Source organism: Pseudomonas bharatica (assembly GCF_048586865.1).
GTDB lineage: Bacteria > Pseudomonadota > Gammaproteobacteria > Pseudomonadales > Pseudomonadaceae > Aquipseudomonas > Aquipseudomonas bharatica.
The window spans coordinates 1-113411 of record NZ_JBMAWR010000013.1 but is presented as its reverse complement, the minus strand read 5'-3'; the positions used below and the strand labels follow the sequence as shown (position 1 = coordinate 113411).

Below are 113411 nucleotides of genomic sequence, written 5' to 3'. Positions count from 1 at the left end.
AGAAGATCAGCGGCCCGTGGCTATCGCGCCCGGCCTTCATGTCGTTGAACCAGGTGGCGAGGCCGAACACCGTGATGAACATGCCGATGGTGGCAATGATCGGCCACTTGCTTTGCGCCGGGACGTAGTAGTGATCGTGAGAGGCCATGGATTGTTCTCCTTATCGGGCGCTCTGCGGGTTCGCGTGGGTCACCTGGGCGACCGGCGGCTGGCGAGCGGTGATATCGAACAGCGTGTAGGCAAGGGTCAGGTGTTTCACATCCTTGGGCAGGTCGCGGTCAACGATGAACCGCACCGGCATCTGGATGCGCTCACCCGGCTGCAGCACCTGCTGGCTAAAGCAGAAGCACTCGGTCTTGTGGAAATACGCCGCCGCTTCGGCCGGGGAAATGCTCGGGATGGCCTGGGCAGTCATGGGTTTGTCGGTGGGGTTGTGGGCGACGAAGATCATCTGGTTCACCGCCCCCGGGTTGACGTCGATCTGGTCGGCGGTGGAGTAGAAGTCCCAGACCATGTCGATGGCGTTGGTCGAGAGGAACTGCACCTTCACCGAACGCGCCGGGTCCACCTGTTGCGTACCCTGGTATTGCCCGCCGGTCTTGCCGTTGATGCCGAAGGCCCGGCACATCACGTCGTAGATTGGCACCAGGGCGAAGCCGAAGGCGAACATCACCACCGCCAGCAGCAGCAGGCGGCTGACCAGGCGCTTGATCGAGATGCCCTCGCTCATGACCGCAGCCCTCCTTCATTTCACTTCCGGCGGCGTCTGGAAGGTGTGGTAGGGCGCCGGCGACGGAATCGTCCACTCCAGGCCATCGGCGCCATCCCACGGCTTGGCCGGCGCCGGCTCGCCGCCGCGGATGCACTTGATGACGATGAACAGGAACAGCAACTGGGTGGTGCCGAACATGAAGGCGCCGATCGAGCTGATCATGTTGAAGTCGGCGAACTGCAGGTTGTAGTCCGGGATCCGCCGCGGCATGCCGGCGAGGCCGACGAAGTGCATCGGGAAGAACGCCAGGTTCATGCCGACGAACGACAGCCAGAAATGCAGCTTGCCGAGGGTTTCGTCGTACATGTGCCCGGTCCACTTGGGCAGCCAGTAATAGGCCGAGGCGAAGATGCCGAAGATTGCCCCGGGCACCAGCACGTAGTGGAAGTGGGCGACCACGAAGTAGGTGTCGTGGTACTGGAAGTCCGCCGGGGCGATGGCCAGCATCAACCCGGAGAACCCGCCGATGGTGAACAGAATGACGAAGGCGATGGCGAACAGCATCGGCGTCTCGAAGGTCAGCGAGCCTTCCCACATGGTGCTCACCCAGTTGAACACCTTCACCCCGGTGGGCACGGCGATCAGCATGGTGGCGTACATGAAGAACAGCTCGCCCACCACCGGGATACCGACCACGAACATGTGGTGCGCCCAGACAATGAACGACAGGAAGGCGATCGCCCCGGTGGCGTAGACCATCGAGGTGTAGCCGAACAGCGGCTTGCGCGAGAACGCCGGGATGATCGAGCTGACCGCGCCGAAGGCCGGCAGGATCATGATGTACACCTCGGGATGCCCGAAGAACCAGAACACATGCTGGAACAGCACCGGGTCACCGCCACCGGCGGCACTGAAGAAGCTGGTACCGAAGTGGATATCCATCAGCATCATGGTCACCACCCCGGCCAGCACCGGCATCACCGCGATCAGCAGGAACGCGGTGATCAGCCAGGTCCAGACGAACAGCGGCATCTTCATCAGGGTCATGCCGGGGGCGCGCAGGTTGAGGATGGTGGCGATCACGTTGATCGCGCCCATGATCGAACTGATGCCCATCAGGTGAATCGCGAAGATGAAGAAGGTCACGCTTTCCGGCGCGTAGGTGGTCGACAGCGGTGCGTAGAAGGTCCAGCCGAAGTTCGGTCCGCCGCCGGGCATGAACAGGGTCGAGACCAGCAGGCCGAAGGCCGCCGGCAGCAACCAGAAGCTGAAGTTGTTCATCCGCGGCAGGGCCATGTCCGGGGCGCCGATCATCAGCGGGATCATCCAGTTGGCCAGGCCCACGAAGGCCGGCATCACCGCGCCGAAGACCATCACCAGGCCATGCATGGTAGTCATCTGGTTGAAGAATTCCGGCTGGACGATCTGCAGCCCGGGCTGGAACAGCTCGGCGCGGATCACCATGGCGAAGGAGCCGCCCAGCAGGAAGGCGCAGAAGGCGAACCACAGGTACATCGAGCCGATGTCCTTGTGGTTGGTCGTCAGCACCCAGCGCATCAGGCCCTTGGCCGGGCCGTGGGCATGGTCATGCCCGGCATGACCGTGGTCGTCGATCACTGTGCTCATGTCCTGTCTCCTCGGCTCATTTGCTTTCCGCCTGCTTGATCGCCAGCACGTCTTTCGGCGTGACCATGTCGCCCTTGTTGTTGCCCCAGGCGTTGCGTTCGTAGGTGACGACGGCGGCCAGATCGACTTCCGAGAGTTGCTTGCCGAACGCCGCCATGGCGGTGCCGGGCTTGCCGTGGAGCACCAGGTTCAAGTGATCTTCTTTCGGGCCGGTGGCGATCTTCGAGCCCTTGAGCGCCGGGAACATCGGCGGCAGGCCCTGGCCTTCGGCCTGGTGACAGGCGACGCAGGTGGTGTGGTAGACCTTGTCGCCGCGCTCGACCAGCTCTTCGAGTGTCCATTCCTTGCTGGTCAACTCCTTCAGCTTGGCCGCCTCGGCCTTGCGCTCGCCAAGCCAGGCGTCGTAGTCCTCCTTGGACTTGACCTCGACCACCACCGGCATGAAACCGTGGTCCTTGCCGCACAGCTCGGTGCATTGGCCACGGTAGATGCCGGGTTTCTCGACCCGGGTCCAGGCCTCGTTGACGAAGCCGGGAATGGCGTCGCGCTTGACCGCGAAGGCCGGTACCCACCAGGAGTGGATCACGTCGGCGGCGGTGACCAGGAAGCGCACCTTGGCACCCACCGGCAACACCAGCGGCTGATCGACTTCGAGGAGGTAGTGTTCGTCCTTGGGCGCCTTGCCGTGGATCTGCTCGGCAGGCGTCGCCAGGTTGCTGAAGAACTCGACGTCCTGGCCCAGGTATTTGTAGTGCCATTTCCACTGGTAACCGGTGACCTGGATATCCACGTCCGATTCGCTGGCATCGTAGATATCGATCAGCGTTTTGGTCGCCGGAATGGCCATGGCCACCAGGATCAGGAAGGGCACCACGGTCCACATGATTTCCACCCAGGTGTGCTCGTGGAAATGCGCGGGCTGCTGGCCGGTGGAACGACGGTGGATGATCATCGACCAGAACATCGCACCAAATACCACGAGGCCGATTACCACGCAGATCCAGAAGATGGTCATGTGCAGGTCGAACACGGCATTGCTGACTTCGGTCGCCCCCGGGGCCATGTTCACGGTCCAGGCGGCCTGCGCCGGAGCGATCGCCGACCACAGCAGCAGCCCCATCCAGGCGTGTGGATGTCGCTTCATTGCGGGTTCCCCTTATCGTTCTTGTTATCCCGGAGGCAGGGCCTACGGCAGGGGGCACGGCGTCAAGACTGCGGACTTCGACGGCGGCCCCCCGCTGCACTGCAGGCGGGGCCTCATCAGCCAGACTTCATTCAAACCGGAGTATAGACAGGGGTCGAAAGCGCGCAACGACGCGGCGGAAAAGGACTGGCGAGCCTTAAGCGATCAGCGCGAAATGCTGTAAGACATTGACTTATAAGGATGATGGCACAGTGATATAACGCAAGTAGACAAAAGTGCATAAGCGTTATGAGAAATACGTCTTAGGCGATAACAAAATAGGACTAATTTAGTGGTTTCCGTTTTGTCACTGGCTGTCCCTGGAGTTGTCATGAACATTGCCGCATTGCGCGAGCAGATCACTCAAGCACAAGAACACGAGGCCAAGACCGGCCAACTAAAATCCCAACTTGCAGTGCAATTGCCCCACCTTCACCCGCTGATCCAATTGCCCGAGCAGGATGCCCAGGGTGCGTTGAACCGTTTCGTCAACGCCTACATCGATCAGGTACCCGAGCTGCTGGAAGCCGCCAATACCGTTGCCCGCGAAGCCGGAATCGAATCGCAGATCAAACCGGTGCTGAAAATCGCCGAAGCGTATTTCATCACCCCACCGCAGATCATGACCGGGCATGTCGGCCTGGACAGCCTGCTGGACGAAGCCTACCTGGCGCACCGCCTGGTGGAAGAAGTCAACGACCTGTACATCAAGCATTTCCAGCAGCCGCTGATCCCCCTGGACACCACGGTTGCCAACCTGATTGCCCATCAACTCATCGGCGAGGAATTCGCCAACCAGCTGGATGAAGTGGTCCATCACTCCCTGGACAACATGCTCGACGACGAGAGCTTCGCCCTGGAATCGGTGGAAGCCTATCGCGAGAAGCTGAGCAGCCCTGAAACCGGCGCGGCGTGGAAACGCTGGCCTTGCCTGTCGCGGCAGCTGGGGGTGGGGTTGGAGCTGGGTCAGCAGCAACCCGCCTAGGAGCAGGCACGACGAACCCTGGGAGCGGGTCCACCCGCGATTGCGGTGGCGAATCCACTGGCGCAATCGCGGGTAAACCCGCTCCCACACAGTCTCCGCTAGCTCAATTACCAGTTGTAACTGAGCGTCCCCAGCACCGTCCGCTCTTCACCCCAGTAGCAACGCCCGGCATTGTTGCAACCGGCCACATACTCCTGGTCGAACAGGTTGCGTGCGTTCACTTCCGCCGACCAATGCGCATTCAGCTGATAGCCGACGGTCGCATCCACCAGGGTCACGTCACCGGTATCCAGCTTCCCGTACAGCGACGGGCTGGTGTAGGCGAAGGTGCTGTCGAAGTGGCGCACGCCCGCGCCCAGCTTCAACCCTTTCAACTGTCCGTCGAGGAAGCGGTAGGTTCCCCATACCGACGCCTGGTTGCGTGGTACGCCAGTCACCTGATGATCCTCCAGCAACGACCCCGGCACGTCCTTGGTCACCCTCGAGTCGGTGTAGGTGTAGGCCGCCGTCACGTTGATGTTGGCGGTAATGTCGCTGTTCAGTTCCAGTTCCACACCCTTGGCCCGGCTGCGTCCGACATTGCGGTAGTCGCCGGTGACACTGTCGTAGAGCGAGTCATCCTTTTTGCGCAGGTCGTAGACCGAGGCACTGACCAGGGTGTTCCAGCCCTTGGGCTCGTACTTCAATCCCACTTCGTACTGCTCGCTGAGGGTCGGGTCCAGCGGGCCGGACGCGCTCGACACCTGCTGGGTCGGGTTGTAGGCGGTGGAGTAGCTGACATAGGGCGAGACGCCGTTGTCGAACTGGTACATCAACCCGGTCTGCCAGGTGAACTGGCCGTCCCAGTAGTCGAGATCGGCCGGCGCATTGAGGGTGCCGCGACGGTTGCGGTACTCGCTGTTGACCCGGTCATAGCGCCCGCCGAGCAGCATGACCCAGTTGTCCAGGCGGGTCTGGATCTGGCTGTAGACGCCATACATGGTCTGTTCCAGCAGCGCGTCCTGCACCCGCGTCGACGTCACCGGATCGCCGGTATAGACCGGATCGAACACGTTCACCCGGCCACCGAAGCCGGCGTTCCAGTCCTGGTTGAACGAGGTACGGTCGAGGCTGGCACCGACCAGCAGGGTGTTCTCCAGCGCACCGAGGTCGAAGTGGCCCTCGACCTGGTTGTCCAGCGAGTAGGCGATGGACTTGTTGTAGCGGTCATAGGCGGTGTTGGTCACGGTGGTGCCGAAACCGCCATTGTCCAGGCTGCCCGGCCAGATCTCCTGGCGGTCGATGCGCGATTGCATGTAGCGCGAGTTCTGCCGGTACTGCCAGTCATCGTTGAACTGATGATGGAATTCGTAGCCGAGGGTCCAGACCTCCCGTTCGAAGTTATCCCAGTCCGGATTGCCCAGCAGGGCGTGCTTGCTGATCTTGCCATTGGGGTTGTGCAGCAGGGTGCCGGCAGCCGGATAGCCCAACTCCATCAGGGTGCGGTCGCGCTGGTAGGTGGCCAGCAGGGTCAGGTCGTTCTGTTCATCGAAGTTCAGGGTCAGGGACGGCGCGATGTAGATCCGGTCATCCGGCTGATGGTCGACCTGGGTCCCCGACTTGCGCCCGAGCAGCACCAGGCGGCCCAGCACATTGCCGTTGTCCGTCAGCGGTCCGGACACGTCGATGCCCAACTGGCGGCGCTCGTTGGAGCCGTAGCTCAGTTGCACCTCGCCGCGCGACTCGGCCGTGGGCCGCTTGCTGACCATATTGACGACACCACCCGGCGCGTTTTCGCCGTAGAGGATCGAAGTCGGGCCGCGGAACACTTCGATGCGCTCAAGGCCGTAAGGCTCGCTGGTGGTGTCGTAGCGGTTGCCCTGCACCCGCAGGCCGTCGCGCAGCAAGCCGTAGCCATAGTCGGTGGCGTTGAAGCCACGGATGAAGAACAGGTCGCCGGCGCCGCCGTCACCGGCCGCGAACGGCGGGGCGAAGATGCCCGGCACATAGCCGAGCACTTCGGTCAGGCTCTGGGACTGCTGGTCTTCCATGCGCTGGCGGGTAACCACCGACACCGAACGCGGGGTGTCGGCCAGGGCGGTGCTGGTCTTGCTCGCCGTGGCCGAATGGGTCGCGCGGTAGCCCTTGTCGTCCTGGCCGTAGCTGTCGGCCAGGCCCTGGGCGTTGATCGAGGTGGCGTCGAGCTGCACCGAGTCACCTTGCGGCGCCGGCTGCAGCACGTAGCCACTAGCACCCTGCGGTACGGCCACCAGCCCCGAGCCACCGAGCAACAGCAGCAGCGCCTGTTCGACGCTGTAGTCACCGTCCAGCCCGGCGCTGCGCTTGCCGGCCGCAAGGTTGTCGCTGCCCGCCAGGTAGATCCCGGCCTGGCTGCTGAAGTCATTGAGCACGGCGCTCAGGCTGCCGGCCGCGACATGGAAGGTCTGCACCCGGGTGCTGGCCTGGGCGGCCTGGACGGCGGCAGGCAGCAGGGCCAGCGGAGCGAAGGTGAGGAAAGTCATCGGCACGAGGGCCAATACGCAGGAGCGGGGCGACGACATGGCAGTCCCTGTTGTGTTCATGGGGTCAATGAGAGGGTTCTGCGGTTGAACCGGACGACGCGCAAAAAAGGGAACCACCCGCCGAAAAAACTCAGGCGGGCTCGACCGTTACCCACCAGTCGGTCAGGCGCTTGACCCGGATCGGCAGCGCCGCTTCCAGCAGACGCAGGGCGTGGTCGGTGTCATCGAGGGGGAAAGTGCCCATCACCGCGAGGCTGGCCAGCTCCGGATGCAGGCCGAGATGACCGCGGCGATAGCGACCCAGTGCATCGATCAGATCGGCCAGGGGCATGGCCTCGGCAGTCAGCCGGTTGCGAATCCAGGACTCGCCAGCGGCCTGGACCGGCGCAGCAGGCGAGATGGCCAACGCCGAGAAATCGACGCGCTGCCCAGCCTCGACCAGCGTGCGGCTGCCCGTACGGGTGAAGAGCTCGACCTGGCCCTGGTACACGCTGAGCCGGGCATTGCCCTCGGCGTAGCGCAGCGCGACGCGGACCGGCGTTGCCGCCATCCGCAACAGGCCGGCGCCGGTTTCCATCAGCAGCGGGCGGCGGTCCTGCACCGTCGAGTGCAGCAGGACCTCGCCGAAACGCAGGTCGAGCAGGCGCTGGCGGCCATCGAAGCGGGTATCGACCGCCGTTTGCGCACCCAGCCACAGGGTGCTGCCATCGGCCAGGGCGATCTTGCGGTTCTCGCCGGTGCCGGTATGCAGGTCGGCGGTCCAGCCATTGCGCGAGGCGGCCTGCCAGCCACCGAAGCCAGCCATCGAACCCAGCGCCAGCACCAGCATGGACTTCACCGTCTGCCGGCGACCCAGGCGTGCCGGATGTCGTTCGCGCAGTACCCGGCCAGCGCGCTCGCCTTCGCTGCGCAGCGGTGCGAAGCGCTCGCCGACGCGCTCCATATAGCGCCAGGCGGCCTGGTGTTCGGCATGCTGGTCAAGCCAGGACTGCCACTGTTCGCGAACGCCGTTCTGGTCGCCTTCTTCCAGTAGCCGCACATACCACTGGGCGGCATGTTCAAGGCTGGCGTGGCTGAGCTTTTCATGGGTTGCGCGCATCGCCTTACTCCACCAGCACGCCGTCGAGCTCGGCTTCGAGCACGGCACAATGCAGGAAGGCCTGGGCCATGTATTTCTTGACCATGCGCTCGCTGACCTCCAGCCGTTCGGCGATCACCCCGTAGGTGATGCCCTCGACCTGGGCCATCAGAAACGCCTCGCGAACCTTGGCAGGCAGGCGCATCAGCATGGCATCCACTTCCGCCAGGGTCTCGATCAGCAAGGCCGTATGCTCGGCGGAAGGCTGGACTGCCTCGGGCCGGGCCACCAGGCTCTCGCGCCAGGCCCTTTCCAGTTGGGCGCGGCGCCAGTGATCGATGCACAGGCCCTTGGCGATGGTCGCCAGGTAGGAGCGTTCGCCGGTCTGGTTGTCGAACTCGAGCGGCCGGCGCAGCACGCGCAGGAAGGTGTCATGCAGCAGATCCGCGGCATCCCAGCCATTGCCGAGGCGGCGACGCAGGAACAGCAGCAGCCAGGGGGAATGTTTAACGTAAAGGGTCTGGGCAGGGGAGGACATGGAGGATCCGCGCAGGAGGATGCAAATGGTATTGATTCTTGATAGTAGGTGAGTGATGGCACCGCCTGCAATGTGCGCGATCAGCAGGGCGGTGCCGTTGGTCGTCAGGTCGGGCTCAGGTACCGAGGCCCACCGTGGTCCTTACGCGTCCTTCGACACGCCGTTTCAGGCGACGCGACTCGATCACCAGCGACGAGCCGTTGCTGGCATTGGCCCGTCCCCAGTCTTCCAGCAGCTCGAGGCAGGCGTGGTCGATATAGCTCAGGTTGGCCAGTGGCACATGCAGGGTGGTCCCCGGCGGAATGCCATCCAGTGCCTGGGTCAGGGCCGGAACCTTGAGGAAGGTGGCGGCACCACTCAGGCGCAGCTCCATATGCCCCTCGCGTTCCAGGCTGGTGACGCTGATCTTCAGCCGCGCCGCCTTCAGCGCCAGCTTCACCAGGGTCAGGGCAAAGCCCAGCAGCACGCCGGTCAGCAGGTCGGTGAAGACGATGGCGAGCGCCGTGGCCGCATAGACGAACATCGGCATGCGTCCATAGCGGCCCAGGCCGCGAAACGCCTTCAGGTCCACCAGCTTGACCCCGGTGAATACCAGCACGCCGGCCAGGCTAGCCACTGGAATCTGCTGCAGCACGCTACCCAGCAGCACGACGAAGGCCAGCAGCCACAGGCCATGGAAGATCGCCGACAGGCGGGTCCTGGCACCGGCCTGGACGTTGGCCGAGCTGCGCACGATCACGCCGGTCATCGGCAATGCGCCGAGCACACCACAAATCATGTTGCCGACACCCTGCGCCGATAGTTCGCGGTCGAAATCCGAGCGCTGGCCACTGTGCATGCGGTCCACGGCCGCCGCGGAAAGCAGGGTCTCGGCACTGGCAATGAAGGCCAGGGCGAAGGCGGCGACCAGCAGGGCCGGATCGGCCAGGGCCATGAGGTCGGCCGGGCGCAGCCAGTCGATGGCTTCACTGAGGTTGGCCGGCACTTGCACGCGGTTCACGCCCAGATCCAGGCCGATGCTCAGCAGGGTCATCGCGCTCACACCGAGCAGGGCACCGGGAACGAAGCGCAAGGTTGTCGGCTTGAAGCGCTCCCAGCCCCACATCACCACGATGGTACCCAGCCCGATTGCCCCGGCCTGCCAGCCGTTGCCGGCAGACTCGAACGGCAGCGACGCACTCACCACGGCGGGGAAGCCGAGGAGGTTTTCCAGGCCTGACGGCAGCGGCGAGCTATCGAACATCACATGCACCTGGGACAACACGATCAACACACCGATACCCGCGAGCATGCCGTACACCACCGCCGGCGCCGTAACCCGGAACCAGCAGCCCAGGCGCAAGCGCCCGGCGAGCAATTGCAGCAATCCCGCCAGCAGCAGGATCGGCCCGAGCATCGCCATGCCGTGGGTCCGTACCAGTTCGAAGACCAGCACCGCCAACCCCGCCGCCGGACCGCTGACCTGCAGCGGCGAGCCGGCCAGCCAGCCCACCAGCAGACCGCCGACGATGCCGGTGATCAAGCCCTTGGCCGGCGGCATGCCAGAGGCGATGGCGATCCCCATGCACAGCGGCAGCGCCACCAGGAACACCACTACCGAAGCCAGCAGGTCCCGCGGCAGCGCCGCTTTGAAATGCGTCATGTTCATCCTGTTCTCCTTTTTCAGGCCATTCCTCTGGCCACTCTTTTACGCAGGCGTCGGGGCGCCGCCCGAATCGCGGGCAGCCGGAAACCGCCGACGCTGCGGCAAGGCATCAAAACGTTTTCAAAGGCAGCCGACGCCCGTCCACGGCGCCGCAGGCAGCGGGCCGTGGTGGGTTGCGTCAGCGATTTTCAGGTGTTGCGAAAAAGGCTCAGTAGCGGCCTTTCGGGGTAGCGCTTGGAATCGGCGCGCCGCGGGTCAGCGGCAGGAAGGCATCGCTTTCGGCGTCGTAGGCGGAGATTTCGCTGGTTTCGATGTTGTAGATCCAGCCGTGGATATACAACTGGCCAGCCGCCAGGCGCGAGGCCACCGACGGGTGGGTACGCAAGTGGTGAAGCTGGGCGATGACGTTCTCGCGGGTCAGGACCTGCATGCTCTCGTGCTCGGTGCCGCACTGGCAGTTGTCCTCGACCACGGTGCGGGCCACTTCGGCGTGGCGCAGCCAGGCCTTGACCGTCGGCATCTTCTCCAGCGACTGCGGGTTGAGTACCGCACGCATCGCACCGCAATCGGAGTGACCGCAGATGATGATGTGGTGCACGCCCAGGGCCATGACCGCGTACTCGATCGCCGTCGAGACGCCGCCGTTCATCTGCCCGTAGGGCGGAACCACGTTGCCCACGTTGCGGGTCACGAACAGGTCGCCGGGAGAACTCTGGGTAATCAGTTCGGGAACGATCCGCGAGTCGGCGCAGGTAATGAACATGGCACGCGGCTTCTGCGCCGTGGCCAGTTTCTTGAACAGCTCTTCCTGTTCAGGGAAGACTTCGTGATGGAAACGCAGAAAGCCATCAACGATATGTTTCAGAGCGCCATCGGCAGTCTCGGCTTCAGGGGTAGCCGGGCCGGTCGGAGAGGGTTCCTTGTTCGACATGATGCATCCTCTTTGACAGGTTCGTAGGTAAGTCCATTTTACCGGGTTAGGATTCAGACAGGCTTACGTCACTTGGATTACAGATGTAGTCAACAAATCACATTTCTGTCTGCCTGAATTCGTACGCTACGTGTCGAAACTTAACTCAACCTGAATTCGAAGGCTCTAGAACGGGCGTTCCAGAAGCATTTGCCGGGATTTCCATGGTATCAAAAAAACATTAATCGCCAATGGCCATTATTGTTTTTACAACAATGACAACTGCCCACCCGGCGGGCAGAACGCCGAGCAATCCAGCGAATAACCGCCCCGGCGGTTGAGCCCGTAGCGCCGGATAGCTTTGTCGAAGCGTTGCGCCAGCAGGTCGGCGAATACGCCCTCTCCGCGCATCCGCGCGCCGAAACGGCTGTCGTAGAGCTCTCCGCCGCGACTCTGGCGGACCAGGCTGAGAACATGGGCCGCACGCTGCGGATAATGGTCCTGCAACCACTGTTCGAACAGCGGCGCCACTTCCAAAGGCAAACGCAGCAGCATGTAGGCTGCGGTCAATGCTCCGGCCTCGCTGGCCGCCTCGAGCAGACGCTCCAGCTCGCTGTCGTTGATGGCCGGGATCATCGGCGAGCACAGCACCCCCACCGGAATTCCCGCCTCGCGCATCACCCGGATCGCCCGCAAGCGCGCCTTCGGCGCCGCGGCACGCGGCTCGAGGGTGCGCTTCAGCTCATCATCGAGGGTGGTCAGGCTGATCATCACCGACACCAGGCGCTGCTTGGCCAGCTCGCCGAGCAGATCGAGGTCACGCAGGATCAACGAACCCTTGGTGACGATGGTCACCGGATGCCGGTAGCGCAACAGCACTTCCAGCAGGCGCCGGGTCAGTTGCTGCTCGCGCTCGATGGGCTGGTAGGGATCGGTGTTGGAACCGAGGTTGATCGGCGCACAGGCATAGCCGGGTTTCGACAGTTGCTGCTCCAGCACAGCGGCGGCGTTGGTCTTGGCGATCAGCCGGGTTTCGAAATCCAGGCCGGGGGAAAGGTCCCAATAGGCGTGGCTCGGTCGCGCATAGCAATAGATGCAGCCATGCTCGCAGCCGCGATAGGGGTTGATCGAACGGTCGAAGGGCAGGTCCGGCGAGGTGTTGCGGGTGATGATGGTCTTCGCGGTTTCGATGCGGATCTCGGTGCCCTGGGTCATGGGCACTTCCTGGTACCAGCCATCGTCCTCGACCACCGAGCGGTTGGGGGCGAAGCGGTTGTGCGGGTTATGGGCCGTACCGCGACCGCGGACCGGAGTGACCATGACGAAAACCTCGATACTGTTTTTTTATACAGTATTCTATGATCCTGATAGCCGCTACCCCCTTCCAGCGTGGCTGACTCCCGCTCCGCGCTTCCCGTTAATTGGTGTAACAAACTCTGGGCGGGGTCGGGAAAGCTACAGAACTGCATTCAACCTGTTGAAAATAAATGATTTATCTGCCTTAAGAGCTACCCCCCTCTTCCACGAAAGGGGCCGTACGCCGATTGTGACCAGCAGAATTTGACTGTATAAAAATACAGGCATCGAGCAATGCCACCTCTCCAACAGATCGACGCCTTGCTCGGTGTCGAAGGGCTGGCCCTATGGCAAAATGCCTTACTTTACTCAGCATTCAGTTCGCAAGGCAGGGAAATGGAAACAGTCAAGGGAAAGACCCTCTTGAGAATCACTAAAATTCTCGCATTCGTCCTCTGTGGGTTCGCCGGAGGGACACTCTCCCCATGGATCCTCGGCTGGATCAAAGGCGTCTCGGTGGGAAGCGCGTCAGATGCTTATGCCATTGCCAACACCTATATCGTCTTTACCACAATCATTTTTGTGGGGATCACGGTATTACTGGCAATTGCTGGTTATGTGATTACCCAGCAGTTCTCAGCAGCGAAAATCGCGCATGAGATGCAGATTATCGAGGAGCTGAAAGAAAGGCTGGCCACCGAGGAGCGACTTGGTATCACATTAGTCAACGCCATCCTTGAAAACAGGGAGGTCACCCAGCATGTGCGGACATTGCTTGAACAAAAGGTCGATGCACTTATCAAAGAGCGTATCGCAGACAGCAAGAACCAGCTAAGCAGGGCACAAGATCAAAGCTCCGCGCTGGAGGACATCGCAGCACAACTCTTCAACGGAGGAGAACCTAAATGACTGAAATTTACAAGTCAGCTGCCGATCTCATTTCTGACTATGAAAACAAGGTCGGCGAAAAGGTCACTGCGCCAGTAGACCTGGACAAAATTTCCAGCTTTCTCAAGATCAGTATTCAAGATGATATCGGCCTTGAGAACGAAGACGTGATCGGGCAAATCTGCTTCGAAAATGACAAGCCGGTGGTTTCGATCAATCCCATACAGAACAGCTACCTGCCACGCAGGCGATTTACCCTCGCGCATGAAATAGGCCATTTCTGCCTTCATACCGACAAGGTTAAAACCGGTTTTAAAGACAACCAGAAAACCATGAGCCGAAGCGAATCCTACTGGGATATCAAGGAGTCAGAGGCAAACAGTTTTGCGGCGCAGTTACTGATGCCCAAAAACCTGATCATTGAAGAGGCTCGCGCCATCATTGCCACGTACAGGCAAAACAACCAATCGGCCGGGATGCCGACTGAAGACTTTATCCGGAAGATGTCTTATCGGTTTTCGGTATCCGCGCTTGCTATGGAATACCGGCTAAAAAATCTAGGCATCGTCAAATGATCTCTCTGCAAGGAGATCTGCTCAAACTATTCCCGAGCATTTAGCCTCCCTCGATGCTGCAACACCGCAGCATCGAAGGTTGCCAGCCAAGCCTTACTCCGAAGGCTTCTTCAACTTCGGATTCGGAAAGAACTGCACCGTCTGCACCGCAGGTTTCGCCGGTTTCAGCGCATCCTGGTTGACCCGCGTACCCAGCTCCTTCGGCACCGACAGCCCTTGCTCGTTGAGGGTGTCGGTGAAGCCGCAGGCCACGCACTCGCGATGAGGCGTGCCGTCCACGCTCCACATCATCAGTTTGTCCGGCTCGCTGCAGGCCGGGCAGACCGCACCGGCGATGAAGCGCTTCTTGGTCGTGGTCATGCCGCCAAGTCCTCGCTCAGGCCGCTGTGGCGCAGCAGGGCGTCGATGGAGGGCTCGCGACCACGGAAGTCGACGAACAGCAGCATCGGCTCCCGGGAACCACCGCGGGCCAGGATCGCTTCGCGGAAGGCACGGCCGGTCTCGGCGTTGAGCACGCCTTCTTCCTCGAAGCGCGAGAAGGCGTCGGCCGACAGCACTTCAGCCCATTTGTAGCTGTAGTAACCGGCGGCATAACCGCCCGCGAAGATGTGCGCGAAACTGTTGGGGAAACGGTTGTACGCCGGCGGACGCATGACCGAGACCTCGTCGCGCACGCCTTCGAGCACTTCCAGCACGCTGCGGCCATCGCCGTGGCGGGCATGCAGTTCGAAGTCGAACAGGGAGAACTCAAGCTGGCGGACCATCATCAGGCCGGACTGGAAGTTCTTCGCTGCGAGCATTTTCTCCAGCAGGTCCTGCGGCAGCGGTTCGCCGCTTTCGTAATGGCCGGAGATCAGCGCCAGGCCTTCCGGCTCCCAGCACCAGTTCTCCATGAACTGGCTCGGCAGTTCCACCGCATCCCAGGCCACGCCGTTGATGCCGGAGACGCCGGCATGCTCGATGCGGGTCAGCAGGTGGTGCAGGCCATGACCGAATTCGTGGAACAGGGTGGTCACTTCATCGTGGGTCAGCAGCGCCGGCTTGCCGGGCGCGGCCGGGGTGAAGTTGCACACCAGGTTGGCCACCGGGCTTTGCAGCGCGCCATCGGCAGTGCGACGACGGTCGCGGGCGCCGTCCATCCAGGCGCCGCCACGCTTGTTGGCGCGGGCGTAAAGGTCGAAGAAGAAGCGGCCGACATGCTGGCCGTTTTCCTTGATCTCGAACAGACGCACGTCCGGGTGCCAGGTGTCGAAGCCCTTCTGCTCGGCGATCTCGATGCCGTACAGGCGCTGGACGATGGCGAACAGGCCCGACAGCACCTTGTCGATCGGGAAATAGGCACGCAGGGCTTCCTGGGAAACGCTGTAGCGCTGTTCGCGCAGCTTTTCCCCATAGAAACCGCTGTCCCAGCTTTGCAGGTCGGCGCAGCCTTGCTCGGCGGCGTAGGCCTTGAGCTGGGCCAGGTCCTGGGCGGCGTAGGGTTTGCTGCGCTGTGCCAGGTTGCGCAGGAAGCCCAGCACCTGGTCACTGGATTCGGCCATCTTGGTCGCCAGGCTCAGTTCGGCGAAGTTGGCGAAGCCAAGCAGTTCGGCCAGTTCCTGGCGCAGGTCGAGGATCTCGCGCATCACCGGGCCGTTGTCGAACTGGCCGGCATTCGGGCCCTGGTCGGAGGCGCGGGTGCAGTAGGCGGCGTAGACCTCTTCGCGCAAGGCGCGGTCCTCGGCATAGGTCATCACCGCGTAGTAGCTGGGGAACTCCAGGCTGATCAGCCAACCGTCGAGGCCCTTGGCCTGGGCGGCAGCGGCCATCTGCGCCTTGGCCGAATCGGTCAGGCCGGCGAGAGCGGATTCGTCGGTGACGTGCTTGGTCCAGGCCTGAGTCGCGTCGAGCAGCTGGTTGGAGAAGCGACTGCCCAGCTCGGACAGTTTGCTCTGCACTTCGGCATAGCGCTTTTGCTGCTCCGGCGGCAGGTCGATACCCGACAGGCGGAAGTCGCGCAGGGCGTGCTCGATGATGGTCTTTTGCGCCACATCGAAGTTGGCGGCCTCGGGGCTGGCGGCCAGCGCCTCGTAGGCCTGGAACAGTTCGCGGTTCTGGCCCAGCTCCGTGGAGTAGGCGCTCAGGGCCGGCAGGCAGGCCTCGTAGGCTTCGCGCAATTCGGCGCTGTTGCACACGGCGTTGAGGTGGCTGACAGGGCTCCAGGCCGCGCCGAGGCGGTCATTGAGCTCGTCCATGGCCAGTACCAGCCCGGCCCAGCTCGGGTTGCGGCCCTGGGTCTTGAGAATTTCGGCAATGGCATTGCGGTTGTCGGCCAGGATCTGTTCAATCGCCGGCAGCACGTGCTCGGCGCGGATCGCCGAGAAGGGCGGCAGGTCATAGGACTGCAGAAGCGGGTTGTTCGCACTCACGGTTAGACACCTTGGCAGAAGAAACACCGGGCCATCTTAATTACAATCGCCGTCGCCCGCAGCTAATTAGCCTTAGAGAGGTTTCCTATTCATGGCCATCCGCACTTACCAGCAGCACACGCCGCGCCTTGGTGAACGTGCCTTCGTCGACCGCAGCGCGGTGGTCATCGGCGATGTCGAGATCGGCGACGACAGCTCGGTCTGGCCGCTGACGGTGATCCGTGGCGACATGCACCGCATCCGCATCGGCGCCCGTACCAGCGTGCAGGACGCCAGCGTGCTGCACATCACCCACGCCGGCCCCTTCAACCCCGACGGCTTCCCGCTGCTGATCGGCGACGACGTGACCATCGGCCACAAGGTCATGCTCCATGGCTGTAGCCTCGGCAGCCGCATCCTGGTGGGCATGGGCAGCACGATCATGGACGGTGCGGTCGTCGAGGACGAAGTGATCATCGGCGCCGGCAGCCTGGTGCCGCCGGGCAAGCGCCTGGAAAGCGGTTTTCTCTACGTCGGCAGCCCGGTGAAGCAGGCACGGCCGCTGACCGACAAGGAGCTCGCGTTCTTCCCCTACAGCGCCGCCAACTATGTGCGCCTCAAGGACCAGCACCTGGCCGAGGGCTACGACCAGCCCGAGTGACGTCCCCCATTTCCAGCGAGACCGACATGCACCAGCAGAACATCCTCTTCGACCTCGACGGCACCCTGACCGACCCGCGCGAAGGCATCACCCGCTCCATCCAGTACGCCCTGGCCAAGCTTGGCATCGACGAGCCCGACCTGACCCGCCTGGAGCACTTCATCGGCCCGCCGCTGTTGCAGGCGTTCATGCAGTTCTACCGCTTCGACGAGGCGAAGGCCTGGGAGGCAGTGAATTTCTACCGTGAGCGTTTCAAGGTCACCGGGCTGTACGAGAACCGCGTGTTCGACGGGGTTGGCGAGCTGCTGGCGGAGCTTCAAGGACAGGGCCGGACGCTGTATATCGCCACCTCCAAACCCTGGGTGTTCGCCCGGGAAATCGCCCGGCACTTCGACTTCGCCCGGCATTTCAAGGTGATCTACGGCAGCGAGCTGGATGGCACGCGGACCAACAAGGTCGACCTGATCGGCCACCTGCTGGCCGAAGAGGGGCTGGACCCGGCGCAGACCCTGATGATCGGCGACCGCAAGCATGACCTGATCGGTGCGCGCAGCAACGGGCTGGATGCGATTGCGGTGGGGTATGGGTTTGGTAGCCGGGAGGAGTTGGTGGCGGAGCAGCCGGCCTGGCACTTCGAGACCCTGGCAGAGATGCATCAGGCATTCCTGCGGTCTTGAGGGCCTCATCGCTGGCAAGCCAGCGCCCACAGTGTCCGCGGCGACTCAGATCCCTGTGGGAGCTGGCTTGCCAGCGATGCGATTCAACAGCCGCTGCCGCTCCTGGACCGGCAGCGAACCCACTTCCTCGACCCGTCGATAAAACCGCTGCCAATCCCCACCCGATTCGGCAAACAACCCGGCAAACGCCGGTACCCACTGGTCATACAGCCCGAACGGCAGCAGCTTGGCATTGTTCATCGGCCCGTTGATCCACGCATCGAAGCGCCCGACCCCGCCCCATTCACTATCCCGCAACTGCCGATACTCCGTGCGCAGGCGTTCGAACTCCGCCTGCTTGGCCGCCCGCATCGCTGTCGCATCCAGTGGCTGCGCGTACAACGCCTTGAGCCGCTCCCGACACGCCAGCACCAGCGCGACGAACTGGTCGCGCTGCTTGCCTGCATCCGCCGGCTGCACCGGCAAGCCGCGCGCCACGCGCCATTGCCGGGTGCCTTCCTGCTCCACGAACGTGGCGAAGGACTCGTTGAATGCCGTGTCGTCCTTCACATAGACGCGCTGGTGCGCCAGCTCGTGGAAAATCACCGTTGCCAGCCGTTCGTCGCCCCAGTTGACCATGGAATTGAGGATCGGGTCATCGAACCAGCCCAGGGTCGAATAGGCCTCGACCCCGCCGATATACACATCCTGCCCGTCGAGCTTCTGCAGCGCTGCCGCCCCGCGTGCCCCGGACTGGCTGTAGTAGCCGCGGTAGGCCACGCAGCCGGCGATAGGGAAGCAATGGGTCTTGGGGTCGAGGGAGAACTCGGGTGTGGCGAACACGTTCCACACGACGTAGGGCCGGCCGATATCAGCATATACCCGGTAGCTGCGGTTGTCGGGGAGCTTCAACACCTCGCTGGCAAATGCCCGCGCCTGCTGCGAGCGCTGCAGGTGCTGACGCAACCCGGGATCGGTCGCAGGGTTGGCAATCACCTCGGTCACCGGTTCCCGTGCCCGCAACAGTTGCCATTGCCCGCTGGCCAGCTGGCCGTAATAGCCAAGGCTGCTGCAACCGTTCAGCAGGCCAGCCACCAGCAGGGGAACAAACACCCGCAAAACGTGGTCGAGTGCCCCGGAGCTTGAGCGCAGCAGAAGAAGAATTCGAATCATGCGTGGGGTGGTCTCGCTCAAGTCCGTATCGCTTCAAGACTATCCTGCCCGCCCGGAGTTTTGCCATGCGAACCATGCTCGCTGCCAGCGCCCTGCTGGCGCTCGCCGGCTGTGCCGGCCTGCCCGCCCCGGACCCGTCCCAGGCCTGGGTCGACCTGGCGCCCGCCCAGGACCAGACCCTGCACGCCGTCGAAGTGGACGAGCGTGCCTGGGCCGACAAGCGCTACTTCCAGGTCACTCCCGGAAACCACCAGTTGACCGTGCGTTACCTGTTCCCGGTAGATCCGAGCAATATCGGCCCCGTCAGCGAGCCGCTGTGGCGCGACTGCCAGCTCAACCTGAAATTCGCCGATTTCAGCGCCGGCCAGCGCTACCGCCTGGAGACCGGCAGCATCGGCTTCCGGCCTTGGGCCAAGCTGTATGACGAGCAGAGCAAGGTGGTAGGGCGCGGGCTGCCGGCAGGTTGTCAGCGAACCTGATAGCGCTATGCTTGTGCTTTATATCGCTCGCCTGCGGAGACCATCATGCGACAGCCAGCGATGTTGCTCGCCTTCAGCACCCTCGGCGCCTGCGCCACGCCCATGCCACCGGTGGACCAGAACCAGGCCTGGGTCGATTTCTACACCATCACTCCCGGTAAATTGGTCATGGCCGAGCGCCTGGACGGCAAGCGCCTCACCGACGGTCGCTTCTTCCAGGTGACGCCGGGCAAGCACGAGTTGGTGGTGCGTTTTGACTACGAGATCTATGCCGGTGGTTTCAACATCGATCCGACCGAGCGCACCTGCTACCTGACCGTCGAATACGACGGCTTCCAGGCCGGCCAGCGCTATCGCCTGGAGGCGCGCGCCGTGGCCATGCAGCCCAACGCCCGGCTGTACAACGCCGAGCGCCAGGTGCTGGCCGAAGAGCGAATGATCAACTGCGTGCCGTGAATCAATTGCCGTTGCGCTGGTAGATGATCTTCTTGGTGCCATTTTCACAGCTGCCCACGACCATGTTCTGGTCGTGGACTTCGCTGTTCGGCACGATTTCCAGCGTATAGGACGTCACCCCGCGGGCCTGGATCTTGGCTTCGATTTCCGCCTTCAGTTCCTCGCACGGCTTGACCGCGGCGGAAGCGTTGGCGGCCAGCAACGACGCCAGTACAGTGATTGCAATACGGATCATGAACAGTTTCCTCGTGGCAAAGTACGTCAGCCAACTCCCGTTGGACCGACGCAGCATGCCACGGTTCTGCTATCAGGATTGCAACGTCGCATCCAGGCTGATTTTCGCGTTGAGCACCTTGGACACCGGGCACCCGGCCTTGGCCTTGTTCGCCAGCTCCTGGAACTGTTCGTCGCTGGCACCCGGCACCCTGGCCTTGAGGATCAGGTGCACGGCAGTGATGGCGAAACCGTCGGGCTGCTTGTCCAGGGTCACTTCGGCGGTGGTATCGATGCTGTCCGCCCTCAGGCCCGCCTCGCCGAGAATCATCGACAGGGCCATGGAGAAGCAGCCGGCATGGGCGGCGCCGATCAGCTCTTCGGGATTGCTCCCCGGCGTGCCTTCGAACCGCGTGTTGAAACCATAGGGGATCTGCTTGAGTGCGCCGCTTTCGGTGGAGATGGTGCCTTTGCCGTCCTTCAAGCCACCTTGCCAGTGAGCCGATGCAGTCTTCTTCATGATGCCTCCTCGGGTTATCGGCGCGAGCGGCGCCGTTCCTGAATTCAGAGGCCGGGGCGGCGGCCAAGTTCAGCCCGTTCGCCCCCCGGGGGATTGATTCCCCGCCAAGTGCCCCCACAGAAGCAACAAAGGCTGCCAGTCCAGGCGGCTTGCGTTTGCCCTGGAGAACCCATGAAGCGACTCACGGATATCAAGATTTCCACCCTCGACCTGGTGCCGGTGCGCCAGGACGGCGGCCCGGCGCAGGCCCTGCGCAACTCCCTGGACCTGGCCCGAAACGTCGAACGCTTCGGCTATCACCGTTTCTGGGTAGCCGAGCACCACAACATGGACGGCATCGCCAGCTCGGCGACCTCGGTGTTGCTGGCGTACCTGGCGGGCGGCACTTCGACCATCCGCCTCGGCTCTGGCGGTGTGATGCTGCCCAACCATGCACCGCTGGTGATCGCCGAGCAGTTCGGCACCCTGGCCAGCCTGTATCCGGGCCGGATCGAACTCGGCCTCGGCCGTGCCCCCGGATCCGACCAGATGACCGCCCGGGCCCTGCGCCGCGAGCGTTCCGGCAGCGCCGACGACTTCCCGGACGATGTCATGGAGCTGATGCGCTATCTCGGCCCGCGCACGCCTGATCAAAAAGTGATCGCCGTACCCGGGCACGACACCAATGTCCCAATCTGGCTGCTCGGGTCCAGCCTGTTCAGCGCGCAACTGGCGGGTCAACTGGGCCTGCCCTATGCCTTCGCCTCGCACTTCGCGCCGCGCTACATGCACGAGGCGATCCGTGTGTATCGCAACCACTTCAAGCCGTCGGCGGTGCTCGACGCGCCGTACGTGATGCTGGGTGTGCCGATGGTGGTGGCCGATACCGACGAGCAGGCCGACTACCTGGCGACCTCGGTGTACCAGCGCATCCTCGCCCTGATGCGCGGCCAAAGCCTGATGCAGAAACCGCCGGTGCCCAGCATGAACGGCCTGTGGCTGCCGCATGAGCGGGATGCGGTAGGGGACTTCCTCGGCCTGGCGATGATCGGCAGCCCGCAGAAGGTGAAGGGCAAGCTGGAAGTGCTACTGGAACAGACCGGGGCGGATGAGCTGATCTTCACCTCGGACCTGTACGAGCATGCGGATCGGGTGCGGTCGTACGAGTTGATGGCACAGACTGTGTTCGGCAACTAATGCCGGGCGCGTACCCTGTGGGAGCGGGTTCACCCGCGATGCGATGGTGAATTCACTACTGCAATCGCGGGTGAACCCGCTCCCACAGGGTCCGTGTTGTCCTTACCCGCGCTTGTAGACGATTTCCTTGGTCCCGCCTTCACAGGACCCAACCACGTGGCTGCCCCCGGCGCCCTTCTCCACGATCTCCAGCGAATAATGCTGAACCCCCTTGGCATCCAGCTTCGCCGCGATCTCGCTCTTCAGCTCCTCGCACGGCTTGCCCGCCGCCAGCGCCGTACCGGCCAGGCCCATCAATGCAACTGCCAGCAACACCTTCTTCATTGATCGCTCTCCTTGTGGATCAAAACGACAAAGGCCCCGGTCCCCCCGGAGCCCTGCCTATCAAACCTGCGCTTCGTTTCAACTGTTGGCGATGCGGAACCCGACCTTCAGGGTGACCTGGAAATGCGCCGCCTTGTTGTTCTGGATATGCCCGCGGGTATCCACCACCTCGAACCATTCCAGGTGCTTGATGCTCTTGCCGGCTTCGGCCAGGGCATTGTTGATGGCGTCCTCGATGCTGGTGGGGGACGAGCCGACAAGCTCGATCTTCTTGTACGTGTGATGATCGGACATTCGCTGTTCTCCTTGGGTGGGTGCGGATAGAGCCTAGCAGCGCCGGGCCGTTTTACCTCTGAGCGGCGAGCGAAGCGAAACGTTCGATCGCACTTTCCAGACCTGTCGCAGTCGGAACCTACACACCTCACTCAACCCTGAAGGAGAGTCACCATGGCCAATAGCTCGCTACGCAAAGCCTCGCTGCAAAGCATGGAAGCGGAAATCGAAAGCCTGCTCAAATCTCTGGAAAGCCTGAAGGACGACGCTTCGGACGAGTCGCGCAAAACCCTCAAGGCCTTGCGCAGCAACGCCGAAAACGCCCTGCGTCATTCCCGCAGCCTGCTGGGCGACGCTTATGAAGAGGTGAAGACCAAGACCCGGGAAACCGGTCTGGCGACCCGCGACTATGCCCAGCAACACCCCTGGACCACCGCCGGCGTGGCAATCGGTGCCCTGGGCCTGCTGGCCGCTTACCTGATGTGCAAGCGCGGCGACTGATCGTCCTGTTGCGCCAGCTCCGCGCGCAACCACCCCGCCAGTTGCTCGGCGCGCCCGTCCGCGGCGCGTCGAGGCACCCACAGTACCAATGACGCCTGCGTCTGGCTGAAGCCCCAGGGCGCGGCCAGGCGACCGGCGCGCAGATCGTCGGCCACCAGGGGTTGCGGTGCGATGGCAACACCCAGCCCGGCCATCGCGGCCTCCAGCAAGTAGTACAGATGCTCGAAGCCTTGACCGTAGCGCAATGCGCCGGGGTCCAGGTGTTGCTGGCGAGCCCAGTCGGGCCAGGCCTGGGGGCGCGAGGTGGTATGCAGCAAGGCCTGCTCCAGCAGGGCGCTGGCCGGTGCCTCGCGCAAGCGCTCGAAGCCCGGGAAACGCGGGCTGAGCACCGGCCCCACGGCCTCCCGCGCCAGCTCGTGGACCTGCACGTCCGCAGGCCATGGTGGTTCGGCAAACACCAGAAGCGCGTCCAGCCCCGGACGACGCGGGTCGAGATCACCCTCGCCAGCCGACAGGTGCAACCGCAGGTCCGGCAGGTCCGCCTTTAGACGACCGAGACGAGGAATGAACCAGCGCGCCAGCAGGCTGCCCGAGCAGCCGAGGACGAACGGCGCTTCGGCGCTGGCCTGGCTCAGCTCGGCGCACACTGCCCGCAGGCGCTCGAATGCCTCGCCGCTGACCTCGCGCAGGCGCAAGCCGGCATCTGTGAGTTTGATGCCTCGCCCATCCTTGACGAACAGGCTCACACCCAAATGGCTTTCCAGCACCTTCAATTGGCGACTGACAGCGCCGTGGGTCACATGAAGCTGTTCCGCCGCCTGGCTGACACTTCCCAGGCGAGCGGTGAATTCAAAAGCCCTAAGGGCATTGAGCGGTGGCAGTTCCCGGGACATGACGTGTGAGTTTTCCTGACAGGTTGCGGCGATCTTATCGGTTTTCAGTGGCGCCTGTCGTGGTTAGAGTAGGACCATTGTCAGCCAAATCCTTCCCTACGGAGCGACCCATGACCCAGAGCAACCTTCGCAGCGGCCCCGACGCCAATGGCCTGTTCGGCGCCTTCGGCGGCCGCTACGTAGCCGAGACCCTGATGCCGCTGGTCCTCGACCTGGCCCGTGAATACGAAGCGGCCAAGGCCGACCCGGAGTTCCTCGAGCAACTGGCCTATTTCCAGCGCGACTACATTGGCCGCCCCAACCCGCTGTACTTCGCCGAACGCCTGACCGAGCACCTCGGCGGGGCGAAGATCTTCTTCAAGCGTGAAGAGCTGAACCACACCGGCGCGCACAAGGTGAACAACTGCATCGGCCAGGTCCTGCTGGCCAAGCGCATGGGCAAGAAACGCTTGATCGCCGAAACCGGCGCCGGCATGCACGGCGTGGCCACCGCCACCGTCGCCGCACGCTTCGGCCTGCCTTGCGTGATCTACATGGGCGCCACCGACATCGAGCGCCAGCAGGCCAACGTGTTCCGCATGAAGCTGCTGGGCGCCGAGATCGTTCCGGTCACTGCCGGCACCGGCACCCTGAAGGACGCGATGAACGAAGCCCTGCGCGACTGGGTGACCAACGTCGAAGACACCTTCTACCTGATCGGCACCGTGGCCGGCCCGCACCCGTACCCGGCGATGGTCCGCGATTTCCAGTCGATCATCGGCAAGGAAACCCGCGCCCAGTTGCAAGAGAAGGAAGGTCGCCTGCCGGACAGCCTGATCGCCTGCGTTGGCGGCGGCTCCAACGCCATGGGCCTGTTCCACGACTTCCTCGATGACGCCAGCGTGCAGATCATCGGCGTCGAAGCCGGCGGCCATGGCGTCGACACCGACAAGCACGCCGCCAGCCTCAACGGTGGCGTACCGGGCGTACTGCACGGCAACCGCACCTACCTGCTGCAGGATGGCGACGGCCAGATCACCGACGCCCACTCGATTTCCGCCGGCCTCGACTATCCCGGCATCGGCCCGGAACACGCCTGGTTGCACGAGATCAAGCGCGTCGAGTACGTCAGCATCACCGATGACGAAGCCCTGGATGCGTTCCACGCCTGCTGCCGCCTGGAAGGCATCATCCCGGCGCTGGAAAGCTCCCACGCCCTGGCCGAAGCCATCAAGCGCGCACCGACATTGCCCAAGGACCACCTGATGGTGATCTGCCTGTCCGGCCGTGGCGACAAAGACATGCAAACCGTAATGAGCCATATGGCCGCGCAGGAGAAGCAGGCATGAGCCGTCTCGAACAACGTTTTTCCGAGTTGAAGCAGGAAGGCCGTGCAGCCTTGGTGACCTTCATCACTGCCGGCGACCCGGGCTACGACGCGTCGCTGAAGATCCTCAAGGGCCTGCCGGCGGCGGGCGCCGACGTGATCGAACTGGGCATGCCGTTCACCGACCCGATGGCCGATGGCGTGGCTATCCAGCTGGCGACCCTGCGCGCACTGGAAGCGGGCCAGACCCTGGCGAAAACGCTGCAGATGGTTCGGGAATTCCGCGCCGATGACCAGACCACGCCGATCGTCCTGATGGGTTACTACAACCCGATCCACCGCTTTGGCGTGGCCGAGTTCGTCGCCCAGGCCAATGAGGCCGGTGTCGATGGCCTGATCATTGTCGATCTGCCACCGGAGCACGACGCCGAGCTGGCCACCCCGGCCCAGGCCGCGGGTATCGACTTCATTCGCCTGACCACCCCGACCACGGACGACGCACGTCTGCCGCGGGTGCTGGAGCGCAGCTCCGGGTTCGTCTACTACGTGTCGGTCGCCGGTGTGACCGGTGCCGGTTCGGCGACCACCGAGCACGTGACCGAGGCAGTGGCACGGCTGCGTCGGCATACCGATCTGCCGATCAGCGTTGGTTTCGGGATTCGTACGCCGGAGCAGGCTGCGGCCATTGCGCGGCTGGCGGATGGCGTGGTGGTGGGTTCGGCGCTAGTGGACAAGATCGCCACGGCAACCAGCCCGGAGCAGGCTGTGGATAACGTGCTGTCGCTGTGTTCGGCATTGGCCGAAGGCGTGCGCGCTGCGCGCAAATCCTAAGGCCCATCCGCTGAACCTGTGGGAGCTGGCTTGCCAGCGATTGCGATGGTGAATTCACTACAGCAATCGCTGGCAAGCCAGCTCCCACAGGGTTATTCACAGGCCCGAAGAGTGAAGATCACTCGAAGATCGACAGGTCCAGCGGCCTGACATCCCCCATCCAGATCGCATGGTCCCGGTGGTCCGCCAGCTCATCCCCGGTCAGCGGATGCAAGAACACCACCAAACCCTTCCGATACAGCGCCAGCCACGGCAACACCACCCCGATCAACTCCGGCGCGAACGCCAACTGGCAGCTCCAGTCCGGATGCGGCCCTACCGGCTGCCGGTGCATGCGGCCCATGGTCACCGGAAACAGCTGCGCCGTTTCCTCGCACAGCGCCCGCGCCTGCTCGAAGGTGCTGGCGTCGTAATAAACATGGGCGTGATAGCCCTTGATCCTTTCCACTCTCACTCCTGAATCACGCAAACCGACCGGACCGGGACTATACCGGTTGCCGGGATTGTTCTTCACCCAGCCAATCGACGAATCGCTCGACCAGCGTACTACGCCTTTTACGGAAAGGACGTACTACGTAGTATCCATTTTCAGAACGAATAGACGTAGCCAGAGGTCTGCACAGCAAGCCTTGGTCGAGCAGGGCATCGACGAGATAACGCCAGCCGATCGCTACGCCCTGGCCGGCGATCGCGGCCTGGATCAGCAAGGTGTAATTGTCGAAGCGCAAGGGGCCGGGGCTGGGCGGACCGGGCAACTCCAGCTCGCGGAACACGCCATTCCAGTCGAACCAGCGGCTCGCCGACTCACCGCGCAGGTGCAGCAAGGGCAGCTTCGACAAGGCCTGTGGCGCCAGCGGAAGCTGCATTCCATCCAGCAAACGCGGGCTGCAAACCGGAAAAACCTCTTCGTCGAACAGCCATGTACTCTCGCCCTGGCGAAAACGACCGTCGCCGAACAGCACCGCCACATCGATATCCGGCCGCAACATGGCCTGGCTTCGCTCGCTGGTGACCAGGCTTACATCGACCTGCGGCCAGGCGGCGTGGAAACGCTGTAGGCGGGGCATCAGCCAGTAGGCGGCGAAGGCAAAATCCGTGGCCACCCGCAGCACTTCGTGCTGGTCACGACCGGCAACCAGGGCCACGCCAGCATCGATATCGAGCATACCCATGTGTACGTGCTCGTACAGCAGTACACCGGCTTCGGTCAGTTCTATGCCGCGGTAGATCCGGTCGAACAGGCGCGCGCCCAGCCGCGCTTCAAGGCGCTTGATCTGCTGGCTCACCGCCGGCTGGGTGGTACCCAGTTCCACCGCCGCTGCTGTGAAGCTGTGCAGGCGGGCGGCCGCCTCGAATACCCGCAATACGTCGAGAGATAACCCGTCCAAGGCCTCAAACATAAGCTCAGCTAATCCCAGTCATTGCCCGGCATGGGCTTTACCCAAGTTATGCACAGCCGCACTCTGGATTCCAGCTGCTTCCCATAACTCCTGACCATGGAATGCCGTGACCTATGAACGCCCGGAACATTCTTTTCATCATGGCCGACCAGATGGCAGCGCCGCTGCTGCCAATCTACGGGCCATCGCCGATCAAGATGCCCAACCTGGAGCGCCTGGCCGCCGAAGCGGTGGTATTCGATTCGGCCTACTGCAACAGCCCGCTATGTGCGCCGTCGCGTTTCACCCTGGTCAGCGGCCAGTTGCCGAGCAAGATCGGCGCCTACGACAACGCGGCCGATTTCCCTGCCGACATTCCCACCTACGCTCACTACCTGCGCCGCCTCGGCTACCGCACCGCGCTGTCGGGCAAGATGCACTTCTGCGGCCCGGACCAGTTGCACGGCTACGAGGAGCGCCTGACCAGCGATATCTACCCGGCGGACTACGGCTGGAGCGTGAACTGGGACGCTCCGGAGCATCGCCCAAGCTGGTACCACAACATGTCCTCGGTGCTGCAGGCCGGGCCTTGCGTGCGCACCAACCAGCTGGACTTCGACGAGGAGGTAGTGTTCAAGGCGCAGCAATACCTCTACGACCACGTGCGTGAAAGCGGCGAACGGCCGTTCTGCCTGACGGTGTCCATGACCCATCCCCACGACCCGTACACCATTCCCAAGGCGTTCTGGGACCTCTACAGCGACGACGCCATCCCGATGCCCCACGTGCCGTTCACCCAGGACCAGCTCGACCCGCATTCCCGGCGCCTGCTCAAGGTCTACGACCTGTGGGACAAGCCGCTGCCGGTGGAGAAGATCCGCGACGCCCGACGCGCCTATTTCGGCGCCTGCAGCTATATCGACGCCAATATCGGCAAGCTGCTGGCGACCCTCGAGGAAACCGGCCTGGCCAAGGACACCCTGATCGTTTTCTCCGGCGACCACGGCGACATGCTTGGCGAGCGCGGGCTCTGGTACAAGATGCACTGGTTCGAGATGTCTGCCCGGGTGCCGCTGCTGGTGCACGCCCCGGGGCAATTTGCGCCGGGCCGGGTCGGTGCCTCGGTGTCTACCTGTGACCTGCTGCCGACGTTGGTCGAGCTGGCCGGCGGCCGGGTCGAAGACAATTTGCCAATGGATGGGCGTTCGCTGCTCGGCCATTTGCAAGGTGACGGCGGTCATGACGAGGTAATCGGTGAATACATGGCCGAGGGCACCATCGGTCCGCTGATGATGATCCGCCGCGGGCCGTGGAAATTCATCTACAGCGAAGACGATCCCTGCCTGCTCTACAACCTCGACCGGGACCCGCGCGAACTCGACAACCTGGCCACCCATCCGCAGCAGGCCGAGCGGGTCGTTGCCTTCCTCAAGGAAGCGCGCCAGCGCTGGAATATCCCGCAACTGCGCGAGCAGGTCCTGGCCAGCCAGCGTCGTCGCCGCTTCGTGGCGGGTGCGCTGTCCAGCGGCAGGCTCAAGAGCTGGGACCACCAGCCCATGGTCGACGCCAGCCAGCAGTACATGCGCAACCACATCGATCTCGACGATCTCGAACGCAAGGCACGTTATCCACAACCAGGCCATTAACCATCCGAGGACTGAGCATGAAAGGGTTATCCACAAGCGTTATCGCGGTTGTATGTACCCTCGTTGCCGGTGCCGTGCAGGCCGACGACAGCAAGTGCGACACAGTGAAGATGGCCGACCCGGGCTGGAGCGATATCGCTGCCACCAACGCCGTGGCCCGGGTGCTGCTGGAAGGCGCGGGCTACCAGGTCAAGGTCGATGCACTGGCGGTGCCGATCATCTATGGCGGGCTCAAGGACGGGCTGGTGGATGCCTTCCTCGGCAACTGGATGCCGGCGCAGCAGGGCTTTCATGACAAGTTCGTCGCCAGCGGCGAGGTCGAGCGACTGGCGCGCAACCTCGAAGGTACCGAGTTCACCCTGGCCGTGCCGGAGTACGTCTGGACGTCCGGCGTGAAGGACTTTGCCGATCTGCACAAGCGCGCCGGCGAGTTCGACAGCAAACTCTACGGCATCGGCTCCGGCGCCCCGGCCAACCTCTCGTTGCAATCGATCATCGACAAGAACGAGTTCAATCTCGGCGGCTGGAAGCTGGTGGAATCCAGCGAGCAGGCGATGCTGGCGCAGGTACAGCGGGCCGTTAAGCGCGAGAAGCCGATTGTCTTCCTCGGCTGGACCCCGCACCCGATGAACGTGCAATTGAAGATGCGTTATCTCACCGGGGGTGAGAAGTGGTTCGGCAGCAGCGGCAGCGTCTACACCCTGACCCGCAAGGGTTATGCACAAGCCTGCCCGAACCCGGCGAAACTGCTGGCCAACCTGAACTTCAGCCTGGACATGGAAAACACCATCATGGCCAGCGTGGTGGAAAGCAAGGTCAGCTACGAGGACGCGGCCAAGGCCTGGATCCGCGCCAATCCGGGCGCGCTGGATGGCTGGTTGCAAGGCGTCACGACCCGCGACGGCGGTGACGCCCTGGCTGCGGTGAAAGCGAAACTCTAAGTCGCCCCGGCTTGCACCGGCAAGCCGGAACCTCCACCCTGAACGGCTTCCATCGGAGAATGAGCGCCCCATGGCCTGGCCCGACCGCCACCGACTCCTACCCTTCCTGCGCTGGCTGCCCCGGCAAAACCGCAGCAGCATCCGCCGCGACCTGCTGGTGGGCCTGAGCGGCGCGATCCTGGCACTGCCGCAATCCATCGCCTATGCGTTGATCGCCGGCCTGCCCGCCGAATACGGACTGTACGCCGCCATCGTACCGGTGCTGGTCGCCTGCCTGTGGGGCTCTTCCTGGCACCTGATCTGCGGCCCGACGGCAGCCATCTCCATCGTCCTCTACGCTGCCGTTAGCCCGATGGCCGTGCCCGGCAGCAGCGACTACATCACCCTGATCCTGCTCCTGACTTTCCTTGGCGGCGTGTTCCAGTGGTTGCTGGGCCTGCTGCGCTTCGGTGCATTGGTCAACTTCGTCTCGCATTCAGTGGTGATCGGCTTTACCTGTGGCGCCGCCGTGGTGATCGCCCTCGGCCAGCTGCCGAGCCTGCTGGGCCTCGACCTGGAAAGCCAGGCCACGGCGCTGCGCGCGCTGCAAAGCTTGCTGGCCCATGTGGGCGAGATCGATGGCCCGTCACTGGCATTGGGACTTGGCACGATGCTCACCGGATTGGGCATCAAGCTTCTGCGCCCGCGCTGGCCAGCCCTGTTGATAAGTTTGCTGGCGTCCACGCTACTGGTACTGGCCTGGCCGGCGGTGTTCGGCCACGTCGCCCTGGTACCGGCTTTCGCCGGCAAGCTGCCGCCGCTCAGCCCACTGCCGCTGTGGGATCTGGAAATGATCCTGCGCCTGCTGCCCGGCGCCGTGGCGGTGGGCATGCTGGGGCTGGTTACCAGCCTGTCCATCGCCCGTTCGCTGTCGATCCGTTCAGAGCAACTGATCGACGCCAACCAGGAGATTCGTGCCCAAGGCCTGTCGAACATGGTTGGCGCCTGGTTCTCGGGGTACTTGTCCTCGGGATCGTTCACCCGCTCCGGCCTGAGCTATGACGCTGGCGCCCGGTCTCCGCTGGCAGGGGTGTTCTCGGCACTTTGGGTGGCACTGTTCGCCGTGGCCGGTGCGCAACTGATCGCGCATATCCCGATCCCGGCCATGGCCGGCAGCATCCTGCTGATCTGCTGGGGCCTGGTCGATCACCGTGCGATTCGCGCGCTGTACCGGGTCAGCCGGCCGGAATTCGTGGTCATGACGCTCACCTTCCTTGCCACCCTGCTGCTGGAACTGCAAACGGCCATCTACGCCGGCGTGCTGGCCTCGCTGTTCTTCTACCTCAAGCGCACCTCGCAACCGCGGGTGCAGCAGCTGCGTGAAGGCGACGCAGACGTGCTGCGCGTCGGCGGCTCGATCTTCTTCGGCGCCAGCCATTACCTTCAGGTCCGCCTGCAGCGCTGCCAGGCGTCAGACGTGGTCATCGATGCACGGCAGATCAACTTCATCGACTACTCCGGAGTGGAGATGCTGCATCAGGAAGCGCGGCGCTTGCGACGACAGGGCAGGCAACTGGTCTTGCGCCGGGCACGGCCGCAGGTGGTGGAGGAACTACAGAAGCTGGAAGGGGTGGAGGGGTGTCCGATCAGGTTCGAGGAGTAACGCTTCGCTGGAAAATTGGGGTTTAGCGGCCCTTCGCGGCGGTTCGGCGGACCGACAAGCCACGCTCCTGCAAGGGCCGAGGCAGGTCTGGTCAAGCCCGCGCCAGTTGCCGCCGCAGTTCCGCCAGCACCGGCGCGGTATCCGGGCGCACCCCGCGCCAGATGAAGAATGCTTCCGCCGCCTGCTCCGCCAGCATCCCCAAGCCATCCAGCACCTGCACCGCGCCGTGTTCGCGCGCCCAGACGCAGAATGGCGTCGGCTCCTTGCCGTACATCATGTCGTAGCACACGGTGTGCCCTGGCAGGATCAGGCCCGGGTCGATCGGCGGCAGTTCGCCGGCGAGGCTGGCCGAGGTGGCGTTGATGATCAGGTCCACCGGCTCCTTCAGCCAGCTGAAACCACTGGCGGCGACCGGACCGAGGTCGGCGAATTCGCGGGCCAGTTGCTCGGCCTTTTCCACCGTGCGGTTGGCGATCACCAGCGACGCCGGATTGTGCGCCAGCAGGGGTTCGAGCACGCCACGCACAGCACCGCCGGCACCGAGCAGGAGGATGCGCTTGCCGGCCAGTTCGACCCCGGCGTTGACCGTCAGGTCACGCACCAGCCCGGCGCCGTCGGTATTGTCGCCCTGCAGGCTGCCGTCGGCCTGGCGGCTGAGGGTATTGACCGCGCCAGCGCGCCTGGCCCGTGGCGTCAGGCTGTCGACCATGCGGAAGGCTTCTTCCTTGAACGGCACGGTGACGTTGGCGCCCAGGCCTTGCTTGAAGAAACCCAGGGCGCAGGCGGTAAAGTCGTCGAGCGGGGCCAGCAGGGTGTCGTATTCGAGTTCTTCACCGGTCTGGGCGGCGAACAACCGATGAATCAGCGGCGACTTGCTGTGGCCGATGGGATTGCCGAATACAACGTACTGGTCCATTCATGCGCTTCCTGAATCAGGCCCGGCGACCGGGCAAACGGGTGTGCACAATGGGCTCAGTGCCCGCTGTTGTCCAGACCCAGCCAGTCACGATCGGTGAGGAAATACTCGGTCAGGCGCGCCTCGGCACTGCCCGGCGCCGGCTTCCAGTCGTAGCCCCAGCGCACCTGCGGCGGCAGCGACATGAGGATGGATTCGGTACGCCCGCCGGACTGCAGGCCGAACAGGGTGCCGCGGTCGTAGACCAGGTTGAACTCGACGTATCGGCCGCGACGGTACTCCTGGAATTCGCGCTGCTCGGCGGTATACGCATCGTGCTTGCGGCGCTGGACGATCGGCAGGTAGGCGTCGATATAGGCGTCGCCGATGGCGCGGATGAAGGCGAAGCAGGTGTCGAAGTCCCATTCGTTCAGGTCGTCGAAGAACAGGCCGCCGATGCCGCGCGGCTCGCCACGGTGCTTGAGGTGGAAATAGCGGTCGCACCAGGCCTTGTAGCGCGGGTAGACGTCTGCACCGAACGGCGCGCAGGCCTGCTCGGCGACGCGGTGCCAGTGCACGCAGTCTTCCTCGTTGCCGTAGTACGGGGTCAGGTCGAAGCCGCCGCCGAACCACCAGACGGCTTCTTCGCCTTCCTTCTCGGCTATGAAGAAGCGCACGTTGGCGTGGGAAGTCGGCACATGCGGGTTGTGCGGATGGATCACCAGCGACACGCCGAGGGCTTCGAAGCCACGGCCGGCCAGTTCCGGACGGTGGGCGCTGGCAGAAGGTGGCAGGCCGCTGCCGAACACATGGGAGAAGTTGACGCCGCCTTTCTCGATGACCTTGCCATCGCCGATCACCCGGGTGCGCCCGCCGCCACCGGCTTCGCGGGTCCAGGCGTCCTCGACGAAGCGGGCACCGCCGTCTTCGTTTTCCAGGGCAGCGCAAATCCGGTCTTGCAGGTCGAGCAGGTAGGCTTTCACGGCCTCGGTGCGGCTAGTCATCAGGTCACCTTGAAGCGGGCTTGGGCCGGCCCGGGCGGGATCCGGCGGAAAATTCGCCGCGTAGCATACCACCGTGCATGTGCCCGCCGTAGTTGACGGCGGTCAAGCAAAAGGCGTCCGATAGGCCCTTTCCCGACGTCTCAGGAGAGAGCAGATGGCCAAGCGTATCCAGTTCAACCAGCATGGCGGCCCCGAGGTACTGACCCTGGTCGAATTCGAGCCCAAGGCGCCCGCAGCGGGCAATGTCCTCGTGCGTAACCACGCCATCGGTCTGAATTTCATCGATACCTATTTCCGCAGCGGCCTGTACGCTCCGCCGAGCCTGCCGTCGGGCCTGGGTACCGAAGGTGCCGGGGTGGTCGAGGCGGTGGGCGAGGGCGTGAGCCGCTTCAAGGTGGGTGATCGCGTGGCTTATGCCGGTGGTCCGCTGGGCGCCTATAGCGAACTGCATGAGCTGCCGGCGAACAACCTGGTGGCGTTGCCGCAGAGCATCAGCTTCGAGGACGCCGCAGCGGTGTTGCTCAAGGGCCTGACCGTGCAGTACCTGCTGCGCCAGACCTATGACGTGCAGCCGGGCGAGATCATCCTGTTCCATGCCGCAGCCGGCGGCGTCGGTTCACTGGCCTGCCAGTGGGCCAAGGCGATTGGCGCGAAGCTGATCGGTACCGTGAGCTCGGCGGAAAAGGCCGAGCGCGCCAAGGCCCTGGGTGCCTGGGCGACCATCGACTACAGCCATGACGACGTAGCGAAGCGGGTCCTGGAACTGACGGATGGCAAGAAATGCAAGGTGGTGTACGACGGCGTCGGCCAGGACACCTGGCTGACCTCGCTGGATTGCCTGGCACCGCGTGGGTTGATGGTCAGCTTCGGCAACGCCTCGGGCGCCGTAACCGGCGTGAACCTGGGGATACTGGCGCAAAAGGGCTCGCTGTACGTGACCCGTCCGACGCTGGCCAGCTACGCCAACAACGCCGAGAACACCCAGGCGATGGCCAACGAGCTGTTCGGGATGATTGCCAGTGGCAAGCTGAAGGTGGATATCCAGCAGCGGTATCCGCTGGCGGACGCGGCGAAAGCGCAAAGTGAGCTGTCGGCGAGGAAGACGGTGGGGTCGACCGTGCTGATTCCCTGATTTTTTGTGGTGCAGCTGATGGCCTCATCGCTGGCAAGCCAGCTCCCACAAGGGGCCTGTGGGAGCTGGCTTGTCGGACCGCCGCACCGCAGCGATAGGGGCATCAGCCGCAGCAAAAATCACCCGGCCCGAACCACCTCGCCACTGGCCAGGTCGCGAATCACGCTCGGATTCTTCCTGCCGCCCAGCGCTCCACCCAGCACCAGGTCCAGCTGGCCATGGAAATACTGCTCGACCCGCAACCGGCTCTTTGCCGCCGGGCGTCCTGCCGGGTTGGCCGATGTCGAGACCAGCGGCCCTGTCAGCGAGCACAGGTCCCGCACCAGCGGATGATCACTGACCCGCAGCGCCACCGTGTCATGCACCCCGGTGATCCATTCCGGCAGCAAGCCCTGGTGCGGCACCAGCCAGGTGTTCGGCCCGGGCCAGGTAGCGCTCATGCGGTCGATCCAAACATCGGGGAAGTCTTCGAACAGGAAGTCGAACTGACGGATGTTGTCGGCGATCAGGATCAGGCCCTTGTTCACCGAACGCGATTTCAGCGCCAGCAGGCGATCCACCGCCTCCTCGTTCCATGGGTCACAGCCCAGGCCCCAGACCGCTTCGGTCGGATAGGCGATGACCGCTCCGGCCCGGATTTCCCGCGCGGCTTGTTGCGCACGCCAACTGTTCACCATTTCTGTCACTCCGCTTGTAGGCTGCTGCGCAGTGTACTTAGCCAGGGCGGGCAAACCAACGCCCGGCTTCATTGCACACCCGGCCGTCCAGCTCCAGGTCGGTCAATGCCGCCAGCACCTTGGCCAGGCTCTGGCCACTGGCCTGGGCCAGGGCTTCGCTGGTCTGCGGCGCGGCAAGCAAGAGTGCGACAAGAGGGTGAGGCGGCTTGTCCGCGGGCGCTGGCGAAAGATTCTGCCAGCCACGCAGGCTTTCGAGGATCTGCTCGATGCTTTCCACCAGCAACGCGCCATCGCGAATCAGCTGATGGCAGCCCTTGGCCCCGGGGTGATGGATAGAGCCGGGAATGGCAAATACCTCGCGCCCCTGTTCCGCCGCCAGACGGGCGGTGATCAGCGAGCCACTGGCCAGGCTCGCTTCCACCACCAGCACGCCGAGGGACAAGCCACTGATGATGCGGTTGCGCCGAGGGAAGTTGCCAGGCTGCGGACCGGCATCCAGTGGAAACTCCGAAACCAGGGCGCTACCGCTCTCCAGCATGCGCCGTGCCAACGCGCGATGGCGCTGTGGATAAAGTTTTTCCAGCCCGCTGCCTAGCACGCCGATCGTCGCACCGCCGGCGTCGATGGCGGCCTGGTGCGCGGCCCCGTCGATACCCAGTGCGAGCCCGCTGGTGATGACAAAACCAGCCTTGGCCAGGCTGCGGGAAAAGGCCGCTGCAGTGCCCAGCGCAGGTGGAGTAGCGCGTCGACTGCCGATGACTGCCAGTTGAGGTTTATCCACAAGGGCGAGGTTTCCAGCGACGAACAGAAGCGGCGGCGGATCCGGGATTTCCGCAAGCAGGGCGGGGTAGCCGGGGTCGTCCCACATCAGTAAATGCTGGCCGGGCTGCTCTAGCCAGCGCATTGCAGCGCCAGCGCCGTCACGCACTTCGGCACAGCGCCGCGCTTCGTGGGCTGCCCGCGGCAGACCCAGCGCCGACCAGGCCGCTGCCGGCGCACTGAGCGCGGCCGAAGCACTGCCGAACACCTGAATCAATTTGCAGAAGCGTTGTGCGCCGATCTCGGGCAGCCGCTGTAAACGCAATCGCGCTTCCAGCTCGGCAGGGGGACAGACGGTAAATTCAGCGCAAGACATAAGACCATCCTTGATCTTTGGTGAGCCGCCCACACTTCACAACCTGTGGATAACTCTGTTGATAATGCTTTGAAAACTTTCATCGAAAGCCGGCAATTCAACCCTAGCCGACCTTTTCACAGGTGCCGAACGCGCTGAATCCCTTTATTATGTGCGTTCATGTTTGTCACCCACCGCACAGTGCAGCTCATACGCCTATGGCCATTCTGAACATCCTCGAATTCCCGGACCCGCGCCTTCGCACCATCGCCAAACCGGTGACGGAAGTGGACGACGCCATCCGCCAGTTGGTGGATGACATGTTCGAAACCATGTACGACGCCCCCGGCATCGGCCTGGCCGCTACCCAGGTCAACGTGCACAAGCGTGTGGTGGTCATGGACCTCAGTGAAGATCGCAGCGAGCCGCGGGTGTTCATCAACCCCGAGCTGGAAGAGCTGACCCAGGACATGGGCCAGTACCAGGAAGGCTGCCTGTCGGTCCCCGGGTTCTACGAGAACGTCGACCGTCCCCTGCAAGTCCGGGTCAAGGCCCTGGACCGCGACGGCAAACCCTACGAGCTGATCGCCGAAGGCCTGCTGGCCGTGTGCATCCAGCACGAGTGCGACCACCTCAACGGCAAGCTGTTCGTCGATTACCTGTCGACGCTCAAACGCGACCGCATCAAGAAGAAGCTGGAAAAGCAGCACCGCCAGCAAGCTTGATCCTCCTCATTCCTGAAGGCTTGCTCCGGCAAGCCTTTTTCTTTTAAGCGAGAACTGCATGCGCATCGTCTTCGCGGGCACCCCCGAGTTCGCCGCCGAACACCTCAAGGCCCTGCTGGCCAGCCAGCACGAAATCATTGCCGTCTATACCCAGCCGGACCGCCCGGCCGGGCGCGGACAGAAACTGATGCCGAGCCCGGTCAAGCAACTGGCTGTGGATAACGCTATCCCGGTGCTGCAACCGCCGACCCTGCGCAATGCCGACGCCCAGGCCGAACTGGCCGCACTGAAGCCCGACCTGATGGTGGTGGTGGCCTACGGCCTGATCCTGCCGCAGGTGGTGCTGGATATTCCCAGACACGGCTGCATCAACAGCCACGCCTCCTTGTTGCCGCGCTGGCGCGGCGCGGCGCCGATCCAGCGCGCGGTACAGGCGGGCGACGCCGAAAGCGGCGTGACCGTGATGCGCATGGAAGCCGGGCTGGATACCGGGCCGATGCTGCTCAAGGTGAGTACCCCGATCAGCCCCGAGGACACCGGCGGCAGCCTGCATGACCGCCTTGCCGAACTCGGCCCGCCCGCCGTACTGGAGGCCATTGCCGGGCTCGATGCCGGCACCCTGCAGGGCGAAGTGCAGGATGACGCCCTGGCCACTTATGCACACAAGCTGAACAAGGACGAAGCGCGCCTGGACTGGAGCCGTCCGGCCGACGAACTGGAACGCCTGGTCCGCGCCTTCAACCCTTGGCCGATCTGCCACAGCACCCTCGACGGCGAAACCCTGAAAGTGCTCGCCGCCAAGCCCGCCGAGGGCAAGGGCGCCCCGGGTGAAATCCTCTCCGCGAGCAAGGACGGCCTGATCGTCGCCTGCGGGCAAGGCGCGCTGCGCCTGACCCGCCTGCAATTGCCCGGTGGCAAGGCCCTGAACTTCAGCGATCTGTTCAACAGCCGCCGCGAGAAATTCGCCAGCGGCACGGTGCTCGGCCAATGAACCCGCGCCTGGCCGCCGCCCGCGCCCTGGCCGCCGTGCTCAGCGGCAAGGCCTCGCTGAACAGTTCGCTGCCGGCGCAACTGGACAAGGTCGAGGCCCGTGACCGCGGCCTGGTCCAGGACCTCGCCTTCGGCACCGCACGCTGGCAGCCGCGGTTGTCGGCACTGGCCGAGCGCCTGCTGCAGAAGCCGTTCAAGAGCGCCGACGCTGATGTGAATGCGCTGATGCTGGTCGGCCTGTACCAGCTGTTCTACACCCGCGTCCCGGAACATGCTGCCATCGGCGAAACCGTGGGCTGCGCCGACAAACTGAAGAAGCCGTGGGCCAAGGGCCTGCTCAATGCCGTGTTGCGCCGCGCACAACGCGAAGGGCAGGCCATCTTCGCCGAGCTGGAGCGCGACCCGGTGGTGCGCACCGCCCACCCGCGCTGGCTGCAGAAATCGCTCAAGGCCTTCTGGCCGGAGCAATGGGAAGCCATCTGCGCCGCCAACAACGCTCATCCGCCGATGATCCTGCGGGTCAACCGCCGCCACCACCACCGCGACGCCTACCTCGGCTTGCTGCGTGACGCCGGTATCGAAGCCGCGCCGTGCCGGTTCAGCAGCGACGGCATCGTCCTCGCCGAAGCCTGCGACGTGCGCAACCTGCCCGGTTTCGACCAGGGCTGGATCAGCGTGCAGGACGAAGCGGCGCAACTGGCCGCCGACCTGCTCGAACTGGCCCCCGGCCAACGGGTGCTGGACGCCTGCTGCGCCCCCGGCGGCAAGACCTGCCACCTGCTCGAAGCCGAAGAAAAACTGGCCGGTGTAGTCGCTATCGACCTCGAAGCCAAGCGCCTGACTCGCGTGCGCGAAAACCTCGACCGCCTCGGCCTCGACGCCCAGCTGATCGCCTGCGACGCCCGCGACACCGCCAGCTGGTGGGACGGCAAGGGCTTCCAGCGCATCCTGCTGGACGCGCCCTGCTCGGCTACCGGGGTGATCCGCCGTCACCCGGATATCAAGCTGACCCGCCAGGCCGACGATATCGCCGCCCTCGCCAGCCTCCAGGGCGAACTGCTCGATGCCCTGTGGCCGACCCTGGAAGTCGGCGGCATGCTGCTCTATGCCACCTGCTCGACCCTGCCCACGGAGAACACCGAGGTGATCGCGGCCTTCCTCGACCGCACCCCCGGTGCCCGCGAGCTGGACCTGGCTACCGACGCCGGCATCCGCCAGCCACACGGCCGCCAGCTGCTGGCCCAGGAAGGCGGGCACGACGGTTTCTACTACGCCAAGCTGATCAAGATCGCCGCCGCACGCGGTTAACAGAAAAGGGAAGGGAGCGGATGAAGATCATCATCCTCGGCGCGGGACAGGTCGGCGGCACGCTGGCCGAACACCTGGCCAGCGAAGCCAACGACATCACCGTGGTGGATACCGATGGCGACCGCCTGCGTGACCTGGGCGATCGCCTGGATATCCGCACCGTCCAGGGCCGCGGCTCGTTCCCGACCATCCTGCGCCAGGCCGGCGCCGACGACGCCGACATGCTGGTGGCGGTGACCAACAGCGACGAGACCAACATGGTCGCCTGCCAAGTCGCCTATACGTTGTTCCATACGCCGACCAAGATCGCCCGGGTTCGCGAATCGGCCTACCTGACCCGCGCCGGCCTGTTCGACAACGAAGCCATCCCGGTGGACGTGCTGATCAGCCCGGAGCAGGTGGTCACCCACTACATCAAGCGCCTGATCGAACACCCCGGCGCGTTGCAGGTGATCGACTTCGCCGAGGGCAAGGCCCAGCTGGTGGCGGTCAAGGCCTATTACGGCGGGCCGCTGGTGGGCCAGCAACTGCGCCAGATCCGCGCGCACATGCCCAATGTGGAAACCCGGGTGGCCGCGATCTTCCGACGCGACCGGCCGATCCTGCCGCAGGGCGATACGGTGATCGAGGCTGACGACGAGGTGTTCTTCATCGCCGCCAAGGCCGATATCCGTGCGGTCATGGGCGAACTGCGCCGCCTCGACGAAGGCAACAAGCGTGTGGTCATCGCTGGCGGCGGGCAGATCGGCGAACGCCTGGCCGAGGCCATCGAAAGCCGTTACCAGGTGAAGATCATCGAGATGAGCCCGGCACGTTGCCGCTACCTCTCGGACACCCTCGACAGCACCGTGGTGCTCCAGGGCAGCGCCTCGGACCGCGACCTGCTGCTGGAAGAGAACATCGCCGATGCCGACATCTTCCTGGCCCTGACCAACGACGACGAGGCCAACATCATGTCCTCGCTGCTGGCCAAACGCCTGGGCGCGCGCAAGGTGATGACCATCATCAACAACCCGGCCTACGTGGACCTGGTGCAGGGCGGCGAGATCGATATCGCCATCAGCCCGCAATTGGCGACCATCGGCACGCTGCTGACCCACGTGCGACGCGGCGATATCGTCAGCGTGCACTCGTTGCGCCGGGGAGCGGCGGAGGCCATCGAGGCGATCGCCCATGGTGACGCGAAGTCGAGCAAGGTGGTCGGCAAGGCCATCGAGGACATCAACCTGCCGCCGGGCACCACCATCGGCGCGATCATCCGTGACGAAGAAGTGCTGATCGCCCACGACGACACGGTGATCCGCACGGGCGACCACGTCATCCTGTTCGTCGTGGACAAGAAGTACATCCGTGACGTGGAAAAGCTGTTCCACGTTGGCCTGACCTTCTTCTAAGGAAAGACACCATGCGCGAATCGCTGGAAAAGATGCTGGCCAAGGGTGTGGATAACGCCCTGCTGCGCTTTGGCCTGGGCAAATCGTGGCTGGACGAGGGCAATGGCGCTGAGGCGGCAGTGCATCTGGCCCGGTGTGTCGAGATGGACCCGAAGTATTCGGCGGCGTGGAAACTGCTCGGCAAGGCGTGGCTGGCGACTGGGGATAACCTGGCGGCACGGGATGCCTGGGAGCGGGGCATCGCGGCGGCGCGGGCTCATGGGGACAAGCAGGCCGAGAAAGAGATGGTGGTGTTTCTCAGGAAACTGGATAAAGCCGGCAATTGAATTCACCGCGCCCCTGTGGGAGCGGGTTCACCCGCGATTGCGATGGTGAATCCACCGACGTCATCGCGGGTAAACCCGCTCCCACAGGGTCCGCGTACGCCCTCAATACCAGCGAGCCTCTCCCGCCGGCCGCTTCTTGAAGCGCTTCATGCTCCACATGTACTGGCTCGGATAGGCCCGTACATACTTTTCCACAACCTGGCTCATCGCCGCCGCCGAGGTCTCGGTGTCGGTGCTGTACATCGCCTCCGGCGCCGCTTCCAGAATCACCTTGAAACCACTGCCATCCGGCAAGCGCAGGGCATGCAGGAATACGCCCACCGCCTTGCCGCCGGCCAGCATGTTCGGCACGAACTTGCTGGTCAGCGCTTTGGTCCCGAGGAACGGCACGAAGATCCCTGCCGACTCGGCCGGCTCAGGGTCCGCCGGAATGCCTACCTGGCCGCCCTTGCGCACTTCCTTGATGATGCTGAGGATGCCTTCCTTGGTCGAAGGCGCTACGCGGTTGCCCAGTTGCACGCGCTGCTCGCGCAGCAAGTCATCCACAGCCTTCAACTTAGGCGGCCGGTAGAAAATGATCGGTTTGCACTGGCTGCAATAGAAGTGATTGAGCACCTCCCAGTTGCCCAGGTGGCTGGTGATACCCACCACGCCCTTGCCTGAAGCCAGAGCGTCCTTCAGCACGTCCAGGCCCTCGACCTCACGCACCAGGTCGATGGAACGCTGCGCCGGCCAGATCCAGGCGCAGGCGCTTTCGGTAAAGGACTTGCCTATATCCATCAGCGAACGGCCCACCAGCTTCTCGCGTTCGACCGGGTCCATCTCCGGGAAGCACTTGGCCAGGTTGATGCGCACCACCTCGCGCGAACTGTTCGGGACTTTCCACATGATCCAGCCGATGGCCGCACCGACGCGCTGCACGGCGCCCCAAGGCAGCTTGGCAAACAGTCGCAGCGCCCCGACCATCAAGGCGCCCTTGAATTTATCCACAGGCAGGTTCCTCCATACACAAGCCGGGCATTGTACCCGTCAGCGCAGCAGGGCGGCGTATCGATCGCAATCGGTGGTGTGGTCCATGACCATGCCGGTTGCCTGCATGAAGGCGTAGCAGATGGTCGGGCCGACGAACGTGAAGCCGGCTTTCTGCAGGGCCTTGCTCATGGCCTTGGCTTCATCGGTAACCGCCGGCACCTCGCCACGCCCGACGAAGTGATTGATCTTCGGCTGCCCGCCGACGAACGACCAGAGCAGCGCCGCCGGGTCTTCCAGCGCCAGCCAGGCGCGGGCGTTGCGCCGTGCGGCATTGAGCTTGAGGCGGTTGCGGATGATGCCGGGATCAAGCATGCGCTCCTCGATTTCCTCATCGGTCATTTCGGCCAGTCGATGCGGATCGAAGCCGAACATCACCTGGCGATAACGCTCGCGTTTCTTCAACACGGTGATCCAGGAAAGACCGGCCTGGAACCCTTCGAGCAACAGCATTTCGAACAGTTGCCCCGCGTCGCGCTGCGGCGTGCCCCATTCGTGGTCGTGATAAGCCTGGTACAGCGGATCGTCGGTACACCAAAAGCAACGAGGCATAAAGCACCATGGGTAGAGGCAGGGGCGAATCGGGTTATACTCCCGCTCTTTATATTCGCAGCCCTAGAAACAGGTGAATTTCGTGAGCCAGCCTACGCCAGCCGTGCGTACCTTCCAAGACTTGATCCTCGCGCTCCAGCAGTACTGGGCCGAGCAAGGTTGTGTGGTGCTTCAGCCCTACGATATGGAAGTGGGCGCCGGCACTTTTCATACCGCCACGTTTCTGCGCGCCGTAGGCCCTGAGACCTGGAACGCCGCCTATGTCCAGCCAAGCCGTCGCCCGGGCGATGGTCGCTACGGCGAAAACCCCAACCGCCTGCAGCATTACTACCAGTTCCAGGTGGTCCTGAAGCCGAACCCGGCGAACTTCCAGGAGCTGTACCTGGGCTCGCTGAAAGCCATCGGCCTCGACCCGCTGGTCCACGACATCCGTTTCGTCGAAGACAACTGGGAATCGCCGACCCTCGGCGCCTGGGGCCTGGGCTGGGAAATCTGGCTCAACGGCATGGAAGTCACCCAGTTCACCTACTTCCAGCAGGTTGGCGGCATCGAGTGCCTGCCGGTCACCGGCGAAATCACCTACGGTCTCGAGCGCCTGGCCATGTACCTGCAGGGCGTCGATTCGGTGTATGACCTGGTCTGGACCGACGGCCCGTTCGGCAAGGTCACCTACGGCGACGTGTTCCACCAGAACGAAGTGGAGCAGTCGACCTACAACTTCGAGCACGCCAACGTCGAGAAGCTGTTCGAACTGTTCGACTTCTATGAAAGCGAAGCGAACCGCCTGATCGAGCTGGAGCTGCCGCTGCCGACCTACGAAATGGTCCTCAAGGCCTCGCACACCTTCAACCTGCTGGACGCCCGCCGCGCCATCTCGGTGACCGAGCGCCAGCGTTACATCCTGCGCGTGCGCACCCTGGCCCGGGCCGTGGCCCAGAGCTACCTGCAAGCCCGTGCCCGCCTCGGCTTCCCGATGGCAACCCCTGAATTGCGTGATGAAGTGTTGGCCAAGCTGGAGGCTGCGGAATGAGTGCTCAAGATTTCCTGGTTGAACTGGGCACCGAAGAACTGCCACCGAAAGCCCTCGCCAGCCTCGGCGACGCATTCCTTGCCGGCATCGAGAAGGGCCTGCAGGCTGCCGGCCTGAACTACAGCGCCAAGCACGTCTATGCCGCACCCCGCCGCCTGGCCGTTCTGATCCGTGACCTGGACACCCAGCAGCCGGATCGCAGCATCAACGTCGACGGCCCGCCCCGTCAGGCTGCCTTCGACGCCGAAGGCAACCCGACCCAGGCCGCCCTGGGCTTCGCCAAGAAATGCGGTGTCGAGCTGTCCGAGATCGACCAGAGCGGCGCCAAGCTGCGCTTCTCCCAGCATATCCCGGGCAAGGCGACCGCCAGCCTGCTGCCGACCATCGTCGAGGATTCGCTGAACGACCTGCCGATTCCCAAGCGCATGCGCTGGGGTGCCCGCAAGGAAGAGTTCGTGCGTCCGACCCAGTGGCTGGTAATGCTGCTCGGCGACGACGTGGTCGATTGCACCATCCTCGCCCAGAAAGCCGGCCGTGAATCCCGTGGCCACCGCTTCCACCACCCGGAAAACGTGCGCATCTCCGCCCCGGCCAACTACCAGGAAGACCTGCGCAAGGCCTACGTCCTGGCTGATTTCAACGAGCGCCGCGAGCTGATCAGCAAGCGTACCGCCGAGCTGGCCATGCAGCAGGAAGGCACCGCCATCGTGCCGCCGGCGCTGCTGGACGAAGTGACTGCCCTGGTCGAATGGCCGGTGCCGCTGGTGTGCTCGTTCGAAGAGCGCTTCCTCGAAGTGCCGCAGGAAGCCCTGATCACCACCATGCAGGACAACCAGAAGTACTTCTGCCTGCTGGACGTCGACGGCAAGCTGCTGCCGCGCTTCATCACCGTGGCCAACATCGAGAGCCGCGATCCGAAGCAGATCATCGAAGGCAACGAGAAGGTCGTGCGTCCACGCCTGACCGACGCCGAGTTCTTCTTCAAGCAGGACAAGAAGCAGCCGCTGGAAAGCTTCAACGAGCGCCTGCAGAACGTGGTGTTCCAGGCCCAGCTGGGCAGCGTCTTCGACAAGGCCGAGCGCGTCGGCAAGCTGGCCGCGTTCATCGCCGGCAAGATCGGTGGCGATCCGCAGCGTGCTGCGCGTGCCGGCCTGCTGTCGAAGTGCGACCTGGCTACCGAAATGGTTGGCGAATTCCCCGAAATGCAGGGTGTCGCCGGCTATTACTACGCACTCAACGACGGCGAGCCGGAAGACGTCGCCCTGGCCCTGAACGAGCAGTACATGCCGCGCGGCGCCGGTGCCGAACTGCCGTCGACCCTGACCGGCGCAGCCGTGGCCATCGCCGACAAGCTCGATACCCTGGTCGGTATCTTCGGCATCGGCATGCTGCCAACCGGCTCCAAGGACCCGTACGCACTGCGTCGCGCGGCCCTGGGCGTGCTGCGCATCCTGATCGAGAAACAGCTCGACCTGGACCTGACCGACGCGGTGAACGTCGCCGTCGAGCAGTTCGGTGCCAAGGTCAAGGCCGCCGGCCTGGCCGAGCAGGTGCTGGAGTTCATCTTCGACCGCCTGCGTGCGCGTTATGAAGACGAAGGCATCGACGTCGCCACCTACCTGTCCGTGCGTGCCCTGAAGCCGGGCTCCGCCCTGGACTTCGACCAGCGCGTGCAGGCCGTCCAGGCCTTCCGCAAGTTGCCGGAGGCCGAGGCACTGGCCGCGGTGAACAAGCGCGTATCGAACCTGCTGAGCAAGTTCGAAGGCACCATCGCCAGCACTGTCGAGCCGAAGTACTTCGACAACGCCAACGAGTTCTCGCTGTACTCGGCGATCCAGCAGGCCGACCAGGCCGTGCAGCCGATGGCCGCCTCGCGCCAGTACGCCGAATCGCTGGCACGCCTGGCCGCCCTGCGCGAGCCTGTGGATGCGTTCTTCGAAGCGGTGATGGTCAATGCCGAGGACGCCAGCGTGCGGGCCAACCGTTATGCCCTGCTCAGCCGCCTGCGCGGTCTGTTCCTGGGCGTGGCCGATATCTCGCTGCTGGGGTAAGCCTTGAAACTGCTGATTCTCGATCGTGACGGGGTGATCAACCAGGACTCCGACGCCTACATCAAGTCGCTGGACGAGTGGATCCCGATCCCCGGCTCGATCGAGGCCATCGCGCAGTTGAGCAAGGCCGGCTGGACGGTGGCGGTCGCCACCAACCAGTCCGGCATCGCTCGTGGCTATTACCCGCTGTCGACCCTCGACGCCATGCACGCCCGCCTGCGCGAGCTGGTGGCCGGTCTTGGTGGCGAGGTCGGCCTGATCGTCCACTGCCCACACGGGCCGGATGACGGCTGCGATTGCCGCAAACCCAAGCCCGGCATGCTGCGCGAGATTGCCGCACATTACCGGGTCGAGCTGACCGGCGTGTGGTTCGTCGGCGACAGCAAGGGTGACCTGGAGGCCGCGCTGACCGTCGATGCACAACCGGTCCTGGTGCGTACCGGCAAAGGCGAGAAGACCCTCGCCAAAGGCGTACCACCGGATACACTGGTCTTCGACGACCTGGCCGCCATCGCCAGAACACTTATCCACACCTGACGCGCCGGCCCTTGCGGGCGCGTTCTTACTTCGAGCGGGCACGCCCGCAACGGTACACGCTGCTATGTCGATCCTGCAGGCGATCAGAATTTTCCTGTTCTATGTGCTGCTGGGGACCAGTTCGCTGCTCTGGTGCTCGCTGAGCTTCTTTGTCGCACCGTTCATGTCGTTCCCGGTGCGCTATCGCTTCATCAATGTCTACTGGTGCCGCTTCGCGCTGGTGCTGGTACGTGTATTCCTCGGTATCAAGGTCAAGGTGACCGGCGCCGAGAACATCCCCGAGCGGCCTTGTGTGATCGTGTCCAATCACCAAAGCACCTGGGAGACGTTCTTCCTTTCTGCCTATTTCCAACCCTTGAGCCAGGTGCTCAAGCGCGAATTGCTGTTCGTGCCGTTCTTCGGCTGGGCCATGGCCATGCTGCGGCCTATCGCCATCGACCGGGACAACCCGAAGGTCGCGCTGAAACAGGTCGCGAGCAAGGGCGACGAGCTGCTCAAGCAGAATGTCTGGGTGCTGATCTTCCCGGAAGGCACCCGCGTGCCTTTCGGTCAGGTCGGCAAGTTCTCCCGCAGTGGCGCAGCCTTGGCAGTGAACGCCAACCTGCCGGTGCTGCCAATTGCTCATAACGCCGGCAAGTTCTGGCCGAAAGAGGGTTGGGGCAAGCGTTCCGGCACCATCGAGGTGGTTATCGGCCAGCCGATGTGGGCCGAGGGCTCCGGCCCGCGGGCCATCGCAGAGCTGAACGACCGCGCTGCAGCGTGGAACGAGCAGACCCAGCGCGACCTGGGTTCGCTGCCGCCACAAGCCACCACCAGCGAAACTGCCTCGGTGGCCTGAGGCGATCTGTGGATAACTTGTTGACAATATTTGGATGACCCGTGAAAAACGAATGCAACTTGCTGATATTCATACATATTTCTGGGTATGAAGGTTTCATGTAAATCGTGCATAAGTTTTTTCGCGGAATTAAAAAACCGGCTTTTAAGCCGGTTTTTTTGTGCATGTGATCAGCTCAGATCTTGTCGATATCCACATCCCGGGTTTCTTTCAGGCAGAACAGACCTACCACCAGGCTGACCCCGGTAATCAGTACCGGATACCACAGTCCGTAGAAGATATCCCCGGTGTATACCACCAGGGCGAAGGATACGGTTGGCAGGAATCCGCCGAACCAGCCATTGCCGATGTGATAGGGCAGGGACATCGACGTATAGCGGATGCGGGTCGGGAACAGCTCGACCATCACCGCCGCCAGCGGGCCGTAGGTCATGGTGGCGATCAGGATCATCACCACGATCAGCAGGACCACCATCGGCTGGTTGACGTTGGCAGCCTCGGCCTTGGCCGGGTAGCCGGCCTTGTCGATGGCGGCACGCAGGGCTGCTTCGTCGAAGCCGTCGATGCGCTGCTCGCCAACGGTCACCGCCACGGCACTGCCGGCTGGCAGGGCTTGCGAGCTGTAGGGAAGGCCCTGCTTGACCAGGAAGGTCTTCACCTTGTCGCACGGGCTGTCGAAGCGTGCCTTACCCACAGGGTCGAACTGGAACGTGCAACCGGCCGGATCTGCGAGTACCACGATAGGCGCCTGGCGGCTGGCGGCGTCGATCTGCGGATTGGCGTAATGACTCAGGGCCTTGAACAGCGGGAAGTACAGGACGGTAGCCAGCAGCAGGCCAATCATCAGGATCGGCTTGCGCCCCACGCGGTCCGACAGCCAACCGAAGAAGACGAAGAACGGCGCGCCGATCACCACGCTGATGATCAACAGCGAGTTGGCCTGGGCCGGGTCCATCTTGAGCATCTGGGTCATGAAGAACAGCACGTAGAACTGGGCGGTGTAGAAGGTCACGGCCTGTCCGGCGTTGATGCTGAACAGCGCGGTCAGTACCACCTTCAGGTTCGGCCAGGAGGTGAACGACTCGCGGATCGGTGATTTGCTCACCTTGCCCTGGGCCTTCATTTTCACGAAGGCAGGCGATTCGTGCATGCTCATGCGGATCCAGGTAGAGATCGCCAGCAGCACGATGGAAAGCAGGAATGGCAAGCGCCAGCCCCAGGTTTCGAACTGGTCGCCACTGATATACCGACTGCCTAGTACCACGATCAGCGAAAGCAGCAGGCCGAGCGTGGCGGTGGACTGGATGAACCCGGTATGGAAACCGCGCTTGCCGGGTGGCGCGTGCTCGGCCACATAGGTAGCCGCGCCGCCGTATTCACCCCCCAGCGCCAGGCCCTGGAGCATGCGCAGCACTACCAGGATGATTGGCGCAGCGATGCCGATGCTGGCATAGGTGGGTAGCAGGCCGACAGCGAAGGTCGACAGGCCCATGAGCACAATGGTCACCAGGAAGGTGTACTTGCGCCCGATCATGTCACCGAGGCGACCGAATACCAGGGCACCGAAAGGCCTGACCAGGAAGCCTGCGGCAAAGGCCATCAGCGCGAAGATGAACGCCGTGGTGTCGTTGACCCCGGCGAAGAATTGCTTGCTGATAACCGCGGCCAGGGCCCCGTAGAGAAAAAAGTCATACCACTCGAAAACCGTCCCGAGGGATGACGCGAAAATGATCTTGCGCTCTTCGCGACGGCTGTTGGCCGTCGTGGTTGCGCCCTGTTGCTGGAGGGTGTCCGACATCGTGCTGTCCTCGGCCCCGTCGTTGGGGGCACAGTGATTATTGTTGTTGTCCACTGTCGACACCGGTCGACTGCTGCCGGTGTCACTCTTGCGCGCCGCCCGGGCAAGGCTCAGGGCGTCGTTATCGTTGCTCGGTCACTACGCTTGCCGGCGGCCTCATGGCCCTGGCGAATCAGTTGCGCGGCCTTCTCCGCGATCATCAATGTGGGGGAACAGGTGTTGCCGGACACTATGTTCGGCATGATCGAGGCATCGGCGACCCGCAGGCCGGGTACTCCATGCACTCGCAATTGTGCGTCCACCACATCCAGCGGACCGCTGCCCATGCGGCAGGTTCCGGCCGGGTGGAAGATCGTGGTGCCGATCTGGCAGGCGGCCTTTTGCAGTTCTTCTTCGCTATCCAGCGCTGCGCCCGGCAGGTATTCCCTGGGCGAGAAGGGCGCCAGGGCAGGGGAAGCGACGATGGCGCGGGTCAGGCGGATGGCTTGGGCGGCAACCTTGAGGTCTTCGGCTGCGCTGAGGTAGTTGGGGTCGATCATCGGCGCCACGGACGGATCGGCGGAGCGGATATCCACACGCCCGCGGCTGACCGGGCGCAGGTTGCACACCGAGGCGGTGAACGCGGCGAAGCGGTGCAGCGGTTCCCCGAAGCGGTCCAGTGACAGCGGCTGGACGTGATACTGCAGGTTGGCCGAGGTCTGCTCCGGACCACTGCGCACGAAGGCCCCCAATTGACTCGGCGCCATCGCCAGTGGTCCGCTGCGGTCATAGAGATAACGCAGGCCCATGCCCATCTTGCCGAACAGGCTGTTGGCAACCTGGTTGAGGGTGCGCACGTTATCCACCTGGTAGATCAGGCGCAGTTGCAGATGGTCCTGGAGATTACCGCCGACGCCCGGCAGTTCGTGCTGTACGCCGATGCCCAGGCGTTCGAGCAACGGCCGCGGACCGATGCCGGAGCGCTGCAGGATGCCCGGTGATCCTACGGAGCCGGCGCACAGCAGTATCTCGCGACGGGCGCGGAAATCCTGCCACTGGCCCTCCCGACGTCCCCGTACCGCCGCCGCACGACCGTTCTCGAGGAGCACCCGATCGACTTCGACACCGGTGAGCACGTCGAGGTTGGGACGGTCAGCGACAGGACGCAGGAAGGCTTTGGACGCGTTCCAGCGTACGCCGGATTTCTGGTTGACCTGGAAGTATCCACAACCCTGGTTATCGCCACCGTTGAAGTCATCGACGCTGGCAATACCCTGCTGGGCCGCAGCCTCGCGAAAGGCGTCGAGGATCGGCCAGGAATAACGCTGCCGTTCCACCCGCCACTCGCCTTCGCTGCCATGTATGTCCGAAGCGCCAGCAAAGTGCTTTTCGCTGGTCTTGAACAGCGGCAGCACATCCTTCCACGCCCAGCCTGGGTTGCCTTCCTCTGCCCAACGATCGTAATCGCCGGCCTGACCGCGCATATAGATCATGCCGTTGATCGACGAACAGCCACCCAGGACCTTGCCCCTCGGATAGCCAAGGCTGCGCCCGGCAAGGCCAGGCTGGTTCTCGGTCTTGAAGCACCAGTCGGTGCGGGGATTGCCGATGCAGTAGAGGTAGCCCACCGGAATATGAATCCAGGGGTAGTTGTCGCGACCTCCCGCTTCAAGCAGGGCGACACGGCAACCGGGATCGGCGGAAAGCCGGTTGGCCAGCAGGCAGCCAGCCGGGCCGGCGCCGACAATGACGTAGTCGTAGGACAGTTCGGCTGATGGCATTTCAAACCTCTCGCCTGATTTTTATCCTTGTCTTGCCTCAGTGTTGTTGATTACTTTCGAGTTGAAAACGAGAGATTTCACTCAACCGTTGTGCGTTTTAGCACAGCGCCAACGAGGCCAGCGATGAATGGGACCAACATGTTCGACTGGAATGATCTGCGGTTTTTTCTCGAACTCCAGCGCAGCGGCCGCCTGCTGACCGCCGCCAAGCGCCTCAACACCACCCACAGTACCGTGGCCCGGCATATCGAGAATATCGAGCAGAGTTTGGGCACGGCGCTGTTCGTCCAGCATGCCCAGGGCTATGAACTGACCCCATCCGGGCAGGCTCTGCTCAAGCATGCGGAGGCGATGGAGAACGTTGCGCTGCTGGCGCAGGAGGAGATCACCCAGGCAATCACGCCGCTCGGCAAGATTCGCCTGGGGGTCACCGAAGGCATCGGTATCGTATTCTTCACTCCACGACTGAGCGGGTTGTTCGAACGTTATCCGGGCCTGGAGGTAGAGCTGGTGGCGGTGCCACGCTTCGTCAGCATCATCAACCGCGAGGCGGAAATCAGCATTCACCTTGAGCGGCCCAACGCCGATCTGCTGATCACCCGCAAGCTCACCGACTATCGCCTGGCGCTCTATGCCAGCCGCGAGTACCTGGCCCGGGCGCCCGCCCTCAACAGCCGCGAGGACCTCGCTCGGCACAGCTGGATCGGCTATGTCGATGACCTGCTGTTCAGCCAGGAATTGCTGTTCCTGCACAGCTTCTGCCGGGCGCCGAACGTGGTGTTCCGCAGCACCAGTGTGATCGCCCAGCAGCATGCTGCTCGGGCGGGGTTGGGTATTGCGGTGTTGCCTAACTACATGGCCCGGCACGACCCTGGACTGGTGCGCATCCTGCCCAGCGAAACCATCCAGCGCAGCTACTGGATCAGTACCCGCCGCGAGCTGCACAAGTCCGTACGCCTGCGGGTGGTCTGGGATTACTTGCTGGCGCTGTGTGCCGAGGAGCAGGGCGAGCTATTGGCCGAATAGGATGTAACGATGCGAAAGCGTATCTACAGAACGTTGATCGGGATCTTCAGGTAGCTGACGCCGTTTTCCTCGGGTTCGGGAAACTGGCCGCAGCGCATGTTGATCTGTACCGAAGGCAACATCAGTACGGGCATCTCGAGAGTGGCATCACGGGCCTGTCGCATGGCGACGAAATCATCCTCGCTGATGCCATCACGAATATGGATGTTGCTGGCGCGTTGCTCGGCGACCGTGGTCATGTAGCGCAATTCGCGGCCACCGGGCAGATAGTCGTGGCACATGAACAGCCGGGTATGGGCGGGAAGGGCAAGAATGCGCTGGATGGAGCGGAACAGGGTACGCGCATCGGCACCGGGGAAGTCGCAGCGGGCAGTGCCGTAGTCGGGCATGAACAGGGTGTCACCGACGAAAGCCACCGTCTCGTCTCCGGCTTCGACCAGGTAGGTCATGCAGGCTTGGGTATGACCGGGCGTATGCAGTGCTCGCGCCCTCAAGCCACCGATGGTGAATGTACTGTCGTCGCCGAACAGCACATCGAACTGGCTACCGTCCCTGGCGAAACCGGGACCGGCATTGAACAGGGCACCGAAGGTTTTCTGCACTTGGGTGATATTGCTACCGATAGCCAACTGTCCGCCCAGCGCCTGTTTAAGGTAGGCCGCTGCCGATAGGTGATCGGCATGGACGTGAGTTTCAAGAATCCACTGCACGCTGGCGCCGAGTTCGCGAACCCGGTCGATCAGCCTATCGGCACTATGGGTATCGGTGCGTCCAGACTTGGGATCGTAGTCGAGAACACTGTCAATCAGCGCGCAGTGTCGGGTTTCGTCATCCATCACCAGGTAGCTGATGGTCCAGGTCGCACTGTCGAACAGTGCCTCCACATACAGGTTGCCGCCGATGATCATCGTCCTTTCTCCAGATACATCCCATTCAAGGGACCTGGGCGTAAGCGATGTTCCACGTGGAACAGGTTAAATTTCCTGGCACAAACGAAGAAGGCCAACCCAGTGGGTTGGCCTTCTTCGTTACTTTGCCGATCTATCCCCGACTATCAGAAGTCTAGGTTAGCCACCGACAGCGCGTTGCTTTCGATGAACTCGCGACGAGGTTCCACCGCATCGCCCATCAGGGTGTTGAAGATCTGATCGGCAGCGATCGCGTCTTCGATGGTGACCTTGAGCATGCGACGCACGGCCGGGTCCATGGTGGTTTCCCACAGCTGGTCCGGGTTCATCTCGCCAAGACCTTTGTATCGCTGGATGGTGTGGCGCTTGGTGCTTTCGGCCATCAACCAGTCCAGACCTTCCTTGAACTCGTTGATCGCTTTCTTGCGCTCACCGCGCTGCACGTAGGCGCCTTCTTCCAGCAACGACGCCAGCTGAGCACCGAGCGCGGTGACAGTGCGGTAATCGTTGCTGCCGAAGAAGTCACGGTTGAAGGTGACATAGCTGGCCAGGCCATGGGAGGTGATTTCCACTTCCGGCAACCAGATATTGCGCTCACGGTCTTCACGCAGGCTGGTCTTGTACAGCAGACCAGACTTCTCGACGCCGTTCAGGCGCTCCTGGAACTTGTCCAGCCACTCCTGCATCGCGGCCTGGTTGGACAGCTGCTCCACGGAAACCGCCGGCAGGTACAGGAAGTGCTCGGTCAGCTCCTGTGGATAAAGGCGCGACAGGCGCTTCAGGGTTTTCATCACGCCACGGAATTCATTGACCAAGGCTTCCAGCGCCGGGCCGGAAATCGCCGGGGCAGACTCGTTCAGGTACAGGGCAGCGTCCTCGAGGGCCGACTGGGTCATGTATTCTTCCATGGCCTCGTCGTCCTTGATGTACTGTTCCTGCTTGCCCTTCTTGACCTTGTACAGCGGCGGCTGGGCGATGTAGATGTAGCCGCGCTCGACCAGCTCAGGCAACTGACGGAAGAAGAAGGTCAGCAGCAGGGTACGGATGTGCGAACCGTCGACGTCAGCATCGGTCATGATGATGATGTTGTGATAGCGCAGCTTCTCGATGTTGTACTCTTCGCGCCCGATACCGCAGCCGAGGGCGGTGATCAGGGTGCCGACTTCCTGCGAGGAGATCATCTTGTCGAAACGGGCCTTCTCGACGTTGAGGATCTTGCCTTTCAACGGCAGGATGGCCTGGGTCTTGCGGTTACGACCCTGCTTGGCCGATCCACCCGCGGAGTCACCCTCCACCAGGTAGAGTTCGGAAAGGGCAGGGTCCTTCTCCTGGCAATCCGCCAGTTTGCCCGGCAGGCCGGCGATATCCAGTGCACCTTTGCGGCGGGTCATTTCACGGGCTTTGCGCGCCGCTTCACGGGCACGGGCAGCGTCGATCATCTTGCCAACAACGGCCTTGGCTTCGTTCGGGTTTTCCAGGAGGAAGTCGGAGAAGTACTTGCCCATCTCCTGTTCCACGGCAGTCTTCACTTCCGAGGAAACCAGCTTGTCCTTGGTTTGCGAACTGAACTTCGGATCCGGCACCTTGACCGAGATGATCGCGGTCAGACCTTCACGGGCATCGTCACCGGTAGTCGCGACCTTGTTCTTCTTGGCCAGACCTTCCTGCTCGATGTAGTTGTTCAGGTTACGGGTCAGGGCGGAGCGGAAGCCAACCAGGTGGGTACCGCCGTCGCGCTGCGGAATGTTGTTGGTAAAGCACAGCAGGTTTTCGTTGAAGCTATCGTTCCACTGCAGGGCGATCTCGACACCTACACCATCTTCACGCTGGACGCTGAAGTGGAAAACCTGGTTCACCGGAGTCTTGTTGGTGTTCAGGTATTCAACGAATGCACGCAGGCCACCTTCATAACGGAAGAACTCTTCCTTGCCTGCACGCTCGTCCTTCAGCTGGATACCGACGCCGGAGTTCAGGAAGGAAAGTTCACGAATCCGCTTGGCCAGGATGTCCCAGCTGAAGTGGATGTTCTTGAAGGTTTCAGCCGAAGGCTTGAAGTGAATCTGGGTACCAGTGGTTTCACTTTCGCCAACAATTTTCATCGGCGCTTGTGGAACACCGTGAACGTAGACCTGCTCCCAGATCTTGCCGCTGCGGCGAACGGTCAGGGTCAGTTCTTCGGAGAGGGCGTTTACTACCGAGACACCCACGCCGTGCAGACCACCGGAAACCTTGTAGGAGTTGTCGTCGAACTTACCGCCGGCGTGGAGAACGGTCATGATGACCTCTGCCGCGGAGACCCCTTCCTCTTTATGCACATCGACCGGAATGCCGCGACCGTTGTCGCGCACGGTGATGGATTCGTCAGGGTGAATGATTACGGTGATGTCGTCGCAATGGCCGGCGAGGGCTTCGTCGATCGAGTTGTCGACCACCTCGAACACCATGTGGTGCAGGCCGCTACCATCATCGGTGTCGCCAATGTACATACCGGGACGTTTGCGTACGGCATCAAGCCCTTTCAGCACCTTGATGCTGGAGGAGTCGTACGTTTGATTTTCGCTCATGCCTTCACTCCCGATGGTCGTGGGTCTGGGTGATACGGCCCTGTTCCACGTGGAACAAAGCAACCGGCGTATCCGTCTGCCAGCCTTCCCTCAGTAATTCGTGATCTACACAGGTGATAAACACCTGGCAGCGTAAGTCTTCCAGCAAGCGGCACAGCGCACGACGGTGTTGCTCATCCAGCTCGGACGGCAAGTCATCCACCAGGTAAATACACTGACCGCGGCGCGCCTGGCTGACCAGGTGTCCTTGGGCGATACGCAACGCGCAAACCACCAACTTCTGCTGGCCACGGGACAGAATGTCCGCAGCATTGTTCGCACCCAGCCGGAGGCGTAAATCTGCGCGTTGCGGACCAGCCTGGGTATGCCCCATCTGCTGGTCACGTTGAAGAGAGGCCGCGAGCACGTCGATAAGCTCCCGGTCCTTGTCCCAGCCTCGGTAATAGCTGAGGGTAAGCCCCTCCAGCTCCAGCAATTCGCTGAGGATCTGCTCGAAGACAGGCTTCAACGCTTTGATGTAATTACGGCGATATTCGTCGATTTCAGCACTGGCCAGGGACAATTCACGGTCCCAGGCCGCTTGCGAAACGGCGTCAAGTGTACCATGCCGGAGCCAGGAGTTTCGCTGCCGCAGCGCCTTCTGCAGTCTTTGCCAAGTTCCCATAAAGCGGGGTTCCACGTGGAACACTCCCCAATCGAGGAACTGGCGACGGATCTTCGGCGCACCTTCAAGCAGGCGGAAACTATCTGGATTGATCAGCTGCAACGGCAGGATTTCTGCAAGTTGCGCGGTACCACGGGCATTCTGCCCGTCGATACGGATGGTGAAATCTCCCTGGCGTTCTCGGGATACACCAAGATTGCTCGATGCGCCGTCTCCTAGTGCCACCTGGCCAAAAACCGTACAGACGGCTTCTTCATACTGGATGACAGGGTTCAGTCGGGTGCTACGGAATGAACGAGCCAGCCCCAACAGGTGAATGGCCTCCAGCACGCTGGTTTTACCACTGCCATTGGCACCGTAGAGGATGTTGATACGCGGGGAGGGTGAGAAGGTCACCGGGTGCAGGTTACGCACCGCGGTGACAGAGACACGACTGAGGGACATCTAGGATTGTCTGGAAAGATTACAGACGCATCGGCATGACGACATAGGAGGAGTCATCATTGTCCGCTTCCTGCAGCAGCGCGCTGCTGTTGGAGTCGGACAGGATCAGACGAACCTGCTCGGTAGTCATTACACCCAGCACGTCCAGCAGATAGCTGACGTTGAAGCCGATTTCCAGCGAAGCGCCGTTGTAGTCAACGCTGATCTCTTCTTCCGCTTCTTCCTGCTCAGGGTTGTTTGCCTGGATTTTCAACTGGCCAGCGGCCAGCTGCAGACGGATGCCACGGTACTTCTCGTTGGACAGGATCGCGGTGCGGCTGAAAGCCTCACGCAATGCCTGGCGGTCGCCCAGCACCAGTTTGTCGCCGCCTTTCGGCAGAACACGCTCGTAATCAGGGAACTTGCCGTCCACCAGTTTCGAGGTAAAGGTGAACTCACCGGTAGTGGCGCGAATGTGATGCTGACCCAGGACGATGCTGACAGTGCCATCCGGCTCGGTGAGCAGGCGTGCCAGCTCGAGGATACCTTTGCGCGGCACGATCACCTGGTGACGGTCGGCCTGACCGATGTCGGCGCTCATCGAGCACATGGCCAGACGGTGGCCGTCAGTGGCAACTGCACGCAGGGTACCTGTGGATACTTCCAGCAGCATGCCGTTGAGGTAGTAGCGCACGTCCTGCTGGGCCATGGCGAAGCTGGTGCGTTCGATCAGGCGACGCAGGCGGCTTTGCTCCAGGGTGCAGGTCAGCGAGCCCGGACCTTCTTCCACGGTCGGGAAGTCGTTGGCTGGCAGTGTCGAAAGAGTAAAGCGGCTACGACCGGCCTTGACCAGCAGCTTCTGCTCGTCGACCTTGATATCGATCAGCGCATCGTTCGGCAGGCTTTTGCAGATATCCATCAGCTTGCGCGCAGGTACGGTGATCTCGCCAGGCTCGGCCGGCTCTTCCAGCTGGACGCGACCGACCAGTTCGACTTCGAGGTCGGTACCGGTCAGTGACAACTGCTGACCCTGGACCACCAGCAGTACGTTGGACAGTACCGGCAAGGTCTGGCGGCGCTCGACGACGCCTGCGACCAGTTGCAGGGGTTTCAACAGGGCTTCGCGTTGAATGGTGAAATGCATGGTCTAGTCCCTTGCCTTGAAAAGCTGCGCTGACATCAGGTGGTCAAGGTCCGCAGCAGGTTCTTGTAGTCCTCGCGGATATCCGCGTCGGATTCCTTGAGTTCGTTGATCTTGCGGCAGGCGTGCAGCACGGTGGTGTGGTCACGGCCGCCGAATACATCGCCGATTTCCGGCAGACTGTGGTTGGTCAATTCCTTGGACAGGGCCATGGCAACCTGCCGTGGGCGAGCCACCGAACGCGAGCGACGTTTGGACAACAGATCGGAAATCTTGATCTTGTAGTACTCGGCGACGGTGCGCTGGATGTTATCCACACTGACCAGTTTGTCCTGCAGCGCCAGCAAATCCTTCAGCGATTCACGAATCAGTTCGATGGTGATATCGCGGCCCATGAAGTGGGAGTGGGCGATTACACGCTTAAGTGCACCTTCGAGTTCGCGAACGTTGGAACGAATGCGCTGGGCAATGAAGAACGCGGCGTCATGCGGCAGCTCGACCTTGGCCTGGTCGGCCTTCTTCATCAGGATCGCAACACGGGTTTCCAGCTCCGGCGGCTCGACCGCCACGGTCAAGCCCCAGCCGAAGCGTGATTTCAATCGCTCTTCCAGGCCTTCGATCTCCTTGGGATAACGGTCGCTGGTGAGAATCACCTGCTGGCCGCCTTCAAGAAGGGCATTGAAGGTGTGGAAAAACTCTTCCTGGGAACGCTCCTTGCGAGCGAAGAACTGGATGTCGTCGATCAGCAAGGCGTCCACGGAACGATAGAAACGCTTGAACTCGTTGATCGCATTGAGCTGCAACGCCTTGACCATGTCCGCGACAAAGCGCTCGGAATGCAGGTAGACAACCTTGGCGTTGGGGTTCTTCTTGAGCAGATGGTTACCCACGGCATGCATCAAGTGGGTCTTACCCAAGCCTACGCCCCCATAAAGGAAGAGCGGGTTGTAGCCGTGCTTGGGATTGTCCGCCACCTGCCAGGCTGCGGCACGGGCCAGCTGGTTGGATTTACCTTCCACGAAGTTTTCGAAGGTAAAGGTCCGGTTGAGGTAGCTGGTGTGCTTGAGTGCACCTTCGACCTGCACGGTACGCTGTTCCGAACGACCGTTGGCGGCAACGGGGGCAGTGGCCGGAGCGTCGCCCCCCATCGCATCGAAGCTTTCCCGGGACGGCGCTTCTTCCATTGCAGGCTCGGCAACAGGCGCAGAAGGGGCGTGGTTGACCGGCTCGCTGACGGCTGGCGCCGGTGCAACCTTGGCTGCCGCGGCCTGGGAAGCAGCCACGGCAGCTGCGAGCGGTGCGTTGGGTGCTGCACGCGGAGCCGAGCTGCGACGGCTGCCTATTAATAAGGAGAGCGCCGGCACGGAACCGTTGCCGTGTTCACCGAGCAGTTCCAGCAAGCGGCCCAGGTACTTTTCATTGACCCAGTCGAGTACGAAACGGTTAGGCGCGTAGACGCGCAACTCGTCGCCTTCGGCTTCGACTTGTAGCGGACGGATCCAGGTATTGAATTGCTGGGTAGGCAGCTCATCGCGCAGAAGCTCCACGCACTGCTGCCAAAGTTCCACTGACACGGATATCCCCTGAGTTTGAAAGCCCGGTAAGGGCCGGTGAGGCAAAAACAAGCAGCCATTGTACCGGGCACCCGCACACTTATCCACACGCAGCACGCCCAAGAGAGGCGTTAAATCAGTCATTTACTGACCAAAATGCTGTTGGCGCCGTCCGAATAAGCTCTGTGGATAACCATCGATAAGGGCTATGCACAAGTCGGGGTCCAAGCCTGTGGAAAACTGCCCTGTGGAAAAGTAGCGATTTTATCCACTGCTTTTCCGAGCATCCGGCACAAGCAAAGCACCGTTTCCCGACAGGGTTTTGAATCTCTGTACATCACGCATAACAAGGCTTTCAGAGATCTATCCACAGAAATCCCGATGCTAAGTTTCATAAGTTCTTCAGAAAAGCTTTAAATACCTTTCCTCTTTTTTTCTATGTCTAACCGCGGTGACCCTGATGATGCCCATCCGACGAGAGGATTCCCGTTTCATACGCTTATAGAGGAAACGCTGGTTGGAAATTGACCTATGGAGCCGGTTTCTCTAGAATCGCCGGTCTCTTAAAACGGGGGCCATTCCGGCCCGTAGTCACGAACCAGGTAACACGCCATGAAACGTACTTTCCAACCAAGCACCATCAAGCGCGCTCGCACTCACGGTTTCCGTGCACGTATGGCCACCAAGAACGGCCGTGCTGTTCTGTCCCGCCGTCGTGCCAAAGGCCGTAAGCGCCTGGCAGTTTGATTTTCGGCACAGGTGGTGAGTCAGGACTTCAGTCGGGATAAGCGTCTACTGACACCCCGACACTTCAAAGCGGTCTTTGACTCTCCATCAGGCAAGGTGCCCGGCAAGAGTCTCTTGCTGCTTGCCCGCGAAAACGGATTGGATCATCCCCGTCTGGGCCTGGTGATCGGCAAAAAAGCCGTAAAGCTTTCCGTTCAGCGCAATCGCTTGAAGCGTTTGATGCGCGATTCGTTTCGTCGACACCAGGAAATCCTGGCCGGCTGGGACATAGTCATCGTCGCGCGCAAAGGCCTTGGCGATATAGAAAACCCGGAATTGCACCAGCATTTTGGCAAGATCTGGAAGCGCCTCGCTCGTACTCGGCCCTCTCCAGAGGTCAAGACCGAATCCGTAGGGGTGGACCGTCCAGATGCGTAAACTGGCCCTCGTTCCGATCCAGTTTTACCGTTACGCCATCAGCCCGTTGATGGCCAGCCATTGCCGTTTCTACCCAAGTTGCTCCTGCTATGCGTACGAAGCCATCGAAACACATGGTCTTTTACGCGGCGGGTGGCTGACCGTTCGTCGGCTGGGTCGTTGTCATCCCTGGAATGCAGGCGGTTTTGATCCGGTTCCGCCCGTTCCTTCCTCCCGTACTTCTTCGATAGCCGAGTAATCATGGATATTAAACGCACGATCCTGATCGCCGCCCTGGCAATCGTGTCCTATGTCATGGTCCTCAAGTGGAACCAGGACTACGGCCAGGCTGCCCTGCCGAATCAGACTGCTGCCTCCAGCACCATCGCGCCTTCCCTGCCGGACAGCACCGGTGCCGGCAATACCAATGCCGACATTCCGAGCGTCAACGCCGAAGCCCCGGCGGAACAGGCACCGGTCGCTGTCAGCAAGGATCTGATCCGCGTCAAGACCGATGTACTCGATCTGGCTATCGACCCTACGGGTGGCGATATTGTCCAGTTGACCCTGCCGAAGTACCCACGTCGCCAGGATCATCCGGAAATTCCGTTCCAGTTGTTCGATAACGGTGGCGAACGTGTTTATCTGGCCCAGAGCGGCCTGATCGGCGCCAACGGCCCGGACTCACGTGCTGCTGGCCGTCCGATTTATGCTGCCGAGCAAAAAAGTTATCAACTGGCCGATGGCCAGGACCAACTGGTCGTCGACCTGAAGTTCAGCGACGCCGGCGTCAACTACATCAAGCGTTTCACCCTGAAACGCGGCGAGTACGACCTGAAGGTCAGCTACCTGATCGACAACCAGAGCGGCCAGCCCTGGACCGGTAACATGTTCGGCCAACTGAAGCGTGACGCCAGCTCCGATCCTTCGTCGTCGACCGCCACCGGTACTGCCACCTATCTGGGTGCGGCCCTGTGGACAAGTTCCGAGCCCTACAAGAAAGTGTCCATGAAGGACATGGACAAGGGCAATTTGAAAGAAAATGTGAACGGCGGCTGGGTCGCCTGGCTGCAGCACTACTTCGTGACGGCCTGGATCCCGGAAAAATCCGATAACAACTTCGTTCAGACCCGCAAGGATAGCCAAGGCAACTACATCATCGGTTACAACGGTCCTGCGTTGAACGTTGCCGCTGGCGCCAAGGCTGAAACCAGCAGCACCCTGTACGCCGGTCCGAAGATCCAGAGCAAGCTGAAGGAGTTGTCCCCAGGCCTGGAGCTGACCGTCGACTACGGCATCCTGTGGTTCATTGCCCAGCCGATCTTCTGGCTGCTGCAACATATCCACAGCCTGCTCGGCAACTGGGGCTGGTCGATCATCGTCCTGACCATGCTGATCAAGGGCCTGTTCTTCCCGCTGTCCGCCGCCAGCTACCGTTCGATGGCGCGCATGCGTGCTGTTGCGCCGCGCCTGGCCCAATTGAAAGAACAGTTCGGTGACGATCGCCAGAAGATGTCCCAGGCGATGATGGAGCTGTACAAGAAAGAGAAGATCAACCCGCTGGGCGGCTGCTTGCCGATCCTGGTGCAGATGCCGGTCTTCCTTTCGCTGTACTGGGTACTCCTGGAAAGCGTGGAGATGCGCCAGGCTCCGTGGATGTTCTGGATCACCGACCTGTCGATCAAGGATCCGTTCTTCATCCTGCCGATCATCATGGGCGCGACCATGTTCATCCAGCAGCAGCTGAACCCGACCCCACCGGATCCGATGCAGGCCAAGGTAATGAAAATGATGCCGATCATCTTCACCTTCTTCTTCCTGTGGTTCCCGGCTGGTCTGGTGCTGTATTGGGTTGTGAACAACTGCCTGTCCATCGCACAGCAGTGGTACATCACCCGCAGTATCGAAAACGCGACCAAGAAGGCCGCAGCCTGACGGATTAGCCAGCTAATCTGTGGATAAACGCCCCACTCGTGGGGCGTTTTGCTATCTGACGTTTCTGTTTCGAGGCTATCGACATGACTTCCCGTCGCGAAACCATCACCGCCATCGCTACCGCCCAAGGCCGCGGCGGGGTAGGCATTGTGCGCATCTCCGGGCCATTGGCGCGCCAGGCCGGGCAAGCCATCACCGGTCGCGAACTGTCTCCGCGCCATGCCCACTACGGCCCGTTCCGTAGTGAAGACGGACTGGTGCTTGACGAGGGCATTGCGTTGTTCTTCCCCGGCCCTAATTCATTCACGGGCGAGGATGTGCTGGAACTGCAGGGCCACGGTGGTCCGGTGGTGCTGGACATGCTTCTGCAACGCTGTGTACAGCTTGGATGTCGTCTTGCGCGGCCGGGTGAGTTCAGCGAGCGCGCCTTCCTCAACGACAAGCTCGACCTGGCCCAGGCCGAAGCGATAGCCGACCTGATCGAGGCCAGTTCCGCCCAGGCAGCGCGCAATGCCCTGCGCTCGCTTCAGGGAGAATTCTCCCGGCGTGTGGATAACTTGACCGAGCGTCTGATCAGCCTGCGCATCTACGTGGAAGCAGCGATCGACTTTCCCGAAGAGGAAATCGATTTCCTCGCCGATGGCCATGTGCTGGGCATGCTTGACCAGGTACGCAGCGAACTGGCCTCGGTAATGCGCGAAGCCGGACAGGGTGCCTTGCTGCGCGACGGCATGACAGTCGTGATCGCCGGTCGTCCCAACGCTGGCAAGTCCAGCCTGCTGAACATGCTTGCCGGTCGTGAAGCGGCAATCGTCACCGATATTGCCGGCACCACCCGGGACATCCTGCGGGAACATATCCACATAGACGGCATGCCCCTGCATGTAGTGGACACTGCCGGCTTGCGCGACACAGACGACCATGTGGAAAAGATCGGCGTGGAACGCGCTCTGAAGGCGATTGGCGAAGCGGACCGGGTGCTCCTGGTAGTGGATGCCACTGCGCCGGAAGCCAGTGATCCCTTTGCCCTATGGCCGGAATTCCTCGATCAGCGACCGCGGCCAGACAAGGTCACCCTGATCCGTAACAAGGCCGACCTCAGCGGCGAAGCCATCGGCATGGAGGAAAGCGAGGACGGGCATGTCACCATTACCCTCAGCGCCAAGGCGCCGGATCAAGGCCTGGATCTGCTACGCGATCATTTGAAGGCCTGCATGGGCTACGAACAGACGGCCGAAAGCGGCTTCAGCGCCCGCCGCCGACATCTTGATGCCCTGCGCCAGGCCAGCGCCAGCCTCGAGCATGGTCGTGAACAACTGACCCTGGCCGGCGCGGGTGAGCTATTGGCCGAAGATCTGCGCCAGGCACAGCAGGCGTTGGGTGAAATTACCGGCGCATTCAGTTCAGACGATCTTCTGGGTCGTATCTTCTCCAGCTTCTGCATCGGCAAGTAAGCGTTCTTATCCACAAACGGGCCTGATTTGATCGGCCCGTTTGCTGCGTCCTGCTTCACCCTCCCTCATTTGACAACGGAAACCTACCGGCTCTGCTCTGGGGCTTTCGGCTGCCCGCGTGTTTACACAGGGAGAATGAGCCCTGTGGAAAACCCGCCTTCAGCTCCGTTGATAACCTGGCCTGAGGGGTGGAGATAAATCCACCTGTGGGTAACAAGCACTTTAATCCACAGGTTCCGGACGCTTATCCATAACCCTCATTGCCCTTGGGCCACAGGGTTATGAATCTCTGTACATCAGGCATCGTATGGGCTCTAAGCACTTATCCACAGAAAGGTCGCGGACTAAGAATAAACATAAAAACAAAGCTTTTATAAATCTTCCTTTCGTTATTTCTATTGCCGGCCATTCATCCACAGGCTGGTTAAATTTTGTGCAAAAGGTTCCTTTAGGAGGGCAGAAGTCCCTATACTTGGCAGCTATCCCTTTTACATTCCCGAAACAGGCACGAGGTGCGTGGTGGATTTCCCTTCCCGTTTTGAAGTGATCGTCATCGGCGGCGGCCATGCCGGTACCGAGGCTGCGCTTGCATCAGCACGCATGGGCGTGAAAACCCTGCTGCTGACCCATAACGTGGAAACCCTCGGGCACATGAGCTGCAACCCGGCCATTGGTGGCATCGGCAAGAGTCACCTGGTCAAGGAAATCGATGCGCTGGGTGGTGCGATGGCGCTGGCCACCGACAAGAGCGGCATCCAGTTCCGCGTACTGAACAACCGCAAAGGCCCGGCTGTGCGCGCGACTCGTGCACAGGCCGACCGCGCCATCTATAAGGCGGTGGTCCGGGAAATCCTGGAAAACCAGCCGAACCTGTGGATATTCCAGCAGTCCTGCGACGACCTGATTGTCGAGCAGGACCAGGTGCGCGGTGTGGTGACCCAGATGGGTCTGCGCTTCTTCGCCGACTCCGTGGTACTGACCACTGGCACCTTCCTCGCTGGACTTATCCACATCGGCCTGCAGAACTATTCCGGTGGCCGTGCCGGCGATCCGCCCGCGATCGCCCTGGCCCACCGCCTGCGTGAGTTGCCACTGCGCGTCGGCCGCCTGAAAACCGGGACACCGCCGCGGATCGACGGGCGCTCGGTGGACTTCTCGGTGATGTCGGAACAGCCAGGCGATACGCCGATCCCGGTGATGTCGTTCATGGGCTCCAAGGAGATGCATCCGCGTCAGGTCAGTTGCTGGATTACCCACACCAACGCGCGCACTCACGAAATCATCGCGTCCAACCTGGACCGCTCGCCCATGTACTCGGGCGTGATCGAAGGCATCGGCCCGCGTTACTGCCCGTCGATCGAAGACAAGATCCACCGCTTTGCCGACAAGGAAAGCCACCAGGTGTTCATCGAGCCGGAAGGCCTGAACACCCACGAGCTTTACCCGAACGGGATATCCACATCCTTGCCGTTCGATGTGCAGTTGCAGATCGTCCGTTCGATCCGCGGTATGGAAAACGCCCATATCGTTCGCCCGGGCTACGCCATCGAGTACGACTACTTCGATCCGCGCGACCTGAAGTACAGCCTGGAAACCAAGGTTATCGGCGGTCTGTTCTTCGCTGGCCAGATCAACGGCACCACCGGCTACGAAGAAGCCGGTGCACAAGGCCTGCTGGCCGGGACCAACGCCGCGCTGCGCGCGCAGGGCCGGGAAAGCTGGTGCCCGCGCCGCGACGAGGCGTACATCGGTGTGCTGGTCGACGACCTGATCACCCTCGGTACCCAGGAGCCGTACCGCATGTTCACTTCGCGCGCCGAATACCGGCTGATCCTGCGCGAGGACAACGCCGACCTGCGCCTGACCGAAAAAGGTCGCGAACTGGGTCTGGTGGATGACGACCGTTGGGCCGCGTTCTGCGCCAAGCGCGAAGGCATCGAACGGGAAGAGCAGCGCTTGAAAGCGACCTGGGTTCGTCCGGACACCGAACAAGGCCAGGCGATCGTCGAGCGTTTCGGTACGCCGCTGGCACATGAGTACAACCTGCTCAACCTGTTGAGCCGGCCGGAAATCGATTACGCCGGCCTGGTGGAAGTGACCGGTGGCAGCGATGCCAGTGACCAGGTCGCCGAGCAGGTCGAGATCAAGACCAAATACGCCGGTTACATCGACCGGCAACAGGAAGAAATCGCTCGCCTGCGCGCCAGCGAAGATACCCGCCTGCCAGACGACATCGAATACAGCTCGATTTCCGGTCTGTCCAAGGAGATCCAGGGCAAGCTCGGCCAGACCCGGCCCGAGACCCTGGGCCAGGCGTCGCGTATTCCCGGTGTGACCCCGGCGGCGATCTCCCTGTTGTTGATCCACCTGAAAAAACGCGGCGCAGGCCGCGGTCTGGAGCAAAGCGCTTGAGTTCTATGGTCACCGCAAAACATGCCGAAGAGTTGTCCACAGGCGCGCGCCAGCTCGGTCTTGAATTGAGTGAGTTCCAGCAGCAGAAGCTGCTGGAGTACCTGGCCCTGCTGATCAAATGGAACAAGGCCTACAACCTCACCGCAGTGCGCGATCCGGACGAGATGGTGTCCCGCCATCTGCTGGACAGCCTGAGCGTGATGAGTTTTATCCACAGCGCGAACTGGCTGGATGTCGGCAGCGGCGGTGGCATGCCTGGCATTCCATTGTCTATCCTGCATCCGGACAAGCAGGTCACGGTGCTCGACAGCAACGGCAAGAAGACCCGTTTCCTGACCCAGGTGAAACTGGAGCTGAAGCTGGACAACCTCACGGTTATCCACAAGCGGGTGGAAGAGTTCCAGCCGGCGCAGCCATTCACCGGGATCATTTCCCGTGCTTTCAGCAGCATGGAGAATTTCACCAACTGGACGCGGCACCTGGGGGATTCCCAGACACAGTGGCTGGCAATGAAAGGACTGCATCCGGCCGATGAGCTGGTAGCATTGCCGGCGGATTTCAAAGTGGATAGCGAGCAGGCCTTGACCGTACCCGGTTGCCAAGGCCAGCGCCATCTGCTGATACTGCGCCGCACGGCATGACTGGGAACACAAGCAAGAATGGCTAAGGTATTCGCGATCGCGAACCAGAAGGGGGGTGTGGGTAAAACCACTACCTGCATCAATCTCGCGGCGTCGCTGGTAGCGACCAAGCGCCGCGTGTTGTTGATCGACCTCGATCCACAGGGCAATGCCACCATGGGCAGTGGTGTGGATAAACATGTCCTGGAACATTCGGTCTACGACTTGCTGATCGGCGAATGCGACCTGGCCCAGGCCATGCATTTTTCCGAGCACGGTGGTTACCAACTGCTGCCGGCCAACCGCGACCTGACCGCCGCCGAGGTGGTCCTGCTGGAAATGCAGATGAAGGAAAGCCGCCTGCGCAATGCGTTGGCGCCGATTCGCGAGAACTACGACTACATTCTCATCGATTGCCCGCCGTCGCTGTCGATGCTCACGCTCAATGCCCTGGTCGCGTCCGATGGCGTGATCATTCCCATGCAGTGCGAATACTACGCGTTGGAAGGTCTCAGCGACCTTGTGGATAACATCAAGCGCATCGCTGCCCGGCTGAACCCGGCGTTGAAGGTCGAAGGCCTGCTGCGGACCATGTACGATCCGCGCCTGAGCCTGAACAACGACGTCTCGGTGCAGCTCAAGGAGCACTTCGGCGAGCAGCTCTACGACACTGTGATCCCGCGCAACATCCGCCTGGCCGAAGCACCGAGCTTCGGGATGCCGGCATTGGCGTACGACAAGCAATCCCGTGGCGCCCTGGCTTATATGGCCCTGGCCGGAGAGTTCCATCGCCGCCAGCGTCGTCAATCTCGCACTGCACAAACAACTTAAGGAATCCGCATGGCCGTCAAGAAACGAGGTCTCGGACGTGGGTTGGATGCACTGTTGAGTGGTCCGACCGTCAGCTCGCTCGAAGAGCAGGCTGTAAAGGTCGACAAGAAAGAACTGCAACACCTGCCGGTCGAACTGATCCAGCGCGGCAAATACCAGCCGCGTCGGGACATGGACCCGCAAGCCCTGGAAGAATTGGCCCAGTCGATCAAGGGGCAGGGCGTGATGCAGCCGATCGTCGTGCGTCCGATCGAGGGAGGCCGCTACGAGATCATCGCAGGTGAACGCCGCTGGCGTGCCACCCAGCTGGCTGGCCTGGACAGCATTCCGGCCATGGTCCGCGATGTTCCGGACGAGGCTGCCATCGCCATGGCGCTGATCGAGAATATCCAGCGCGAGGACCTCAACCCGGTCGAGGAAGCTATTGCCCTGCAGCGCCTGCAGACCGAATTCCAGCTCACCCAGCAACAGGTCGCCGATGCCGTGGGCAAGTCACGCGTGACCGTGGCCAACCTGCTGCGCCTGATCTCTCTTCCCGACGCGATCAAGACCATGCTGTCCCATGGCGACCTGGAGATGGGGCACGCGCGTGCGCTGCTCGGATTGCCTGAAGAACAGCAGGTCGACGGGGCGCGACACGTTGTCGCACGGGGTCTGACCGTTCGTCAGACTGAAGCCCTGGTTCGACAGTGGTTGAACGGCAAGCCCGAGCCGGTCGAACCGGCCAAGCCTGACCCGGACATTACCCGCCTGGAACAGCGTCTGGCCGAGCGCCTGGGCTCTTCGGTGCAGATCCGCCATGGCAACAAGGGCAAGGGGCAACTGGTTATTCGCTATAACTCGCTGGACGAGTTGCAGGGCGTTCTTGCTCACATCCGCTGAAACAATTCCCTTTGTAGCGCGCAGTCGGAAATCACTACCCGGCAGTTGAATAGGGGTTAATCCGCCCCTATACTCTGCGCGCATTTTGTCGGCACAAATTATGCCAAGTCATAGTTGACTGGTTGGCCGACTTCGGGAGAGCAGTTTTGATGGAAACCCGCACGCCAAACCGCCTGCCTTTCCATCGCTGGGCGGTTTTCCCGGTACTGCTGGCCCAATGCGTCGTGTTTCTGTTGGCAGCGTTGGTTTTGTGGCAGTGGCGCGGGACAGTCAGCGGTTATTCAGGCCTCTGCGGAGGGCTGATCGCCTGGCTACCGAATGTGTATTTCGCCTGGAAGGCCTTCAGGTTTACCGGGGCCAGGGCAGCGCAAGCCATCGTCAAGTCGTTCTACGCAGGCGAGGCAGGCAAATTGATTTTGACGGCAGTGCTGTTTGCACTGACGTTCGCAGGAGTGAAGCCATTGGCGCCATTAGCAGTATTCGGCGTCTTCTTGCTGACCCAACTGGTCAGCTGGTTCGCGCCCCTGCTGATGAAAACAAGACTTTCGAGACCTTAGGGCGTTTGAGGCAAACATGGCAGCAGAAACCGCTTCGGGCTATATCCAGCACCACTTGCAGAACCTGACCTTCGGTCAACTACCATCCGGCGGCTGGGGCTTTGCCCACAGTGCAGCGGAAGCCAAGGAAATGGGCTTCTGGGCGTTCCACGTGGACACCCTGGGTTGGTCGTTCGGCCTGGGCCTGATCTTCATTCTTCTCTTCCGCGCTGCCGCGAAGAAAGCGACCTCCGGCCTGCCCGGCGGTCTGCAGAACTTCGTCGAAGTGCTGGTCGAGTTCGTCAATGGCAGCGTGAAGGACTCCTTCCATGGCCGCAGCGCGGTCATCGCCCCGCTGGCCCTGACCATCTTCGTGTGGGTGTTCCTGATGAACGCCATCGACCTGGTACCGGTCGACTGGATCCCGCAACTGGCGATCCTGATCTCCGGCGACCCGCACATTCCGTTCCGTGCCGTTTCCACCACCGACCCGAACGCCACCCTGGCCATGGCCTTCTGCGTGTTCGCCCTGATCATCTTCTACAGCATCAAGATCAAGGGTCTGGGCGGTTTCATCGGCGAGCTGACCCTGCATCCGTTCGGCAGCAAGAACATCTTCGTCCAGGCACTGCTGATCCCGGTCAACTTCCTGCTCGAGTTCGTCACCCTGATCGCCAAGCCGATCTCGCTGGCACTGCGTCTGTTCGGCAACATGTACGCCGGCGAGCTGGTGTTCATCCTGATCGCGGTGATGTTCGGCGCCGGCCTGCTGTGGCTGAGCGGCCTCGGTATCGTCCTGCAGTGGGCGTGGGCGGTGTTCCACATCCTGATCATCACCCTGCAAGCATTCATCTTCATGATGCTCACCATCGTCTACCTGTCGATGGCGCACGAAGATAACCATTAAGACCGCCTGGCGTGTCTGATGACCCTCCCGTCGGTTCGAGGGAGGGTCGAAAACGTCCGCAAGGGCATCGCTGTACCAAACGATTTTGTTTTACCGCTTCAAACTAAAAAACCTAACCAATACGACGTAAAAGTCGGGAGGAAAGATGGAAACTGTAGTTGGTCTTACCGCTATCGCTGTTGCTCTGCTGATCGGCCTGGGTGCTCTGGGTACCGCCATTGGTTTCGGCCTGCTGGGCGGCAAGTTCCTGGAAGGCGCTGCTCGCCAGCCAGAGATGGTTCCAATGCTGCAAGTCAAGATGTTCATCGTTGCCGGTCTGCTCGACGCCGTAACCATGATCGGTGTTGGTATCGCTCTGTTCTTCACCTTCGCGAACCCCTTCGTTGGTCAAATCGCTGGCTGATCACTCGTTTCGACGAGTGGATTGGTGTGATAGACGAAGAACGAGCGAGGTGTTGGCGTGAACATTAATGCAACCCTGATTGGTCAGTCCCTTGCGTTCTTGATTTTCGTGGTTTTCTGCATGAAGTTTGTATGGCCTCCGGTCATTGCAGCTCTGCAGGAACGTCAAAAGAAGATCGCGGACGGACTGGACGCTGCCAACCGAGCAGCTCGCGACCTGGAGCTGGCCCAAGATAAAGCGGGTCAGCAACTGCGCGAAGCTAAGGCTCAAGCAGCCGAAATCATCGAGCAAGCCAAGAAGCGCGGTGCTCAGATCGTCGAAGAGGCCCGTGATCAGGCCCGCGTCGAAGCTGACCGTGTGAAGGCTCAGGCTCAGGCCGAGATCGAACAGGAAATTAACAGCGTCAAAGACGCGCTGCGCGCCCAAGTGGGTAGCCTGGCCGTTGGCGGTGCTGAAAAGATCCTTGGCGCCACAATCGATCAAAACGCGCATGCGGAGCTGGTTAACAAACTGGCCGCTGAAATTTAAGCGAGGGCGATCATGGCAGAACTGACCACGTTGGCCCGACCTTACGCTAAGGCTGCCTTTGAGCATGCCCAGGCCCAGCAGCAACTGGCCAATTGGTCAGCCATGCTCGGCCTGGCTGCTGCGGTGTCGCAAGACGGCACCATGCAGCGCCTGCTCAAGGCCCCGCGACTGACGAGCGCACAAAAGGCCGCCACGTTTATCGACGTGTGCGGTGACAAGTTCGATGCGCAAGCACGTAATTTCATCCACGTTGCCGCGGAAAACGACCGTCTCCTGCTTCTTCCGGAGATCTCGGCGCAGTTCGAGCTGTACAAGGCTGAACTCGAAAAATCCGTGGACGTGGAAGTCACCAGTGCTTTTGCGTTGAACCAAGAACAGCAAGACAAACTCGCCAAGGTTCTCAGTGCACGGCTCAGCCGGGAAGTGCGCCTGCATGCGACGGAAGACGCCTCCCTTATCGGTGGTGTCGTGATCCGCGCCGGCGACCTGGTAATCGATGGCTCGGTTCGCGGCAAACTCGCGAAACTGGCCGAAGCATTGAAATCTTGAGTTTGAAGGGGCAGCAGAGCAATGCAGCAACTCAATCCTTCCGAAATTAGTGAAATCATCAAGGGCCGCATCGAGAATCTCGATGTAGCCTCCCAAGCCCGCAACGAAGGTACTGTCGTCAGCGTTTCTGACGGCATCGTGCGGATTCACGGTCTCGCCGACGTCATGTACGGCGAAATGATCGAGTTTCCAGGCGGCGTGTACGGTATGGCCCTCAACCTGGAGCAAGACTCCGTTGGTGCGGTAGTACTGGGCGCCTACGACACCCTCGCCGAAGGCATGAGCGCCAAGTGCACCGGCCGCATCCTCGAAGTTCCGGTTGGTAAGGAACTGCTGGGTCGCGTCGTCGACGCACTGGGCAACCCGATCGACGGCAAAGGTCCTCTGGGCAACACCGAGACCGACGCGGTCGAGAAAGTTGCTCCAGGCGTGATCTGGCGTAAGTCGGTAGACCAGCCTGTACAGACTGGCTACAAGTCCGTCGACGCCATGATCCCTGTCGGCCGTGGCCAGCGCGAGCTGATCATCGGTGACCGTCAGATCGGCAAGACCGCCATGGCCATCGACGCCATCATCAACCAGAAAGACTCCGGTATTTTCTGCGTTTATGTCGCTGTCGGCCAGAAGCGCTCCACCGTTGCCAACATCGTTCGCAAGCTGGAAGAAAACGGCGCCCTGGCCAACACCATCGTGGTCGTTGCCAGTGCCTCGGAATCCGCCGCGCTGCAATTCCTGGCGCCATACGCCGGTTGCACCATGGGCGAGTTCTTCCGTGACCGCGGTGAAGACGCGCTGATCGTTTACGATGACCTGTCCAAGCAGGCCGTTGCCTACCGTCAGATCTCCCTGCTGCTGCGCCGTCCGCCAGGACGTGAAGCGTACCCAGGTGACGTGTTCTATCTCCACTCCCGTCTGCTGGAGCGTGCATCGCGCGTTTCCGAAGAGTACGTCGAGAAGTTCACCAACGGCGCCGTTACTGGCAAGACCGGTTCCCTGACCGCCCTGCCGATCATCGAAACCCAGGCTGGCGACGTTTCCGCGTTCGTTCCGACCAACGTGATCTCGATCACCGACGGTCAGATCTTCCTGGAATCGGCCATGTTCAACTCGGGCATCCGCCCTGCAGTGAACGCCGGTGTTTCGGTATCCCGCGTGGGTGGTGCCGCTCAGACCAAGATCATCAAGAAGCTGTCCGGTGGCATCCGTACTGCTCTGGCTCAGTACCGTGAACTGGCGGCATTCGCCCAGTTCGCTTCTGACCTGGACGAAGCTACCCGCAAGCAACTCGAGCACGGTCAACGTGTTACCGAGCTGATGAAGCAGAAGCAATACGCTCCTATGTCCATCGCGGACATGGCGCTGTCGCTGTATGCCGCTGAGCGTGGGTTCCTGACCGACGTTGAAATCGCCAAGATCGGCAGCTTCGAACAAGCGCTGATCGCTTACTTCAACCGTGATCACGCCGACCTGATGGCGAAGATCAACGTGAAGGGTGACTTCAACGACGAAATCGACGCTGGCATCAAGGCCGGTATCGAGAAGTTCAAGGCCACCCAAACCTGGTAAGCCGCAGCGGGGGCCTTGCAGCCCCCGCTTGCTAACCTGATAGGTGTTACATGGCAGGCGCAAAAGAGATTCGCAGTAAGATTGCGAGCATCAAAAGCACGCAAAAAATTACCAGCGCCATGGAAAAAGTGGCGGTCAGCAAGATGCGCAAGGCTCAAATGCGCATGTCTGCTAGCCGTCCCTACGCGGAGCGCATCCGCCAGGTGATTGGTCATCTGGCCAACGCCAACCCGGAGTACCGCCACCCGTTCATGATCGAGCGCCCTGTGAAGCGCGCCGGTTATATCGTGGTGAGCAGTGACCGCGGTCTGTGCGGCGGCTTGAACACCAACCTGTTCAAGGCCCTGGTCAAGGACATGGCGGTAAACCGCGAACAAGGCGTCGAGATCGACCTGTGCGTGATCGGCAGCAAGGGTGCGGCTTTCTTCCGCAGCTTCGGCGGCAATGTCGTTGCAGCGATCAGCCACCTGGGCGAAGAACCGTCGATCAACGATCTGATCGGTTCCGTCAAGGTCATGCTGGACGCTTACCTGGATGGTCGTATCGACCGCCTGTCCGTGGTATCGAACAAGTTCATCAATACCATGACGCAAACTCCAACGGTCGAGCAGTTGGTACCGTTGGTGGCAACCCCGGATCAAGAACTCAAGCACCACTGGGACTACCTCTACGAACCTGACGCCAAAGAGCTGCTGGACGGCCTGATGGTGCGTTACGTGGAGTCGCAGGTCTACCAGGCGGTGGTCGAGAACAACGCGGCTGAACAGGCTGCCCGGATGATCGCAATGAAGAACGCCACCGACAACGCCGGTGACCTGATCAGCGAATTGCAGCTGATCTACAACAAGGCGCGTCAGGCTGCGATCACCCAAGAGATCTCGGAAATCGTCGGCGGCGCTGCCGCGGTTTAACGGTTCACATATTCAGAGGATCCAGCTATGAGTAGCGGACGTATCGTTCAAATCATCGGCGCCGTCATCGACGTGGAATTTCCACGTGACGTCGTTCCGAATGTCTATAGCGCGCTGAAAGTTCAAGGCGCAGAAACCACTCTGGAAGTTCAGCAGCAGCTGGGCGACGGCGTGGTTCGTACCATTGCGATGGGTTCGACCGAAGGCCTGAAGCGCGGTCTGGACGTTGTCGACACCAAGGCTCCTATCTCGGTACCGGTCGGTAAAGCGACCCTGGGCCGGATCATGGACGTCCTCGGCAACCCGATCGACGAAGCTGGTCCGATCGGCGAAGAAGAGCGCTGGGGTATTCACCGCGCCGCTCCTTCCTTCGCTGACCAGGCAGGCGGCAACGACCTGCTGGAAACCGGCATCAAGGTTATCGACCTGGTCTGCCCGTTCGCCAAGGGCGGTAAAGTCGGTCTGTTCGGTGGTGCCGGTGTCGGCAAGACCGTAAACATGATGGAACTGATCCGTAACATCGCCATCGAGCACAGCGGTTACTCCGTGTTCGCCGGTGTGGGTGAGCGTACTCGTGAGGGTAACGACTTCTACCACGAGATGAAGGACTCCAACGTTCTCGACAAGGTAGCGCTGGTCTACGGTCAGATGAACGAGCCACCAGGAAACCGTCTGCGCGTAGCGCTGACCGGCCTGACCATGGCCGAGAAGTTCCGTGACGAAGGTAACGACGTTCTGCTGTTCGTCGACAACATCTATCGTTACACCCTGGCCGGTACCGAAGTATCCGCACTGCTGGGCCGTATGCCTTCGGCAGTAGGTTACCAGCCGACCCTGGCTGAAGAGATGGGCGTGCTGCAAGAGCGCATCACTTCGACCAAGGAAGGTTCGATCACCTCGATCCAGGCCGTATACGTACCTGCGGACGACCTGACCGACCCGTCGCCAGCGACCACCTTCGCCCACCTTGACGCTACCGTCGTACTGTCCCGTGACATCGCTTCCCTGGGTATCTACCCGGCGGTAGACCCACTGGACTCGACTTCCCGTCAGCTGGATCCGCTGGTGATCGGTACCGAGCACTACGAGACCGCTCGTGGCGTTCAGTACGTTCTGCAGCGCTACAAGGAGCTGAAGGACATCATCGCGATCCTGGGTATGGACGAGCTGTCCGAGACCGACAAGCAACTGGTTGCCCGTGCTCGTAAGATCCAGCGCTTCCTGTCCCAGCCGTTCTTCGTGGCAGAAGTCTTCACCGGTTCTCCAGGCAAATACGTTTCCCTGAAAGACACCATCGCTGGCTTCAGCGGCATCCTCAAAGGTGACTACGACCACCTGCCAGAACAAGCGTTCTACATGGTCGGCAGCATCGACGAAGCGATCGAGAAAGCCAAGAAACTGTAATCCCGGCGCCCCGAAAGGGGCGCTAATCAGGTCGAGGCAAGCAAATGGCTATGACAGTCCATTGCGATATCGTCAGCGCGGAAGGAGAAATCTTTTCCGGTCTGGTCGAGATGTTGGTAGCTCACGGCAACCTGGGTGATCTTGGTATCGCTCCAGGCCACGCGCCGCTGATCACCAATCTCAAGCCAGGTCCGATCACGCTGACCAAGCAGGGTGGCGCGCAGGAGGTGTTCTACATCTCCGGTGGTTTCCTTGAGGTCCAGCCGAGCATGGTCAAGGTTCTCGCCGATACCGTGCAACGTGCAGGTGACCTGGACGAAGCCCAGGCGCTGGAAGCGGTGAAAGCTGCTGAAAATGCCCTGAACACCAAAGGCGCGGATTTTGATTACACCGCCGCCGCCGCACGTCTGGCCGAGGCCGCAGCGCAGCTGCGTACCGTCCAGCAGATGCGCCGCGGGAAATAATTGGCCTCGGTCATTCATTTCCAACGCGATTGAGTTAAAGGGTAGCCTCGGCTACCCTTTTTCTTTTTCCGCATTCTTCTCCCGGTCACAGCGCTGACCACCCAGGATTGGTAGCCAGTCAATGTCTCTCGATATCGTTATTCTCGCCGCAGGCCAAGGCACGCGCATGCGTTCCGCGTTGCCCAAGGTACTCCACCCGGTCGCCGGCGATTCCATGCTCGGCCATGTTATCCACAGCGCCCGTCAGCTCCAGCCACAGGGCATCCATGTGGTAATCGGCCATGGCGCTGAACTGGTACGTGAACGCCTGGCGGCGGACGATCTGAATTTCGTGCTTCAGGACAAACAACTGGGCACCGGCCACGCTGTCGCCCAGGCCCTGCCGGCGCTGAGCGCCGACACCGTGCTGATCCTCTACGGCGATGTACCCCTGATCGAGGTCGAGACCTTGCAGCGCCTGTTGGCCAAGGTCAATGACCAGCAACTCGGCCTGCTCACCGTGACCCTCGACGACCCGACCGGCTATGGCCGTATCGTCCGGGACGCTGCCGGCAAGGTTACCGCCATCGTCGAGCACAAGGACGCCAGCGATGTGCAGAAGGCTATCCGCGAAGGCAACACCGGCATTCTCGCCGTCCCGGGCAAGCGTCTTGCCGATTGGCTGGGGCGCTTGTCCAACGACAACGCCCAGGGCGAGTACTACCTGACCGATGTCATCGCCATGGCCGTGGCCGACGGCCTGGTGGTCGCCACTGAACAACCGCTGGACCCGATGGAAGTGCAGGGCGCCAACGACCGCCGCCAATTGGCCGAGCTGGAGCGTCACTACCAGTTCCGCGAAGCCCGCCGTCTGATGGCGCTCGGCGTGACCTTGCGTGACCCGGCGCGTTTCGATGTGCGTGGTGAAGTGACCGTTGGCCGCGACGTACTCATCGACATCAACGTGATCCTCGAAGGCCGGGTGATCATCGAGGACGACGTGCAGATCGGTGCGAACTGCGTGATCAGGAACACCACCCTGCGCAAGGGGGCCGTGGTCAAGGCCAACAGCCATCTGGACGGTGCGGTGATGGGCGAGGGCAGCGATGCCGGTCCGTTCGCCCGCCTGCGTCCGGGCAGTGTGCTGGAAGCCCGGGCCCATGTGGGTAACTTCGTCGAGCTGAAGAACGCGCATCTGGGCGAAGGCGCCAAGGCCGGTCACCTGACCTATCTGGGCGATGCCGAGATCGGCGCACGTACCAACATCGGTGCCGGCACCATCACTTGCAACTACGATGGCGCGAACAAGTTCAAGACCATTCTCGGCGAGGATGTGTTCATCGGTTCGAACAACTCCCTGGTCGCCCCTGTGGATATCGGTGCAGGTGCCACCACTGCGGCCGGTTCGACCATCGTACAGAACGTCGATGCCGCTCAATTGGCCGTTGGTCGTGCCCGCCAGCGCAACATCGATGGCTGGAAACGGCCTGAGAAGATCAAGAAAACCTGAGTTATACACAGCTTGAAAAAGGCCGACTGTGCATTGTGCATAAGTCGGCCTTTTTCGTTTGTGCTGAACCTGTGGATAACATGAAAATGCTGGCCTCGTCGCCTTTTGTCGAATTCCCGCTTGACCGAATGAAAGATTCAGGTTTTGATTGCCGCAATTATCTTTCGAAACGAAACTTAAGCGCGAATGTCGAAACGAAACACTCCCCAGCGGCGCCATAACATTCTTGCCCTGCTCAATGAACAGGGCGAGGTGAGCGTGGATGAGCTGGCCAGGCGTTTCGAAACTTCCGAAGTCACCATCCGCAAGGATCTGGCGGCCCTCGAAAGCAATGGTCTACTGCTTCGCCGCTATGGTGGGGCGGTTACCATGCCCCAGGAACTGATCGCCGATCAGGCCCAGCCCGTCTCCCAGTACAAGAAAGCCATCGCCCGCGCGGCTGTCGCGCGGATCCGCGAGCATGCGCGGATCATCATCGACAGTGGCAGCACCACCGCCGCGATGATCCCGGAGCTTGGCCTTCAGCCTGGCCTGGTGGTCATGACCAATTCCTTGAATGTCGCACGCGCCCTGAGCGAGTTGGAGCACGAGCCGGTACTGCTGATGACGGGCGGTACCTGGGACCCGCATTCCGAATCCTTCCAGGGCCAGGTTGCCGAACAGGTCCTGCGTTCCTACGACTTCGACCAGCTGTTTATCGGCGCCGATGGCATCGACCTGGTCCGCGGCACTACTACTTTCAATGAGTTGCTCGGTCTGAGCCGGGTCATGGCGGAGGTGGCCCGGGAAGTGATCGTGATGGTCGAGTCGGACAAGGTTGGACGCAAGATTCCCAACCTCGAGCTGCCCTGGAGCAGCGTGAACACCCTTATTACCGATGAACGCCTGCCTCGCGAGGCACGCGAACAGATTGAAGCCCGCGGCATCAACGTGATTTGTGCCGCTATCAGCCAGGAGCATTGACTATGTGTGGAATCGTTGGCGCGGTCGCCGAGCGCAATATCACCGCCATTCTGATCGAAGGCCTCAAGCGTCTTGAGTACCGTGGCTATGACAGCGCCGGTCTCGCGGTCTTCACCCAGCAGGGCACCCTTGAACGTCGCCGCCGTATCGGCAAGGTCAGCGAGCTGCAGGCCGCCGTGGCCGCCGATCCGCTGGTGGGCCAGTTGGGCATCGCCCACACCCGCTGGGCCACACACGGTGCACCGACCGAAAACAATGCCCACCCACATTTTTCCGGCAACGAGCTGGCGGTGGTGCACAACGGCATCATCGAGAACCATGAAGTCCTGCGCGAAAACCTGAAATCCCTGGGCTACGTGTTCAGCTCGGAAACCGATACCGAGGTGATCGTTCACCTGCTGCACCACACTCTGAAAACCGTTCCGGACCTGGCCGACGCGCTGAAGGCAGTGGTCAAGCAACTGCACGGCGCTTACGGCCTGGCCGTGATCAGCGCCAAGCAGCCTGATCGCCTGGTTGCGGCGCGCAGCGGCAGCCCGCTGGTGATCGGCCTGGGCCTGGGCGAAAACTTCCTGGCCTCCGACCAATTGGCCTTGCGCCAGGTCACCGACCGCTTCATGTACCTTGAAGAAGGCGATATCGCCGAGATCCAGCGCGAACAGGTGCGCATCTGGGACACCAACGGCAACGCCGTGCAGCGTGAAGTGGTGCAATACCACGAAGGCGCCGAGGCCGCTGACAAGGGTGAATACCGCCACTTCATGCTCAAGGAAATCCATGAGCAGCCAACCGTTGTCCAGCGCACCCTCGAAGGCCGCCTGGGTGCTGACCATGTCATGGTCCAGGCTTTCGGTCCGAAAGCCGCAGAGCTTTTCGCCAAGGTACGCAATGTCCAGATCGTCGCTTGCGGCACCAGCTATCACGCCGGCATGGTTGCCCGTTACTGGCTGGAAGAGCTGGCCGGCATTCCCTGCCAGGTCGAAGTCGCCAGCGAGTTCCGCTACCGCAAGGTAGTGGTACAGCCCGACACCCTGTTCGTCTCCATCTCCCAGTCCGGCGAAACCGCCGACACCCTCGCTGCCCTGCGCAACGCCAAGGAACTGGGCTTCCTCGGCAGCCTGGCGATCTGCAACGTTGGCATCAGCTCGCTGGTGCGTGAATCCGACCTGACCCTGCTGACCCTGGCCGGCCCGGAAATCGGCGTGGCCTCGACCAAGGCCTTCACCACCCAGTTGGTGTCCCTGATGTTGCTGACCCTGGCACTGGGTCAGGTTCGTGGCACCTTGGGTGCAGGCGTCGAAGCCGAGCTGGTCGAGCAATTGCGTCGCCTGCCGGTGCGCCTGGGCGAAGCCCTGGCGATGGATTCCACCGTGGAGAAAATTTCCGAACTCTTCGCCGACAAGCACCACACCCTGTTCCTGGGCCGCGGCGCGCAGTTCCCGGTAGCGATGGAAGGCGCCCTGAAGCTCAAGGAAATCTCCTACATCCACGCCGAAGCCTACCCGGCGGGCGAGCTGAAGCACGGCCCGCTGGCATTGGTGGATGACGACATGCCGGTGGTCACCGTCGCGCCGAACAACGAACTGCTGGAAAAGCTCAAGTCCAACCTGCAGGAAGTCCGTGCACGGGGTGGTCAGTTGGTGGTCTTCGCCGACGAGCAGGCAGGGATGAGCAATGGCGAGGGTACCCACGTGATTGCCATGCCTCATATTGCCGATGCGCTGGCGCCAATCCTGTACACCATCCCGCTGCAGCTGCTGTCGTACTACGTGGCGGTGCTCAAGGGTACTGACGTTGATCAGCCGCGCAACCTGGCGAAATCGGTCACGGTCGAGTAAGCCAATAGTTGCATTCGGAAAGCCGCTTCCCCGAAGCGGCTTTTTTGCATGAAAAGCAATCGGCCGAACACGCCGCTTGAATTCAGAGACAACCTAGCGCGAGGTCTTCACCTGCAGAACCTCGGTGTAGATCGCATCGACCGTCTGGCCCTCCTTCAGGTTTTTCATCCTTGCCTGCAGCTCGGGGTTTTCGACTTTGACCACGGCGACCTTGCCTTCCGGCGGCAGCAGCGTCACTTCATGGTTCTTCAGGTCGATATGGGTGATCTTCGAGGTTACTTTCACCTGGCGTACCGCTTCGCCGCCAGGGTTGGGGTTGTCCTTGGTGGCGCGCACGGTCATGGCTTCGTCGGTGACCTTTGGCGCGCCCCCGACCTTGGTATCAAGAACGTAGGCAACCGCGCGGGACACCTTGATGTTCACCGTGTCGCCGACTTTCAGATTGTGCAGGTCCTTGGCCTGCTCAGTGAGTTGCACCTTTACCGGACTGTTGTCGGTGTCTGCGATCGTGACTATCCGGTTGGGCACATCCACCGCCAGTACCTTGGTGGTGATCTCGCCTTCGATGGCTTTGCTGCCCAGCGGGATGTCGACCGCGTGAGCGGTGGAAAGGACGCTACCCAGAGCAACCACGTACGCTAGAGAACGAATGATTTTCATCGCCTGATTTCCATGTTGGCTAACGAATTTTTTCCTGATGCTTCACGCACCCGGGCAAGCATAGCCATTGCACGTCGAACTGCTGCGAGGCGAGGCGATCTGCCGCACAAAACGCGTTGAAACAGACAAGAATGTGTCCTGTCCACACGATCAGCTTTGCCGGAAACCCCGTAGATTCGGGGGTATGAGGCCGTTTCGGTGCCTTGCGCAGGGGGCATCAAGTTGCCATTCTGCGTCTTGCTGAATCGTTCAGCAGAGCGCTTGCCTCGCCCTCGAGCAGCGCAAAACAGATCCTGTATCCCTTGGGCCCGCTTGTGGCACGTCGTATCGGAAGCCATCGAATGAATATAAGAAAGAAGCTGACGTGTGCATTTGGCGTAATCGCCGTGATTCCCGTGGCCTTGATCGCTTGTCTGGTGGTTTACAACCTCAACCAGCAGGCCCGTGAAGGCTTTGTGGAAACCTCGAGCCGGGAAATCCGGCAGATCGATAACACGGTGAATGTCTTCCTCGATTCCATCGCGCAGAACGTCACGCAGTGGGCGGACGATCCGTTGATCGTCAACGCCAGGGATCTGAAGATCTACAGCAGCGACAATGCGCCGGCTACGCCGCTACCCCAGGCCAACCGTGTGCTTCTGGAACATTTCACGCGCTATGCCAAGGCGCATCCGACGACTGCTTTCGTTTCGTATGCCCGCAACGATGACGGCAGCTATGCCTCGTGGCCCGATGAGCCGGGGCTGAAGAACTACGAGCCGCGCAAGCGCCCGTGGTACCAGTTGGGGATCGCCAATCCCGGCAAGGTCATGCGGACCAGTGCCTACCTGTGGGGTAGTCAGCCGCTGATCTGTACCGTACGCACGGTGCACGGAGCCAATGGCGAAGTGCTCGGCGTGATGGGTATCGACGTATCGCTGGAACAGCTGGCCGGCTTCATCGGCAAGACCAAGCTGGGAGAAAGCGGCTACCTGATGCTGGTCGAAGACACCGGTGCGGTGCTGGTGGACCCGAGCAATCCGGGCAATGCCTTCAAGCAGCTCAAGGAGCTGGGCGGCGATTACGCGCTGCTGGGCAACACCGCCAAGGGCCTGATCGAGGTGGAACTGGGCGGCAAGCACTATATGGCCAACGTCTGGACTTCACCCACCCTGGGCTGGCGCTTCATCGGCCTGATCGAAAAAAGCGAAGTGATGGCCGACGTTACCAGCCTGACCTGGACCATCGTTGCCATCGCCCTGGTACTGGCGCTGCTGTTTGCGGTGGTTGGTGCGACCTTCTCGAATCTGATCGTCAACCCGATCAAGGGCGTTGCCGACAGCCTCGAGGATATCGCCCAGGGCGAGGGCGACCTGACCCGCTCCCTGCAAGTGAAAGGCAACGATGAAACCGCAGCGCTGGCCGGCTGGTTCAACCAGTTCGTCGAGCGCATCCGCTCGTTGGTTCAGCGTATTGGCCATGCTTCCGCCGACTTGCAGACTGCCTCGGAGACCAACAGCCAGGTCGCCTCGAACATGGGTGATGCGACCGGCCGCCAGCGCCAGGCGGTGGAACTGGTGTCCACGGCGTTCAACGAGATGGTCGCCACGGCCAACGAAGTGGCCAGGTCGTGCAGCCATGCGGCGACCTCCGCCGATGCCGGCCAGCGCCATGTCAGCGCCGGCCAGCAGCAGATCGAGCAGGCCACCAGCAGCGTCGCGCGCCTGAGCGAGAACCTGTTGCAGGCGACCGAGGCCATGCAGGCGTTGGAAAAGGAAAGCCAGGACATCAACACCATTCTCGGTACCATCCGCTCGATCGCCGAACAGACCAACCTGCTGGCGCTCAACGCAGCCATCGAAGCGGCGCGGGCCGGCGAGCAAGGGCGTGGTTTTGCCGTGGTGGCGGATGAAGTGCGGGCACTGGCCAAGCGCACTGCCGACTCCACCGGAGAAATCGATGGCTTGCTGGGTGGCCTGGCGCGGCGGGCGCAGGATGTCACCCAACAGATGCACAGCAGTCTGGAAATGTCGCAGCAGAGTGTCAGTTCGATCCGCGAGGCGCGGGACAGTTTCGAGGATATCCGGACTTCGGTGGATGCCATCCGCGACCAGAGCAATCAGATCGCCACGGCGGCGGAAGAGCAGCACCAGGTGGCCGAGGACATCAACCACCACATCATCCAGATCCAGGCGGATGCACAGTTGATCGAGCAACTGGCAGGGACGGCACAGGCGGACTCGCAACAGTTGAAGGCGTTGTCGCAGGAGTTCGGCAGCCTGGTGTCCCGGTTCAGGACCTGATTTCCCGGTTGTCAGCACAGGCCTCATCGCTGGCAGGCCAGCTCCCACAATTTCCCTGTGGGAGCTGGCTTGCCAGCGATGAGGCCGGTACAGGCACCCCGGCTATCAGATCTGCATCGCCATCCCGTCCACGTTCATCGCCGCCTGGCGCAGCGCTTCGGAGCGGGTCGGGTGCGGGTGGCAGATCAGCGCGATGTCTTCCGCCGACGCGGCAAATTCCATCGCTACGCAATATTCGCCGATCATCTCGCTGACGCTTGGCCCGACAAGGTGCACGCCCAGCACCTCATCGGTATTGGCGTCGGCGATGACCTTGGCGAAGCCTTCGGTTTCGTGGTTGATCTTGGCCCGGCTGTTGGCGAGGAACGGGAACTTGCCGACCTTGTAGGCACGGCCCTCGGCTTTCAGTTGTTCTTCGGTCTTGCCGACGGTGGCCAGTTCAGGCTTGGTGTAGATCACCCCGGGAATCAGGCCGTAGTTCACCTGGTGCGGCTTGCCATGGATCAGTTCGATGCAGGCGATGGCCTCATCCTCGGCCTTGTGCGCGAGCATCGGTCCGGACGTGACGTCGCCGATCACCCAGATGCCCGGTACCTGTGTGCGATGCCCCTGGTTTTCCAGCATGCCGCGCTTATCGGTGTGCAGACCGACGCTTTCCAGGCCCAGACCCTGGGTATACGGGCGACGACCGATGGCGACCAGCACGTAGTCCGCCTGCAGGGTTTGCGCTTCGCCGCCGGCGGCGGGTTCCAGGGTCAGGCTGACGCTATCGGCCGAAGGCGTGGCCTGGGTCACCTTGCTGCCCAGCTTGAAGCTCATGCCTTGCTTGGCCAGGGAGCGCTGGAGCGTCTTGGCGGTTTCTTCATCGATGCCCGGGCAGATGCGGTCGAGGTATTCGATCACGGTCACTTCGGCACCGAGGCGGCGCCACACCGAGCCCAGTTCGAGGCCGATCACCCCGGCACCAATAACCACCAGGTGCTTGGGTACTTCCGGCAGCGACAGGGCGCCGGTGGAGTCGATGATGCGCTGGTTGTCGATGGTCACGCCGGGCAGGGGCGTGGGTTCGGAACCCGTGGCGATAACGATGTCCTTGGCCTGGTACTCGCTGACGTTGCCCTCTGCGTCGCTGACCTTGACCTTGCCAACGCCGTCCAGCTTGCCCCAGCCCTTGATCCAGTCGACCTTGTTCTTGCGGAACAGGAACTCGATGCCCTTGGTGAGGCCGGTCACGCTTTCATCCTTCTGCTTCATCATTTGCGCCAGGTTCAGGCTCGGCTTGACCTCGATACCGAGGTGACCGAGTTCGCCACTGGCAGCGGCCTCATAGAGTTCGGATGCATGCAGCAACGCCTTGGAAGGCATGCAGCCAACGTTCAGGCAGGTACCGCCGAGGGTAGCGCGACCTTCTATGCAGGCCACGCTCAGGCCCAGCTGGCCAGCGCGAATGGCGGCGTTGTAGCCGCCGGGGCCACCACCGATGATGATGACATCGTAGTTTTTCATTGTTGTGCTCCCGGATGAAGAATCGACTGGCGCCAAGGTTAATGGCTCGTGTTGAGTTTTGTATACAATTTGAGGTTGTTTCTGTAGCGAAAGCCTTTCGATAGCCTCCGACTATGGTCTCGATAGCCGGAAAGATCCTGCGTATGAACTACCCTGATCCGTTGACGTCCATCTGTATAAATGGGGAGGCTCACTCATGCATGCGCAACTCTCGGTTCTGCAAAGCCTGCATCTTCCACTCCGTCTGCGTCTCTGGGACGGCCATGAGTTCGATCTGGGCCCGCAGCCCCAGGTCACCATTATGCTCAAGGACCCGGCGCTCATCAGCCAGTTGACCCATCCGGGCCTGGACGATCTGGGCTCGGCGTTCGTCGAAGGCAAGCTTGAACTGGAAGGGGCCATGAGCGAGGTCATCCGCTTGTGCGATCAACTCAGCGAGGCGCTGCTCAAGGACGAAGAGGAAGCGCTGCCGGTGCGCAGCGAGCATGACAAGGCCACCGACGCGGCGGCCATTTCCTACCATTACGACCTCTCCAACGAGTTCTACCAGTTGTGGCTCGACCGCGACATGGCCTACTCCTGTGCGTATTTCAAGACTCCTGAGGATAGCCTCGACCAGGCCCAGCAGAACAAATTCGATCATCTATGCCGCAAGCTGCGCCTGCAGCCCGGCGATTACTTGCTGGATGTCGGTTGTGGCTGGGGCGGGCTGGCGCGTTTTGCCGCGCGCGAGTATGGGGCCAGGGTGTTCGGCATCACCCTGAGCAAGGAGCAGCTCAAGCTCGGGCGTGAGCGGGTGGCGGCGGAAGGCCTGGAGAAGCAGGTCGATCTGCAGATCCTCGACTACCGCGATCTGCCCCAGGATGGTCGCTTCGACAAGGTGGTCAGCGTCGGCATGTTCGAACATGTCGGCCACGCCAATCTGCAACTGTATTGCCAGCGCCTGTTCGGTGCGGTGCGTGAGGGTGGCCTGGTGATGAACCACGGCATCACGGCCAAGCACATTGACGGCCGCCCGGTCGGCCGCGGGGCTGGCAACTTCATCGAGCGCTACGTCTTCCCGCATGGCGAGCTGCCACACCTGTCGATGATCAGCGGCTTCGTCAGCGAAGCAGGGCTGGAAGTGGTGGACGTTGAGAGCCTGCGCCTGCATTACGCACGGACCCTGAAATTCTGGAGTGATAACCTCGAAGGCAATCTCGACAAGGCTGCGGCCATGGTCCCGGAAAAAGCCCTGCGGATCTGGCGCCTCTACCTGGCTGGTTGTTCCTATGCCTTCTCTCGCGGCTGGATCAATCTGCACCAGATCCTCGCGGTCAAACCCAAGGCCGACGGCAGCCATGATCTGCCACTGACCCGCGAAGACCTCTACCGCTGATCACAGAATGGGTGAAATCAGCCGAGCGATGCGCATCCCCAGCTGTTGCAGGCGATGCGTGTCGCGGCTGTCTTCCAGCGTGATTTCGCGGGATTGTTCGAAATCCTCGAGCAGCATGCTTTCCACGGTGCCGGCAAAGCCTGGATCGATGGTTACCAAGGTGATCTCGAAGTTCAGGCGGAACGAGCGGTTGTCCAGGTTGGCACTGCCGATAGCGGCGACGTCGTCGTCCACCAGCATGACTTTCTGATGCAGGAAACCGGGCTGGTAACGGAACATGCGTACCCCGGCGCGCACCGCTTCGAAGGCGAACAGGCTTGAGGCCGCATAGACGATGCGGTGGTCGGGGCGCGCTGGAATCAGGATGCGCACATCCACGCCGCGCATCACGGCCAGCCGCAGCGAGGCGAATACCGCCTCGTCGGGGATGAAGTAGGGGCTGGTGATCCATACCCGATGTTGTGCCGCCTGGATCGCATCGACGAAAAACAGCGAGCAGGTTTCCTGCGGATCTGCCGGCCCGCTGGCCAGCACCTGACAGAGTACGCCGTTGTCCGGATAGGTTTCCGGAAGGATCAGGGGCGGCAATTTCCGTGCGGCCCAGTACCAGTCTTCGGCAAAGGATTCCTGAAGGCAGGCCAGCACCGGGCCGGTCACTTGCACATGGGTATCGCGCCAGGGCGATAGCGGCATCCTGGCGCCAAGGTACTCGTCGCCGACGTTGTGCCCGCCGAGAAAACCCTGCACACCGTCCACCACGACGATCTTGCGATGGTTACGGAAATTGACCTGGAAACGATTGAACCAGCCGCGCTTGGTAGCGAACGCGCGAATCTCCACGCCACCCTCGCGCAGGCTCTGGCTGTACCTGGCGGGCAGGGCATGGCTGCCTACCCGGTCGTAAAGCACATAGATCTTTACGCCTTCGGCGGCCTTCCTCAGCAGCAGGTCATGCAGGCGTCGGCCGAGCAGGTCGTCATGGATGATGAAGAACTGCACCAGCACGGTATCGCGGGCTTGTTCGATAGCGCTGAAGATGGCATCGAAGGTGGCCTTGCCATTGACCAGAAGACTGACCCGGTTGTTTGCCAAGCATGGCATGCGTCCGAGCTTGCTCAAGGCACGCAGGCCTGCATAGGCCGGCGAATTGCTGGCGGCCAGTGCTTCCTCGACCCAGGGGCGCCAGTTGAGGTCGGCCATGGCAACGTGCATTTCCTGGTTGGCCTGGCGTCGGGCCTGGATATAGGCGTCGAAGGTGCGACTGCCGAATACCAGGTAAGGAATCAGGGTCAGGTAGGGGATGAACAGCAGCGAGAGTGCCCAGGCAATCGAGCCCTGGGCGGTCCGCACGGTGAAAACCGCATGCAGTGCGGCGATGGCACCGATGAAGTGGGTCGCGCCAATCAGGTAGGCGAAGAACTGGGGGCTGTGGTAATCCATACACGTCCTGTGACGTCCGCCAATCAGTCGCCTAACAGAGCATGTTCCGGACTGGTCTTGCAACCCGGACGGCATTTCGACGTCTAAGCCACAGTCCGGCATCGGGCCGGAAATTTTCAGGAGTCATTAGATGAACATTCGTGTATCGGCGCTGGCGCTGCTGATTGGCCTGTCGAGTCCCCTGGTTCAGGCGCAGATGCTGCAACCGGGCCTGTGGGAGCTGACCACCAGCAATATGCAGGTCGATGGCAAACCACTGCCGGACATGGAGTTCATGCTCGGCCAGTTGAAGAACCTGCCGCCGGAACAGCGGGCGATGATGGAAGGCGTGCTGGCCAAGCAGGGCATCACCGTGGCCGGCAAGGGTGTGCGCTCGTGCCTGACCCCCGAGCAGGTAAAGACCGATGACATTCCGCTGCAGGATCCACAGTCCGGTTGCACCCAGCGGATCACCGATCGCAACGGCAAGACCTGGAATTTCGAGTTCAGTTGCCCCAAGGCCCGGGGCACTGGCCAGGCACAATTCCTCAGCGATCGCGAGTTCGTCACCAAGGTGCAAGGTACCTTCAACGCCTCGGGGGTTCAGCAGCAGGGCAGCATGAACACCCGGGCGGTATGGCTCGGAGCAGACTGCGGCACGGTCAAGCCGCGCAGCTAGAACTCGTTCTGCAGGGCCTTGTAGCCCTTCACCAGGTCGATATTGGTATGGGCGACGTCCTCCGAGAATTCCGAGGCGCTGACGCTCACGGGTGGGAACTGGCTCAGGTCGGTGAGGGGGCCGATGCGTGTGGTGGAGGGCACGTAGAAGTTTTCCGGCAGGTCGCGGCCGTCCACCACCGAGTTGTGCCGCACTACGCTGCCATTGCCGACCACGCAGTTGAACAGCACGCTGTTAAAGCCGATGAACACCCGGTCGCCCACCACACATGGGCCATGCACGATGGAGCGGTGGGCGATGGAGGTGAACTCGCCGATGGTCACCGCGGCGCCGGACTTGGAGTGGATCACCACGCCGTCCTGGATATTCGAGTTGCAGCCGATGGTGATCGGCTGCATCGAGCCGCTGTCATCCACCTCGTCGGCACGGATCACCGCGTAGGGGCCGACGAACACGTTCTCGCCAATCACCACCTTGCCGCAGATGATCGCGGTGTGATCGATGTAGGCCGACTCGGCAATGACCGGCAGGTCGCCGGTCGGGTTCTTGCGGATCATCGAGGTCTCTCCGTTCGGTTACCAGTTCCACTGGCTTTGGGCGACAGCATCGTGGGCGTGCAGGCTCTCGGCGTGTTCCACACGCAACTGGAAGCCGGCCACCGCAGGCAGGTGTCGCAATGCCAGGTTGAGGCGCCGTGCGGCGTCCTCGCAGAACATCAGGTTCTGCCCGTTAGCCAGGGCGAACGCCTGTTCGTCGGCGCGCTTCACTGCCGTTTGCACGGCGGTACCCAAGGCGGCTTCGGCCTGATCGATCAATTCCCGAACGGGTAGCTCATTGCAGCCCTTCTTCAAGCGTATCCGTAGTTTCGCCGTGCTGCGCTGGCTGTGGGGCGTGGCGACGATCCCTTGCGGACTGCCGAGCCAGCTCAACACTTCTTCGTGGCTCAGGCTGCGATTGGCGAAATCGCTGAGGAACTGCTGTTGAATCAACTGTCTGGCTAGCGCGGCCGAGCAGGGGCAGGTCGAGGAATAGGCCACGTCGGCAGATAGTTCCACGTGGAACATTTCATCGGAGAGCTTCGCTTCGATGACCAGCGGATAGCGCTTGTGGCCCGATTCGGAGCTGACCAGCGCTGATCGCTCAAGCTGTACATCGAAGCGCAAGGTCAGGTAAGCGCAGGTGGACAACCCCTCATGGCTGTCGAGGAACTGTTGCAGCACCCGGCGGATCAGCGACACCGACAGCGCTTCATCCTTGAAAGCAGACAAGGCCAGGTACAACCGCGACATATGAATGCCGCGAGAGGAGCCATCGGCCAGATCGACGCCGGCATCTGCCATGGCCTGGAGGCTGAGTTGATCAAGACGGATCGGCAGGGCGATCCCGCACATGCCGACCCAGTCCAGTGGCAGGGATTGTCCGCTGGCCTGGGCGGCGATATCGGGGAGAGTCAGGGCGGTCATGTTGCGAACCATCGGCAAGAAAGTCGCAATACGTTACATTATAACAATTCGATTGCCAGCATTTTTTCCACCGCTTCACTGACAGCCATTCAGGCGATTGCAGCGCAGGCTGAAGCGCTGACCGCTGGAACTGGAAACGCGGTTGAGGGTGGTCCAGCCTACCCTGCGGCTGTAGCCCACCCAGGCCTCGCCGTCGCTGGCGATACCGGTATAGAAATTCAGCAGGCCATAGCGACTGGTGGTCTGCGCCCAGCGGCGGCCGCTCGGGGCGTCGTAGCCGCGCAAGTAAATGGTGCCGCCTTGGGTCTGCACACCGTAGTAGCTGCCCTGGCGGTCGTCACAGGCCAGCAGATTGGCGCTACGCGTGCAGTTGGCCAGTTCGACGCTGGGCATGGCCTGGGCGCCGCCGACGGTGCACAGCAGGGTTATCCACAGGCCGCGCTTGAATGACTTCATGAACATCTCTTCACCCTTGAACCCATGGATGGCGGACAGGCGGTTGGCTAAAGTGCATTGTTATAATATAACATTCCACCAAAGCATCGTTCGAATGCACTTTGCCGCCCTGATGAGGAACCGCGCCATGTCCGATCGTCTTCCCGTAACCGTGCTGTCCGGCTTCCTTGGTGCCGGCAAGAGCACGGTGCTCAATCATGTGCTGCGCAACCGCGACAATCTGCGGGTGGCGGTCATCGTCAACGATATGAGCGTGATCAATATCGACGCCACCGAGGTGCAGCGCAACGTCAGCCTTAACCGCACCGAAGAAAAACTGGTCGAGATGAGCAACGGCTGCATCTGCTGCACCTTGCGCGAAGACCTGCTGGAAGAAGTCGGCCGCCTCGCTGCCGAAGGCCGATTCGATTACCTCCTCATTGAATCTACCGGCATCGCCGAGCCATTGCCGGTGGCCGAGACCTTCACCTTCCGCGATGAACAGGGCCGCAGCCTGGCCGAAATGGCCCGTCTCGACACCATGGTCACCGTGGTCGATGGCCTGAACTTCCTGCGCGACTATCAAGCCGCTGAAAGCCTCGCGTCCCGTGGTGAAACCCTCGGCGAAGACGACGAGCGCTCGATCAGCGACCTGCTGATCGACCAGGTGGAATTCGCCGACGTCATCCTCCTCAGCAAGATCGATCTGATCAGCAGCCACGAGCGCGAAGAGCTCAGCGCCATCCTTCGCCGCCTCAATGCCCATGCGCGCATCGTGCCGATGGTGATGGGCCAGGTGGACCTCAAGGAGATCCTCGATACCGGCCTGTTCGATTTCGACCGCGCCGCCAGTGCGCCGGGCTGGTTGCAGGAGTTGCGTGGCGAACACGTCCCGGAAACCGAGGAATACGGCATCGCCGCCAGCACCTGGCAGGCCCGCCGGCCCCTGCACCCGCAGCGCTTCTTCGATTTTATCCACAGGCCCTGGGAGAACGGCCGCCTACTGCGTTCCAAGGGCTTCTTCTGGCTGGCCAGCAAGTACCAGGAAGCCGGCAGTTGGTCGCAGGCCGGCGGCATGATGCGGCATGGCTTTGCCGGACGCTGGTGGCGCTTCGTGCCCAAGGCCCACTGGCCGCAGGATCAGGAAAGTACCGCAGCGATCCTTAAGCAGTGGGACCCGGAATGCGGTGATTGCCGCCAGGAACTGGTCTTTATCGGCCAGCATATCGATGTTGCGCGCCTGCATGCCGAACTGGACGCCTGCCTGTTGAACGACGACGAAATGGCCCTGGGCGCCACCCATTGGCTGCGCCTGCCGGATCCGTTCGGCGCCTGGCACGATGAAGAGGAGGTCGCCTGATGCAGCTTGCCGAGACGCTGGTGCCTGTACGCCAGGCCTTCGGCGAGACGCCGAAGGTGCTGACCGAAGCCTTGCAGGACGGGGTCAACCTGGCGGTCTGGCAGCGCCGGCTGCCGGCGCATATCGAGGATTTCGCCCGCTTGCTGCTGTCGCTCGGCGAGCCGCTGGCCGATGCACGCACCCTGGAGATCGGCAAGGATGGTGAAGTACCCACGCTGGACGGGGTCGCCAGCGCCTACGCCGACCTGGCTGGCTATGAAGGCTTTGTCGCCGACCTGAGGTGGTTGGTCGGCGCCTACGCCTGCCTGCTCGATGCGCGTAGCGTCGGTTTGCGCTTGAGGGTGCTGGATGGCGCCATGTGCCCGCGTTTCCATGTCGATCATGTGTCGCTGCGGCTGATCACCACCTATGCCGGCCCGGCCAGCGAATGGCTGGAGGAAGGCGTGACCAATCGCCGCCGCCTGGCGCAGGAGGAGGTCGATCCGGCGCATATACGGCACCTGGCCTGCGGTGATGTGGCCTTGCTCAAGGGCGAGAAGTGGCTGGGCAACGAGGGCGCCGGGCTGGTGCATCGTTCGCCGTCGCCGGTCAATGGCGAGCGTCGTCTGATCCTGACCCTTGACTGGCTGGCCTGAGTCCGGAGCATAGTGGTAACGATTCCCCGACCAGACTGCGCCTATGCTGCATAACATTCCGACCCATCTGATTGCCGGCCCGCTTGGCGCCGGCAAGACCAGCCTGATCCGCCACTTGCTCGGCCAGCGCCCGGCCAACGAACGCTGGGCGGTGCTGATCAATGAATTCGGCCAGATCGGCCTCGACGCGGCATTGCTCAGTAGCGACGACGATGGCGTGAGCATGGGCGAGGTGGCGGGTGGCTGCCTCTGCTGTGTGAACGGTGCGCCCTTTCAGGTAGGGCTGGGTCGCTTGCTGCGCAAGGCGCGGCCGGACCGGGTGTTTATCGAACCTTCCGGCCTTGGGCACCCGGCTCAGGTGCTGGCGCAGTTAAGGTCGCCGCCATGGACCGGTGTGCTGGCGGTGCAGCCTGCGGTGCTGGTGCTGGATGCGCAAGCAATGGCGACGGGAGCCAGATTGCCAGAGGCGCAGAAACAGGCGCTGGCCGATGCCGGCCTGCTGGTCATGAACAAGGCCTGCGGGGTGGATGAAGCGAGTCGCCTGTGGATAACCTCGACCTTGCCAAAAGTACCGCTTTGCTGGGTCGACCACGGCCGGATTTCCCTGTCGCAGCTACCGATTAGCAATGGCGCCGCCACGGAAAAAGGCGCTGTGGATAACCTTATCCCTGTCGGAACAGCTTCCATTCCAGCCCTGTGGACAGATTCGCGGCAGCCTTTGTGCAGTTATCAACAGGGGGCAGAAGGCTGGAGCATCGGCTGGCGCTTTCATCCACAGCAAGTTCTGGACATCGGCCAGTTGCAGGCATTCCTCGAAGGTCAGGAGTGGCGCCGGGCCAAGATGGTTATCCACAGCGTGCAGGGCTGGCGCTCGGCCAACGCCCTCGGGGGCCAGCGGCTGGTCTGGGAGGAGAGCGCCTGGCGGCGCGATTCGCGGATCGAGCTGATTTTCCACGAACCCCAGGATCATGCGGCTTTGGAGCGGGGGATGCTGGCCTGCCGCACGCCTGTGGATCACTGACGCCAGCGGTTGTGTTCCTGGCGCCACTGTTTCATTTCGATCACATTGTCGCCATGCACCGGCGGCTTGATCTCGAACGGATAGGGCGCCAGTTCGATCTGTACGCTGTGGGCGCCGAACTGGGTGACCGTGCCCGGATGGCGTTGCTCGCCGGTCACGGTGAATTCGAAGGCGTAGACCCGGGCCAGACGCTTGCGACCGTTGGCATCGCGGAGGAAGGCGATCTTCTTCAACGCCACGGCACCGTCGAGCAATTCGAGGTCGAGCTTGGCGCAATGCTGCTTGACCCTTTCCAGGGCCTTTTCCCGCAATCCGTGGTTATGCCACAGCCAGGCGCCCGCCGTGGCCAGGACCATCAACACCAGGATGTTTTCGAGGGTAACCATCTACACGTGCTCCAACGAGGTGTGCCAGCTTAACTGCCACCCCGGCCTGTCGTACAGGTGGCATTTGGCGCCATACTGCGCGCCTTGTTTGTCATTTCATTGCTTTGGACGTCCCGCATGAAACGCACACCGCACCTGCTTGCGATCCAGTCCCACGTCGTGTTCGGCCACGCCGGCAATAGCGCCGCAGTGTTTCCGATGCAGCGGGTCGGGGTGAATGTCTGGCCACTCAATACCGTGCAGTTTTCCAACCACACTCAGTATGGCCAGTGGACGGGTGAAGTGCTTGCTCCGGAGCAAATTCCTGCGTTGGTGGAAGGGATTAGCAATATCGGTGAGCTAGGCAATTGCGACGCAGTTCTATCGGTTTATCTCGGCAGTGCCGACCAGGGCCGGGCGATCCTCAGCGTGGTGCAGCGGGTCAAGCAGGCGAACCCGCGAGCGCTGTACCTGTGCGACCCGGTGATGGGGCATCCGGAAAAGGGTTGCATCGTGCCTGCGCAGGTCAGCGAGTTTCTGCTCGAGGAAGCCGTTGCCGCAGCCGACCTGCTGTGCCCGAACCAGTTGGAGCTGGACAGCTTTGCCGGGCGGCGTGCGCAGTCGCTGGAGGATTGTGTCGGCATGGCCCGCGAGCTGTTGGGCCGTGGGCCGAAGATGGTGCTGGTCAAGCACCTGGCCTATGCCGGAAAGAATCCGGACGATTTCGAAATGCTGCTGGTGACCGCCGAGGGCAGTTGGCACTTGCAACGGCCGTTGCTGGCGTTCCCGCGGCAGCCGGTGGGCGTGGGGGATCTGACGGCGGGGTTGTTCCTGGCCCGGTTGCTGCTCGGGGACGAGCCGGTCGTTGCTTTCGAGTTCACCGCGGCGGCGGTGCATGAAGTGCTGCTGGAAACCCAGGCCTGCGGCAGCTATGAGCTGGAAGTGGTGCGAGCGCAGGACCGCATCGTCCACCCGCGGCTGCGCTTCGAAGCACTTAAACTCTGAACGCCACGGATCTCCTCTGCTGCTAATGGCCTCATCGCCGGCAACGCCGGCTCCCACAGGGTCCGCGGCGCTGCCGAACCTGTGGGAGCTGGCGTTGCCAGCGATTGGCCCGGACAGACAACATCATTGCCCGGGCCTCACAGGGTTCATCAGACCGTGTCGCTCTCGGTCTTCAGTTCCTGATAGCGCTTTTCCAGCTCCTGGCGGATCAAGCGGCGCTGCTTGCCCTGCAGGAAGCGGCGCTTTTCCTCGCCGGTCTGCGGCTGGCGCGGCGGTACGGCTACCGGCTTGCGATCATCGTCCACCGCGACCATGGTGAAGAAGCAACTGTTGCTGTGACGCACCGAGCGCTCGCGAATGTTCTCGGTCACCACCTTGATGCCTACCTCCATCGAGGTGTTGCCGGTGTAGTTGACCGAGGCCAGGAAGGTGACCAGCTCGCCGACATGCACCGGTTCGCGAAACACCACCTGGTCCACCGACAGGGTCACCACGTAGCGACCGGCATACCGGCTGGCGCAGGCATAAGCCACTTCGTCGAGATACTTGAGGAGGGTGCCGCCGTGGACATTGCCGGAGAAGTTGGCCATGTCCGGGGTCATCAGGACGGTCATCGACAGTTGGGCGTTTCCGGGTTCCATAGTGTGCTCACGGTGAGATTGCGCTGAGGCGGGGCGGCGCGCTGCTCGCGCTTCTTCCCCCATGTGGGTTGCCATCTTGAAACGGGACGCTGACCGCATGCCTGTCGTCACGTGATTCATGCCATTTGCGACGAGGAAAGTGCCGATCTGTTTCTACATATTGCACAGCCTTTTCGCCCATGGCGTCGATGTTAACCTGCGTGGACGGCCCTGCAATCAGGCCGTTTCCTACATTTAATTCAGAAATTTCCGCGGCTCAACCAGATCTGACGGCTGAGCTGCGCTTTGGTCTTCGTCGTGGAGTAAGGAGCGTCCCGCCGTGCATGCCATCAGCTTTATCCAGGATCTGGCGGTGATCATGCTGGTTGCCGGTGTGGTCACCATTCTTTTTCATCGTCTTAAACAGCCCGTGGTGCTTGGCTACATCGTCGCCGGCTTCATCATCGGCCCCCACACACCACCTTTCGGTCTGATCCACGACGAAGATACGATCAAGACCCTGGCTGAGCTCGGGGTGATCTTCCTGATGTTCTGCCTGGGTCTTGAGTTCAGCCTCGGCAAGCTGTTCAAGGTGGGCGCGACCGCGTTCATCGCGGCCTTCCTGGAAATCGTCCTGATGATCTGGATCGGTTTCGAGATCGGTCGCTGGTTTGGCTGGAGCACCATGGATTCGTTGTTCCTCGGCGCGATCCTGGCGATTTCCTCGACCACCATCATCGTCAAGGCACTCAACGACCTGAAGATGAAGAACGAGCGCTTCGCGCAACTTATCTTCGGCGTACTGATCGTCGAGGACATCCTTGGCATCGGCATCATCGCCCTGCTTTCCGGCATCGCCGTGAGCGGTACGGTCAGTTCAGGCGAAGTCTTCTCCACGGTCGGCAAGCTGTCGCTGTTCATGATCGTCGCGCTGGTGGTGGGCATTCTCCTGGTACCGCGGCTGCTGGCCTACGTGGCCAGGTTCGAAAGTAACGAGATGCTGCTGATCACCGTGCTCGGCCTGTGCTTCGGCTTCTGCCTGTTGGTGGTCAAGCTGGAATACAGCATGGTCCTGGGGGCGTTCCTGATTGGCGCGATCATGGCCGAGTCGCGTCAGTTGATGAAGATCGAACGCCTGATCGAGCCGGTTCGCGACATGTTCAGTGCGATCTTCTTTGTGGCCATCGGCCTGATGATCGACCCGAACGTACTGGTGGAATACATCTGGCCGATCGTGGTGATCACCATTGCCGTGGTGCTGGGCAAGATGCTCTCCTGCGGCATGGGCGCCTTTATCGCCGGTAACGATGGACGCACCTCGCTGCGGGTCGGGATGGGTCTTTCGCAGATTGGCGAGTTCTCCTTCATCATTGCCGCCCTGGGCATGACCCTGCAGGTCACCAGCGACTTTCTCTACCCGGTGGCCGTGGCGGTTTCCGCCATTACCACCTTGCTCACCCCCTACCTGATCCGTGCCGCCGATCCGCTGTCGCTGAAGCTGGCGAAGGTGGTGCCGAGCCGTCTGTCACGGGTGCTGTCGCTGTACGGCGAGTGGCTGCGCAGCATCCAGCCGCAAGGCGAGGGGGCGATGCTGGCCTCGATGATCCGGCGCATCCTTCTGCAGGTCGGGGTGAACCTGGCATTGGTGGTGGCGATCTTCTTCAGCGGCGGTTACTTCGCCGCGCAGATTGGTGACTACCTGAGTGACTGGCTCACCGATGTCGGCCAGCAGAAAGCACTGATCTGGGGCTTGGCGCTGCTGCTGTCGCTGCCGTTCCTGATCGCGGCCTATCGCAAGCTCAAGGCACTGTCGATGCTGCTGGCGGAGATGGGCGTCAAGCCGGAGATGGCCGGGCGACATACCCAGCGCGTGCGCCGGGTGATTGCCGAAGTGATCCCGCTGATCTCGCTGCTGGTGATCTTCCTGCTGCTTTCGGCACTGTCGGCGAGCATCCTGCCGACCAGCGAGCTGTTGTTGCTGATCGGTGTAGTGGCCGCCGGAGTGGTGGCGTTGCTATGGCGCTGGTTTATCCGGGTGCATACCAAAATGCAGATCGCATTGCTGGAAACCCTGGAAAACCAGAAGGAGCACCATCACTGAGGTGCGCAGCGCAGTGGCTTGTAACGCCACTGCGCCCAGGCTTCGGTCCAGCCATTGGCATGGTCCACGCCGGGCAGGCGGATGACTTCCATGCAATCCGCCGGGCCAAGGGTGCGGCGGTAATGCTGGTAGAGGATCGGCGGTACGGTGCGGTCTTCGAACCCGATGAAATGCCGCTGGGCCACATGGCGCAGGCGTTCGGCGCGGTCCAGCGGCTCCAGCGAACCGCTCAGGGGGGTCAGGTCCAGCGATTGTGCCCATTGTCGCGGGCTAAGGTTGCCGGCCAGGGTCTGCACCACCGCAATATCGTTACGCTGAGCGGCCAGCAGCAGGGCCAGGGCAGCGCCGCCGGAATAGCCGATCAGTTCGAAATCCCGATTGCCATATTGCCGGCGCACCTCGTTCAACGCCTGATCCAGGCTGTCGAGCACGGCCTGGCTGAAGCGCTGGTCGGTCCAGACCTGGGTGTTGCAGGCCGGAGCGCTGACGAACTGACAGGGGCGGGCAAGATAGAGGCTGGGTTGCGGGTCGGTCACGGCCAGGCGGGCCATGAGCAGGTTCTGCGGGCTTGGGTCCAGGCTCGGTTGTGAAGGCGTGGCCCAGGCATGGCCATCACCTTCCAGGTAGATGCGCAGTCGGGCGCTGCCAGGTTTGACCGACGGTACGCTCATCGCCAACGGGAAGGTCCGGGTGGGCTGGATGCTGACCTGGTGAGCGTTCTGGCTGCTGAGCTGTTGGAGCTGGGTCATGGGGGACTGGCAGCCGGAGAGCAGGAGCAGGGCGAGGGGCAGGAGATATCGGTTTGACATCCAGATCTCTTGGGGCCGCTTTGCGACCCTTCGCGGTCCCAGAAATAGGCTTCATGTGCGAGCGGGACGAATGTCCGAGGGGATGGAGCGGTAGCGGCCCGCCACGCACAGGAAGGCGTGGCGATTCTACGAACATTGATGGCGCTAGGCCATTATTTTTGTGTGGGAAACGACTCAGCTTTCCAGCCAGACATCCCGAGCCCAGTGCCAGACCGATTCCCAGCTTTCCTCGGTAACGATTTCTTCCTCGCCGGACCACAGCACCACGGTGCCGTCTTCCTCGACGCAATAGTAGTCGTCGCCGTCCTGGCACAGTGGTATCAGGTCGCGAGGTACGCCGGCGTCCCACGCATTGGCGGCCACTTCCGGCAGATAGGTGTGGGATTGCGGGTCGGTCACGGTCACCGGCTCGAGGCTGCCGTATACGACATCACTGACCGTAAGGAGAAACTCCTTGAACACGAACGGGATATTGATGAACAACTGCTCTTCGACCTCGACCAGCATGTCTTCGTCGGGCAGTTCGAGCGGTACCGGTACCGGCTCGTTGGCTTCACGAAGCTGTTCAATGACTTCTTCCACGGTTCGCGTCCTCTCTATCCTGGCCTTGTGCAAATGCTGCGGGTTATACCCTAGTAGGGCGCTGCGCTAAAAGCAAAACCCCGGGCAAGCCCGGGGTTTTTTCTGCAAACGGCTCAAGATCAGCCGTTCTGGCGGATACCCGCGACCAGCCAGGGCTGGTTTTCGCCTTGGGCGCGCTCCATGTTCCAGCTCTCGCTGAACACTTCGCCCTGGTCGAAACGGGAAGTCTTCGACACGCCAGTGAAGGTCAGGGTGGCGATGGTCTTGTCGGCGCGATCGTCGACGCCTTCCAGTTGTACGTCGAGGTTATCGATGTAGGTGGACTGGAAACCATCACCCAGGTCGGCACGCTCGCGCTTGAGGAACTCCAGCATCTGCGGGGTGACGAACTCGGCGATCTTGTCCATTTCATTGGCATCCCAGTGCTGCTGCAGCGACTGGAAGTGATTGCGCGCGGCGGCCAGGAAGCTCTGCTCGTTGAACCAGGCCGGAGCGTTGATCACCGGGCGGGCGGCAGCGGCAGGCGCTGCAGAACCACCGAAGATCGACGGCTGGGCTGGCTGTTCGTGGACTTCACGCTGGTAGGCCGGGTGGCCAGCGGCAGCCATCTGCGGCTGCTGCTTGCGGCGGCGGGCAGCGATGAAGCGGAACACCAGGAAGGCGATCAGCGCCATGATCAGGATGTCGAAGATCTGCATGCCTTCGAAGCCATCACCCATCAGCATCGAGGCGAGCAGGCCACCGGCGGCGATGCCGGCCAGCGGGCCGAGCCATTTCGAGGCGCCGCTGGCAGCGGCAGGTGCACGGCCTGGCGCAGTCGGGGTGGCGGCAGGGGTGGCAGGAGTGGCCTGGCGGGCCTGGTGCGTCGGCGCGGCGCCTGAGCTCTTGCCGCCGCCGAAGCGCTTGGCGTTGGCGTCGAGGCTCATGGTGAGACCGATGCACAGCGCCAGGGCGATGCTGAGAAAACGTTGCATAGAAGGGTATTCCCGTTTTGTGGATTACACGCGCGCCATGTTGCACAAGTTCTTGGACCCATGACAGCGACAAGATGTTTCTATCTTTTGCCTGAAAAGGCGGACGGCCTGCGTAATGGGCTGTAGGCCCTTTCTTCATTGCTGAAGAAAAGGCCTACACCAGCGGTCGGATATTCGACTAGATCGCTTCGAGCTTGGCGTAGCCGAGCATCAGCCACTTGCTGCCCTCGGCGAAATTCACCTGGACCCGTGCCTGCGCGCCGGAGCCTTCGAAGTTGAGGATCACGCCTTCGCCGAATACCGCATGCTGCACCCGCTGCCCCAGGTTGAAGGCGGTCTGCGGGATGTTGGCGTCGGCGAACAGGCTGCTGACGGTTTGCTTCGCGCCGCCGAACGGGCGGCTGACGCTGTTGGACAAGCGCACTTCCTGGACCAGGCCGGCAGGAATCTCGCGAACGAAGCGCGATACCTTGTTGTAGGTCTCGCTGCCATACAGGCGACGGGTCTCGGCGTAGGTCATGACCAGGTTCTGCATGGCCCGGGTCACCCCGACATAGGCCAGGCGGCGTTCTTCTTCGAGACGGCCGGGCTCTTCGAGGCTCATCTTGTGCGGGAACAGGCCTTCCTCCATGCCCACCAGGAACACGTAGGGGAACTCCAGGCCCTTTGCACTGTGCAGGGTCATCAGCTGGATGCTGTCTTCATGCTCGTCGGCCTGGGCGTCGCCGGCCTCCAGCGAGGCGTGGCCAAGGAAGGCGGACAGCGCCGAAAGCTCGCCATCTTCCTCGCTGGGCTCGAAGTTGCGTGCGGCGCTGACCAGCTCCTCCAGGTTCTCTACCCGTGCCTGGCCCTTTTCACCCTTTTCTTCCTGGTGATAGGCGATCAGCCCGGACTGCTCGATAACTGTCTGGGTCATCAGGTGCAGGGGCATATCGAGGACTTTGGCGGACAGGTTGTCCAGCAGCTCGATGAACGCGCCCAGGGCGCTGGCGGCGCGGCCCTTGAGGGCCTTGTTGGCCAGCAACTGGAGCATGGCTTCCCACATCGACAACTGGGCATGGCGGGCATGCTCGCGGATCGTTTCGACAGTCTTTTCGCCGATGCCGCGGGGCGGCACGTTGATCACTCGCTCCAGCGCCGCGTCGTTGCCGCGGCCTTCGAGCAGACGCAGGTAGGCCATGGCGTTCTTGATCTCGGCGCGTTCGAAGAAGCGCTGGCCGCCATAGATGCGGTAGGGAATGCGCTCGCGCAGCAGGGCTTCTTCGAGCACCCGCGATTGGGCGTTGGAGCGGTACAGGATGGCGATATCGCTGCGCGCCAGGCCGGTCTTCAACGCGCTTTCGATGGTTTCCACCACGTAGCGGGCTTCGTCATGCTCGTTGAAGGCGGCGTAAAGGTTCAATGGCTCGCCGTCGCCGCCCTCGGTCCATAGCTCCTTGCCCAGGCGCCCGCTGTTATTGGCGATCAGGGCGTTGGCTGCCTTGAGGATGCCGGCGGTGGAGCGGTAGTTCTGCTCCAGGCGGATCAGCTCGGCGTCGGGGAAGTCGCTGGAAAACTGCTGGATGTTCTCGATCCGTGCGCCGCGCCAGCCGTAGATGGACTGGTCGTCGTCGCCCACCACCATCAGGCTGTCGCCACCCTGCGCCAGCAGGCGCAGCCAGGCGTACTGCACGGCGTTGGTGTCCTGGAACTCGTCCACCAGCAGATGACGGAAGCGGCGGGAATAGTGCTGCAACAGGCCCGGATGGTCGCGCCACAGGTCCAGGGCGCGCAGCAGCAGCTCGGAGAAGTCGATTACGCCGGTGCGCTGGCACGCGGCTTCATAGGCTTCATAGATGCTGCGCATGGTGCCGAGGAACAGGTCGCCATTGACCTGGATATGGTGCGGCCGCAGGCCCTCGTCCTTCTGTCCGTTGATGAACCACTGGGCCTGGCGCACCGGCCAGCGCTGCTCGTCGAGGCCGAGGTCGCGGATCACCCGCTTGACCAGGCGGCCCTGGTCATCGCTGTCGAGGATCTGGAAATTCTGTACCAGACCTGCTTCCTGCCAGTGCGCGCGCAACAGGCGATGGGCCAGGCCGTGGAAGGTGCCTACCCACATGCCCGCCGGGTTGATGCCCAGCAGTTGCTCGATGCGGTGGCGCATCTCGGCGGCGGCCTTGTTGGTGAAGGTCACCGACAGGATCGAGTGCGGCGAGGCCTGCTCGACCTGGATCAACCAGGCGATGCGGTGTACCAGCACACGAGTCTTGCCGGAGCCGGCACCGGCCAGGACCAACTGACGCCCGACCGGCGCGGCTACCGCCTGGCGCTGGGCATCGTTGAGGGAATTCAAAAGGAGAGAGAGGTCGTCATGCATCCGGCCATTCTATGGGGGCAATGGATCCCTGGGCAAACCCGCTCGGCAAAAAGACCGTATGGCGCGACCGCCCGGTCATCCGAGGCGGCCCTTGGCCCGCGTGCTTGAGCGGTTGCCTTGTACCAAGGAAGGAGATTCCGGAGGTGCGAATTTATGACACAGAGCAGTTTGGCACCGGGCATTGCTTGTGTATGCTCCGTCCACGTTTGTGGCTAACCATTACAAGAACACTGCCCATGACACTCGCACCAGGACCCGTCGGTGTGCCGATCGAGGCACGTCGCGGCATTCGCAAGCAATTTGCCACGCAATTGGCGGTCGAGCGTATCCGTCTGTTGTACCAAGGCTCCCTGCTACCCACGATATTCATGCTGTTGAACGGCCTGGTCTGTGCCTGGCTGCTGTGGAGCCCGCAGCGTTATTTGCTGGTCAGCGTGTGGGTGGTATGGCTGATGGCACTGGTCGCCCTGCGGGTCATCCAGGTCGCCGCCTTCGACGCCGCCATGCCGGATCGCCAGGCCAGGCCGCATTGGCGGCGCATGTTCCTGCTCGGTTCGGCGTTCAGCGGGCTGACCCTGGCCAGCGCGGCGATCGCCCTCGTGCCTGTGGATAACTTCGTGCAACAGGCCTGGGTGTTCGGCCTGCTCGGCGCCGCCGCGCTCTCGGCCAGCGTGGCCTACGCGGTAAGCCTCCCGGCATTCCTGAGTTTCGTGCTGCCCTGCCTGTTACCGCCGATCGCTTTCCTGTTCTGGAGCGGCGATCAACAGCAGCGGGGCTGGGGCCTGCTCGGCCTCTTGTTGCTGGGCGCCTTGCTGGTAGTGGCCTGGCAAGTCAACCGGCTGATCGAGAACAGCTTGCTGCGGCGCTTCCAGAACCAGGCGCTGATCGAGCACTTGCAAGCGGCCCATACCCGCAGCGAACAGTTGAACAAGGCGCTGGGTGCCGAAGTGGAGCAGCGTCGCGGCGTCGAGGACCAGTTGCGCGAGGCCCAGGCCGGGCTGGAAACCCGTGTCGCCCAGCGCAGTGCCGAGCTGGACGCGGCCAACCAGGCCCTGAGCAAGAGCGAACAGCGCCTGGCCCTGGCCCTGGAGGCGAGCGAACTGGGCCTGTGGGACTGGAACCTGCAAACCGATGAAGTCCATCACACCCAGTTGCGCGAGCTGTTCGGCCTGAACCCGGATGCGGTCAAGGCCATGCTGGTGCACCTCAAGCCGCGCCTGCACCCGGACGATGTGCAGGCGCTCAAGCGCACCCTGGTCGAGCACCTCAAGGGCCGGACCGAGGATTACCGCATCGAGTACCGCTTCCGCCACAACGATGGCCACTGGTGCTGGATCGAGGACCGTGGACGTGCTGTCGAGCGCGATGCCGAAGGCCGGGTGGTACGGATGATCGGTACCCGCCGCGATATCAGCGCGCGTCGCGCCCAGGAAGAGCAGCAGCGCCTGGCGGCGACAGTGTTCGAGGCGGCCAGCGAGGGGATCGCCATCCTCGGCCCCGACTATGAGCTGTTGGCCCTGAACCAGGCGTTCTGCCGCATGACAGGTTACGGTCGCGATGAATTGCTCGGCCGCAACGCTCTTGAGCTGCCGTGCAGCCTCGATGCGCGACGGCATTACGGTGCCATCGACCAGGCGCTGGAGCAGAACGGCCGCTGGCAGGGCGAACTGGTTGAGGCACGCAAGGACGGGACGCTTTATCCACAATGGCTGCAACTCAACGGCGTATTCGACAGCCGCGGCAAGATCAGCAACGTGGTGGGTTTCTTCAGCGACCTGTCGGAGCGCCGTGAATCCGAGGAACGCCTGCGTTATCTCGCCCATTACGACGAGCTGACCGGCCTGGCCAATCGCGCTCTGTTCCGGCTGCGTCTGCTCGAGGCCGGCCAGCGCCTGCGAACCAGCGGGCGCTGCCTGGCGCTGATGCACATCGATCTCGACCGTTTCAAGCTGCTCAACGACAGCCTCGGCCATGAAGTGGCCGACCAGTTGCTCAAGCAGATCGCCATGCGTATCGGCAATGCCATGGCCGAAGCGGATACGGTCGCGCGATTGTCTGGGGATGAGTTCGTGGTGCTGTTCGACGGCTACAGCAGCCTGTCCAGCCTGGTCCGGGTGGCGACCCGCCTGCTGGAGAAACTGCGGGTGCCTGTGCGCTTCGACAATCATGAGCTGGTGATCAGCGCTTCGGTGGGCATCGCCCTGCACTCGGACATGAGTCTCGACCTCAACGTGCTGGTCAGCCAGGCCAACATGGCCATGCAGCATGCCAAGCACCTGGGCGGCGATAATTTCCAGTTCTACACCGAAAGCCTGCAGGCCAGCACCCTGGACCGTCTGCAACTGGAGAACCAGTTGCGCAAGGCCATCGACGAGGGCCAGTTGGAGGTTTACTACCAGCCCAAGGTCTGCCTGGCGAGCGGGCGCATCGAGGCTGCCGAAGCGTTGGTGCGCTGGAACCACCCGGCCATGGGCATGGTGCCGCCCGGGGAGTTCATCGGCCTGGCGGAGGAAACCGGGCTGATCGCGCCCATGGGCGAGTTCGTTCTTCGCCAATCGTGCTGGCAGGCGTGCGAATGGCAACGTCAGGGCCTGGAGCCGATCCGGGTTTCGGTAAACCTGTCGGTCTACCAGTTGCGCCAGGGCAAGCTGGTCAGCCTGGTGCGCCAGGTCCTGGAGGAAAGCGGCCTAGCGCCGCATCTACTGGAGCTGGAACTGACCGAAAGCCAGTTGCTGGACAGCGTCGAACACATCATCGCCACCTTCAAGCAGCTACACGGGCTCGGGGTGAAGCTGGCAATCGATGACTTCGGCACGGGATATTCCTCGCTCAGCTATCTGAAACGCCTGCCAGTGGACTACGTAAAGATCGACCAGGCCTTTATCCGCGGGCTTGAGGAAGGCAGTGAAGATGCGGCGATCACCCGGGCGATCATCATCATGGCCCACAGCCTGGACCTCATGGTGGTTGCCGAAGGCGTGGAAACCGAGGAACAACTGCGCTTCCTGCGCGAGCAGGACTGCGATGAAGTCCAGGGTTACCTGATCAGCCGGCCGTTGCAGGCCGATGCGCTGGCGCGGCTGTTGAGCGAGCAGACGGTCTGGTAAAGCGCTAGCCGTGCCACTCCCGCCCATGCCGGGCCAGTAGGCTGTGGGCCTGTTCCGGGCCATTGGTGCCGGCGTGGTAAGGGCGCGGCGTCTGGAAGTGTTCCAGCCAGCCGTTGAGGATCGGGTCGATCCAGGCCCAGGCAGCCTCCACCTCGTCGCGACGCATGAACAGCGTCGAATCGCCGTCCAGCACATCCAGCAACAGGCGCTCGTAAGCGTCCCAGCGCCGCGTCTGGCCGAACACCTGGGCCAGGTTGAGGTTGAGTTCCACCGGCTCCAGGCGCATGCCCTTGCCGGGGGTCTTGGTCATCATCTGCAGGCTGATGCGCTCGTCCGGCTGCAACTGGATGAGTAACTGGTTGGCGCGGTCGCTCTCGAACAGGCGATGCGGCACCGGCTTGAACTGGATGACGATCTGCGACGAGCGCTTGGCCAGGCGCTTGCCGGTGCGCAGGTAGAACGGTACCCCGGCCCAGCGCCAGTTGTTGATGTGGGCTTCGACAGCGACGAAGGTCTCGGTATCGCTGTCGTTATCCACATCCTTCTCGAAGTAATAGGCCGGCACTTCCTGGCCGCCGATCTTGCCCGCGCTGTACTGGCCGCGCACGGTCTTGTCCTGCACGTCCTGGCCGGTGATCGGCTTGAGGGCGCGAAGAATCTTTACCTTCTCGTCCCGCACCGCCTCGGCCTCGAACTGCGCCGGTGGCTCCATGGCCACCAGGCAGAGCAGTTGCAGCAGATGGTTCTGCAGCATGTCGCGGGTAGCACCGGCACGGTCGTAGTAGGCGCCGCGGTTTTCCACGCCGAGGGTCTCGCAGACGCTGATCTGCACATGGTCGATCTGGCTGGCGCGCCATACCGGTTCCAGCAGGGCGTTGGCGAAGCGCAGGGCCATGAGGTTCTGCACGGTTTCCTTGCCCAGGTAGTGATCGATACGAAACACCTGGGATTCGTCGAATACCGCGCCGATGGCACTGTTGATCGCCGTGGCCGATTCCAAGGAATGGCCGATGGGTTTTTCCAAGACGATGCGCGATTCGCTGTCTACCAGCCCGGCGATATTCAGGTGGGTGACGATGGGCACGAAGAGGTTGGGCGCGGTGGCCAGGTAATAGATCCGCGCCAGGCCCCCGGGCTCTCCAAGAAAGTGCGAAAGGCGACCGAAATCGGCGCTCTGCGAGGCGTCCATGGAAAAGTAGTCGAGGCGGGTGGAGAAGCGGTCCCAGGTGTCTTCATCGAAGTCGTTGCGGGCGATCTGGGCGCGACAACGGCGTTCTGCAAGCTTTTGAAAACTATTGCGCGGCATTGGGCTGCGGGCCAGGGCGACGATGCGCACCGCCGGGTGCAGGCGGCCCTCGCGATACAGGTGGTAGAGCGCTGGAAGCAGCTTGTGCAGGGCCAGATCACCAGTACCGCCGAAGACCAGAATGTCACAAGGAATAGTCAAACCCACCACACTCCTGTCTCGTTTAGCTGGGCGGTTCGCCAGTCATGTAGTATAACTACAAGATTGCTACAACCGGCCAGCCGATCATAACCGAGTCCCGCCATTGAATCTGTTGCAACACATCGCCCAGTCGCGGCATCTGCTACGCAAGTCGGAACTCAAGGTTGCCGACCACGTATTGCTTGACCCTGCGGCGGTCATGCATAGCTCCATGGCTGACCTGGCCCACAGCGTCGGCATCAGCGAGCCGACCATCGTGCGCTTCTGCCGGGCGATCGGCTGCACCGGCTTCCAGGACCTCAAGCTCAAGCTGGCGCAAAGCCTGGCCGCCGGCGCCAGTTTCGGCCAGTTCGCGATTCATGAGGACGACTCGGTCGCCGACTACAGCCTGAAGATCTTCGACACCACCCTGCATACGCTGATGGAAGTGCGCGAGCACCTCGATCCGGTGGCCCTGCAACGCGCGGTGACGGCCATGGCCCAGGCCCAGCGTGTCGAATTCTATGGCTTCGGTGCGTCGGGTGCGGTGGCTGCGGATGCCCAGCACAAGTTCTTCCGCCTGCTGCTCAGCGCGGCGGCCTATTCCGACCCGCACATGCAGGCGATGTCGGCGGTGACCCTGAAACCGGGCGATGTCGCGGTGTGCATTTCCCAGTCCGGCCGCTCCAAGGACCTGCTCATCACCGCCAATATCGTGCGGGAAAGCGGCGCCAACCTTATCACCCTGTGTCCGAGCCAGACCCCGCTGGCCGAGCTGTCGACGGTCAACCTGGCCATCGACGTGCACGAAGACACCGAAATCTACACGCCGCTGACCTCGCGCATCGCCCACCTGGTGGTGATCGACGTGCTGGCGATGGGCGTGGCCATGGCCCGTGGGCCGAGCCTGGTCAATCACCTGAAGAGCGTGAAGCGCAGCCTGCGCAGCCTGCGGCTGTCGCCGAAGTCATTGAAGAACATGGAAGATTAAGGGCTCATTGGCTCAAATGTGGGAGCGGGTTTACCCGTGATAGCGATGGGGAATTCACTACCGTAATCGCGGGTGAACCCGCTCCCACAGGTTCCTGCAAACTGCGCCAGCGTTTCATCACCCTTAACACCCCTGTCACCCTCCCGCCGTTAAACCGTCAACTTCACGATTCATTTTGAAACTCCCGTACGCACTCGATCAGGGAGATATGAAATGGCTCGTGACTTCGATGGCTCGTATCAACCCAGCGCCAAATCCCGCAAGCAGCAGGAAAAGGACCAGCGTCGCATGGAGTACCGCCGCGCGATCGAAAGCTGGTCCGAGCAGCGTCGCCTGCTTCAGGACATCACCGATTTCGGTGATCTGCAACGCTTCAACGTATGGCAGGTGTCGGCGGCAGAACCCCGGAGAAGCGTTCAACAAGGCAGCTGATCTGCGCACGTTCGCTGCGAATGAATGCAAGAAAGGCCAGGGCCACCGGCGATTGCCGCTTGGCCTTGGATTGCACCACGCACCAGCTGCGATACAGCGGCAGCTCTTCCACCGGCAGCTCGCGCAACACGCCGGTAGCCAGTTCCAGATTCAGCGCGTGGCGGGTCAGCAAGGCGATTCCCAGGCCGGCAATCACGCACTCGCGCTGGGCGTCGGCTGACGCCACTTCCAGCGTCTGGGTGAAGTGCACGCGCTTCTCCTTGAAATACTCTTCACACGCCTTGCGCGTACCCGAGCCCTGCTCGCGGACCAGCAAGGTATGCGGCTCCAGGTCCTGCAGGCGCAGGCTGTCCAGCTTGCACAGCGGATGATCCGGCGGGGCGACGGCAACGATGGGGTTGTTGAGGAACGGCAGGAACTCCAGGCCCATGTCCTGCGGGACCATGGACATGATGATCAGGTCGTCGCGGTTGTCGGATAGGCGGCGGATCGCCTGGGCACGGTTGACCACGGTCAGGGTCAGGTTGACCTCCGGGTGCAGCCGCTTGAACGCCGCGAACAGGTGCGGCACGAAATACTTGGCGCTGGATTCCACGGCCAGCTTCAACTGGCCCTGGAGCGAGCCCTGCATGTCCGACAGCTGCATGTCGAGGCTTTCCAGGCGGCCAAAGATGTCTCGGCTGGCGCGTTGCAAGGCTTCGGCGGCTTCGGTGAGGTACAGCTTCTTGCCGACATACTCGAACAAGGGTTGGCCGACCAATTCTTCCAACTGGCGAATCTGTAGACTAACGGCGGGTTGCGTCAGCGCCATCTCTTCCGCAGCGCGGCTATACGACCGCAAATCACACACTTCATTGAAGATCTGCAATTGACGCAATGTCATACGCATCAATGACTTACGCACGTTATCCCCAGCCCTGTGAAAAACCTTGTTACTGCACTATAAGCAATTGTTAATGGAGCCCCTAATAATTATTGATTTTTGTTTATTCACACACGGCGCTAGGGTGATTGCACGACTGGCCAGGTGATTCTGGTCACGCGCCGACCCGCCAATTCGGGTCGATTGTCCAGCGGCTTTGGGAAGACTCCAGTGATAAAAAAAATCCTGATCGCCAACCGGGGTGAAATCGCAGTTCGGATCGTGCGGGCCTGCGCCGAGATGGGCATCCGCTCGGTAGCGATCTATTCCGACGCCGACCGGCACGCCCTGCACGTCAAGCGCGCCGACGAGGCCCACAGCATCGGTGCCGAGCCCCTGGCCGGCTACCTGAACCCGCGCAAGCTTGTGAACCTGGCGGTGGAAACCGGTTGCGACGCCCTGCACCCCGGCTACGGTTTCCTCTCGGAAAACGCGGAATTGGCGGATATCTGTGCCGAACGCGGGATCAAGTTCATCGGCCCGGCAGCGGAAGTCATTCGCCGCATGGGCGACAAGACCGAAGCCCGCCGCAGCATGATCAAGGCCGGCGTCCCGGTGACCCCGGGCACCGAAGGCAACGTCGCCGACATCCACGAAGCCTTGAACGAAGGCGACCGCATCGGTTACCCGGTGATGCTCAAGGCCACCTCCGGCGGTGGCGGCCGCGGTATCCGTCGCTGCAACAGCCGCGAGGAGCTGGAACAGGCCTTCCCGCGGGTGATCTCCGAAGCCACCAAGGCCTTCGGTTCGGCGGAAGTCTTCCTGGAAAAATGCATCGTCAACCCAAAGCACATCGAAGCCCAGATCATTGGCGACAGCTTCGGCAACGTGGTGCACCTGTTCGAGCGTGATTGCTCGATCCAGCGCCGCAACCAGAAGCTGATCGAGATCGCCCCGAGCCCGCAGCTCACCCCGGAGCAGCGCGCCTACATCGGCGACCTGGCGGTGCGCGCGGCCAAGGCGGTCGGCTATGAGAACGCCGGTACCGTGGAGTTCCTGCTCGCCGAGGGCGAGGTGTACTTCATGGAAATGAACACCCGGGTGCAGGTGGAACACACCATCACCGAGGAAATCACCGGCATCGATATCGTTCGCGAACAGATCCGCATCGCCTCGGGCCTGCCGCTTTCGGTCAAGCAGGAAGATATCCAGCACCGTGGCTTCGCCCTGCAGTTCCGCATCAATGCCGAAGACCCGAAGAACAACTTCCTGCCAAGCTTCGGCAAGATCACCCGTTACTACGCCCCCGGCGGCCCCGGGGTACGTACCGACACGGCGATCTACACCGGCTACACCATTCCGCCGTTCTACGACTCCATGTGCCTGAAACTGGTGGTCTGGGCGCTGACCTGGGAAGAAGCCATGGACCGCGGCCTGCGCGCCCTGGACGACATGCGCGTGCAAGGGGTCAAGACCACCGCCGCGTACTACCAGGAAATCCTGCGCAATCCGGAATTCCGCAGTGGCCAGTTCAACACCAGCTTCGTGGAAAGCCATCCGGAACTGACCAATTACTCGATCAAGCGCAAACCCGAAGAGCTGGCGCTCGCCATCGCCGCCGCCATCGCCGCGCATGCAGGCCTGTGAGGAACCCATAATGTCCAAGAAAATCTTCGTAACCGACACTATCCTGCGCGACGCCCACCAGTCCCTGCTGGCCACCCGCATGCGCACCGAAGACATGCTGCCGATCTGCGACAAGCTCGACAAGGTCGGCTACTGGTCGCTGGAAGTCTGGGGTGGCGCGACCTTCGACGCCTGCGTGCGCTTCCTCAAGGAAGACCCGTGGGAGCGCCTGCGCAAGCTGCGCGCCGCGCTGCCCAACACGCGCCTGCAGATGCTTCTGCGTGGTCAGAACCTGCTGGGCTACCGCCACTACAGCGATGACGTGGTCAAGGCTTTCGTGGCCAAGGCCGCAGTCAACGGCATCGACGTGTTCCGCATCTTCGACGCCATGAACGACGTGCGTAACCTGCGCGTCGCCATCGAAGCGGTGAAGGCTGCCGGCAAGCACGCCCAGGGCACCATCGCCTACACCACCAGCCCGGTGCACACCATCGACGCTTTCGTCGCCCAGGCCAAGCAGATGGAAGCCATGGGTTGCGACTCGGTCGCGATCAAGGACATGGCCGGCCTGCTGACCCCGTTCGCCACCGGCGAGCTGGTCAAGGCGCTGAAGGCCGAGCAATCGCTGCCGGTGTTCATCCACTCCCACGACACCGCCGGCCTGGCCGCCATGTGCCAGCTCAAGGCAGTGGAGAACGGCGCGGACCACATCGACACCGCCATCTCCAGCTTCGCCTGGGGTACCAGCCACCCGGGTACCGAATCCATGGTCGCCGCACTCAAGGGCAGCGAGTTCGACACTGGCCTTGACCTGGAACTGCTGCAGGAAATCGGCCTGTACTTCTACGCCGTGCGCAAGAAGTACCACCAGTTCGAAAGCGAATTCACTTCGGTCGACACCCGCGTGCAGGTCAACCAGGTGCCGGGCGGCATGATTTCCAACCTCGCCAACCAGCTCAAGGAGCAGGGCGCACTCAATCGCATGAACGAAGTGCTGGCAGAGATTCCACGGGTTCGCGAAGACCTTGGTTTCCCGCCGCTGGTTACCCCGACTTCGCAGATCGTCGGCACCCAGGCGTTCTTCAACGTGCTGGCCGGCGAACGCTACAAAACCATCACCAACGAGGTGAAGCTGTACCTGCAAGGCGGCTACGGCAAGGCTCCGGGCGTGGTCAACGAACAACTGCGGCGCCAGGCCATCGGTAGCGAAGAGGTCATCGACGTACGTCCGGCCGACCTGCTCAAGCCGGAAATGGCCAAGCTGCGTGCCGATATCGGCAACCTCGCGCACTCCGAAGAAGACGTGCTGACCTTCGCCATGTTCCCGGATATCGGACGCAAGTTCCTCGAAGAACGCGAAGCCGGCACCCTGACTCCGGAAGTGCTGCTGCCGATTCCGGAAGCTGGCGCGGTGGCCTCGGCCAGCGGCGAAGGCGTGCCGACCGAGTTCGTCATCGACGTCCACGGTGAAACCTACCGCGTCGACATCACCGGTGTCGGCGTCAAGGCCGAAGGCAAGCGTCACTTCTACCTGTCCATCGACGGCATGCCGGAAGAAGTGGTGTTCGAACCGCTCAACGAATTCGTCGGCGGCGGCGGCAGCAAGCGCAAGCAGGCCAGCGAACCGGGCCATATCAGCACCTCCATGCCGGGCAACATCGTCGATGTGCTGGTCAAGGAAGGCGACGTGGTCAAGGCCGGTCAGGCAGTACTGATCACCGAAGCGATGAAGATGGAAACCGAAGTGCAATCGCCGATCGCCGGCAAGGTTGCCGCCATCCACATCGCCAAGGGCGACCGCGTCAACCCGGGCGAAATCCTCATCGAGATCGAAGGCTGAGACAGCCTTCGGCGGTAAACGGTTAACCTCATCGGGGAGCGAATTGCTCCCCTTTTTTTATTCTGATGATCTGCATTTAAATGCAGATTTTCAGCCAAATTTCTTGAATTTCTGCACTTTAATACAGATAAATGCCATGGCTGCTTGCGTGAATTGCACTATATTGCAGATAAGACCGTTCACGCTGATAGAGCCCTCCATGTACACCTTGACCCTACAGCTCCACGCCCAAGGCAAATGGCAGGACGCCATGGCCTTGAATTTTGCCGAGCCCGAGAAGGGCTTCCTCGGCTCCTGCCAGTACGGTTACACCTCGGCTTACGTTGGCGCCAATCTGGATGCCTACGAAAGCACGTTCGACAAGGCGGTCAGTGTCCGGTTGCCGGTGGATTTCGGTCCTCAGCATGGGAAAAAGGCCCCGGCCTTCCTGCATGACATCGCGCCGTCCGGTGCAGCCAAACGCTTTCTCCTCAGGCATATGGGTCGGGAAAAGCCGGAAGGTCTGGCTGACGACCTTTTCCTGCTGGCTCGCAGCACCCCGGCACCGATCGGCAACCTGCGTATCAAGGAGTCGATGGAAGGGCTGGATAGCACGGCGCCCATGGGTTTCAGCTTCGATGATGTGGTCAGCCGCGATCAGCGCTTTCTTGAATACGCCTACGAGCAAGGCGCGGCCATCGGCGGCGCGACGGGGGCGGGTGGCGAGGCGCCCAAGCTGTTGCTGACCGAAGGCGGCGACGGTCAGCTCTATCCGGACGCGGTGCTGAAGGATGACCGGGCTACCTGCCACTGGTTCGTGAAGTTCGCCCGCAACCAGGCGCTGGACAATGATCAGACCATCCTGCGTGCCGAATACCTGTACTACAAGGCGCTGCAAAGCTTGGGTATCGACACGGTGACGACGCCCGAGCTGAAGGAGGGTCATAGACCCAGCCTTTGGATGAAGCGATTCGACCGTCGGATCGGTGCCGAAGGTGTCGAGCGACTGGCCGTGGAGTCCGTGTATTCGCTGGCCGGGGTAACCGAGCCGGGCAGCCGGATGGACCATCTGGAAGTTATTCAGTCCCTTGCCGGGCTGTGGATAAAAGCCGGGCAGAAGGCCCAGGTGCCTGACCTGGTGGCTGAGTACCTGCGCCGCGACCTGATCAACAAGATCCTCGGCAACTCCGACAACCATGGCCGCAACACCGCGATCATCCGCAGCGATGCCCAACTGCGGCTGGCGCCGATCTACGACCTGGCACCCATGGTCATGGATACGGAAGGCATCACCCGCACGACCAAGTGGGCTTCGCCCGTGGAGCGGGGCGGCGAGGTCGATTGGCTCGCGGCTTGCCAGTTGCTGGCGCCGCTTGTGGACCCGCAGCAGGCATTCGAACGTCTGCGCCAGGATGCCCTTGGGTTGATGGCACTGCCGGATTTGCTGGTGGGCTTGCCGGATGCGGTCATGAACCACCCGGCCATCGCGTTGAAGAACCTTGAACAACGTATGAAAGGTTGGGGATTGCTATGACGGTTTCGATCGAGATTCGCGCTTTGCTGATCGAAGGCGTACTGCAGGGGATTGCCGATGGCTCGTTGGAGCTGGGCCAGGCGGTGCGTAAGTTGCGGGTGGAGGTGGCGAAGCTGCAGCAGACCCAGTTCGCCCGCATGTGCAAGATTTCCGTGCGGACCCTGATCCAGATCGAGCAGGGGGAGGGGAATCCGACGCTCAACTCGTTGAATGCGGTGTTTCGGCCGTTCGGGTTGCAGATGGGGGTGCTGCGGCGGCCTGATAGGCTCAAGGATCGCTAAGACGACGCAGTA

108 protein-coding genes and 1 pseudogene (1 of these 109 running past the window's edge) are annotated in these 113411 nt (G+C 62.0%); 62 read left to right on the top strand and 47 right to left on the bottom strand.

Going from position 1 to position 113411, the window contains the following annotated elements; genetic code table 11:
* The 4 genes in view from ACKLLE_RS16235 to coxB are tightly spaced (at most 16 nt apart) and all read right to left on the bottom strand, a layout consistent with a single transcriptional unit that may run on beyond the window.
* Positions 1 to 148: the 5' end (the start) of a cytochrome c oxidase subunit 3 gene (locus ACKLLE_RS16235; RefSeq protein ID WP_009401758.1), read on the bottom strand. Its footprint begins 737 nt before the window's first position; the window shows 148 of its 885 coding nt (coding positions 1-148); the start codon lies at positions 146 to 148; the stop codon falls past the left edge of the window.
* Between the two features lie 12 nt (positions 149 to 160).
* Positions 161 to 730 carry a cytochrome c oxidase assembly protein gene (locus ACKLLE_RS16230; RefSeq protein WP_420058523.1) on the bottom strand — a complete coding sequence of 190 codons (570 nt, stop codon included), beginning with the start codon at positions 728 to 730 and terminating at the stop codon, positions 161 to 163.
* 15 nt (positions 731 to 745) lie between these two features.
* The gene (gene ctaD / locus ACKLLE_RS16225; protein ID WP_009401764.1) at positions 746 to 2338 is read right to left on the bottom strand and encodes a cytochrome c oxidase subunit I; all 1593 of its coding nucleotides are present in this window, start codon (positions 2336 to 2338) and stop codon (positions 746 to 748) included.
* Positions 2339 to 2354: 16 nt separating this feature from the next.
* Positions 2355 to 3482: a cytochrome c oxidase subunit II gene (coxB, locus tag ACKLLE_RS16220; RefSeq protein WP_420058522.1), complete on the bottom strand. Its 1128-nt coding sequence runs from the start codon at positions 3480 to 3482 to the stop codon at positions 2355 to 2357.
* A gap of 370 nt (positions 3483 to 3852) precedes the next feature.
* Between coxB and ACKLLE_RS16215 the strand changes: the two genes are divergently transcribed.
* Positions 3853 to 4506, top strand: coding sequence for a hypothetical protein (locus tag ACKLLE_RS16215; RefSeq protein ID WP_009401767.1), 654 nt, complete (start codon positions 3853 to 3855; stop codon positions 4504 to 4506).
* A 107-nt stretch (positions 4507 to 4613) separates the two neighbouring features.
* Here ACKLLE_RS16215 and ACKLLE_RS16210 read toward each other — a convergent pair whose 3' ends face one another.
* From ACKLLE_RS16210 to ACKLLE_RS16185, 6 genes are all read right to left on the bottom strand, one after another.
* Entirely contained in the window at positions 4614 to 7007 is a 2394-nt protein-coding gene (locus tag ACKLLE_RS16210; protein WP_420058542.1) for a TonB-dependent siderophore receptor, read from the bottom strand.
* Between the two features lie 130 nt (positions 7008 to 7137).
* Complete coding sequence (locus tag ACKLLE_RS16205) at positions 7138 to 8106, bottom strand: FecR domain-containing protein (RefSeq protein ID WP_420058521.1); 969 nt, start codon at positions 8104 to 8106, stop codon at positions 7138 to 7140.
* 4 nt (positions 8107 to 8110) lie between these two features.
* Entirely contained in the window at positions 8111 to 8623 is a 513-nt protein-coding gene (locus ACKLLE_RS16200; protein WP_009401772.1) for a sigma-70 family RNA polymerase sigma factor, read from the bottom strand.
* Positions 8624 to 8738: 115 nt separating this feature from the next.
* Positions 8739 to 10271 (bottom strand): SulP family inorganic anion transporter, encoded by a 1533-nt coding sequence (locus tag ACKLLE_RS16195; protein WP_420058520.1) that lies wholly within the window; start codon positions 10269 to 10271, stop codon positions 8739 to 8741.
* A 205-nt stretch (positions 10272 to 10476) separates the two neighbouring features.
* The gene (locus ACKLLE_RS16190) at positions 10477 to 11199 is read right to left on the bottom strand and encodes a carbonic anhydrase (protein ID WP_009401776.1); all 723 of its coding nucleotides are present in this window, start codon (positions 11197 to 11199) and stop codon (positions 10477 to 10479) included.
* Between the two features lie 246 nt (positions 11200 to 11445).
* On the bottom strand, positions 11446 to 12498 hold the full coding sequence (locus ACKLLE_RS16185; RefSeq protein ID WP_420058518.1) for a PA0069 family radical SAM protein: 1053 nt from the start codon (positions 12496 to 12498) through the stop codon (positions 11446 to 11448).
* Positions 12499 to 12768: 270 nt separating this feature from the next.
* Between ACKLLE_RS16185 and ACKLLE_RS16180 the strand changes: the two genes are divergently transcribed.
* Positions 12769 to 13383 carry a hypothetical protein gene (locus tag ACKLLE_RS16180; RefSeq protein ID WP_420058517.1) on the top strand — a complete coding sequence of 205 codons (615 nt, stop codon included), beginning with the start codon at positions 12769 to 12771 and terminating at the stop codon, positions 13381 to 13383.
* The gene (locus ACKLLE_RS16175) at positions 13380 to 13937 is read left to right on the top strand and encodes an ImmA/IrrE family metallo-endopeptidase (protein ID WP_420058516.1); all 558 of its coding nucleotides are present in this window, start codon (positions 13380 to 13382) and stop codon (positions 13935 to 13937) included. Before ACKLLE_RS16180 ends, ACKLLE_RS16175 begins: the two co-directional genes overlap by 4 nt.
* 93 nt (positions 13938 to 14030) lie before the next feature.
* On the opposite strand, the gene ACKLLE_RS16170 is transcribed toward ACKLLE_RS16175, so the two are convergent.
* A complete protein-coding gene (locus ACKLLE_RS16170; RefSeq protein WP_009401780.1) occupies positions 14031 to 14297 on the bottom strand; it encodes a YheV family putative zinc ribbon protein in 267 nt (88 codons plus the stop codon).
* A complete protein-coding gene (gene prlC / locus ACKLLE_RS16165) occupies positions 14294 to 16345 on the bottom strand; it encodes an oligopeptidase A (protein WP_064302127.1) in 2052 nt (683 codons plus the stop codon). The genes ACKLLE_RS16170 and prlC overlap by 4 nt, the downstream gene beginning before the upstream one ends.
* A gap of 91 nt (positions 16346 to 16436) precedes the next feature.
* Here prlC and ACKLLE_RS16160 point away from each other — a divergent pair, with 91 nt between their 5' ends.
* Both ACKLLE_RS16160 and ACKLLE_RS16155 read left to right on the top strand, forming a co-directional pair.
* Positions 16437 to 16985: a gamma carbonic anhydrase family protein gene (locus ACKLLE_RS16160; RefSeq protein ID WP_420058515.1), complete on the top strand. Its 549-nt coding sequence runs from the start codon at positions 16437 to 16439 to the stop codon at positions 16983 to 16985.
* Between the two features lie 26 nt (positions 16986 to 17011).
* The gene (locus tag ACKLLE_RS16155; RefSeq protein ID WP_009401787.1) at positions 17012 to 17662 is read left to right on the top strand and encodes an HAD family hydrolase; all 651 of its coding nucleotides are present in this window, start codon (positions 17012 to 17014) and stop codon (positions 17660 to 17662) included.
* Between the two features lie 45 nt (positions 17663 to 17707).
* Here the strand turns inward: ACKLLE_RS16155 and ACKLLE_RS16150 are convergent, their stop codons facing one another.
* The gene (locus tag ACKLLE_RS16150; protein ID WP_420058541.1) at positions 17708 to 18796 is read right to left on the bottom strand and encodes an aminopeptidase; all 1089 of its coding nucleotides are present in this window, start codon (positions 18794 to 18796) and stop codon (positions 17708 to 17710) included.
* Between the two features lie 83 nt (positions 18797 to 18879).
* Between ACKLLE_RS16150 and ACKLLE_RS16145 the strand changes: the two genes are divergently transcribed.
* Together ACKLLE_RS16145 and ACKLLE_RS16140 are read left to right on the top strand one after the other, a co-directional pair.
* Complete coding sequence (locus tag ACKLLE_RS16145; RefSeq protein WP_420058514.1) at positions 18880 to 19293, top strand: PA0061/PA0062 family lipoprotein; 414 nt, start codon at positions 18880 to 18882, stop codon at positions 19291 to 19293.
* A 45-nt stretch (positions 19294 to 19338) separates the two neighbouring features.
* The gene (locus ACKLLE_RS16140; RefSeq protein WP_279899661.1) at positions 19339 to 19749 is read left to right on the top strand and encodes a PA0061/PA0062 family lipoprotein; all 411 of its coding nucleotides are present in this window, start codon (positions 19339 to 19341) and stop codon (positions 19747 to 19749) included.
* A 1-nt stretch (position 19750) separates the two neighbouring features.
* Here the strand turns inward: ACKLLE_RS16140 and ACKLLE_RS16135 are convergent, their stop codons facing one another.
* Both ACKLLE_RS16135 and ACKLLE_RS16130 read right to left on the bottom strand, forming a co-directional pair.
* Positions 19751 to 19984, bottom strand: a complete 234-nt coding sequence (locus tag ACKLLE_RS16135; RefSeq protein WP_420058513.1) for a DUF1161 domain-containing protein — start codon at positions 19982 to 19984, stop codon at positions 19751 to 19753.
* Positions 19985 to 20056: 72 nt separating this feature from the next.
* The gene (locus ACKLLE_RS16130) at positions 20057 to 20482 is read right to left on the bottom strand and encodes an OsmC family protein (RefSeq protein ID WP_420058512.1); all 426 of its coding nucleotides are present in this window, start codon (positions 20480 to 20482) and stop codon (positions 20057 to 20059) included.
* Positions 20483 to 20653: 171 nt separating this feature from the next.
* Between ACKLLE_RS16130 and ACKLLE_RS16125 the strand changes: the two genes are divergently transcribed.
* Complete coding sequence (locus ACKLLE_RS16125; RefSeq protein ID WP_064302131.1) at positions 20654 to 21658, top strand: LLM class flavin-dependent oxidoreductase; 1005 nt, start codon at positions 20654 to 20656, stop codon at positions 21656 to 21658.
* Between the two features lie 102 nt (positions 21659 to 21760).
* On the opposite strand, the gene ACKLLE_RS16120 is transcribed toward ACKLLE_RS16125, so the two are convergent.
* Positions 21761 to 21982 (bottom strand): DUF1161 domain-containing protein, encoded by a 222-nt coding sequence (locus ACKLLE_RS16120; RefSeq protein WP_420058511.1) that lies wholly within the window; start codon positions 21980 to 21982, stop codon positions 21761 to 21763.
* 78 nt (positions 21983 to 22060) lie between these two features.
* A complete protein-coding gene (locus ACKLLE_RS16115) occupies positions 22061 to 22276 on the bottom strand; it encodes a dodecin (RefSeq protein WP_009401800.1) in 216 nt (71 codons plus the stop codon).
* 153 nt (positions 22277 to 22429) lie between these two features.
* Here ACKLLE_RS16115 and ACKLLE_RS16110 point away from each other — a divergent pair, with 153 nt between their 5' ends.
* Positions 22430 to 22756, top strand: a complete 327-nt coding sequence (locus ACKLLE_RS16110) for an ElaB/YgaM/YqjD family protein (RefSeq protein ID WP_009401802.1) — start codon at positions 22430 to 22432, stop codon at positions 22754 to 22756.
* Here the strand turns inward: ACKLLE_RS16110 and ACKLLE_RS16105 are convergent.
* Positions 22729 to 23649 (bottom strand): LysR family transcriptional regulator, encoded by a 921-nt coding sequence (locus ACKLLE_RS16105; protein ID WP_420058510.1) that lies wholly within the window; start codon positions 23647 to 23649, stop codon positions 22729 to 22731. The two genes, ACKLLE_RS16110 and ACKLLE_RS16105, sit on opposite strands and share 28 nt — an antisense overlap.
* A gap of 110 nt (positions 23650 to 23759) precedes the next feature.
* Here ACKLLE_RS16105 and trpB point away from each other — a divergent pair, with 110 nt between their 5' ends.
* Positions 23760 to 24977, top strand: a complete 1218-nt coding sequence (gene trpB / locus ACKLLE_RS16100) for a tryptophan synthase subunit beta (protein WP_009401807.1) — start codon at positions 23760 to 23762, stop codon at positions 24975 to 24977.
* A complete protein-coding gene (gene trpA / locus ACKLLE_RS16095) occupies positions 24974 to 25786 on the top strand; it encodes a tryptophan synthase subunit alpha (RefSeq protein WP_420058508.1) in 813 nt (270 codons plus the stop codon). The genes trpB and trpA overlap by 4 nt, the downstream gene beginning before the upstream one ends.
* A 118-nt stretch (positions 25787 to 25904) precedes the next feature.
* Here the strand turns inward: trpA and ACKLLE_RS16090 are convergent, their stop codons facing one another.
* Both ACKLLE_RS16090 and ACKLLE_RS16085 read right to left on the bottom strand, forming a co-directional pair.
* A complete protein-coding gene (locus ACKLLE_RS16090) occupies positions 25905 to 26234 on the bottom strand; it encodes a DOPA 4,5-dioxygenase family protein (RefSeq protein WP_009401812.1) in 330 nt (109 codons plus the stop codon).
* 37 nt (positions 26235 to 26271) lie between these two features.
* A complete protein-coding gene (locus ACKLLE_RS16085) occupies positions 26272 to 27186 on the bottom strand; it encodes a choline sulfate utilization transcriptional regulator (protein WP_420058507.1) in 915 nt (304 codons plus the stop codon).
* A gap of 113 nt (positions 27187 to 27299) precedes the next feature.
* On the opposite strand from ACKLLE_RS16085, the gene betC reads away from it, so the two are divergent.
* The 3 genes from betC (at position 27300) to ACKLLE_RS16070 (ending at position 31394) form a co-directional block, all read left to right on the top strand.
* The gene (betC, locus tag ACKLLE_RS16080; RefSeq protein ID WP_420058506.1) at positions 27300 to 28811 is read left to right on the top strand and encodes a choline-sulfatase; all 1512 of its coding nucleotides are present in this window, start codon (positions 27300 to 27302) and stop codon (positions 28809 to 28811) included.
* A gap of 17 nt (positions 28812 to 28828) precedes the next feature.
* A complete protein-coding gene (choX, locus tag ACKLLE_RS16075) occupies positions 28829 to 29752 on the top strand; it encodes a choline ABC transporter substrate-binding protein (RefSeq protein WP_037060931.1) in 924 nt (307 codons plus the stop codon).
* 70 nt (positions 29753 to 29822) lie between these two features.
* Positions 29823 to 31394 carry a SulP family inorganic anion transporter gene (locus ACKLLE_RS16070; RefSeq protein ID WP_420058505.1) on the top strand — a complete coding sequence of 524 codons (1572 nt, stop codon included), beginning with the start codon at positions 29823 to 29825 and terminating at the stop codon, positions 31392 to 31394.
* A gap of 91 nt (positions 31395 to 31485) precedes the next feature.
* On the opposite strand, the gene aroE is transcribed toward ACKLLE_RS16070, so the two are convergent.
* Positions 31486 to 32310, bottom strand: coding sequence for a shikimate dehydrogenase (gene aroE, locus ACKLLE_RS16065; RefSeq protein ID WP_420058504.1), 825 nt, complete (start codon positions 32308 to 32310; stop codon positions 31486 to 31488).
* Positions 32311 to 32366: 56 nt separating this feature from the next.
* Entirely contained in the window at positions 32367 to 33293 is a 927-nt protein-coding gene (gene hemF / locus ACKLLE_RS16060; protein WP_064302140.1) for an oxygen-dependent coproporphyrinogen oxidase, read from the bottom strand.
* Positions 33294 to 33447: 154 nt separating this feature from the next.
* On the opposite strand from hemF, the gene ACKLLE_RS16055 reads away from it, so the two are divergent.
* The gene (locus tag ACKLLE_RS16055) at positions 33448 to 34425 is read left to right on the top strand and encodes an NADPH:quinone reductase (RefSeq protein WP_420058503.1); all 978 of its coding nucleotides are present in this window, start codon (positions 33448 to 33450) and stop codon (positions 34423 to 34425) included.
* A gap of 119 nt (positions 34426 to 34544) precedes the next feature.
* On the opposite strand, the gene tsaC is transcribed toward ACKLLE_RS16055, so the two are convergent.
* On the bottom strand, positions 34545 to 35102 hold the full coding sequence (gene tsaC, locus ACKLLE_RS16050; RefSeq protein ID WP_064302142.1) for an L-threonylcarbamoyladenylate synthase type 1 TsaC: 558 nt from the start codon (positions 35100 to 35102) through the stop codon (positions 34545 to 34547).
* 37 nt (positions 35103 to 35139) lie between these two features.
* Positions 35140 to 36237, bottom strand: coding sequence for a DNA-processing protein DprA (gene dprA, locus ACKLLE_RS16045; RefSeq protein ID WP_420058502.1), 1098 nt, complete (start codon positions 36235 to 36237; stop codon positions 35140 to 35142).
* A gap of 197 nt (positions 36238 to 36434) precedes the next feature.
* Here dprA and def point away from each other — a divergent pair, with 197 nt between their 5' ends.
* The 5 genes from def to ACKLLE_RS16020 are packed head-to-tail and all read left to right on the top strand — an operon-like array spanning position 36435 to position 40959.
* Positions 36435 to 36941, top strand: a complete 507-nt coding sequence (def, locus tag ACKLLE_RS16040; RefSeq protein ID WP_009401839.1) for a peptide deformylase — start codon at positions 36435 to 36437, stop codon at positions 36939 to 36941.
* Positions 36942 to 36999: 58 nt separating this feature from the next.
* The gene (fmt, locus tag ACKLLE_RS16035) at positions 37000 to 37932 is read left to right on the top strand and encodes a methionyl-tRNA formyltransferase (protein WP_420058501.1); all 933 of its coding nucleotides are present in this window, start codon (positions 37000 to 37002) and stop codon (positions 37930 to 37932) included.
* Complete coding sequence (gene rsmB / locus ACKLLE_RS16030; RefSeq protein ID WP_420058500.1) at positions 37929 to 39239, top strand: 16S rRNA (cytosine(967)-C(5))-methyltransferase RsmB; 1311 nt, start codon at positions 37929 to 37931, stop codon at positions 39237 to 39239. The genes fmt and rsmB overlap by 4 nt, the downstream gene beginning before the upstream one ends.
* 20 nt (positions 39240 to 39259) lie before the next feature.
* Complete coding sequence (trkA, locus tag ACKLLE_RS16025) at positions 39260 to 40633, top strand: Trk system potassium transporter TrkA (protein WP_064302146.1); 1374 nt, start codon at positions 39260 to 39262, stop codon at positions 40631 to 40633.
* A gap of 11 nt (positions 40634 to 40644) precedes the next feature.
* On the top strand, positions 40645 to 40959 hold the full coding sequence (locus tag ACKLLE_RS16020) for a tetratricopeptide repeat protein (RefSeq protein ID WP_420058499.1): 315 nt from the start codon (positions 40645 to 40647) through the stop codon (positions 40957 to 40959).
* 102 nt (positions 40960 to 41061) lie between these two features.
* Here the strand turns inward: ACKLLE_RS16020 and ACKLLE_RS16015 are convergent, their stop codons facing one another.
* A complete protein-coding gene (locus ACKLLE_RS16015) occupies positions 41062 to 41949 on the bottom strand; it encodes a lysophospholipid acyltransferase (RefSeq protein ID WP_009401847.1) in 888 nt (295 codons plus the stop codon).
* 39 nt (positions 41950 to 41988) lie between these two features.
* Complete coding sequence (locus ACKLLE_RS16010; RefSeq protein ID WP_009401849.1) at positions 41989 to 42540, bottom strand: DNA-3-methyladenine glycosylase I; 552 nt, start codon at positions 42538 to 42540, stop codon at positions 41989 to 41991.
* Between the two features lie 82 nt (positions 42541 to 42622).
* Between ACKLLE_RS16010 and glyQ the strand changes: the two genes are divergently transcribed.
* The 4 genes from glyQ (at position 42623) to ACKLLE_RS15990 (ending at position 46996) form a co-directional block, all read left to right on the top strand.
* Positions 42623 to 43570, top strand: a complete 948-nt coding sequence (gene glyQ / locus ACKLLE_RS16005) for a glycine--tRNA ligase subunit alpha (protein ID WP_009401850.1) — start codon at positions 42623 to 42625, stop codon at positions 43568 to 43570.
* Positions 43567 to 45621, top strand: a complete 2055-nt coding sequence (glyS, locus tag ACKLLE_RS16000) for a glycine--tRNA ligase subunit beta (RefSeq protein WP_420058498.1) — start codon at positions 43567 to 43569, stop codon at positions 45619 to 45621. The genes glyQ and glyS overlap by 4 nt, the downstream gene beginning before the upstream one ends.
* A gap of 3 nt (positions 45622 to 45624) precedes the next feature.
* A complete protein-coding gene (gene gmhB / locus ACKLLE_RS15995; protein ID WP_420058497.1) occupies positions 45625 to 46158 on the top strand; it encodes a D-glycero-beta-D-manno-heptose 1,7-bisphosphate 7-phosphatase in 534 nt (177 codons plus the stop codon).
* A gap of 64 nt (positions 46159 to 46222) precedes the next feature.
* Positions 46223 to 46996, top strand: coding sequence for a lysophospholipid acyltransferase family protein (locus ACKLLE_RS15990; RefSeq protein ID WP_009401853.1), 774 nt, complete (start codon positions 46223 to 46225; stop codon positions 46994 to 46996).
* A 175-nt stretch (positions 46997 to 47171) separates the two neighbouring features.
* Here the strand turns inward: ACKLLE_RS15990 and ACKLLE_RS15985 are convergent, their stop codons facing one another.
* Positions 47172 to 48794 (bottom strand): MFS transporter, encoded by a 1623-nt coding sequence (locus ACKLLE_RS15985; RefSeq protein ID WP_279899639.1) that lies wholly within the window; start codon positions 48792 to 48794, stop codon positions 47172 to 47174.
* Positions 48795 to 48904: 110 nt separating this feature from the next.
* Complete coding sequence (locus tag ACKLLE_RS15980; protein ID WP_420058496.1) at positions 48905 to 50554, bottom strand: GMC family oxidoreductase; 1650 nt, start codon at positions 50552 to 50554, stop codon at positions 48905 to 48907.
* A 138-nt stretch (positions 50555 to 50692) separates the two neighbouring features.
* Here ACKLLE_RS15980 and ACKLLE_RS15975 point away from each other — a divergent pair, with 138 nt between their 5' ends.
* On the top strand, positions 50693 to 51580 hold the full coding sequence (locus ACKLLE_RS15975) for a LysR family transcriptional regulator (protein WP_064302223.1): 888 nt from the start codon (positions 50693 to 50695) through the stop codon (positions 51578 to 51580).
* 23 nt (positions 51581 to 51603) lie between these two features.
* Here the strand turns inward: ACKLLE_RS15975 and ACKLLE_RS15970 are convergent, their stop codons facing one another.
* The 5 genes from ACKLLE_RS15970 to dnaA all read right to left on the bottom strand — a co-directional run bounded on the left by ACKLLE_RS15970 (position 51604) and on the right by dnaA (position 58854).
* Entirely contained in the window at positions 51604 to 52488 is an 885-nt protein-coding gene (locus tag ACKLLE_RS15970) for an MBL fold metallo-hydrolase (protein ID WP_420058495.1), read from the bottom strand.
* A gap of 146 nt (positions 52489 to 52634) precedes the next feature.
* Complete coding sequence (gene gyrB / locus ACKLLE_RS15965) at positions 52635 to 55052, bottom strand: DNA topoisomerase (ATP-hydrolyzing) subunit B (RefSeq protein ID WP_064302152.1); 2418 nt, start codon at positions 55050 to 55052, stop codon at positions 52635 to 52637.
* A 4-nt stretch (positions 55053 to 55056) separates the two neighbouring features.
* Complete coding sequence (gene recF, locus ACKLLE_RS15960; RefSeq protein ID WP_009402562.1) at positions 55057 to 56160, bottom strand: DNA replication/repair protein RecF; 1104 nt, start codon at positions 56158 to 56160, stop codon at positions 55057 to 55059.
* Positions 56161 to 56179: 19 nt separating this feature from the next.
* Positions 56180 to 57283: a DNA polymerase III subunit beta gene (gene dnaN, locus ACKLLE_RS15955; protein ID WP_075804316.1), complete on the bottom strand. Its 1104-nt coding sequence runs from the start codon at positions 57281 to 57283 to the stop codon at positions 56180 to 56182.
* Positions 57284 to 57318: 35 nt separating this feature from the next.
* Positions 57319 to 58854: a chromosomal replication initiator protein DnaA gene (gene dnaA, locus ACKLLE_RS15950; RefSeq protein ID WP_064302154.1), complete on the bottom strand. Its 1536-nt coding sequence runs from the start codon at positions 58852 to 58854 to the stop codon at positions 57319 to 57321.
* 591 nt (positions 58855 to 59445) lie between these two features.
* Here dnaA and rpmH point away from each other — a divergent pair.
* The 21 genes from rpmH (at position 59446) to glmS (ending at position 79668) form a co-directional block, all read left to right on the top strand.
* Positions 59446 to 59580 (top strand): 50S ribosomal protein L34, encoded by a 135-nt coding sequence (rpmH, locus tag ACKLLE_RS15945; RefSeq protein ID WP_002551315.1) that lies wholly within the window; start codon positions 59446 to 59448, stop codon positions 59578 to 59580.
* Between the two features lie 12 nt (positions 59581 to 59592).
* Positions 59593 to 59997, top strand: coding sequence for a ribonuclease P protein component (gene rnpA, locus ACKLLE_RS15940; RefSeq protein WP_009402547.1), 405 nt, complete (start codon positions 59593 to 59595; stop codon positions 59995 to 59997).
* On the top strand, positions 59990 to 60235 hold the full coding sequence (yidD, locus tag ACKLLE_RS15935) for a membrane protein insertion efficiency factor YidD (RefSeq protein WP_009402541.1): 246 nt from the start codon (positions 59990 to 59992) through the stop codon (positions 60233 to 60235). Before rnpA ends, yidD begins: the two co-directional genes overlap by 8 nt.
* A 2-nt stretch (positions 60236 to 60237) precedes the next feature.
* Entirely contained in the window at positions 60238 to 61911 is a 1674-nt protein-coding gene (gene yidC / locus ACKLLE_RS15930) for a membrane protein insertase YidC (RefSeq protein WP_009402540.1), read from the top strand.
* A gap of 83 nt (positions 61912 to 61994) precedes the next feature.
* On the top strand, positions 61995 to 63365 hold the full coding sequence (mnmE, locus tag ACKLLE_RS15925) for a tRNA uridine-5-carboxymethylaminomethyl(34) synthesis GTPase MnmE (RefSeq protein ID WP_420058494.1): 1371 nt from the start codon (positions 61995 to 61997) through the stop codon (positions 63363 to 63365).
* Between the two features lie 519 nt (positions 63366 to 63884).
* Complete coding sequence (gene mnmG, locus ACKLLE_RS15920; RefSeq protein ID WP_009402538.1) at positions 63885 to 65777, top strand: tRNA uridine-5-carboxymethylaminomethyl(34) synthesis enzyme MnmG; 1893 nt, start codon at positions 63885 to 63887, stop codon at positions 65775 to 65777.
* On the top strand, positions 65774 to 66418 hold the full coding sequence (gene rsmG, locus ACKLLE_RS15915; protein ID WP_009402537.1) for a 16S rRNA (guanine(527)-N(7))-methyltransferase RsmG: 645 nt from the start codon (positions 65774 to 65776) through the stop codon (positions 66416 to 66418). Before mnmG ends, rsmG begins: the two co-directional genes overlap by 4 nt.
* An 18-nt stretch (positions 66419 to 66436) precedes the next feature.
* Entirely contained in the window at positions 66437 to 67228 is a 792-nt protein-coding gene (locus ACKLLE_RS15910) for a ParA family protein (RefSeq protein ID WP_420058493.1), read from the top strand.
* Between the two features lie 9 nt (positions 67229 to 67237).
* On the top strand, positions 67238 to 68110 hold the full coding sequence (locus tag ACKLLE_RS15905) for a ParB/RepB/Spo0J family partition protein (protein WP_064302156.1): 873 nt from the start codon (positions 67238 to 67240) through the stop codon (positions 68108 to 68110).
* A 149-nt stretch (positions 68111 to 68259) separates the two neighbouring features.
* Positions 68260 to 68667 carry a F0F1 ATP synthase subunit I gene (locus tag ACKLLE_RS15900; protein WP_420058492.1) on the top strand — a complete coding sequence of 136 codons (408 nt, stop codon included), beginning with the start codon at positions 68260 to 68262 and terminating at the stop codon, positions 68665 to 68667.
* A 16-nt stretch (positions 68668 to 68683) separates the two neighbouring features.
* Positions 68684 to 69553, top strand: a complete 870-nt coding sequence (atpB, locus tag ACKLLE_RS15895) for a F0F1 ATP synthase subunit A (protein ID WP_420058491.1) — start codon at positions 68684 to 68686, stop codon at positions 69551 to 69553.
* Between the two features lie 145 nt (positions 69554 to 69698).
* Positions 69699 to 69956: a F0F1 ATP synthase subunit C gene (gene atpE, locus ACKLLE_RS15890; RefSeq protein ID WP_003097235.1), complete on the top strand. Its 258-nt coding sequence runs from the start codon at positions 69699 to 69701 to the stop codon at positions 69954 to 69956.
* Positions 69957 to 70013: 57 nt separating this feature from the next.
* A complete protein-coding gene (locus ACKLLE_RS15885) occupies positions 70014 to 70484 on the top strand; it encodes a F0F1 ATP synthase subunit B (RefSeq protein ID WP_009402529.1) in 471 nt (156 codons plus the stop codon).
* A 12-nt stretch (positions 70485 to 70496) separates the two neighbouring features.
* Positions 70497 to 71033 carry a F0F1 ATP synthase subunit delta gene (locus ACKLLE_RS15880; protein ID WP_064302157.1) on the top strand — a complete coding sequence of 179 codons (537 nt, stop codon included), beginning with the start codon at positions 70497 to 70499 and terminating at the stop codon, positions 71031 to 71033.
* Between the two features lie 21 nt (positions 71034 to 71054).
* A complete protein-coding gene (gene atpA, locus ACKLLE_RS15875; protein ID WP_009402524.1) occupies positions 71055 to 72599 on the top strand; it encodes a F0F1 ATP synthase subunit alpha in 1545 nt (514 codons plus the stop codon).
* Positions 72600 to 72649: 50 nt separating this feature from the next.
* Complete coding sequence (gene atpG / locus ACKLLE_RS15870) at positions 72650 to 73510, top strand: F0F1 ATP synthase subunit gamma (RefSeq protein ID WP_009402522.1); 861 nt, start codon at positions 72650 to 72652, stop codon at positions 73508 to 73510.
* A gap of 27 nt (positions 73511 to 73537) precedes the next feature.
* On the top strand, positions 73538 to 74914 hold the full coding sequence (gene atpD, locus ACKLLE_RS15865; protein WP_009402520.1) for a F0F1 ATP synthase subunit beta: 1377 nt from the start codon (positions 73538 to 73540) through the stop codon (positions 74912 to 74914).
* 44 nt (positions 74915 to 74958) lie between these two features.
* Positions 74959 to 75378: a F0F1 ATP synthase subunit epsilon gene (locus ACKLLE_RS15860; protein ID WP_064302158.1), complete on the top strand. Its 420-nt coding sequence runs from the start codon at positions 74959 to 74961 to the stop codon at positions 75376 to 75378.
* Positions 75379 to 75499: 121 nt separating this feature from the next.
* Positions 75500 to 76867, top strand: coding sequence for a bifunctional UDP-N-acetylglucosamine diphosphorylase/glucosamine-1-phosphate N-acetyltransferase GlmU (gene glmU / locus ACKLLE_RS15855; protein ID WP_064302159.1), 1368 nt, complete (start codon positions 75500 to 75502; stop codon positions 76865 to 76867).
* Between the two features lie 186 nt (positions 76868 to 77053).
* Entirely contained in the window at positions 77054 to 77830 is a 777-nt protein-coding gene (locus ACKLLE_RS15850; protein ID WP_420058490.1) for a DeoR/GlpR family DNA-binding transcription regulator, read from the top strand.
* A 2-nt stretch (positions 77831 to 77832) separates the two neighbouring features.
* A complete protein-coding gene (gene glmS / locus ACKLLE_RS15845; RefSeq protein ID WP_009402512.1) occupies positions 77833 to 79668 on the top strand; it encodes a glutamine--fructose-6-phosphate transaminase (isomerizing) in 1836 nt (611 codons plus the stop codon).
* 93 nt (positions 79669 to 79761) lie between these two features.
* On the opposite strand, the gene ACKLLE_RS15840 is transcribed toward glmS, so the two are convergent.
* Entirely contained in the window at positions 79762 to 80328 is a 567-nt protein-coding gene (locus tag ACKLLE_RS15840) for a hypothetical protein (protein ID WP_420058489.1), read from the bottom strand.
* 341 nt (positions 80329 to 80669) lie between these two features.
* Here ACKLLE_RS15840 and ACKLLE_RS15835 point away from each other — a divergent pair.
* Both ACKLLE_RS15835 and ACKLLE_RS15830 read left to right on the top strand, forming a co-directional pair.
* Positions 80670 to 81752, top strand: a pseudogene (locus tag ACKLLE_RS15835) (cache domain-containing protein); the annotation flags it as partial.
* 90 nt (positions 81753 to 81842) lie between these two features.
* The gene (locus ACKLLE_RS15830; protein ID WP_376699774.1) at positions 81843 to 82610 is read left to right on the top strand and encodes a methyl-accepting chemotaxis protein; all 768 of its coding nucleotides are present in this window, start codon (positions 81843 to 81845) and stop codon (positions 82608 to 82610) included.
* 105 nt (positions 82611 to 82715) lie between these two features.
* Here ACKLLE_RS15830 and lpdA read toward each other — a convergent pair whose 3' ends face one another.
* Positions 82716 to 84116: a dihydrolipoyl dehydrogenase gene (lpdA, locus tag ACKLLE_RS15825; protein WP_420058488.1), complete on the bottom strand. Its 1401-nt coding sequence runs from the start codon at positions 84114 to 84116 to the stop codon at positions 82716 to 82718.
* Positions 84117 to 84312: 196 nt separating this feature from the next.
* Here lpdA and cfaB point away from each other — a divergent pair, with 196 nt between their 5' ends.
* Positions 84313 to 85494 (top strand): C17 cyclopropane fatty acid synthase CfaB, encoded by a 1182-nt coding sequence (gene cfaB, locus ACKLLE_RS15820; RefSeq protein WP_279899237.1) that lies wholly within the window; start codon positions 84313 to 84315, stop codon positions 85492 to 85494.
* Here the strand turns inward: cfaB and cls are convergent, their stop codons facing one another.
* The gene (gene cls, locus ACKLLE_RS15815; RefSeq protein ID WP_420058487.1) at positions 85495 to 86934 is read right to left on the bottom strand and encodes a cardiolipin synthase; all 1440 of its coding nucleotides are present in this window, start codon (positions 86932 to 86934) and stop codon (positions 85495 to 85497) included.
* Between the two features lie 130 nt (positions 86935 to 87064).
* On the opposite strand from cls, the gene ACKLLE_RS15810 reads away from it, so the two are divergent.
* Positions 87065 to 87592, top strand: coding sequence for a DUF3617 domain-containing protein (locus ACKLLE_RS15810; protein ID WP_420058486.1), 528 nt, complete (start codon positions 87065 to 87067; stop codon positions 87590 to 87592).
* Here the strand turns inward: ACKLLE_RS15810 and ACKLLE_RS15805 are convergent.
* The 3 genes from ACKLLE_RS15805 to ACKLLE_RS15795 form a co-directional block, all read right to left on the bottom strand.
* Entirely contained in the window at positions 87589 to 88149 is a 561-nt protein-coding gene (locus tag ACKLLE_RS15805; protein WP_064302167.1) for a gamma carbonic anhydrase family protein, read from the bottom strand. The two genes, ACKLLE_RS15810 and ACKLLE_RS15805, sit on opposite strands and share 4 nt — an antisense overlap.
* Positions 88150 to 88167: 18 nt before the next feature.
* Positions 88168 to 89055, bottom strand: a complete 888-nt coding sequence (gene folE2 / locus ACKLLE_RS15800; RefSeq protein WP_420058484.1) for a GTP cyclohydrolase FolE2 — start codon at positions 89053 to 89055, stop codon at positions 88168 to 88170.
* A gap of 75 nt (positions 89056 to 89130) precedes the next feature.
* Positions 89131 to 89511 (bottom strand): glutamine synthetase, encoded by a 381-nt coding sequence (locus tag ACKLLE_RS15795; RefSeq protein WP_420058483.1) that lies wholly within the window; start codon positions 89509 to 89511, stop codon positions 89131 to 89133.
* Between the two features lie 127 nt (positions 89512 to 89638).
* On the opposite strand from ACKLLE_RS15795, the gene zigA reads away from it, so the two are divergent.
* Genes zigA through ACKLLE_RS15780 form a run of 3 tightly spaced genes read left to right on the top strand, consistent with a single transcriptional unit; the run spans position 89639 to position 92506 of the window.
* Positions 89639 to 90850 (top strand): zinc metallochaperone GTPase ZigA, encoded by a 1212-nt coding sequence (gene zigA / locus ACKLLE_RS15790; RefSeq protein WP_420058482.1) that lies wholly within the window; start codon positions 89639 to 89641, stop codon positions 90848 to 90850.
* On the top strand, positions 90850 to 91485 hold the full coding sequence (locus ACKLLE_RS15785; protein ID WP_420058481.1) for a DUF1826 domain-containing protein: 636 nt from the start codon (positions 90850 to 90852) through the stop codon (positions 91483 to 91485). Before zigA ends, ACKLLE_RS15785 begins: the two co-directional genes overlap by 1 nt.
* 43 nt (positions 91486 to 91528) lie before the next feature.
* Positions 91529 to 92506, top strand: a complete 978-nt coding sequence (locus ACKLLE_RS15780; protein ID WP_420058480.1) for a CobW family GTP-binding protein — start codon at positions 91529 to 91531, stop codon at positions 92504 to 92506.
* Here the strand turns inward: ACKLLE_RS15780 and ACKLLE_RS15775 are convergent.
* Positions 92500 to 92892: a DUF3301 domain-containing protein gene (locus ACKLLE_RS15775; protein ID WP_420058479.1), complete on the bottom strand. Its 393-nt coding sequence runs from the start codon at positions 92890 to 92892 to the stop codon at positions 92500 to 92502. The two genes, ACKLLE_RS15780 and ACKLLE_RS15775, sit on opposite strands and share 7 nt — an antisense overlap.
* A 117-nt stretch (positions 92893 to 93009) precedes the next feature.
* On the opposite strand from ACKLLE_RS15775, the gene pdxY reads away from it, so the two are divergent.
* Entirely contained in the window at positions 93010 to 93876 is an 867-nt protein-coding gene (gene pdxY / locus ACKLLE_RS15770) for a pyridoxal kinase PdxY (RefSeq protein WP_420058478.1), read from the top strand.
* Positions 93877 to 94025: 149 nt separating this feature from the next.
* On the opposite strand, the gene ACKLLE_RS15765 is transcribed toward pdxY, so the two are convergent.
* Positions 94026 to 94517, bottom strand: coding sequence for an acyl-CoA thioesterase (locus tag ACKLLE_RS15765; protein ID WP_064302173.1), 492 nt, complete (start codon positions 94515 to 94517; stop codon positions 94026 to 94028).
* 319 nt (positions 94518 to 94836) lie between these two features.
* Here ACKLLE_RS15765 and ACKLLE_RS15760 point away from each other — a divergent pair, with 319 nt between their 5' ends.
* Positions 94837 to 96597, top strand: a complete 1761-nt coding sequence (locus tag ACKLLE_RS15760; protein WP_009402483.1) for a cation:proton antiporter — start codon at positions 94837 to 94839, stop codon at positions 96595 to 96597.
* Here the strand turns inward: ACKLLE_RS15760 and ACKLLE_RS15755 are convergent.
* The 4 genes from ACKLLE_RS15755 to uvrD all read right to left on the bottom strand — a co-directional run bounded on the left by ACKLLE_RS15755 (position 96591) and on the right by uvrD (position 101321).
* Positions 96591 to 97406: an alpha/beta hydrolase gene (locus ACKLLE_RS15755; protein ID WP_420058477.1), complete on the bottom strand. Its 816-nt coding sequence runs from the start codon at positions 97404 to 97406 to the stop codon at positions 96591 to 96593. The two genes, ACKLLE_RS15760 and ACKLLE_RS15755, sit on opposite strands and share 7 nt — an antisense overlap.
* Before the next feature lie 174 nt (positions 97407 to 97580).
* Entirely contained in the window at positions 97581 to 97988 is a 408-nt protein-coding gene (locus tag ACKLLE_RS15750; RefSeq protein WP_009402480.1) for an SMI1/KNR4 family protein, read from the bottom strand.
* Positions 97989 to 98107: 119 nt separating this feature from the next.
* Positions 98108 to 98962 (bottom strand): Tim44 domain-containing protein, encoded by an 855-nt coding sequence (locus ACKLLE_RS15745; protein WP_420058476.1) that lies wholly within the window; start codon positions 98960 to 98962, stop codon positions 98108 to 98110.
* Positions 98963 to 99140: 178 nt separating this feature from the next.
* Positions 99141 to 101321, bottom strand: a complete 2181-nt coding sequence (gene uvrD / locus ACKLLE_RS15740; protein ID WP_009402476.1) for a DNA helicase II — start codon at positions 101319 to 101321, stop codon at positions 99141 to 99143.
* A 236-nt stretch (positions 101322 to 101557) separates the two neighbouring features.
* On the opposite strand from uvrD, the gene ACKLLE_RS15735 reads away from it, so the two are divergent.
* The gene (locus tag ACKLLE_RS15735) at positions 101558 to 104428 is read left to right on the top strand and encodes an EAL domain-containing protein (RefSeq protein ID WP_420058475.1); all 2871 of its coding nucleotides are present in this window, start codon (positions 101558 to 101560) and stop codon (positions 104426 to 104428) included.
* A gap of 4 nt (positions 104429 to 104432) precedes the next feature.
* Here ACKLLE_RS15735 and zwf read toward each other — a convergent pair whose 3' ends face one another.
* Positions 104433 to 105875 (bottom strand): glucose-6-phosphate dehydrogenase, encoded by a 1443-nt coding sequence (zwf, locus tag ACKLLE_RS15730; protein ID WP_064302177.1) that lies wholly within the window; start codon positions 105873 to 105875, stop codon positions 104433 to 104435.
* 103 nt (positions 105876 to 105978) lie between these two features.
* Between zwf and hexR the strand changes: the two genes are divergently transcribed.
* Complete coding sequence (gene hexR, locus ACKLLE_RS15725) at positions 105979 to 106845, top strand: transcriptional regulator HexR (protein WP_009402472.1); 867 nt, start codon at positions 105979 to 105981, stop codon at positions 106843 to 106845.
* A gap of 213 nt (positions 106846 to 107058) precedes the next feature.
* Positions 107059 to 107277, top strand: coding sequence for a PA3496 family putative envelope integrity protein (locus ACKLLE_RS15720; RefSeq protein WP_420058474.1), 219 nt, complete (start codon positions 107059 to 107061; stop codon positions 107275 to 107277).
* On the opposite strand, the gene ACKLLE_RS15715 is transcribed toward ACKLLE_RS15720, so the two are convergent.
* Positions 107219 to 108166: a LysR family transcriptional regulator gene (locus ACKLLE_RS15715; protein WP_420058473.1), complete on the bottom strand. Its 948-nt coding sequence runs from the start codon at positions 108164 to 108166 to the stop codon at positions 107219 to 107221. The genes ACKLLE_RS15720 and ACKLLE_RS15715 overlap by 59 nt on opposite strands.
* A gap of 204 nt (positions 108167 to 108370) precedes the next feature.
* On the opposite strand from ACKLLE_RS15715, the gene ACKLLE_RS15710 reads away from it, so the two are divergent.
* The 4 genes from ACKLLE_RS15710 (at position 108371) to ACKLLE_RS15695 (ending at position 113399) form a co-directional block, all read left to right on the top strand.
* Positions 108371 to 109786: an acetyl-CoA carboxylase biotin carboxylase subunit gene (locus ACKLLE_RS15710; protein WP_009402468.1), complete on the top strand. Its 1416-nt coding sequence runs from the start codon at positions 108371 to 108373 to the stop codon at positions 109784 to 109786.
* A gap of 10 nt (positions 109787 to 109796) precedes the next feature.
* Positions 109797 to 111605 (top strand): sodium-extruding oxaloacetate decarboxylase subunit alpha, encoded by a 1809-nt coding sequence (gene oadA, locus ACKLLE_RS15705; RefSeq protein ID WP_009402467.1) that lies wholly within the window; start codon positions 109797 to 109799, stop codon positions 111603 to 111605.
* A gap of 199 nt (positions 111606 to 111804) precedes the next feature.
* Positions 111805 to 113118 carry a type II toxin-antitoxin system HipA family toxin gene (locus tag ACKLLE_RS15700; protein WP_420058540.1) on the top strand — a complete coding sequence of 438 codons (1314 nt, stop codon included), beginning with the start codon at positions 111805 to 111807 and terminating at the stop codon, positions 113116 to 113118.
* Positions 113115 to 113399, top strand: coding sequence for a helix-turn-helix domain-containing protein (locus tag ACKLLE_RS15695; protein ID WP_064302182.1), 285 nt, complete (start codon positions 113115 to 113117; stop codon positions 113397 to 113399). Before ACKLLE_RS15700 ends, ACKLLE_RS15695 begins: the two co-directional genes overlap by 4 nt.
* Positions 113400 to 113411: the final 12 nt, after the last annotated feature.

Bases quoted from the DNA above. Each gene is read 5' to 3' on its own strand.
- ACKLLE_RS16055 (WP_420058503.1), top strand. From the start codon at position 33,448: ATGGCCAAGCGTATCCAGTTCAACCAGCATGGCGGCCCCGAGGTACTG.
- hemF (WP_064302140.1), bottom strand. From the start codon at position 33,293: ATGACTAGCCGCACCGAGGCCGTGAAAGCCTACCTGCTCGACCTGCAA.
- ACKLLE_RS16020 (WP_420058499.1), top strand. From the start codon at position 40,645: ATGCGCGAATCGCTGGAAAAGATGCTGGCCAAGGGTGTGGATAACGCC.
- ACKLLE_RS15975 (WP_064302223.1), top strand. From the start codon at position 50,693: ATGTTCGACTGGAATGATCTGCGGTTTTTTCTCGAACTCCAGCGCAGC.
- ACKLLE_RS16125 (WP_064302131.1), top strand. From the start codon at position 20,654: ATGAAGCGACTCACGGATATCAAGATTTCCACCCTCGACCTGGTGCCG.
- dprA (WP_420058502.1), bottom strand. From the start codon at position 36,237: ATGTCTTGCGCTGAATTTACCGTCTGTCCCCCTGCCGAGCTGGAAGCG.
- dnaN (WP_075804316.1), bottom strand. From the start codon at position 57,283: ATGCATTTCACCATTCAACGCGAAGCCCTGTTGAAACCCCTGCAACTG.
- ACKLLE_RS15860 (WP_064302158.1), top strand. From the start codon at position 74,959: ATGGCTATGACAGTCCATTGCGATATCGTCAGCGCGGAAGGAGAAATC.
- choX (WP_037060931.1), top strand. From the start codon at position 28,829: ATGAAAGGGTTATCCACAAGCGTTATCGCGGTTGTATGTACCCTCGTT.
- ACKLLE_RS16155 (WP_009401787.1), top strand. From the start codon at position 17,012: ATGCACCAGCAGAACATCCTCTTCGACCTCGACGGCACCCTGACCGAC.
- ACKLLE_RS16140 (WP_279899661.1), top strand. From the start codon at position 19,339: ATGCGACAGCCAGCGATGTTGCTCGCCTTCAGCACCCTCGGCGCCTGC.
- ACKLLE_RS15805 (WP_064302167.1), bottom strand. From the start codon at position 88,149: ATGATCCGCAAGAACCCGACCGGCGACCTGCCGGTCATTGCCGAGTCG.
- glmS (WP_009402512.1), top strand. From the start codon at position 77,833: ATGTGTGGAATCGTTGGCGCGGTCGCCGAGCGCAATATCACCGCCATT.
- ctaD (WP_009401764.1), bottom strand. From the start codon at position 2,338: ATGAGCACAGTGATCGACGACCACGGTCATGCCGGGCATGACCATGCC.
- ACKLLE_RS15715 (WP_420058473.1), bottom strand. From the start codon at position 108,166: ATGCGTATGACATTGCGTCAATTGCAGATCTTCAATGAAGTGTGTGAT.
- trkA (WP_064302146.1), top strand. From the start codon at position 39,260: ATGAAGATCATCATCCTCGGCGCGGGACAGGTCGGCGGCACGCTGGCC.
- ACKLLE_RS16175 (WP_420058516.1), top strand. From the start codon at position 13,380: ATGACTGAAATTTACAAGTCAGCTGCCGATCTCATTTCTGACTATGAA.
- ACKLLE_RS16205 (WP_420058521.1), bottom strand. From the start codon at position 8,106: ATGCGCGCAACCCATGAAAAGCTCAGCCACGCCAGCCTTGAACATGCC.
- ACKLLE_RS16115 (WP_009401800.1), bottom strand. From the start codon at position 22,276: ATGTCCGATCATCACACGTACAAGAAGATCGAGCTTGTCGGCTCGTCC.
- ACKLLE_RS16145 (WP_420058514.1), top strand. From the start codon at position 18,880: ATGCGAACCATGCTCGCTGCCAGCGCCCTGCTGGCGCTCGCCGGCTGT.
- ACKLLE_RS15980 (WP_420058496.1), bottom strand. From the start codon at position 50,554: ATGCCATCAGCCGAACTGTCCTACGACTACGTCATTGTCGGCGCCGGC.
- tsaC (WP_064302142.1), bottom strand. From the start codon at position 35,102: ATGGTGAACAGTTGGCGTGCGCAACAAGCCGCGCGGGAAATCCGGGCC.
- ACKLLE_RS16110 (WP_009401802.1), top strand. From the start codon at position 22,430: ATGGCCAATAGCTCGCTACGCAAAGCCTCGCTGCAAAGCATGGAAGCG.
- ACKLLE_RS15780 (WP_420058480.1), top strand. From the start codon at position 91,529: ATGCTGCATAACATTCCGACCCATCTGATTGCCGGCCCGCTTGGCGCC.
- ACKLLE_RS15765 (WP_064302173.1), bottom strand. From the start codon at position 94,517: ATGGAACCCGGAAACGCCCAACTGTCGATGACCGTCCTGATGACCCCG.
- gyrB (WP_064302152.1), bottom strand. From the start codon at position 55,052: ATGAGCGAAAATCAAACGTACGACTCCTCCAGCATCAAGGTGCTGAAA.
- ACKLLE_RS16135 (WP_420058513.1), bottom strand. From the start codon at position 19,984: ATGATCCGTATTGCAATCACTGTACTGGCGTCGTTGCTGGCCGCCAAC.
- atpA (WP_009402524.1), top strand. From the start codon at position 71,055: ATGCAGCAACTCAATCCTTCCGAAATTAGTGAAATCATCAAGGGCCGC.
- ACKLLE_RS15810 (WP_420058486.1), top strand. From the start codon at position 87,065: ATGAACATTCGTGTATCGGCGCTGGCGCTGCTGATTGGCCTGTCGAGT.
- zigA (WP_420058482.1), top strand. From the start codon at position 89,639: ATGTCCGATCGTCTTCCCGTAACCGTGCTGTCCGGCTTCCTTGGTGCC.
- ACKLLE_RS15840 (WP_420058489.1), bottom strand. From the start codon at position 80,328: ATGAAAATCATTCGTTCTCTAGCGTACGTGGTTGCTCTGGGTAGCGTC.
- ACKLLE_RS15905 (WP_064302156.1), top strand. From the start codon at position 67,238: ATGGCCGTCAAGAAACGAGGTCTCGGACGTGGGTTGGATGCACTGTTG.
- ACKLLE_RS16215 (WP_009401767.1), top strand. From the start codon at position 3,853: ATGAACATTGCCGCATTGCGCGAGCAGATCACTCAAGCACAAGAACAC.
- ACKLLE_RS15990 (WP_009401853.1), top strand. From the start codon at position 46,223: ATGTCGATCCTGCAGGCGATCAGAATTTTCCTGTTCTATGTGCTGCTG.
- ACKLLE_RS15695 (WP_064302182.1), top strand. From the start codon at position 113,115: ATGACGGTTTCGATCGAGATTCGCGCTTTGCTGATCGAAGGCGTACTG.
- ACKLLE_RS16230 (WP_420058523.1), bottom strand. From the start codon at position 730: ATGAGCGAGGGCATCTCGATCAAGCGCCTGGTCAGCCGCCTGCTGCTG.
- atpG (WP_009402522.1), top strand. From the start codon at position 72,650: ATGGCAGGCGCAAAAGAGATTCGCAGTAAGATTGCGAGCATCAAAAGC.
- glmU (WP_064302159.1), top strand. From the start codon at position 75,500: ATGTCTCTCGATATCGTTATTCTCGCCGCAGGCCAAGGCACGCGCATG.
- atpB (WP_420058491.1), top strand. From the start codon at position 68,684: ATGGCAGCAGAAACCGCTTCGGGCTATATCCAGCACCACTTGCAGAAC.
- ACKLLE_RS15880 (WP_064302157.1), top strand. From the start codon at position 70,497: ATGGCAGAACTGACCACGTTGGCCCGACCTTACGCTAAGGCTGCCTTT.
- ACKLLE_RS15785 (WP_420058481.1), top strand. From the start codon at position 90,850: ATGCAGCTTGCCGAGACGCTGGTGCCTGTACGCCAGGCCTTCGGCGAG.
- ACKLLE_RS15795 (WP_420058483.1), bottom strand. From the start codon at position 89,511: ATGAAGTCATTCAAGCGCGGCCTGTGGATAACCCTGCTGTGCACCGTC.
- atpE (WP_003097235.1), top strand. From the start codon at position 69,699: ATGGAAACTGTAGTTGGTCTTACCGCTATCGCTGTTGCTCTGCTGATC.
- ACKLLE_RS16120 (WP_420058511.1), bottom strand. From the start codon at position 21,982: ATGAAGAAGGTGTTGCTGGCAGTTGCATTGATGGGCCTGGCCGGTACG.
- oadA (WP_009402467.1), top strand. From the start codon at position 109,797: ATGTCCAAGAAAATCTTCGTAACCGACACTATCCTGCGCGACGCCCAC.
- ACKLLE_RS16180 (WP_420058517.1), top strand. From the start codon at position 12,769: ATGCCACCTCTCCAACAGATCGACGCCTTGCTCGGTGTCGAAGGGCTG.
- ACKLLE_RS16185 (WP_420058518.1), bottom strand. From the start codon at position 12,498: ATGGTCACTCCGGTCCGCGGTCGCGGTACGGCCCATAACCCGCACAAC.
- lpdA (WP_420058488.1), bottom strand. From the start codon at position 84,116: ATGAAAAACTACGATGTCATCATCATCGGTGGTGGCCCCGGCGGCTAC.
- def (WP_009401839.1), top strand. From the start codon at position 36,435: ATGGCCATTCTGAACATCCTCGAATTCCCGGACCCGCGCCTTCGCACC.
- trpB (WP_009401807.1), top strand. From the start codon at position 23,760: ATGACCCAGAGCAACCTTCGCAGCGGCCCCGACGCCAATGGCCTGTTC.
- glyS (WP_420058498.1), top strand. From the start codon at position 43,567: ATGAGTGCTCAAGATTTCCTGGTTGAACTGGGCACCGAAGAACTGCCA.
- rsmB (WP_420058500.1), top strand. From the start codon at position 37,929: ATGAACCCGCGCCTGGCCGCCGCCCGCGCCCTGGCCGCCGTGCTCAGC.
- rpmH (WP_002551315.1), top strand. From the start codon at position 59,446: ATGAAACGTACTTTCCAACCAAGCACCATCAAGCGCGCTCGCACTCAC.
- ACKLLE_RS15850 (WP_420058490.1), top strand. From the start codon at position 77,054: ATGTCGAAACGAAACACTCCCCAGCGGCGCCATAACATTCTTGCCCTG.
- uvrD (WP_009402476.1), bottom strand. From the start codon at position 101,321: ATGCATGACGACCTCTCTCTCCTTTTGAATTCCCTCAACGATGCCCAG.
- ACKLLE_RS15735 (WP_420058475.1), top strand. From the start codon at position 101,558: ATGACACTCGCACCAGGACCCGTCGGTGTGCCGATCGAGGCACGTCGC.
- folE2 (WP_420058484.1), bottom strand. From the start codon at position 89,055: ATGACCGCCCTGACTCTCCCCGATATCGCCGCCCAGGCCAGCGGACAA.
- ACKLLE_RS16130 (WP_420058512.1), bottom strand. From the start codon at position 20,482: ATGAAGAAGACTGCATCGGCTCACTGGCAAGGTGGCTTGAAGGACGGC.
- ACKLLE_RS15775 (WP_420058479.1), bottom strand. From the start codon at position 92,892: ATGGTTACCCTCGAAAACATCCTGGTGTTGATGGTCCTGGCCACGGCG.
- yidC (WP_009402540.1), top strand. From the start codon at position 60,238: ATGGATATTAAACGCACGATCCTGATCGCCGCCCTGGCAATCGTGTCC.
- ACKLLE_RS15900 (WP_420058492.1), top strand. From the start codon at position 68,260: ATGGAAACCCGCACGCCAAACCGCCTGCCTTTCCATCGCTGGGCGGTT.
- fmt (WP_420058501.1), top strand. From the start codon at position 37,000: ATGCGCATCGTCTTCGCGGGCACCCCCGAGTTCGCCGCCGAACACCTC.
- ACKLLE_RS15700 (WP_420058540.1), top strand. From the start codon at position 111,805: ATGTACACCTTGACCCTACAGCTCCACGCCCAAGGCAAATGGCAGGAC.
- ACKLLE_RS16105 (WP_420058510.1), bottom strand. From the start codon at position 23,649: ATGTCCCGGGAACTGCCACCGCTCAATGCCCTTAGGGCTTTTGAATTC.
- ACKLLE_RS15985 (WP_279899639.1), bottom strand. From the start codon at position 48,794: ATGTCGGACACCCTCCAGCAACAGGGCGCAACCACGACGGCCAACAGC.
- ACKLLE_RS15745 (WP_420058476.1), bottom strand. From the start codon at position 98,962: ATGCAACGTTTTCTCAGCATCGCCCTGGCGCTGTGCATCGGTCTCACC.
- aroE (WP_420058504.1), bottom strand. From the start codon at position 32,310: ATGGACCAGTACGTTGTATTCGGCAATCCCATCGGCCACAGCAAGTCG.
- ACKLLE_RS16085 (WP_420058507.1), bottom strand. From the start codon at position 27,186: ATGTTTGAGGCCTTGGACGGGTTATCTCTCGACGTATTGCGGGTATTC.
- cfaB (WP_279899237.1), top strand. From the start codon at position 84,313: ATGCATGCGCAACTCTCGGTTCTGCAAAGCCTGCATCTTCCACTCCGT.
- ACKLLE_RS16190 (WP_009401776.1), bottom strand. From the start codon at position 11,199: ATGTCGAACAAGGAACCCTCTCCGACCGGCCCGGCTACCCCTGAAGCC.
- atpD (WP_009402520.1), top strand. From the start codon at position 73,538: ATGAGTAGCGGACGTATCGTTCAAATCATCGGCGCCGTCATCGACGTG.
- ACKLLE_RS16170 (WP_009401780.1), bottom strand. From the start codon at position 14,297: ATGACCACGACCAAGAAGCGCTTCATCGCCGGTGCGGTCTGCCCGGCC.
- mnmE (WP_420058494.1), top strand. From the start codon at position 61,995: ATGACTTCCCGTCGCGAAACCATCACCGCCATCGCTACCGCCCAAGGC.
- pdxY (WP_420058478.1), top strand. From the start codon at position 93,010: ATGAAACGCACACCGCACCTGCTTGCGATCCAGTCCCACGTCGTGTTC.
- cls (WP_420058487.1), bottom strand. From the start codon at position 86,934: ATGGATTACCACAGCCCCCAGTTCTTCGCCTACCTGATTGGCGCGACC.
- ACKLLE_RS15755 (WP_420058477.1), bottom strand. From the start codon at position 97,406: ATGTCAAACCGATATCTCCTGCCCCTCGCCCTGCTCCTGCTCTCCGGC.
- ACKLLE_RS16160 (WP_420058515.1), top strand. From the start codon at position 16,437: ATGGCCATCCGCACTTACCAGCAGCACACGCCGCGCCTTGGTGAACGT.
- ACKLLE_RS16195 (WP_420058520.1), bottom strand. From the start codon at position 10,271: ATGAACATGACGCATTTCAAAGCGGCGCTGCCGCGGGACCTGCTGGCT.
- coxB (WP_420058522.1), bottom strand. From the start codon at position 3,482: ATGAAGCGACATCCACACGCCTGGATGGGGCTGCTGCTGTGGTCGGCG.
- ACKLLE_RS16010 (WP_009401849.1), bottom strand. From the start codon at position 42,540: ATGCCTCGTTGCTTTTGGTGTACCGACGATCCGCTGTACCAGGCTTAT.
- ACKLLE_RS15970 (WP_420058495.1), bottom strand. From the start codon at position 52,488: ATGATCATCGGCGGCAACCTGTATGTGGAGGCACTGTTCGACAGTGCG.
- ACKLLE_RS15830 (WP_376699774.1), top strand. From the start codon at position 81,843: ATGGGTGATGCGACCGGCCGCCAGCGCCAGGCGGTGGAACTGGTGTCC.
- ACKLLE_RS15910 (WP_420058493.1), top strand. From the start codon at position 66,437: ATGGCTAAGGTATTCGCGATCGCGAACCAGAAGGGGGGTGTGGGTAAA.
- yidD (WP_009402541.1), top strand. From the start codon at position 59,990: ATGCGTAAACTGGCCCTCGTTCCGATCCAGTTTTACCGTTACGCCATC.
- recF (WP_009402562.1), bottom strand. From the start codon at position 56,160: ATGTCCCTCAGTCGTGTCTCTGTCACCGCGGTGCGTAACCTGCACCCG.
- trpA (WP_420058508.1), top strand. From the start codon at position 24,974: ATGAGCCGTCTCGAACAACGTTTTTCCGAGTTGAAGCAGGAAGGCCGT.
- ACKLLE_RS16070 (WP_420058505.1), top strand. From the start codon at position 29,823: ATGGCCTGGCCCGACCGCCACCGACTCCTACCCTTCCTGCGCTGGCTG.
- ACKLLE_RS15720 (WP_420058474.1), top strand. From the start codon at position 107,059: ATGGCTCGTGACTTCGATGGCTCGTATCAACCCAGCGCCAAATCCCGC.
- ACKLLE_RS16200 (WP_009401772.1), bottom strand. From the start codon at position 8,623: ATGTCCTCCCCTGCCCAGACCCTTTACGTTAAACATTCCCCCTGGCTG.
- betC (WP_420058506.1), top strand. From the start codon at position 27,300: ATGAACGCCCGGAACATTCTTTTCATCATGGCCGACCAGATGGCAGCG.
- ACKLLE_RS16210 (WP_420058542.1), bottom strand. From the start codon at position 7,007: ATGACTTTCCTCACCTTCGCTCCGCTGGCCCTGCTGCCTGCCGCCGTC.